The following is a 114559-nucleotide window of genomic DNA, read 5'->3' on the forward strand; positions in this document are numbered from 1 at the left end:
GAGAAAAAGTCGCTATGCGCGCGCTCGTTGACGATCTCGGCCTTCACTTCGCCGCGCTTCGCCATCACGCCGAGCTCGTCGACCAGATGGCCTTTGCCGACGCCCCACACCGGATGCCGCTCGAACATCATCCGCGACGCGTTCCACAGTTGCAGGCGCAGGCCGGTGGCCGTGTCGTCCTCGCCCTTGCGCATCATCGACACGTCGTTCGGCACCTCGGCAAAGCGTTTCTGAACCCGTTCGGTCGACAACAGACCGCCCGCCCCGATCACGATGACGAGCGTCGCGATCAGCAGGCGCTTCTTGTGCGTGAACCAGTGGTACTGCATGCCGAGCAGCACGACGAACACCGGCACGGCAACCCAGCCGCCGCGCGAGCCCGACAGAAACGATGCATAGCCGCCCGACACCAGCGCGAGCACGCGCGGCACCAGCACGCGCCAGTCGCGCGGGTTGTCCCAGCCAAGCGTGAACACCGACAGGAACCCGAGCAGCAGCGCGGTATCGCCGAACGGAATCGCGTTCGTGTACGAGTTGTTCAGGCGGTTCGCGTCGGTCCAGCCGCCGGGCGGCTGATCGATGAACGCCCATGCGCCGACCGCGAGCGCGCCGGCCGCGCAGCCCCAGCCGATCAAGCGCAGATTGCGCGACGGCAATTGCCGCAGCAGCAGGAACACCAGAAGCGCGAGCACGAAACGCGACGCATTGTCGAATTCGCGTGGCAGCCAGTAGCCGAGCACCAACTGCTGCGCGCCGATCCCGACGACGAACGCGAGCATGCCGATCGTGAACCAGCGGTAGGTCCGCAACGCGGAGAAATAGCCCGGCATGCGCCGGTTGACGATGGCCGCGCCGAGCGCGAGCGCGACGAGCGCGAAAAAGCAGTAGCCGGTGCCGCCGCGCCACATCAGATTGACTGCGGGCGCGAGAAACAGCAGAGCCGACGTGAGCCAGACCAGACTGGAAGCAAAAATCATAGATCTACGTTATCGATGAAAACACTACCGTTCCGGTGGTGAAATTGCAGGGGGTGCCGGACCATTTGAGTTTCTCAAGACGGTAGAGCGATCCGGATTATAACCATGCGCTTCCTTGCGAAATGCTTGCCGCCGCACGCGGGAAGGTTCCGCTGGTCCGCGGCATGCGGGTGGGGCGGGCGCGGGCGGCGTCTGTCGTGCGAGCAGGCGGGGGCGGTACAATCGCGCGACATTCATGGCCGGGGCGCGGCGCATGCCGCGCCCCGCGCCCAGCTCAACGGACCGACTCGATGTTCTCAATCATCATCCCGACCTGGAACAACCTGCCTTATCTGCGCCTCGTGATCAAAAGCCTGCGCCGTCATTCGACGCATCCGCACCAGCTCATCGTGCACGTGAACGACGGTTCGGACGGCACGCTCGCGTGGGTGCGCGACGAGGGCATCGAGCACACGGCGTCGCCCGGCAATATCGGCATCTGCCACGCGGTCAATATCGCGGCGGCGCGCGCGACGCAGGACTACATCGTCTACATGAACGACGACATGTACTGCTGCCCCGGCTGGGACGACGCGCTCGTCAAGCGTCTCGCGCCGATGCCGGCCGACAACCTGTTCATGTTGTCGGGCACGATGATCGAGCCGGTCGATTCGGGCAATCCATGCGTGGTCGTGCGCGACTTCGGCCGCGACGCGCAGGCGTTTCGCGCCGACGAACTGGTCACCGCCGCGGCCGGTCTCGTGCGCGCCGACTGGCGCGGCGCGACGTGGCCGCCGACGCTCGTGCATCGGGACTGGTGGTTCAAGGTGGGCGGCTACAGCAGCGAACTGAGCCCCGGCATGAGCAGCGACAACGATTTCTCGATGAAGCTGTGGGACGCGGGCTGCCGCGTGTTCGTCGGCGTCGGCGACAGTCTCGTCTATCACTTCCAGCAGAAGAGCACCGGCAAGATCGTGAAGAACGACGGGCGTCGCCAGTTCCTCAACAAGTGGGGGATGACGCAGGCGACCTTCGACCGCTATTACCTGCGCCGCGGCACCGCCATCGACGGCACGCTCGCGGTCAGCGAGCCCGAGCGCACCGGCCGGCTGCGCCGTGCACTGCTGAAGTCGCGCATCAAGCGCGCGTTGGGCTGACGGGCGGCGAGCCGAAAACGGCTGATTGACGCGCTGCGTGTGTCAAACGCCGCGCGTTACGAGCGGCAGCACCGTCAGATCCGGATGCGTGCCGTCGACGATGCTGCGTCCCACGTGCACCGCTTCGGAGAGCGCGTCGGCCAGGCTCGCGAAGCTCTCCTCGCCGTCCGCGTGAAACGGCACCGCATGGCCGGGAAGCTGGGGGTTGGCGCCCGGATGGCAGACGTAGCCTAGATACGTGTAGCGGCTGTTTTTCGCGGCCGCATCGGCGGCATGCGCCGCGTCGGGCGGATCCTTCGCGACAGGTGACACGTGTATCTCGAAGCCTTCGTATTGCACCGTCTGCCAGCTTGCGGTTTGGTCGGCCATGACCGCCTCCGTCTGGGTCTGTCCTGTCCAAAAGTCTAGGTGATTTGCCGCCAAAACGCGCGGGCGGCCGGCTACGGTCAAACCATGACGGCTTCGACTATGGAGGCGCTCCTGGGAAGTGGGTTGATGAAGCGCATTCTGCTGAGATCGGCGACGTTTTGATAATTGGGCCGCAGTTGGAGAGATTTTCGTTTAATTTTTGAAATTAGGCGGTCTGCAGGATCGCGTCCGCCAGAACGCCCCGGCTGGTTCTCCTCGGATAAAATGTTGCGCTTTGCCTAAATCCGACTTCGCTCATGTGGTTCAAAAACCTTCAGCTGCACCGTCTGCCCGCGCCGTGGTCCGTTAACCCTGAACAGATGCAGAAGTGGCTCGCGCCGTACGCGTTCGCGCCCGGCCAGAGCATCGAGATGCAGGCCCAAGGCTGGGCGCCCCCGCGCGACGGCGACTCGCTGGTCTACGCAATGAACGGTCAGATGCTGCTGACGTTCCGTGCCGAGAAGAAGCTGCTGCCCGCGTCGGTCGTCACCCAGGTCACGCGCGAGCGCGCGGCCGAGCTCGAGGAGCAGCAGGGCTTCAAGCCGGGCCGCAAGCAGATGCGCGACCTGAAGGAGCAGGTCACCGACGAACTGCGGCCGCGCGCGTTCAGCATCCGCCGCGATACGCGCGTGTGGATCGATTGCACGAATGGCTGGCTCGTGATCGACGCGGCGTCGCAGGCGGTCGCCGACGATGTGCGCGGTCTGCTCGTCAAGTCGATCGACCAATTGCCGCTGATGACGGTGCGCGTCGCGCAGTCGCCGGTCGCGGCGATGACCGGCTGGCTGCTCGACGGCGACGCGCCGGCGGGTTTCACGCTCGATCAGGACACCGAGCTGCGTTCGCCCGCCGAGGGCAACGCGACGGTGCGCTATGTCGGGCATGCGCTGGACGCCGAAGACATGCGCCGCCATATCGAGGCGGGCAAGCAATGCATGCGGCTTGCGATGACGTGGAACGATCGCGTGTCGTTCGTGCTGACGCCGTCGCTGACGATCAAGCGCGTCGCGCCGCTCGACGTGCTCAAGGAAGCGAGCGACCCGACCGCGCAGAACGACGACGAGCGCTTCGATTCCGACGTTGCGCTGATGACGGCCGAGCTCGACCGCATGCTGCGCGATCTGCTCGATGCGCTGGGCGGCGAGCAGGGCGAGCAAGGGCTCGCGTTGCCGCAGGCCGTCGCGGCCTGAGCGTCAGATTTTCGCGCTGTCGAGCGCTTCGACGAGGGTCCAGTAAGGCGTGATCGAGCGCAAGCGGATCGGGTAGGTCCGCTGCAGCAGCGCGAGCGTCGCGTCGGTATCGGTGAGCTGATAGATGCCCGACACGCGCAGATCGGCGACGTCGTCGGCATAGCGCAATACGCCGGTGTGATAGCGCGCGAGTTCGTCGACGAGATCCGCGATACGCATGTTGTTCGCGTAGAGCAGGCCACGCGTCCACATCGCCTCGCGCGGGTCGAGCGCTTGCGGCGCCGCGACGCCGAAGCGTGTCAGCGTGCACCGTTGGCCTTGCGTCAGCACCAGCGCCGCGCCCGATGCCGGCCTCACCAACGCGTCGCCGCGAAACGCGGCCACGCGTGTGAAACCATCCCCTTGCCTCACGCTGAACTGCGCGCCGCGCGCTTGGACGACGCCTTCGGCCGTCTGCACGAGCAAAGGCGCATGAGTCGTTCGGGCGCCCGGTGCGCCGCCAACATCGATCACGGGCCGCACCATGATTTCCCCTCCGAGCAGATCGACGCGCCGAACGTTCGCCTCGAACGCGGCGTTGATCGCGCTCGCGCTGCCCAGCGTGATCTGAGTGCCGTCCGCCAGCAGCACGTCGTCCAGTTCGCCAGTCCCGGTGTGGAATTCGGCGGTCCACATCTGCCACGGCAAGCGGCTCGCGAGCCAGCCCGCGGGCGCGGCGATCGCAAGCCCCCAGAGCGTTTTCAGCGCGCGCCGCCGTCCCTGCGATACGCCGGCAGCATCCGCGTCTTCGCGTAGCGCGGGGCCGACGTCCGCGGGCACGGCGCCGGTTTCGCGCCGTAATTGCTGCGCTCGCCGAAGCATTTGGTTAAAGATGCGGTACTCCGGACGCATTTGACAAATGTGATTTAAATTGAATTTAGCAGATCGGGATTTAAAGATTTATATCTGTTAATAATGATTTGCGGCGGATATTCGGATCGAGTTCACAGCGAATTGACTCAATACCTTATCCTAAGCGGAAGCGTGGGCCTCGATTGCGTCAGGGCATGCAGACCCATTGTCATCGATACAAAAAATTTAGGCTATGTGTGGATCGTTAATTTTCGTGAATTCTTAAGCAGAAATGCGGCTAATTTCGCTGCAATAGAACGTGGCATTTTTGTCACGAATTACAGCGTGCCGGGTTTAGCTAACGAGCGTGTAAATCTGATGAAACTCTTCGCATGCGCACGGCGCTGACGACGGTCTGCGCACAGCCGGCCACTCATGAACCCCGGTAAAACTCCGTGCGCTGCCGCACCTTCGATGCAGACGAAAAAACGACAGGCGTATCAAAGGCTTGCGGATTTTTCCGGGAAGTTATGCACAGATTTGCCAACAAAAACTGTGGGTAACTTCGAGCGTGTCGTCGCGGGTCGAAGCACCGTTAGTCTTCGAGCGCCCACGCGCGCCTGCGGCGCAGCAGCGCCGAGCCGATCGATACCGCCGCGCCGATGCCGCCCATCGTCAGCGACAGCGCGACGATCAGTGGGCCGGTTTGGGTGCTTGCCGAGAACACGCCGACGAGCAGGCCGGCGAGCGGCTGTGTCAGGTTGTTCAGCAGAATCGCGACGCCGATGGTCTTGCCGTAGTCCTCGGGCGGAATGATCTGCAAACGCGCGCTGCGGATGTAGACGTTGAACATCTTGTCGAAGCCGACGATCAGCAGGAAGCCGAGCGCATAGCCCCACGGCGACGCGCTCGCGCCTGCGATCACGCCGCCCGCGCAGATCGTCACGAATGCGACGAGACCGAGCACGCGCGCCGGCCATCCGGCGCGCGCAACCGTCAGCAGCACCAGCACCGTGGCGAGCGCGCCGGCCGTTTGCAGACCGGCGTAGTAGCGGCTCGATTGCGCATGCAAACCCGTCACCATCGCCGCCGACGTCGCAAGCGTGACACCGATGACGAGGTTCTCCGCGGCCGCGAGCATGATGACCTTCTTCAGGCCCGGCAGCGTCCACACGTGATCGAGCGCGATGCGCAGCGGCGTGGTCCAGTGAGCGGCGGGCGTGAGCGATCGAGCGGACACAGGCGAAGGCGCGCGAAAGCCGCTCAGTCGCTGCCAGACGAACAGTGCGGCGTCGGCGCACAGAAACAGCACGCCGGTCGCGGCGACCACCGATTCCCAATGCCACACACCGAGCAGCAACGCGGCGAGCATCGGCCCAAGCACGAAGCCGAGCTGATCGGCCAGTTGCGAATATGCGAGTACCTTCTGGATCTGCTGTGTGCTGAAGATCTGCGGCAGCATCACCTCGCGCGCGACGAGTCCTTGGCTCGTCAGCACGCCGCACGCGGCCGACAGCGCGATCAGCCAGCCGATGCCGCCGAACAGCGCATACGCGGCGATACCGCCGAAGCATGCGAGCGCACGCACCGCCTGGCTCAGCCGCATCAGGCGCAGCGGTGGAAAGCGGTCGCAGAGCGCGCCGAAGAACGGGAACACGAGGTAGCGCGGCAGCGTTTCGATGAAAAACGCGAGCCCCGACCACGCGACCTGGCGCGTCGTTTGAAACACCACGAGCGGCACCAGGAAGAGCAGGATCTGATCGGCGAGACGCGCGATGAACAGCGAGCAGAAGAAGGCCTGATGGTTGACGCGCACCGTAGTTGTCTCGCCGTGTTGGGGTCGAGACCGATCCTATCAAAAGATCGCGCGGGCGAGGCGGGGCGCCCGCTGGCCACCGTCCTATTCGCCGCGATACGCCTGTTCGAGCGGCGCGATATCGAGCTTGACCATCTTCATCATCTGCGCCATCACGCGGCTTGCCTTTGCGCGATCCGGGTCGCGCAGCATCTGCAGCAGCACGTTGGGCGCGATCTGCCACGACCACGCCGAAGCGGTCACGCAGCCAGCCGCAGGCCCACGGCTCGCCGCCGCCGTCGAGCAGCTTCGACCAGTAGCGATCGATTTCCTCCTGCGAGTCGCAGTGCACGAACAGCGAGATGGCCGGCGTGAATTTGTATTGCGGGCCACCGTTCAGCGCCATGAACTCCTGGCCTTCGATTTCGAAGGTGACGGCGACGACCTTGCCCGCCGGTCCTGGGCCTGCGTCCGTGGCGTGCAGCGTGGTGGCGATGCGCGACGCCGAAAACACCGACGTGTAGAACTCCGCGGCTTCTTCAGCGTTGCCGTCGAACCACAGGCACGGCGCGATTTTCTGCATGACGTTGCTCCTTCGGGACTGGTGTCGGTGGGCGTGGGCGTGCGATTGCCCGACGCCCATCGGCCGCTCACTTCTTCTCTTGGGACGAACAGTCCATCGCGGCCATCGCCTGCTGGATTTCCTCGGCGCTCAGGTCGCGCTTGTGCGTCGCGAGCGACCAGCTGTGGCCGAACGGGTCCTTGACCTGGCCGTAGCGGTCGCCCCAGAACATGTCGGTGACGGGCATCGTGACGGTCGCGCCCGCGTCGACCGCCTGTTTGAAACTCGCGTCGACGTCCGGTACGTAGTGGTGAATCGTGACCGGCGTGCCCTTCAGCGTGTTCGGGCCGAAGCTTTGGTGCTCGGGCCATTCGTCGGTCAGCATCAGCATGGAGTCCCCGATTTTCAGGGTCGCGTGCATCACCTTGCCGTCGGGGCCCGGCAGACGGATCTGTTCGACGGCGTTGAAGGCTTTCGTGTAGAACGCGATCGCTTCGGCGGCGTTCTTGCAGATCAGGTACGGCGTGAGCGAGTGCATCCCGTCCGGGATCGGTTTGGCTGCGGCGCTGGACATGACGGTGACTCCTTGAAGTAACGGTTCCTCAGGGGAAAGACCGGCTGCATGAGCTGGGTCTTCAACGTTACGACGAGTTGGTCACCGTCGGATCGACACTCCGAAAAAAATATTTTCAGGCGCGGGGGAGGGCGGCCCGCCATTTATCCCGCCGGATTGTCCTCGTCCGCCGGCGGCGCGGACGACGGCGCCGTGCTGCCCGCCGGCGCGCCGAGGATGCTGATCTGGAACGTGGGCGTCGCGGCGAGCGACTGCAGCGTCGCGTCCTCGGGGATGCGCTCGTCGAGCGGCAGAATCACCGAGCCGCCGATGACCGCGCGCCGGCTGTTGTCGGCCGGGCGCAGGCCCCACACGTCCTGATAGACGACGGGGACCGTGGCGCCGTCGCGCGTCGTGTTGCCGAGGTACAGCATCACGTGGCCGCCGATGTAGATCAGCGTGCGCAGCGGCACGCCATGCCGCGCCAGATAGTCGAGCCGTTCGGCGGGTGTCGACTCCGACAGATCGACCATGCGGCCGGCGCTCATCTGCGTCGACGAATGGCGCGGCAGCCACACGCCGAACGCGGCGAAGATGCTTTGCAGTTCCGACGAACAGTCGTTGTAGAGCCCGCTATTGCCCCAGCCGTACGGCCGGCCGATCAGCGCCTTCAACAGCGTCGCGAGATGGCGCGGCGTCGCGGCGAGCGGCATCGGCGTGATCTGCGTGGCGTCGAGCGACGCGGTGCGGATCAGCGCGCGGCCGTCGACGTCGCGCGCGGGAACGAGGAGCTGGAGTGTGCCTGTGTTGGTGCTGGTCGCGGCTGGCGATGCCGAGACACCCGCCACCAGCGGCAGCATCGTCCCGGCCGGGGCAGCGAAGCGGAACACGCCGTGGCTGTCGTTGACCGCCACCGACGCGACGATCACCGCCCCTAGCGACTTCCCGGCCGCCGCGCGCCATTGATCGATGAAACCATCGTCGGCGAACGCGACGCCGTCGCTGCGCACCCAGCCCTGCACGTCGGGCGTCTGCACGTAATGCCACGCGCCGTCGACGCTGCTACCGAGCACATAGAGCGGCGCGCCGGGTCGCACCGCCGAGATCTGCAGGTTGTCGAACGGATAACCCTCGCCGGCCAGGCGATGGTCGTAGAACGACGGATCGGTGGTAGGCAACTCGCGCACCATCAGGTTGCCGGTCGCGATCGCGCGCCGCTCGGGCTGATAGACCGGCGTTTGCGTGAACTGCGCGACGTTGATGTTGCGCGCGATCGCGTCGATCCACGCCTTGTCGTGCGGCCGGAAGTTTTCGCCGTAACCGATGACGCCGCCACGCTTGCCGGTGTTGTCGAATCTGTCGATGCGGCGCTGTTGCAGTGCGGCAATGTCCTCGCCCTGCTCGCGAAACACGCGTGTCGTCACCCAGGCGGGATTCCACGGCGACGGCGCGTTCTCGCCCGTGCCGAAGTAGCGCGCGAATAGCGCGTCGAAATGTGCGCGCTGCTCGGCGGCGCTGAGAAACGGCCGATCGTAGTCGGGGCTGTTCGGATCGAGCCAGTGATCGACGTTCTGGTCGTAATGGGCGAGCGAAAACAGCGTGACGTTGTCGACGAACGCTTGCGTGCCGCGCGGCGGCGTTGGCGTGCTGCATGCGGCGAGCATCGTGACGGCGACGCACAGCACGACGGCGCGGCAGGCACGGCGGGAGAGAACGGCGACGGGCATAAAGATTCGGCGTATGAGGTGCACGGCCAAGATGATACGGTGTCGGCGATGCGCACGGCGCATCGGATGTTGGGCGGGGGCGCGCGCGGCTTCGACTACACTCGCTTTATCCGTCCACCCGCGCGTCGCCACGCGCGACAATCGCCAGGGAGTCCGCCATGAAAACCAGCGCACGCAATCAGTTCAGCGGCGAAGTCACCGACGTCAAGCACGGTGCCGTCAACGACGAAGTCACGCTGCGCACGCCGGACGGTCTCGAGGTCGTCGCGATCATCACGCACGGCAGCGCGAAGTCGCTCGGGCTGGCGACCGGCAAGCAGGCGTTTGCGCTCGTGAAGGCATCGTCGGTGATCGTAATGGTCGATGTCGCGAGGCAGCAGGTGTCGGCGCGCAACTGCATCGAAGGGACCGTCGCGGCGGTGACGACGGGCGCCGTCAATTCGGAAGTGACGATCAGTGCCGGCAGCGCGCAGATCGCGGCGATCATCACGAACGACAGCGTCGAGCGCCTCGGCCTCGCGAGCGGCAAGGCGGCGACGGCGGTTTTCAAGGCGTCGAGCGTGATTATTGGGGTCGATCAGTAAAAGGCCCGGGCCTCTGGGACGGGTACTCAACGAGCTCTCACTGATCGCGGATGGCGCGAACGATGATCCCGTCCCATCCAAAAACAATCCTGTGAGCGTCCATCCGGAAGACCGCGAAACAATTGTCGCTATCTACGACAACGGTTGTAGCGGGCAACCCGGTTTCATTCACGCGAAGGTCGAACTGTTTCTTCAACGCCGAAAGCGTGTCAATTCGTTTGACGGTAAAACCTGTGTTGGGCTTGCAGGTTTCACTGTCGAAGCTCATGGATTGCGGCGTAATTGTCATCGTCATGCCGAGAATCCGTTTTGCTTCGGGGATGCCACCAGAAATATCGGCATAGTCAACTACATCGGTCACGACCCAATTGCCGATGAAATCATTAATCGTAGCGTGTGGTGGTGTTTGTGCCGCGCACACGCTTGCCGAGGCGGTCAGCGTGAGAGCCACATACGAAAAAAGCTTGTGGCCTGTCATTGTGCCGACTGCCGGAAGGGCGCGGATTCTCGTTGACGGCGGCTCATTAGTCCCCGGCTTATCTTCGCGGGACCTATCTTTCGGCCATTGCGATCACGCGGGGTAATCATCACATTAAGCATCATTTTTTCTGCTACCGCTAGCATGTCTCCGGTATTTGCGGGACCTAACGCGTCGCGTGTGTTCTGACGTGACGAGTTATAAGCAAAAAGACACCGCCGGTAACATAGCAAAAATAGAGTCGAAAAAAACCCGTTCGATTTAAACTAATGCGAAATGAATATTGATGTTATCAAGATAGAAACTATTAATAAGAAGGGACAGTCGAGAACCGAGGGGGACGGCGAGCGTAGACGCGCGGCTCGTGTCACAGCGTTCGACACCCGCGCGCGGGGATTGCGCTTGCTTTACACTTCACCCCTTACCGCTTTCCATCCCGCTCTGATCCCGGACGCCGTCATGTTCGAAGTTTCCTCCACCTCGCATCTGCCCAAAGCCGCGCAATATGAAGAACTGGTCGCGCAGGCGCGCGCGCTGCTAGCCGGCGAAACCGACTGGATCGCCAACGCCGCGAATTTCTCGTCGTTCGTCTTTCATTCGTTGAGCGATCTGAACTGGGCCGGCTTTTACTTTCACGACGGCCGCGAACTGGTGGTCGGCCCGTTCCAGGGCAAGCCCGCGTGCGTGCGCATTGCGCTCGGCAAGGGCGTCTGCGGTACGGCCGCGCAAACCCGTCAGACCCAGGTTGTGCGCGACGTGCACGAGTTTCCCGGCCATATCGCATGCGATTCGGCGTCGCAATCGGAAATCGTCGTGCCGCTCGTCGCGCCCGACGGCACGCTGATCGGCGTGTGGGATGTCGATAGCCCGGTCGTCGCGCGCTTCGACGAGGAGGACGCGAAGGGCATGGAAGCGTTGTGCGCGGTGTTCATCGAGGCAGCGCTGCCGCGCGGCGTGTAGCGTCGCCGGTCCGCTCCGCTTCGGCGAGCAAGTCGCGTACCGCGAGGTGTAACGGAGGGCAGGAACGCATCACGCGTCGGCGCGATGTTCGCGAAGGCGCACGCGCGCACGTATGCGGACCCGACCCTCGCGCCGATGTTGTGGCCGCGTTGGGCACGTGGGCCAGGTCGCCGGATGCGTCGTTGGCTGGCCGCAATCTGCACCAGAGGCGCAGGCTGTGTTGGAGCAGTCGGGGTGTGACGTGGCGGCTTAGAGGTTAGGGCTTGTTGCTAGTCGCTGCAATCTGCGCAATCTGACACGCCGGGACCGAAAGAGTACGTTGCCATCGGCCGCCAATCTATCAGAGGGGATCTCCGCTCTATGGGGCCTCGAATCTATCCAGCAAGCCAATCTATCAGCGCAACCTAATCGATGAAGCAACCGAATCTATCCGACGTCCCAATCTATCGGGAGGCGCTTCAATCTTTCAATCTATCGGGTCGTTTCAATCTGCTGCAGTTTTCGCGTAACCGCAGCTTGTCGCGACCGGCCGCAGCCGACCCCGGCGCGCGTCAAGCAAGTTGTCGCCTCACTCATGCAGCCAGAGGCTGTTTATTTGCGCTGATCGACGCCATCTCGACGACTGAGTCGCGTTCGGGGTTAAGCGTCACGGCACCAACCGGTGTCCAGTTGCGCGTGTGGCGCGACCAGCGGGCCGGATTGCGCTCGCGGGCCCTCTCGTACAGTGCATGCCGAGCGGCGAGAAGCGCACGATCGTCACCGGCGTGACGCTGCGCAGGCGTCACGTAGCGGATGCCACTATGACGATGCTCGAAGTTGTACCACTGCACGAAGCCGGCAGCCCAGGTGCGAGCAGCGCTCAGGTCCTCGAAGCCTGTGACCGGAAACTCCGGCCGGTACTTCGCGGTTCGGAACAGCGCCTCGGCATAGGCGTTGTCGTCGCTGACCCGGGGGCGCGAGTACGACGGCTTGATGCCCAGCCAGTGCAGCATCGCCAGCACGGTAGTGGCCTTCAGCGTCGCCCCGTTATCGCCGTGCAGCACCGGCCGGGCCTCAAGGGCGGCAATGCCTTCGGAGAGCGCCGTACGACGTACGAGATGAGCAGCGTGTTCGGCCGCGTCGCTGTCGTGCACCTCCCAGCCGACAATCTTGCGGCTGTACAGGTCCAGAATCAGGTACAGGTGGAACCATCGCCCTGTGACCGTTGCCGGCAAATAGGTCATGTCCCAGCACCACACCTGGCGCGGCGCGGTTGCAACGTGCGTGGTCGGCGGCCGGCCGCTCGAAGGCGTTCTGGCACGGCCACGGCGCCTCATCTGCCCATGCTCGCGCAGCACGCGTGCAAAGGTCGATTCGCTGGCGATATACACGCCTTCGTCAGCCAGCATCGGCACGATGCGCGCCGGTGGCATGTCGGCAAAGCGCGGCTCGCTGGCTACGCGCAGCACGTTTTCCCGCTCCTCCGGGCTCAAGGTGTGCGCGGGCAGCAGGCGCATCGCGCCGGGCCTGGCGTCGCCAGTGACGAGCCCTTGATTGGCCCTCCAGCGCTGCAGGGTACGCACGTCGATTCCGGCCACCTCGCAGGCCAGGCGCAACCGTGCGCCAGCCAGTCTTGCCGAATCGATTTCCCGGGCCAGGAACTGGCGATCTTCGAGGCCGATCATTCGTCCTCGCCCTTGTCCGTGTTGAAGATCGCCCCGAGTTTTTTTGAAAGAACCAGCAATGCGGCTGCCTCGGCCAGTGCTTTCTCCTTGCGCCGCAGTTCGCGTTCCAGTTCCTTGATGCGACGCTGGTCCTGCTTCGTCTGCTGTGGACTCGCACGGGCCTCTTCGGGCTCGGCCAGCGCCTGCGTGGCCGCTTGCCGCCACTGCGCCAGTTCCTGCGGATACACGCCATGCTCGCGGCACCACGCATTGCGGGCCGTCTCGTCCATCGCTGCCGTGCTCAACACCGCTTCGAAACGCGCGGCCGCTGTCCAGGCCCGCTCGCGAGCGGGCATGGACAGCGCATCACTGCGCCAGCGCTCCAGCGTCTGCGCGCCCACACCGATCTCTCGCGCAACCTCTTCCACTGATGCGCTCTCCGGCGGCAGCAACCGCGCCACTGCCCTGTCCTTGAATGTCTTTCCGTAACGCGCCAACTTGTTCTCTCTTTATCGCCCCCAGATTCCAATTTTATCCAGGCGACAACCATTGTGACGCGGGGGGGCCCGCATCAGTCCTTCGGGCCGGGAGGACATCAATGGCGGCTTCCGGAGTGCTCTGGACATCCGTCTTCGCGCAGGCTGCTGCTCACTTCGGCCTTTGCTGACATTCGGAGAACTTGTCTGAGCCGATCACGCCCGGTCGCATGCGTGGAGTGAAAGGCACCTACCTACTCACGCCGCAAGACAGTTCAACGACATTCGGAAACGTTGACATCGTCGGATCAACATATAGCATTCATCCAATGCTCTGGGCAATCGACAGGGCTTCGCGCTCCGGCGAAGTGCGTTTCCAGGGGATCAAGCCCTGTTCGGTCTGCAAGTCTCGAAGTAGAGGACCAGGCCAGCCGGGCGGCAAGGTACGTTGGTTTCGGCACCACGGTTCGCTCATTCCGTGGCGTATCGCGCGCTCGCGAACAAGTGTGCGCCGGGAACGCATCCGGTGCGGGCGTCAAAACCAGATGCTGTTCCGGCACCGCCGGCCGGCGTGTTCGTTGTTGCTATCCTGTGGAGGATCAAGATGAAAAGGCTTGACGAGATTCGCAAGGAACTGACCGACGCCTTCGATGGCAAGGACCTGAAGGTGAACGACCAGTTGTTGAGCGTGTCCCCCCATTTTGCCGACTACGTGAGGATGGGCCACTATCTCTCTTGCGGCTCGCAGACAACGATCACGGGTACACCGTCCGTTCAGAACGCATTGATCGCGCTGGATGCGGACATGACGAACCGGATAAACAAGACTTTTTTCGCCGAATCACGCGCAATCAAGCACTTCGATCAACAGCAGACGGCCTACGCAACGAAAAAAGCTCAGCCGGACAAGGACCGGGACTTCTCCAAACTTCTGACTGCCTCGCTGGACGCGTTCGAGCGCAAACACGGATTCGTCGTTGTCGGCGACCGGCTCCCGAACTATGGCGGTTTTGTCTTCGGGAATGTATTCAAGGAATCGCTGGCGCTGAAACAGCACTGGAAAGATGTCGGTGCTGGCCCGGAACACGGCGAATACACCCACCGCCTGCAGTGGTACATCATGATCAGTGCGGGCGTGATCCAGACGGTGCCGGCGTACCAGGAGGCGACGATATTCGCCAGCATCGCACCCTGGCAGAAGGGCAAGACCAATCTGTGGACCTTCCTCTTCGATCAACTGGCCAAGGATCCCTCGATCGGCGGCGACAAGCTGGACTTCCGATCCCCGGAAAACCTCAACATGTGGCTGGTTGGCGACGCTTTGCCGGATTTTTGTCCAGTCCTGCGTGCGTTTCTGCGCGCCCGCATGGCCAAGCGCCAATCCACCTACGACATGGAAAAGTATCTCGCCAAGAAGTTGGGGAAATCGAAGGAGGACGTTGCGCAAATCATGGAATACATGCGCGACGAAACCATGGCGAAGCGCAATCCATCGGCGCGCATCGCCTATCCGAAGAGTGCCAAACCCGAGTTAGCACCCTATGTCAGAACCTGATGCCGAGATAATCGGCGCGGGTCGGCGGGCACAAGTGGCGCACCGCGGCAAGCGCAGCCATGTCGGCATCGGCCGAATTGTGCGCGTAGCGCGTCCGTCAGGTTTCGGAGTAGTGCAGCCGTTCCACCGGCAGGTGTCCCCGCTCGCTGAACGGCAGGTTCTGGCCGGGTGCCGCCTCATGCGATTGGCATATTTGCTTTGGCCTTGCACGACTACGACCGGCAGCACGCGACCCATCTCGGACATTCGCCCCGCAGCTCAACTTATGTCCGCGGCTTATGCGAACTGAGACCGTCGAGGCGGCCGCGTTGCTAGCGGCGCATGACTTCTACGACGCGAACGCACTTCGCATGACGGATAGCATTGCCGTCGCCTGCTCGGGCGTGATGCCACCATCGGTCGGCCACCTGTAGTAGGTGTGCTTATCAAACGCAGATGCAGATATGGGCGATCCCCACAAGAAAGACAATACAATGCAGTGGGAATGAGCAGCCATCGAAACCGCAGCGACTATGCGGTTCGTGTTGTGAATGCGCATGGCGCTCACCATAGGTGCCGGAGCGCTGCCCGAATATCCACAAGCAAGGCGGAGATCATCCTCAGCGCGGGGTTGATGCGGCGGCAGCATGGCGGGCCGATACGTAATTAGGCGTCACTTGGCGCGCTACCAAGGCCCAAATGGGTACCTAGATGGGTACCAGCTTCCTTCTTTGACGCGATTTATGGACGGAAAGCCTTTCTGGATAAGGCTAGAAAGGTTTACATCAACACAATGTCGTACTGCTCCTGACTCAAATTCGACTCCACCTGCAACGACACCGGCTTGCCGATGAAATCGATCAGCATCGCCAGATGCTGCGACTCTTCCTCGAGAAACAGATCGATCACCTGCTGCGAAGCGACCACGCGAAACTCGCGCGGATTGAACTGCCGCGACTCGCGCAAAATCTCCCGCAACACGTCATAGCACACCGTGCGCGCAGTCTTCACTTGCCCCTTGCCCTGGCAAATCGGGCAAGGCTCGCACAGCACATGCGCGAGCGACTCACGCGTACGCTTGCGCGTCATCTCGACGAGCCCGAGTTGCGAGAAACCATTGACGGTCACCCGCGTGCGATCGCGCGACAACGCCTTCTTCAATTCGCCTAGCACCTGGTCGCGATGCTCGACGTTTTCCATATCGATGAAATCGATGATGATCACGCCGCCAAGATTCCTTAGCCGCAGTTGCCGCGCGATGGTATGCGCGGCTTCGAGGTTGGTCTTGAAGATCGTGTCGTCGAAGTTGCGCGCGCCGACGTAGCCGCCGGTGTTCACATCGATCGTCGTCATCGCCTCGGTCTGGTCGATCACGAGGTAGCCGCCCGACTTCAGATCCACGCGACGCGATAGCGCGCGCTGAATCTCGGCCTCGATGTTGTACAGATCGAATAGCGGCCGCTCGCCGGTGTAGTGGTGCAGCTTCGACGATACCGCCGGTGTGAACTCGGTCGCGAAATCGGCGAGCATCTGATGCGTCTCGCGCGAATCGACCTGGATGCGCGATGTGTCATCGTTGACGAAATCACGCAGCACGCGCTGCGCGAGATTCAGATCCTGGTAGAGCAGGCTGGTGGGCGGCATGCGCTGCCCCTGCGACAGAATCGTCGCCCACGTCTTGCGCAGATACGCGACGTCGGCTGCGAGCTCTTCGCTCGTCGCATCCTCGGCGATCGTGCGCACGATGTAGCCGCCTTTCTCGTCGGCGGGCAGCACGGCGGTCAGACGCGCACGCACGGCCTCGCGCTCGGCTTCGCTTTCGATTTTCTGCGAGATGCCGATGTGCGGCTCCTGCGGCAGATACACGAGCGTGCGCCCGGCGATGCTCACTTGCGTGGACAGCCGCGCGCCCTTGGTGCCGATCGGGTCCTTGACGACCTGCACCATCAGCGTCTGACCTTCGAAGACGATCTTTTCGATCGGCTGATGCGGTGTTTGATGTTGCGCTTCGCCGGCGATGCGCGGATGCCAGATGTCGGCGACATGAAGAAACGCGGCGCGTTCGAGGCCGATGTCGATGAACGCCGATTGCATGCCGGGCAGCACGCGCACGACCTTGCCGAGATAGACATTGCCGACGCGGCCGCGCGACAGCGTTCGTTCGACATGAAGTTCCTGGACGGCGCCCTGTTGAACGAGCGCGACGCGCGTTTCCTGCGGCGTGACATTGATCAGGATTTCTTCATTCATGGTGTTGTTCTAGAAGTCGATGCGCGCTGCACGCAGGAGGGCAGCGGTTTCAAAAAGCGGCAAACCCATAATACCCGAATAGGACCCGTCTATATGCTCGATAAACTCCGCCGCGCGTCCCTGCACGCCATACGCCCCCGCCTTGCCGAGCGGCTCACCGCTCGTCGCGTAGCGACGCAACGCGTCTGCGTGCACTGCAGCAAAACGCACCTTCGAGACCGACAACGCCGCGGGCAGCAGCGCGCCGTTGGCATCGATCACGGCGAGCGCGGTCAGCACTTCGTGCGTGCGGCCCGCGAGACGTGTGAGCATGGCGACCGCATCGCCGGCATCGATGGGCTTGCCGAGAATCGCGTCGTCGATCGTGACGGTGGTGTCGGCGACGAGTATCGGCCGCACCTCGTGACCGCCGTCGACGAGCCGCGCGCGGGCCGCCTGCGCCTTCGCGATGCACACGCGCTGCACGTAGTCGCGCGCGTGTTCGCCGGGCCGTTCGGCTTCGAGCGCTTCGGCGTCTTCATCGGGGCGCGGCAGCAGCAATTCGAAACGCACGCCGAGCTGTTGCAGCAGCTCCTGGCGGCGCGGACTTTGCGAGGCGAGGTAGACGAACGGATGCAGCGAAGCGGAGGGCGTTGGCATGAACGGGTCTCGATGGAGCGGGAAACGGATGGCGCGGGGTGGTGAGCGCGGGTGGGCGTGGAAGAATGAGCGGGGCGAGGTTGACCCGGTGATCCGATCGATGCGCTGCATCCACTAGCGGCATCGATGCACGGCGCGTCGGGCGCATCATCGCATGAAGCAGCCGCAATACGCTCAAGCGTATGGAGCTGAGCGCCCGCGACGCGTCAGCAGCAACGAATCGTTGCCAGGCGTCGCCGCGCGAGGCTCCAGCACCTACGCGCGATGATACGGATGATTTTGCGTGATGGTCCACGCCCGATAAAGCTGTTCGGCCAGCAGCACGCGCACCATCGCGTGCGGCAGCGTGAGGCTCGACACGCGCAGCATCATATCGGCGCGTGCCTTCAGCTCGGGATCGAGCCCGTCCGCGCCGCCGATCAGAAAGGCCACGTCGCGGCCCTCTTGCTGCCAGCCCGGCAACGCGCCCGCGAGCTGCATCGTGGTCCAGTCCTTGCCGCGTTCGTCGAGCGCGACGATGCGTGCGTTCTTCGGCAGCGCGGCTTCGATCTTCTGCCGTTCGGCGGCCATCACGCTTTCGGCCGAACGGCCCGACGAGCGCTGCTCCGGTTTGATCTCGCGCAGTTCGATGCGCAACTCGGGCGGCATGCGTTTCGCGTATTCGTCGAAGCCGGTCGCGATCCAGTCCGGCATCTTGTGGCCGACGGCGAGGATATGCAGTTTCATCGCGAGGACAGTAGCGGTGTGCCCGACACGGCCCGCTTACTTGCGGCGCGCCGTGGTCTTGCGCGCGGGCTTCGCGGCCGGCGCTTCCTCGTCTTCCTCGTCGTCGGGCTCGCTTGCGCGCGCGCCGCCGAACGGATTCGGCGTCGACAGCTTGATGCGCACCGGCTTGTCGCCCCAGATTTCCTCGAGGTTGTAGTACTGGCGCAGCGCCGGCTGCAGGATGTGCACGATCGCGTCGCCGCAATCGACCAGCACCCATTCGCCGATATCCTCGCCCTCGGTGCTGATGATCTCGCCGCCGGCTTCCTTCACGCCTTCGCGCACGCTCGACGCGAGCGCCTTGGTTTGCCGGTTCGACGTGCCGCTCGCGACGATCACGCGATCGAACAGCGAGGTCAGGTGGCTGGTGTTGAACACTTTGATGTCTTGCGCCTTGACGTCTTCGAGAGAGTCGACGATTACGCGTTGCAGTTTGCGAATATCCATGGAGTTACCGGTGGTACAGATGATGTTGAAGAATATAGTCCCACACCGCGGCGGGGACGTGACTCGCGGCCCGATCCTGGCTTGTGCCGCCCGCACCCGCGTGGGCGAGCCGCTGGTTGACCTGCTCGCGCAGATGCGCGCGAATGTCGGTGGCCGATACGTTGAACGCGAGCGTCGTGTCGATCAGCAGATGGCCGCAGGGTGTGGCCTGCAGCACGTCGGCGCGCGCACGGCGCGCGGCGATTTCCTTGGCGACCGCGGGGGCGACCGACGCGAGGTCGAAGCCGGGCCGCGTGGCCGCGCCGATATGCGCGAGCTCGAACAGGCGCCGCCAGTCGCGCCATGTGTCGAGATGCACCAGTTGATCCGCGCCGATCAGCAGCGTGATCGATGCGTCGTCGCCTTCGCGCTCGCGCCAGCATTGCAGCGTCTCGACCGTGTAGGTCGCGCCATCGTGCTCGATTTCGTCGGTCGCGACGCGTACCGTCACGCCGGGGATCGCGAGCGACGCGGCCGCCGCGCGCGTCATCGCGAGCCGATGTTCGGCGGGCGACACGTCGGCTTTCTGCCACGGCTGGCCGGCCGGCAGCAGCACCAGTTCGGTCAGCCGCAGCACGTTGGCGAACCGCCGCGCAAGCGCGAGGTGGCCGTCGTGGATCGGATCGAATGTGCCGCCCAGCAGACCGATCCGGCGAGGCAGGGCGACAGGGTGAGCGTTCGGCTTCAGGTGAGGGTCCTTTGTCGTGACCGTAAGCGAGACAGGTGGCGCGTCATACCCACTCGCGCGGCACGAGGAAATCGCTGTACAAACGCGCTTCCGGCGTGCCCGGCTCGGGGTGCCAGTCGTAGCGCCAGTTCGCCACGGGCGGCATCGACATCAGGATCGATTCGGTGCGTCCGCCGCTCTGCAGCCCAAACAGTGTGCCACGGTCGAAGACCAGATTGAACTCGACGTAGCGGCCGCGCCGGTAAGCCTGGAACGCGCGCTCGGCTTCGCCGTACGGCGTGTCGCGGCGCCGCTCGATGATCGGCAGGTACGCCTTGAGAAAGCCTTCGCCGACGCTTTTGAGCATCGCGAACGATTGCTCGAAGCCCGGCGCCGAGAAATCGTCGAAGAAAATCCCGCCGATGCCGCGCGGCTCGTTGCGGTGCTTCAGGAAGAAGTACTCGTCGCACCAGCGCTTGAAGCGCGGGTACAGATCCGCGCCATACGGCGCGAGCGCGTCGCGGCACACCTGATGGAACTGCCGGGCGTCCTCTTCGTAGCCGTAGTAGGGCGTCAGGTCCATGCCGCCGCCGAACCAGAACACCGGTTCTTCGCCTTCCCTCGTCGCGACGAGCAGGCGCACGTTCATGTGCACGGTCGGGCAGTGCGGATTGTGCGGATGCAGCACGAGCGACACGCCCATCGCCTCGAAGCCGCGCCCGGCCAGTTGCGGCCGCGCGGCGCTTGCCGAGCCCGGCAGCGCGTCGCCCGCGACGTCCGAGAAGCCGATGCCCGCGCGCTCGAAGAACTGGCCGCCTTCGAGAATCCGCGTGACGCCGCCGCCGCGCAGCTTCTCGCCGGGCGCGCGCTGCCACGCGTCGGTAGCGAACGCGGAGCCGTCGAAGGCGCCGAGCGTGTCCGCGATATGCGATTGCAGGCCTTGCAGCCAGCTGCGCACGGCTTGTGCGTCGTAGCTCGAATTGCTCATGAATGCAGGTGCTGGGGCGGCACGCTCGTCGTGCCGCGGGTTCTTCGAAAGAAAGCGATGGCCGCGTTCGCGCCGGGTGTCTGCGAACTTGGACCGCTGGTTCGGATTGCCTGGTTGCCGGAGGCGAACATCAGAGGCGGCTTGCCGCTTCAGTCGATTCGCGGGCTCCGGGCCCGTCTGCCGCGACGAGCGGGACAGATTCAGTGTAGCGCGCGTCGTGTAACGTGCCCGCACGGCGGCGCCTGTGGCACCGGCAGTGCGCCGCCCGCACGGCGTCCAGCGCTAGCGAAGCTTACTTGCCGTCGTGCTTGCGGTTGAGCGCGCGATAGCCGATGTCGCGGCGGTACTGCATGCCGTCGAACGCGATCTGGTTGATCGTGTGGTACGCGGCCGCCCGCGCGGTGCGCACCGAATCCGCGAGACCGACGACGCACAGCACGCGCCCGCCCGAGGTGGTCAGCTTGCCGTCCGTCAGCGTGGTGCCGGCGTGGAACGTGACTGAATCCGCGGTTTCGGCGGGAATGCCGTTGATGCGGTCGCCCTTCCTCGGCGTGTCCGGGTAGTTGTGCGCGGCGAGCACGACACCGAGCGCGGTGCGGCGGTCCCATTCGAGCTCGACGGTGTCGAGCGTGCCGGCGATCGCGTGTTCCACCACTTTCGAATAGTCGCCTTTCAGACGCGCCATGATCGGCTGCGTTTCGGGGTCGCCCATCCGGCAGTTGAATTCGAGCGTCTTCGGGTTGCCTTGCGCGTCGATCATCAGGCCCGCGTACAGGAAGCCGGTGTAGCGGATACCTTCCTTCTCCATGCCGCGCACGGTCGGCAGGATGATTTCGCGCATCACGCGCGCATGCAGCTGCGGCGTGACGATCGGCGCGGGCGAGTAGGCGCCCATGCCGCCCGTGTTCGGGCCCTGGTCGCCGTCGAGCAGACGCTTGTGATCCTGGCTCGACGCGAGCGCGAGCACGTGCTTGCCGTCCACCATCACGATGAAGCTCGCTTCCTCGCCGGCGAGGAACTCCTCGATTACGACGCGCGCGCCGGCGTCGCCGAGCTTGTTGTCCGACAGCATCATGTCGACCGCGGCGTGCGCTTCTTGCAGCGTTTGCGCGACCACCACGCCCTTGCCGGCGGCGAGGCCGTCGGCCTTGATCACGATCGGCGCGCCCTTGGCGTCCAGATACGCGTGCGCGGCGGCGACGTCGGCGAAGGTTTCGTACTCGGCCGTCGGGATGCCGTGGCGCTTCATGAACGCTTTGGCGAAATCTTTCGAGCTTTCTAGCTGGGCGGCCTCTTTGGTCGGCCCGAAGATCTTCAGACCGCGCGAGCGGAACAGGTTGACGATGCCTGCCGCGAGCGGCGCTTCCGGCCCGACCAGCGTGAACGCGATCTGTTCTTTTTCGACGAAATCAGCGAGCGCGGCCGGCTCGGTGATGTCAAGGTTGAGCAGACGCTCATCCTGAGCGGTGCCGCCGTTGCCCGGCGCGACGTAGACGAGCTGGACCCGCGGCGATTGCGCGAGCTTCCATGCCAGCGCATGTTCGCGACCGCCGGAACCGACGACGAGTAACTTCATGTGAATCCCCGAGACTTGAAAACCATAAACGGCCGAGCGGTGTGCTCAGCCGTGCAATAAACCATCAACAGCAAGGGCAAACGATGCCAGAGCCCGGCGCGCCATCACTCGCCGGCGATCGACGCGTTTGTATAGACTTCCTGCACGTCGTCCAGATTTTCCAGCGCGTCGAGCAGCTTCTGCATTTTCACGGCATCGTCGCCGGTGAATTCGACTTCGGTCTGCGGCTTCATCGTGACTTCGGCCAGTTCGGCCTTGAAGCCCGCCGTTTCGAGTGCAGCCTTCACTTTCGAAAAATCGTTCGGCGGGCACAGCACCTCGATACTGCCGTCCTCGTTCGTCACGACGTCGTCGGCGCCCGCTTCGAGCGCGGCTTCCATCAGCGCGTCTTCGGCGGTGCCGGGAGCGAACAGGAACTGGCCGACGTGATCGAACATGAACGACACCGAGCCGTCGGTGCCCATGTTGCCGCCGTTCTTCGAGAACGCGTGACGCACTTCCGCGACCGTGCGGGTGCGGTTGTCGGTCATCGTGTCGACGATCACCGCCGCGCCGCCGATGCCATAGCCTTCGTAGCGGATTTCCTCGTAGTTCGCGCCGTCCGCGCCGCCGACACCGCGCTGGATCGCGCGGTTGATGTTGTCTTTCGGCATGTTGGCGTCGTACGCCTTGTCGACCGCGAGCCGCAGACGCGGGTTCGAGTCGATTTCGCCGCCGCCCAGACGGGCCGCAACCTGGATTTCCTTGATGAGCCGCGTCCAGACCTTGCCGCGCTTGGCATCGGCCGCTGCTTTCTTATGCTTGATGTTGGCCCATTTCGAATGACCCGCCATACTTTTCTCCGTCGCGCGCGCCAGCGGGGCGCACGCATAGTGCAATTGTCGTTGCGATGTCGGGCGCCTTGCGTGTTGCGCCTCGATGTCAATCCGTCAGGTGAAAGGCTGCCGGCCGCTCGTGCTTGTCGCTCGTGTTGGCCCGTCGAGGCGGCCACCTGTGCCGCCGATCTCAGCCTGGCCGTTCCCGCGCGTCGTTCCGCGCTTGCCCGCCGGTGGGCGTTCGTGCCGGTTCGTGCATGATCGGCCGGCCAGGCGCAGCCGCAGGGCGGCAGCGCGGTGGAGCGGGGCAGCTTGCGCGGCCAGGCGCCGCATGACCTGATGCGAAAGCGCGGGGCGCCAGTCGAAATTGCAGGCGGTGGTGCGAGTGATCGTGCGGGTCGAGCCGCTCCGTCGAGCGGATGCGAATTTTATCATGCCGCGAGGGTGCGGCAGAGGGGGCCGCGCCGCGAAACCGGCCGCAAATGCAATGAAATCGACGCGAAAATGAATGGAGGCGGTGCGGATCTGTCGCCGGGGGGGCCGGATGCGGGCGAAAGCGGGGCCGGTTCCGGGGCGGCGGCATCGCCAGGCCACCCCCGCTGGCCCCCGGCGCGTCAGTTCTTCGTACCGAACAACCGGTCGCCCGCGTCGCCCAGGCCCGGCACGATGTACGCATGCTCGTTCAGATGCGAATCGAGCGACGCGATGAACAGCTTGACGTCCGGGTGTGCGTCCTGGAACACCTGCACGCCCTCGGGCGCGGCGACGAGCGCGAGGAACATGATGTTCTCGGCCGCCACGTTGCGGCGCTTGAGCACATCGACCGCGTGCACGGCCGAGTAGCCGGTCGCGACCATCGGATCGCAGAGGATGAACACGCGGTCTTCGAGGTCCGGCAGCCGCACCAGGTATTCGACCGGCCGATGATCCTCCGCGCGATACACGCCGATATGGCCGACGCGCGCCGACGGCACCAGCTCGAGCAGGCCGTCCGACATGCCGACGCCCGCGCGCAGCACCGGCACGATCGCGAGCTTCTTGCCGGCGATCACCGGCGCGTCGATCTCGACGAGCGGCGTGGTGATGCGGCGCGTGGTCATTGGCAGGTTGCGGGTGATTTCGTAGCCCATCAGCAGCGTGATTTCGCGCAGCAGTTCGCGGAACGTGCGCGTCGACGTGTCCCGGTCGCGCATGTGCGACAGCTTGTGCTGGATCAGCGGGTGATCGAGGATGAAGAGATTGGGGAAACGGCTGTCCTGGGTCATGGCGGGCTCGCGCGCGGCGGCAAGGTGGATCGGTTCGGCGCGCTCATCAGTTGGCTCAGTCCGCGCTCGAAGGTCGGACGAACGGTGGAAAAGCGCGCCACCGCGCGAGTTTACCGAAAGAGTACCGCCCGGCGATACCTGAGATTGTAGCGACGCGGCACAGTCCGGCACCGATTCTTCTAGAATCTGGGGAAACTTCGCCACGAGGGCATACACATGGACATGGGAATCGCAGGACGCCGCGCGCTGGTTTGCGCGGCGAGCAAAGGTCTGGGACGCGGCTGCGCGGAAGCGCTCGCCGCCGAGGGCGTCGACCTGACGATCGTCGCGCGCACCGCCGAAACGCTCGAAGCGACCGCCGAGGCGATCCGCAAGCAGAGCGGCGTCGAGGTGAAGACCGTCGCATGCGACATCACCACGCCTGAAGGGCGCGCGGCCGCGCTCGCGGCCTGCCCGCAGCCGGACATTCTCGTCAACAACGCGGGCGGTCCGCCGCCGGGCGATTTCCGCAACTTCACGCACGAGGACTGGATCCGCGCGCTCGAAGCCAACATGCTGACGCCGATCGAGCTGATCCGTCAGACCATCGACACGATGAGCGCGCGCGGCTTCGGGCGCATCGTCAACATTACGAGCTCGGCGGTGAAGGCGCCGATCGACGTGCTCGGCCTGTCGAACGGCGCGCGCTCCGGCCTGACCGGTTTCGTCGCGGGGCTCGCGCGCAAGGTCGCGCCGACCGGCGTGACGATCAACAACCTGCTGCCGGGCCTGTTCGATACCGACCGTATCGCGGTCACATTCGAGGCGCAGGCGAAGACGCACAACATTTCGATCGACGAAGCGCGCAAGCAGCGCATGAAGACGATCCCCGCCGGCCGCTTCGGTAATCGCGAAGAATTCGGCCGCGCCTGCGCGTTCCTGTGCAGCACGCACGCGGGTTACATCACCGGGCAGAACTGGTTGATCGACGGCGGCGCCTATCCCGGTACGTACTGAGCTGGTACGTACTGAGCAGGCACGTACCGAGCCGCCGCGCGCGAACGACACCCGTCACATCCCAACAACGATAATCACAACGGTTTGAGGAGTCTTACGTCATGAGCACCCGCATTGCGCTGATCGCGCACGATCACAAGAAGGACGACATCGTCAAACTGGCCGGCGAATACGTCGACACGCTCGCGCGCTGCGAGATCGTCGCAACTGGCACCACCGGCGGACGCATCAGCGACGCGCACGGCCTGACGGTCGAGCGCATGCTGTCGGGCCCGCACGGCGGCGACCTGCAGATCGGCGCGCAGCTCGCCGAAGGGCGCGTCGACATGGTGATTTTCCTGCGCGACCCGATGACGCCGCAGCCGCACGAGCCGGACATCAACGCGCTAGTGCGCGCGTGCGACGTGCACAACATTCCGTGCGCGACGAACATTTCGACCGCCCGCATGGTGCTCGACGTGCTGACGCTGCGCCTGTCCGGCGAGGCGTGAGCGCGCGCGTCGCCGCACCCACATCCATACAGATGACAGATGAAGGAGACGTGATGGTCAAGGCAATCCGTTTCGACAAAACCGGCGGCCCCGAAGTCATGAAATGGGTCGACCTCGAGGTGGGCGAGCCCGGCGCGGGCGAGATCCGCATTCGCCAGACGGCGGTCGGCCTCAATTACATCGACGTGTATTTCCGCACCGGTCTGTATCCGCTGCCGCTGCCGGGCGGGCTCGGCATGGAAGCGGCCGGCGAGGTCAGCGCGGTGGGCTCGGGCGTGACCGGTCTGAAGGTCGGCGATCGCGTCGCGTATGTCGCGCGGCCGCCCGGCGCGTATGCGCAGGAGCGCGTGCTGCAGGCCGCGCTGGTCGTCAAGCTGCCCGATGCGATCAGCGACGAGCAGGCCGCGTCGGTGATGCTGCAAGGCTTGACTGCGCAATATCTGCTGCGCCGCACGTATCGCGTGAAGACCGGTGACACGATCCTCATTCAGGCCGCAGCGGGCGGCGTCGGCCTGCTCGTGTGCCAGTGGGCGAAGGCGCTCGGCGCGACGGTGATCGGCACGGTCGGTTCCGACGAGAAAGCCGAGATCGCGAAAGCGCACGGCTGCGATCACGCGATCGTCTATACGCGCGAGAACTTCACGAAGCGCGTACGCGAGATCACCAACGGCGCGGGCGTGCCGGTCGTCTACGATTCGATCGGCAAGGACACTTTCGAAAAATCGCTCGACTGTCTCGCGCCGCTCGGCCTGTTCGTGAGCTTCGGCAACGCGTCGGGTCCGCTGCCGCCGATCGATTCGTCGGAATTCGCGGGACGCGGCTCGCTGTTCTTTACACGACCGACGCTCTTCACCTATATGGCGAAACGCAGCGACTACGAGGCGATGTCAGCCGAGCTGTTCGACGTGCTGAGCTCGGGCAAGGTCAAGACCAGCATCAATCAGCGCTATGCGCTGCCGGACGTCGGGCAGGCACATGCGGACCTCGAAGGGCGCCGCACGACGGGGTCGACGATCCTGCTGCCGTAAAGAAGTGGCAGCGCGGCCTCGGGCTGCGCTGCACGTCATCCATCAGGGCCGTTTCATCGCGAGATGAAACGGCCTTGTCCGTTTACGCGATTTTTACGCCCACCCCGCGATCTTTGACCAGCCCTTTAGGCCGATCGGCATACCGTTCTATCCATCCAAAGTCCGTGAATGGAGAACGAGAATGGATGTGCTGTATGTCGGGGGCCTGGCGCTGTTTGCCTTGCTGACCTTTGGGCTGATCGGCGGCTGCGAGAAGCTGATGCAGTTGCGCCGCGGACAAGGAGCGCGCTGATGACCTGGATGCTGTGGCTGGCCGGCGCGTCCACCGCGCTGCTGTTCGTATATCTCGTGTATGCGCTGCTGCGCGCGGAGGACATTGAATGAACACGAACGATGTCCTGCAGGCGAGTCTTTTTATCGTCGTGCTACTGGCCGCGGCGGTGCCGATGGCGAGCTATCTCGGCGCCGTGATGGACGGCAGTTCGCGCGTGGTGCGCTTCGGCGCGCCGCTCGAACGGCTGCTTTACCGTATCGCGGGCGTCGATCCAGCGGCGGAAATGGGCTGGAGGCACTACGCGGTCGCCACGCTCGCGTTCAACGTGCTCGGCGTGGCGTTCCTGTACGTGCTGCTGCGCGTGCAAGGGTGGCTGCCCGGCAATCCGCAGCAGTTCGGCGCGATGTCGGTCGACAGCGCCTTCAACACCGCGGTCAGCTTCGTGACCAACACCAACTGGCAGGACTACACGCCCGAGCAGACCGTCGGCTATCTGACGCAGATGCTCGGCCTGACCGTGCAGAACTTCCTGTCGGCGGCGACCGGCATCGTCGTCGTGTTCGCGTTGATGCGCGGCTTCGCGCGTCATACCGCGCAGACGATCGGCAACTTCTGGGTCGACATCACGCGCGTGACGATGTACGTCCTGCTGCCGATGGCGGCGATCATCGCCGCACTGCTGATGAGTCAGGGCGTGATCCAGAACTTCAAGGCATATCAGGAGGTGCCGACGCTGCAGACCACCACCTACGCCGCGCCGAAGCTCGACGCGCAAGGCAATCCGGTGAAGGACGCGAAGGGCGATCCGGTGACGCTCGACACGCCCGTGAAGACGCAGACCATCGCGATGGGCCCGGTCGCGTCGCAGGAAGCGATCAAGATGCTCGGCACCAACGGCGGCGGCTTCTTCAACGGCAACTCAGCGCATCCGTACGAAAACCCGACGCCGTTCTCGAACTTCGTGCAGATCATCTCGATCCTGATCATCCCGGCGGCGCTCGCGCTCGTGTTCGGCCGCGTGATCGGCGACCGGCGGCAGGGCGTCGCGGTGCTCGCGGCGATGACGATCGCGTTCGGCGTTTGCGTGTTCGGCGAGATCAGCGCCGAGCAGAGCGGCAATCCCGCGTTCACGGCGCTCAACATCGACCAGTCGGCGAACGCGCTGCAGGCGGGCGGCAATGCGGAGGGCAAGGAAACGCGCTTCGGCATCGCGCAGTCGGGCATCTTCACGGTCGCGACGACGGCGGCTTCGTGCGGCGCGGTCGACAACATGCACGATTCGTTGACGCCGCTCGGCGGCCTGTATCCGATGCTGCTGATCCAGCTCGGCGAAGTGATCTTCGGCGGTGTCGGTTCCGGCATGTACGGGATGCTCGTGTTCGCGCTGCTCGCGGTGTTCGTCGCGGGACTGATGATCGGGCGTACTCCTGAATATGTCGGCAAGAAGATCGAGGCCTACGAGATGAAGATGGTGTCGATCGTCGTGCTGCTCACGCCGCTGCTCGTGCTGGTGGGCACCTCGATCGCGGTGCTCAGCGCGGCGGGCAAGGCCGGCATCGCAAACCCCGGCGCGCACGGCTTCTCCGAGATCCTCTATGCGTTCAGCTCGGCGGCGAACAACAACGGTAGCGCGTTCGCGGGTCTCACGGTGAATACGCCGTTCTACAACTGGCTCACCGCGATCGCGATGTGGTTCGGCCGCTTCGGCACGATCGTGCCGGTGCTCGCGATCGCCGGTTCGCTCGCCGCGAAGAAGCGCATCGCCGTCACCGGCGGCACGCTGCCGACGCACGGACCGCTGTTCGTCGTGCTGCTGCTCGGCACGGTGCTGCTGGTCGGCGCGCTGACCTACGTCCCGGCGCTCGCGCTCGGTCCCGGCGTCGAGCATCTGATGATGATCGGCGCGCACTGACCCACGGCAGTGACCCACGGCCGCGAACCAGCGACCGAACAGGCGCTCGCACGCGGCAAGCCTGCAAGCGCCCACGGACATTCGAGGATTCAATGACTGAACATAACGCTACCCGGTCCATGTTCGACCCGGCGCTGCTGCGCCCGGCGATCGTGGACTCCTTTAAAAAGCTCACGCCGCGCACGCAGTTTCGCAACCCGGTGATGTTCTGCGTGTACGTCGGCAGCATCCTGACGACCATTCTGTGGATCGCCGCGCTCGGCGGTCAGGCCGAGGCGCCCGCGGGCTTCATCCTCGCGGTCACGCTATGGCTGTGGTTCACGGTGCTGTTCGCGAACTTCGCGGAGGCGCTCGCCGAAGGCCGCTCGAAAGCGCAGGCCGCGTCGCTGCGCAGCGCGAAGAGAGACGTGATGGCGAAGAAGCTCAACGAGCCGCATCCGAAGTCGCCGATCCGCATCACGACCGCGACCGATCTGCGCCGTGGCGACGTCGTGCTGGTCGAGACCGGCGACGTGATCCCGGCCGACGGCGAAGTGATCGAGGGCGTCGCTTCGGTCGACGAATCGGCGATCACCGGTGAATCGGCGCCGGTGATCCGCGAATCGGGCGGCGACTTTTCGTCGGTGACGGGCGGCACGCGGGTGCTGTCGGACTGGATCGTCGTGCGCGTCACGGCCAATCCGGGCGAGGCGTTCCTCGACCGCATGATCGCGATGGTCGAAGGCGCGAAGCGTCAGAAGACGCCGAACGAAATCGCGCTCACCATCCTGCTCGTCGCGCTGACCATCGTGATGCTGCTCGCCACCGCGACGCTGCTGCCGTTCTCGATGTTCTCCGTCGAAGCCGCGAAAGCGGGCCACGTGGTGACGATCACCGCGCTCGCCGCGCTGCTCGTGTGTCTGATCCCGACGACGATCGGCGGCCTGTTGTCGGCGATCGGCGTGGCCGGGATGAGCCGCATGATGCAGGCGAACGTGATCGCGACCTCGGGCCGTGCCGTCGAAGCGGCCGGCGACGTCGACGTGCTGCTGCTCGACAAGACCGGCACGATCACGCTCGGCAACCGCCAGGCGTCGCAGTTTCTGCCGGCGCCAGGTCTGACCGAAGAGGCGCTTGCCGATGCCGCGCAGCTGTCGTCGCTCGCCGACGAAACGCCGGAAGGCCGCAGCATCGTCGTGCTCGCGAAGCAGCGCTTCAATATCCGTCAGCGCGATATGGCCTCGCTGCACGCGGTGTTTCTCGCGTTCACGGCGCAGACCCGCATGAGCGGCGTCGATCTGTCTCCGCAAGGGACTCCCTACGGGACTCATGGCCGTGAAATCCGCAAGGGCGCGGCCGATGCGGTCAAGCACTATGTCGAAGCGAACGGCGGCCGTTTCCCGAATGAAGTCAGCAACGCGGTCGCCGATGTCGCGCGACGCGGCAGCACACCGCTGGTGGTCGCCGAGAAAGGCGAGCAGGGCGCGCGCGTGCTCGGCGTGATCGAGTTGAAGGACGTCGTGAAGGGCGGCATCAAGGAGCGCTTCGCCGAGCTGCGCAAGATGGGCATCAAGACCGTGATGGTGACGGGCGACAACCGCCTGACCGCCGCCGCGATCGCGGCCGAAGCGGGCGTCGACGACTTCCTTGCCGAGGCGACACCCGAAACGAAGCTCGCGACGATTCGCGCGCATCAGGCCGAAGGGCGTCTGGTCGCGATGACCGGCGACGGCACCAACGACGCGCCCGCGCTCGCGCAGGCCGACGTCGCGGTCGCGATGAACACCGGCACGCAGGCGGCAAAAGAGGCCGGCAATATGGTCGATCTCGATTCGAATCCGACCAAGCTGATCGAGATCGTCGAGATCGGCAAGCAGATGCTGATGACGCGCGGGTCGTTGACCACGTTCTCGATCGCCAACGACGTCGCCAAGTACTTCGCGATCATCCCGGCCGCGTTCGCGTCGACGTATCCGGCGTTGAACGCGCTGAACGTGATGCATCTCGCGACGCCGACCTCGGCAATCATGTCGGCGGTGATCTTCAACGCGCTGATCATCGTGCTGCTGATTCCGCTGGCGCTGAAGGGCGTGCGCTATCGCGCGCTAGGCGCTGCGATCCTGCTGCGTCGCAATCTGCTGATCTATGGCCTTGGCGGGATCATCGTGCCGTTCATCGGCATCAAGCTGATCGATATGGTGCTCGCCGCGTTCGGTTGGGTTTGAGCGCGCAGCGCGTCATTACGCCACAACCAGAAGTGATGAAAAGGGAAAGAGACCCATCATGAAGAATCTGTTCCGTCCGCTGATAGTGATCTTCGCGGTGCTGACCGCGATCACAGGACTCGCCTATCCCGCCGTGATGACCGCGTTCGGCCAGGCGGCGTTCCACCAACAGGCCAACGGCAGCCTCATCGAGCAGAACGGCAAGGTGGTCGGCTCACAGCTGATCGGCCAGCAGTTCGACGCGCCCCGGTACTTCTGGGGCCGGCTGTCGGCAACGAGCCCGATGCCGTACAACCCGCAAAGCTCGGGCGGCTCGAACCTCGGGCCGAACAACCCCGCGCTGCTCGACGAGATCAAGGGCCGTCTCGCGGCGCTGAAGGCGGCGGGCACCGACATGTCGAAGCCGGTGCCGGTCGATCTGGTCACGTCGTCGGGCAGCGGGCTCGATCCGGAGATCAGTCCGGCCGCGGCCGCGTATCAGCTCGAGCGGGTCGCGCAGGCCCGTCACCTCGCGCCGAACGACGTGCAGGCGCTCGTCGAGCGCTACACGACGGGGCGCCAGTTCGGCGTGCTCGGCGAGCCGCGCGTGAATGTGCTGAAGCTCAATCTCGCGCTCGATGAAATGAAGCGCGGCTGACACTGAACGCATCGACGACGCACCAGCCGCAATTGCGGTTCATCGATGAAACAGCGGCGTTTCGCGTGGCGCCGCGCCGCCATTTGCGGGCCGGCGCGGGCCGTGCCACCATGCAGACACCGCCGCTCGCACGACTATCAAAACCACTGCGCATGAACCGCCCCGATCCTGACCAACTGCTCGACAAGCTGCAGCGCGACGAAGAAAAACGCCAGCGCGGCCGGCTGAAGGTTTTCTTCGGCGCGTCGGCCGGCGTCGGCAAGACCTATGCGATGCTGCAGGCCGCGAGCCGCCGCCAGCAAGAAGGGGTCGACGTGCTGGTCGGCATCGCCGAAACGCATGGACGCAGCGAAACCGCCGCGTTGCTCGCGGGGCTCGACGTTCTGCCGCTCGCGCAGATCGAGTATCGCGGCCGCATGCTCGGCGAGTTCGATCTCGACGCCGCGCTCGCGCGCAAGCCGCAACTGATCCTCGTCGACGAACTCGCGCATTCGAACCTGCAGGGCGCGCGTCATCTGAAACGCTGGCAGGACGTCTACGAACTGCTCGACGCGGGCATCGACGTTTATACGACCGTCAACGTGCAGCATCTGGAGAGCCTGAACGACGTGGTCGGCCAGATCACCGGCATCCGGGTGTGGGAGACCGTGCCCGATCGCGTGTTCGATCATGCCGACGAAGTCACGCTCGTCGATCTGCCGGCCGAGGAACTGCTCGACCGCATGCGCGACGGCAAGGTCTACATGGCGCAGCAGGCGGAGCGCGCGGTGCGCAACTTCTTTCGCAAGGGCAACCTGATCGCGCTGCGCGAACTCGCGCTGCGCCGCACCGCCGATCGGGTCGACGCGCAGATGCGCGAGTACCGCGCCGATCGGTCGATCCAGCGTATCTGGCAGGCGCGCGAGCGGCTGCTGGTGTGCGTCGGTCCTGGTCCCGAAGCGCCGGCGCTGGTGCGCTCGGCGGCGCGCCTCGCCGCTAGCCTGAGGGCCGACTGGCTCGCGGTCTATGTCGAAACGCCCGCGTTGCAGCGCCTGCCCGACGCGCGCCGCGAACGCACGTTGAACGCGCTGAAGCTTGCCGCCGAACTCGGCGCCGAAACCGCGACGCTCGCCGCCACCGATGCCCTCGACGCGTTGATCGGTTACGCGCAGGCGCGCAACGTATCGAAGCTGGTGGCGGGCGCATCGTCGCGCACGGGCGCGAGCCGCTGGCTGCGCCGGCCGCTGGGCGAGCGCATCGCCGAGAAGAGCGGCGATCTCGATCTCACGCTGATTCGCGTATCGTCGGAGCGCGACGGCGGCGAGCAGCGGCGGCTGTTGAACACGACCGCGAACGCGTGGCGCGAGGCGTTGAGCGCGGCCCGCGAGCGTCGCTCGCCGCCGCGCGCGTACGCGTTCGCGCTCGCGATCGGCGCGGCGATCACGTTGCTGTCGAGCCAGTTGATCGACCGCATCGATCTGACCAACCTCGTGATGCTGTATCTGCTCGGCGTGATCTTCACCGCGGTGAAGCTCGGGCGCGGGCCGGGTGTCGTGCTGTCGTTCGCGAGCGTCGCCGCGTTCGATTTCTTCTTCGTGCCGCCGCGCATGTCGCTGTCGGTCTCCGACACGCAATACCTGCTGACGTTCTTCGGCATGCTGCTGACCTCGCTCGTGATCAGCCATCTGACTTCGAGCCTGCGCCACGAGGCGAGCGTCGCGCGACGCCGCGAGCAGCGCACCGGCGCGATGTATGAGATGGCGCGCGAGCTCGCCGCGGCGCTCGCGACCGAGCAGATCGTCGGCATCGGCACCCGGCACGTGAGCGAGGTGTTCGGCGCGCGTGTGGCGATCCTGCTGCCCGACAGCGCCGACCAGATCAAACAGAAGATCGAGGACCCCGACGCGGCGATCACGCTCGAAGGCGACGCGCTCGATCTCGACGTCGGCCAATGGGTCTACGATCAGCAGAAGCCGGCCGGCCACGGCACCGATACGCTGCCGGCCGCCGCGGCGCTGTATCTGCCGCTGAAGGCGCCGATGCGCACGCGCGGCGTGCTCGCGGTGGTTGTGCGTGACGAGCGCGAGCTGACCGTGCCCGAACAGCGCCGCATGCTCGATGCGTTCGCCGCGCAGATCGCGCTCGCGCTCGAACGGGTGCACTACGTCGATATCGCGCGCGATGCGCTCGTCAACATGGAGTCGGAGCGGCTGCGCAATTCGCTGCTGTCGGCGATTTCGCACGATCTGCGCACGCCGCTGACGACGATCGTCGGGTTTTCGTCGATGCTCGCGCAGGGGCGGCAGGCGGGACAGGGGCGGACAGAAGGCGAGGTGAATGCTTCTTTGCGGACCGACGCGCAATCCGCCGCGCGGCGTGACGACGAACTCGTCGACGCAATCCACGAAGAAGCGCTGCGCATGACCGGCATCGTCACGAATCTGCTCGACATGGCGCGCTTGCAGGCCGGCAGCCTGCAACTGAACCAGCAATGGACGCTGCTCGAGGAGACCGTCGGCGCCGCGCTGCGCGCGTGCAAGCGTGTGCTCGCGGATCATCCGGTGCGGGTTACGCTGCCCGCCGATCTGCCGCTGCTGCATCTCGACGCGGTGTTGATGGAGCGCTTGTTCTCGAACCTGTTCGAGAACGCGGCCAAATACACGGCGTCCGGCACGCCGCTCGCGATCGGCGCGCAGCAGATCGACGCGGACGGCACGCCGTTCGTGCGCATCACGATCGACGACAACGGCCCCGGCCTGCCCGCCGGCATGGAAGCGCGCGTGTTCGAGAAGTTCACGCGCGGCGAGAAGGAGTCGGCGAAACCAGGCATCGGCCTTGGGCTCGCGATCTGCCGCGCGATCGTCGAGGCACACGGCGGTACAATCGGCGCGCTCAACCGGCTGGCCGCGGATGGCCACGTCGAGGGCGCGCGCTTCTGGTTCACGCTGCCGGTCAAGACGCCGCCCGACGCACCCGAGACGTTTGATACGCTCGAAGACGAAGGCGCAGCCACCGACACCGACACCGCCGCCGACCTCAACCCGCTCACCCGCCCCGCCCATGAGTGACCTGAGCATCACCGTCGTTCTGATCGAAGACGAGAAGCAGATTCGCCGCTTCGTGCGCACGGCGCTCGAAGGCGAGGGCATCGCCGTGTACGACGCCGAGACCGGCAAGCAGGGGCTCGTCGAAGCGGCGACGCGCAAGCCCGATCTCGTGATCGTCGATCTGGGCCTGCCCGACACCGACGGCCTCGACGTGATCCGCGAGCTGCGCGGCTGGAGCGAGCTGCCGGTGATCGTGCTGTCGGCGCGTACCCAGGAAAGCGAAAAGGTCGCCGCGCTCGACGCCGGCGCCGACGATTACCTGACCAAGCCGTTCGGCGTGTCGGAGTTGCTTGCGCGGATCCGCGCGCATCTGCGGCGGCGCAATCACGGCGGCGCGAACGAATCGCCGCAGGTGCGCTTCGGTGCGGTCACCGTCGACCTCGCGCTGCGCCAGGTTACGCGCGACGGCGCCGCGGTCCATCTGACGCCGATCGAATACCGGCTGCTCGCGACGCTCGTGCGCCATGCGGGCCGCGTGCTCACGCACCGGCAGTTGCTGCGCGACGTGTGGGGGCCGTCGCACGTCGAGAGTCACCACTATCTGCGCATCTACATGGCGCATCTGCGCGGCAAGCTCGAGCGCGATCCGGCGCAGCCGGAGCATATCGTCACGGAGACGGGCGTCGGGTACCGGCTGGTGGGTGCGGTGTGAGTTCGTCCGCGATGCCGCTTCGTTATAATCTCCCGACGTAAGGACGACCTTGCGCCTGCATCAATCATCGGGGACGGCCCCATTTTTCATGGAGCTGTGTCGATGTCCTGGTTTCTTCTCCTGATTGCCGGTCTGCTCGAAGTCGCGTGGGCGGCCGGTCTCAAAACCTCCGAAGGTTTCACCCGCTTGTGGCCGTCCATCTTCACGGTCGTGACCGCGCTCGGCAGCTTCGTGCTGCTCGCGCTCGCGATGCGCCAGTTGCCGCTCGGCACAGCCTATGCTGTTTGGACAGGGATCGGCGCGGTCGGCGCGTTCATCTTCGGCGTCGTGATGATGGGCGAGGCGTTGACGGTCGCGCGCGCCGCCAGTGCATCGCTGATCGTGATCGGCCTCGTCGGCCTGAAGCTGTCGTCGGGGCACTGACCGGGCGGCCACCTGCGCTCTGGGCGCGGCCGCCATTGCCTGCAAGCCACAGCAAAGGCTCCGCCGCTCTGCGTTCTGCGAATTATCGTAGCTATAATGAGACAGAAACGACCTTGAAATTGCCCGCGGCCTGGCTGGCGCGGCCAGCTTGGCGAGCCTGATGGCTTCGGCGCGGAACGCCCGCTCGTTCCCGCCGCGGCGCGTGGCACGCACTTAGCGCGTGGAGGCGGCCATGCTTGAATCACTTTCACTTGCAGCGGGCCTTTCATGGGGCAGCGGTCTGCGCCTCTATCTGACGGTCCTCCTGGCCGGCGTGTTCGAACGTCTTGGCCTGATTCACTTGCCGAACACATTGTCCGCGCTGTCATCGCCATGGGTGATCGGTGCGGCGGCCGTGCTGACGCTGGCCGAATTCTTCGCCGACAAGATCCCCGCGTTCGATTCGCTGTGGGATGCGATCCACACCTTCATCCGCATTCCGGCCGGCGCCGTGCTGGCCGCCGGCGCGCTCGGCCACGCCGATCCGACACTGCTGAGCGTTGCCGCGCTCGCGGGCGGCACGCTCGCCGGCACCGCGCATCTCGCGAAGGCGGGCACGCGCGCGCTGATCAACCTGTCGCCGGAGCCGGTGTCGAACCTCGTCACGTCGACCGCCGAGGACGGCCTCGTGGTCGGCGGCGTACTGCTTGCGCTGTTCGTGCCGCTCGTGTTTCTGGTCTTGATGGTAGGCTTCCTGCTGCTCGCGGCGTGGGCATTGCCGCGATTGTGGCGTGGCGTGCAGGGCGGTTTTCGCGGCATGGCCACGCACATGGTGTCGCGATTTGCGAGGAGCAGGCACGATTGAGCGAAGCACTACCAGGATCCAAGGCGGGTTCAAGAACGCGCGCCGACACGAGACCGGCGCGGCGGCTCGGCGGCATCGATCTGTTGCGCCAGGCCATGCGGATGACGGCGCGCGACTGGCGCGCGGGCGAACTGACGATGTTGCTGCTCGCGCTCGTGCTGGCGGTCGCGGCGTTGTCGAGCGTCGGGTTTCTGGGCGATCGGCTGCATCAGGGGCTCGAGCGCGATGCGCGGCGCATGATTGCCGCCGACTTCATCGTGCGCGCCGATCATCCGGTCGATCCGCAATTCGCCGCCGAGGCGCACGCCCTGGGCCTGCGCACCGCCACCACGGCGATCTTTCCCAGCATGATCAATTCGACCGGCGCGCAGTCGGCGTCGCGGCTCGCCGCCGTCAAGGCGGTGTCGCCCGGCTATCCGTTGCGCGGCGCGCTGCGCATCGCGGCCGCGCCCGGTGCGGCCGATCATCCGGCGACGTCCATTCCGGCGCCGGGCACCGTGTGGGTCGACCAGCAGTTGCTCGACGCGCTGAAGCTGAAGATCGGCGATGCGGTGAAGCTCGGCAATCGCAACTTCACGGTCGGCGCGCTGATCACGCGCGAGCTCGATCGCGGCTTTTCGTTCGTCAACTTTTCACCGCGCCTGATGCTGAATGCCGCTGACGTACCGTCGACGGGCCTGATCACCTATGGCAGCCGCGTCACGTACCGGCTGCTGGTCGCCGGTTCAGACGACGCGGTCGCGCGCTTCGCGCAGTTTGCGCATGAGCACGTCGACGGCGGCAAGCTGCGCGGCGTCGCGCTCGAGTCGCTGCAGGACGGCCAGCCGCAGGTGCGTCAGACGCTCGATCGCGCGGGCCATTTCCTGACGCTCGTGTCGCTGTTGACCGCGCTGCTCGCGGCCGTCGCGATCGCGATGGCCGCGCACCGCTATATGCGCCGGCATCTCGACGGCTGCGCGGCGATGCGCTGTCTCGGCGTGAGCCAGGCCGCGCTGCGCGCGCTGTTCACGCTCGAATTCGTCGGGCTGGGCGTACTCGGCGGCGTGCTCGGCGTGGCGCTCGGTTATCTCGGGCATCTCGCGCTGCTGACGTGGCTCGGCGGCCTGATCGACGTGGTGCTGCCGCAGCCGACGCTGTGGCCCGCGCTCGAAGGCATCGCGGCCGGCCTCGTGCTGCTGCTCGGCTTCGCGCTGCCGCCGCTGTTGCCGCTCACGCGCGTGCCGCCGGTGCGCGTGCTGCGGCGTGAATGGGGCGAGGAGGGACGCACTGCGTGGGCCGCCTACGCGGTCGGCATCGTGCTGTTCGCGGGGCTGCTGATACTCGCCGCGGGGGAATTGAAGCTCGGGGGCATCGTCGCGGGTGGATTCGCGGGCGGGCTGCTGGTGTTCGCCGGCATCGCGCGGCTCGCGTTGTGGGGCGCGGCGCGCGTGGTGCGCAGCGAGCGCGTCAATGCGGGCATCGGCTGGCGCTATGCGCTGGCGTCGCTCGAGCGGCGCAGCAGCACCAGCGCGCTACAGATCACCGCGCTCGGCATCGGCCTGATGTGCCTGCTGCTGATCGCGATGACGCGCGACGACCTCGTGCAGGGCTGGCGCAAGTCGACCCCGCCCGATGCGCCCAACGAGTTCATCATCGACATCCAGCCCGATCAGCGCGACGCGGTCACGCAGTATCTGGACGCGCACGGCATCGCCGGCGCGGCGCTGTCGCCAATGGTGCGCGGGCGGCTCGTCGCGATCAACGGTAAGGCGGTCGATCCGGATTCGTTCAAGGGCGAGGATGCGCGGCGACTGGTCGACCGCGAGTTCAACCTGTCCTACACGACGCAACTGCCCGACGACAACCGGATCGCCGCGGGAACCTGGTTCGGCGAGACGACGAAGCCGCAGATCTCGATCGAGCAGGGTCTCGCGAAGCTGATCAACGTGAAGCCCGGCGACGTGCTGCGCTTCGACGTGACGGGGCTGACTGTCGAGGCGCCGGTGACGAGCGTGCGCAAGCTCGACTGGGGTTCTTTCAAGGTCAACTTCTTCGTGCTGATGCCGCCGGTTTCGTTGCAGGATTTTCCGGCGACGTTCATCACGAGCTTCCATCTGCCGGTGGAGAAACAGTCGACGATCGATGGCCTGATCGCCGCGTATCCCAATCTGACCGCGATCGATACCGGCCCGATCCTCGCGCAGGTGCAGCGCGTGTTGCAGCAGGTGATCGGCGCGGTGCAATTCCTGTTCGCCTTTACGCTCGCGGCCGGCGTGCTGGTGCTATATGCGGCGCTCGCCGGCACGCGCGACGAGCGTATGCGAGAATCCGCGCTGCTGCGTGCGCTGGGCGCATCGCATCGTCAGGTGCGGTCGGTGCAGGTGTCCGAATTCGTCGCGGTCGGCGCGCTTGCCGGCCTGATGGCGGCGCTCGGCGCGCAGATCGTCGGCTCGATGCTGGCCACGCACGTGTTCGAGTTTTATCTGGACTTCGATCCGTGGCTGCTGCCGGTGGGCGTTGCGGCCGGCGTCGCGTGTGCCGGTGTCGGCGGGTGGCTGAGTTTGCGGCATGTGTTGGCGCGGCCGGCGCTGCAGTCGCTGCGCGACGCGTGAGTTTTCCTGGTGATGTCTTTTTGCTGTTGAGCAGGGTATGAGCGATTTGAACGACGAAGTGTCCTCGGACAAGCCGACGGCCTTCGAACTGGTGGGCGGCGAGTCGCGCGTGCGCGACCTGGTCGACCGGTTTTACGACCTGATGGATCTCGAGGCGGATTTCGCCGGGATTCGCGCGCTGCATCCGGGGTCGCTCGAGGGGTCGCGCGACAAGCTATTCTGGTTTTTGTGCGGCTGGCTCGGCGGTCCCGATCATTACATCGGCCGCTTTGGCCATCCCCGTCTGCGCGCGCGGCATCTGCCGTTCGCGATCGCGTCGAGCGAGCGTGACCAGTGGTTGAGGTGCATGGCATGGGCGATGGAGGATGTCGGCTTGCCGGAACCGCTGCGCGAGCGCCTGCTCGGTTCCTTCTTCGAAACCGCCGACTGGATGCGCAACCGCAATGGCTGACACGCCGCCGCACGCCACCTCGGCACCGTACTCGGTCGAAGCCGACTATGCGGCGCTTGCGCCGCGGGCGCGCGAGGTTCTCGACTGCTGGTTCGGCGCGCCGGGCACGCCGGAGCGCGGCACGGAGCGCAAGTGCTGGTTCAAGCGCGATGACGCCGTCGATACGATGCTGCGCGAACGGTTCGGTAAGCTGATCGATGCGGCGAACGCGGGTGAGCTCGACGCATGGCAGAGCACGCCGTTGGGTGCGTTGGCGCTCGTCATCGTGCTGGACCAGTTTTCCCGCAACTGCCATCGCAATACACCGCGCGCCTTCTCGACCGACGGTAAGGCGCTGCAAACCGCGCAACGGATCATCGCGAGCGGCGCCGATCGGCTGTTGCCGGACGTGCAGCATCGCGCGTTCGCGTATCTGCCGTTCGAGCACGATGAAACGCTCGCGAGCCAGCAGGAGTCGCTGCGTCTGTTCAAACAGCTTGCGGCGGAGCCGGGCGGTGACGGCTACTATCAGTACGCGCTGCGCCACGCGAAAGCGATTGAACGATTTGGCCGCTTTCCACATCGCAACGGGTTGCTCGGACGTGAATCGAGCGACGAGGAGATCGCGTTCCTGCGCGAGCCCGGTTCGTCGTTCTGAATCGACGCGGACGCGCGCGCGAGACACTCGGCCGGCGCGACGCGTTGCGCGGCTCTACTCGTCGCCGTGCAGCTTGCCCGCCATCGGCGTGCGCACGAAGACGCGCAACAGCTCATCCGAATCGCCCGGTCGCGCACCGGACCAGAACAGCCGCCATTCGCCGGCCGGCGGCCGCGCGTTGTCGCGGCGGCTTTCCTCGATCAGCCAGGTGCAGGCGGTCGTGCGCGGATCTTCGCTCGGCTGATGCACGATGCCCGTGTAGTAGAAGAGCATCGGCGCTTCGGATTCGCCGAGTCCGGAGCTTGCCATGCAGTCGCCGTCGTTCCATTCGATATCCATCTTCGCGCCGAGGTCCCGGAACACCGAGCGGTAGCTTTTCGCGTAGTCGAGCCACGGCAGCAACAGCGTGCTGACGAGCCCCCAGACGAGCATCGCGCCCGCGAACCAGCTGAGCGCGCCGCGCCATTTGCCCGCGTACTTGAACGACGGCAGCAGCCACAGCCAGCCGATCGTCAGCAGCAGCGCGCCGACGATCAGCGCGGGCGAAATCGGCAGCACCCAGTCGAGCGGCAGCCAGCGGCCGAGCAGATGCAGCGACGCATGCGTGTTCGCGGGGGTCGTCATGATCGACCAGACGATCCACACGAGCGCGGCCGCGCTGCCGAACAGCACTCGGCTAGTCATATCCCAGCCGGTATGCAGGCGCGCCGGCAAACGTTCGACGCCCTGCATCGCGACCAGCGCGAGCGGCGCGATGAACGGCAGGATGTATAGCTCGCGAACCGTCGCCGAGCTTTGCAGCACCGCGAAACCGATACCCGCGAACAGCACCGGCAACGCGACGCGCGGATCGCGCCAGCGCCGCCATGCGCCACCGGCGAGCGCGGCCAGCGCGAGCGGTACGACCGGAAAGCCGACGCTCAGCACGGTGCGCAGTACGAACAGGTGGCTCTCGTTTTCGGAGCCGAGCTCGGCGACCGAAAAACCGAAGAAACGCCCGACGTTGTTATCCCACAGCCACACCTTGAAGAGTGCCGCTGAGCGCAGGTAGAAGCAGATCGGCCAGATCAGCGCGAACGGCGCGCAGACGAGCGCGGCGAGGACGAGCGCGCCGGCGAAGCCGCGGCTGCGGCATGCGGGATAGAGCAGCAGCGCCGCGCAGGTGGTGGCGCCGAACACGAGCGGTACGAACAGCCCCTTGGCGAGCAGCGACACGCCGACGCCCGCGCCGAACATCGTCGCGCCGCTGATGATCGCGTGACGCCGCTCGCGGGCATCGAGCGGTTTGGTGTGCCGGGCGGCTTGCGAGTGCATCGGTAAATACGACGCGGCGCGCGGGTCGTCACGCAGATGCACGAGTACGAGTTCGAACAGTCCGCAAAAGCCGAGCGCGGCGCCGGCCATCAGCGCGACGTCGGTCATCATGTCGTGCACGTGTTTGACGACGACGAGCGTGCCGCCGAACAGAGCGAGCGTGCCGATCACGCGCAGGTCGAACCAGCTCGACGCAGCGACCGCGCGACGCGCGACCCGCGCGGTGTAATACACCGTCAGGCCCGCGAACAGCGCACTCGCGAGCCGTGCCGCATCGTGCAGAGGCAGATAGCGGCCGAACATCCACGCGAGGCCCGTGGCGACCCAATCGTAGATCGGCGGCTTTTCGACGAAGGGCTGGCCGGCATTGGTCGGCACGACGAGGTCGCCGGTATCGAGCATGTGCTGGACGATGCCGAATGTGTAGGTTTCGTCCTGCTTCCACGGTTCGTGGCCGAGAATGCCGGGGGCGAGCCACGCGCACAGGATCGCCAGCGCGACCAGCCACAGCAGCGGGCGGATCGCCGCGAGCGCGCGCCAACGCTGCAGGCCGCGCGTTGCGCGGTCGGCAGAAACGGCGGAGCCCGATGGATGGGCGGTGTCGGCACCGTATACCGCTGCGGCCGAAGCCGCGGGGTCCCCGGCCGCCGGCTGGCTCTGCGCGCCGGCAAACGGGTGCGCGGTGCTGGCGGAAAGCGAAGCGTCGTGCGTGCCACCTGCTGCAGCGGCCGAGGTCGGGGCCGTCGCGTTGGCACTGTGCGCGCGCCAGCGCGTGGACTGCTTGTGTTGCATGGAAGTCTCTGGTCAGCGTACGCGGCGGCGTTGGCCTCGTACTTATGCTTTGCTTACGTCGCCTGCGGATGCATACGATCTGGTCAATTGTAGCGCCGCATTATTACTGAAGATTACACACGAACGAACGCGCGCGCATTCGATGCGCGGCTGTGCCGGTTTCATGAGAAATCGACCAGGGTTCGTGGGGAAAGAGGAGAGGGGAGCGGGCTGGAAAGGCGCGGCCGCGTAGTGGACCGCGCCAGGTGTTTAAGGCTTGCGCCGCGTTGCGTGCGGCGTTCGCTCAGCGGCCGCCGGCGACGTCGAACAGCGCGCCCGTCACGTACGACGACGCGTCGCTGAGCAGCCACACGATGGCCTCGGCGACTTCGTCGGCGCGGCCGGGGCGGCCGAGCGGCGTGGTCGCGCCCAATTGCGCGGCGCGCTCGGGCTTGCCGCCGCTCGCATGGATCTCGGTGTCGATCAGGCCCGGACGCACCGCGTTCACGCGCACGCCCTGCGGGCCGAGTTCTTTCGCGAGGCCGAGCGTCATCGTGTCGATTGCGCCTTTCGACCCCGCATAGTCGACGTATTCGTTCGGCGAACCGAGCCGCGCCGCCGCCGACGAAACATTGACGATCGCGCCGCCCGCGCCGCCGCGCTGGGTCGACATGCGCCGTGCCGCTTCCCGTGCGCACAGATAGGCGCCGAGCACGTTGACGTCGAACATGCGTTTCAGACGCGCGAAGTCCATATCGGCGAGCTGACTCGACGGCGCGACGATGCCCGCGTTGTTGACGAGCGCATCGATGCGGCCGAAGGATTGCTGCAGCGTATCGAACATGCCGGTCACGTCGGCTTCGTTCGCGACATCGCCGGCGATCGGCACCGCGCGGCCGCCCGCGTGTTCGACCTCTGCGACCGTCTGCTGCGCGGCGGCGAGGTCACGCACGTAGTTCACGCCGACGCACCAGCCGCGCGCGCCAAGCAGACGCGCGGTGGCACGGCCAATGCCGCGGCTGCCGCCGGTGATCAGAACAGCTTTCGTCATCGCAACCTCGTCGTTGGGGTGGTGCGTGCGCGGCGCGCTTCGCTCGGGTTCCGCGGACCCGGGATTCAGATCGCGTCGCTTTGGACCGCCGCCCATTTGTCGCGCGCGGGCGGCGCGTAGCGTTGCAGCTTGCCGATCAACGCGAGCGGATCGGCGTCGATCTGCAGCATGTCGAGATAGGTCTTGCGCATGAAGCCTTCGTCGACCGTGTGCTGAAGCAGGTCGATCAGCGGCGCGTAGAAGCCGTCGGTGTTCAGGAGTGCAACCGGTTTGCCGTGGTAGCCGAGCTGCGCCCACGTGAAGACCTCGAACAGCTCCTCGAGCGTGCCCGCGCCGCCGGGCATCGCGACGAACGCATCGGACAGCTCGGCCATCATCTTCTTGCGATGATGCATGTCGGGCACCACGTGCAGTTCGGTCAGGCCGTTATGCCCCACTTCCTTGCTGACGAGCAGCTCGGGAATCACGCCGATCGCGCGGCCGCCTTCGGCCATCACGGTATCGGCGATCACGCCCATCAGCCCCACCTTGCCGCCGCCATAGACGAGCGCGAGATCGGCCTCGACCAGCGCACGGCCGAACACGCGCGCCGCCTGCGCATACAACGGTTTGGCTCCCATCGAGGAGCCGCAATAGACACACACCGACTTCATGCTCAACTGTCCTTCGATTCGTTGCGAGGCGCGGCGCCTTCACGCGGCGGCAGGTAGTCGTAGAACTCGCGCTTGGGCAGCGTGCCCGATACGAGGTCGTCGAACAGCTGCCGCGAGCGGCCGCGCAGGTAGGGCGCCATCAGCGAGACGATCTGCACGCTGACCTGATGCAGCTCTTCGCGGATCGCTTCCTGCTCGTTGTATTTGCGCGGATTCATCACGAACTGATATGACAGCCAGTACGTGCCGATCACGCCGACGTTGGTCGCGATCACCTGCATTTCCTGCGGCGTCGCGACCATTTCGCCGTCGGCGACGAGCTGTTCGCAGAACTGGCTCGCGAAGCGCACCTTATGGCTGATGATCTGCTTGAAGTGCGTCTCGAGCGTGCGGTTGCGCGCGAGCAGGTCGTTCAGGTCGCGGTACAGGAAGCGGTAGCGCCACGTGAAATCGACCATGTACTGCAGATACGACCACATCTCGTCGATGGTCGCGCGATGGTCGTCGGGGAAACGCAGACGCTTCTCGATCTCCTGCTCGAACTGGCTGAAGATGCTGTTGATGATGTCGTCTTTGTTGCGGAAGTGGTAGTACAGGTTGCCTGGGCTGATTTCCATTTCCTCGGCGATCGTCGTCGTCGTGACGTTCGGCTCGCCGATTTCGTTGAACAGCTTCAACGACAGTTCGAGAATCCGTTCGCGCGTGCGGCGGGGAGGTTTGGCTTCCATGTCGTCCGGCCCTGGTTATGCCGGGCTGGGCGCGTGGCGGCGTGCCGCTGCTGCGTGTTCCACCCGGATGCGGTTGGTATATTGAGCTCTCCCGAACCCGCCGACACGCGGCGGGCCCCCCGAAAGGGCAGGATGAGGCGAGGCGCGGATCCGTTTGCGCGAGCGCTTTCCTGTGAGACCGTCAAACGATTATAAACCGAGCGTTCTAATACCCAACCGCCTGCGCGGATTTTCATCCTGTGGGGCGTGGCGAAGCGTGCGCTTCAACCCGCATCGAACCTCAAAGCCACGCGCGAACCCAGCCGACGACCAGCGGCCCGACGATGACTCCCCACGTCATCACACACATGCCGAGCGCGACCATCACGGCCGCACTGCCGAGATCCTTCGCGCGGCGCGACAACTCGTGACGTTCGAGCGAGATCCGGTCGATTGCCGCTTCGACGCTCGAATTGAGCAGCTCGACGATCAGCACGAGCAGCACCGAGCCGAGCAGCAACACGCGCGACACGGGATCGACGGGCACCACGAGGCCGCACGGAATCAGGATCGCGGCCAACGTGAGTTCCTGACGAAACGCGCTTTCCTCGCGAATCGCAACGCGAAAACCGGCCAGCGAGTTTTTCATCGCGTGCCATGCGCGCGTGAGGCCGCGGTTGCCTTTGTAGGGGTTGAAGGGCAGCGGGGCGAGCGGGTCGTCGGGGCTGAGCGGTTCGTTGGGGGCGTCGTGGCTTGAGTCGCGAGTCGTGTCCTGGGTGGCGTCAGGTTGCACGCCGCCCGCGACGCTGGCGCCGCCGGTCGTGGTCCTCGCGCCGTTCACCCGATGCACGGTATCCGCATGCCCGGTCATACCCGGTTCGCGTACGTCGTCGAACGGTTCGATGCTGGTGGTGTCGCGGGTGGACTCGACGGCGCGCAGTGCGCCGTTCGACGCGCCTTCGGCGCTGGATCGACTGCTTCGCATGGATGGCTCCGCGCGCCGCATCACGCAGCGGCGCTTTCCTCACGATACGCCGTGTCGCGCAGCGGCTTCAGATGCGCGGCGAATTGTGCGGACGCCGCTGCCCACGAGAAGCGCTCGGCCCATGCGCGCGCATGCGACCGATCGATCTTCAGTGCCTCCAGACACGCTTCGCGCAGATCCTCGTGCATTGCACCGGCGCCGCCGTCGCCGAGCACGTCGATCGGGCCGGTGACCGGATAAGCGGCCACCGGCGTGCCGCATGCGAGCGCTTCGAGCAGCACGAGTCCGAACGTGTCGGTGCGGCTCGGAAACACGAAGACGTCGGCGGCCGCGTAGACCTTCGCGAGTTCGGCCTGCGACAGCACGCCCAGATAGTTGACCTGCGGATAGCGCGACTTCAGTTCGGCGAGCGCCGGACCTTCGCCCGCGACCCACTTCGAGCCGGGCAGGTCGAGCTGCAGGAATGCCTCGACGTTCTTCTCGACCGCCACGCGTCCCACGTACAGGAAGATCGGCCGCGCGGTGTTGAGCACCTTCGAGTCCATCGGATGGAAGATTTCGAGATCGACGCCGCGCGTCCACAGCACGACGTTCGTGAAGCCGAACTTCTCGAGGTCCTGCTTGACGACGGGGGTCGGCGCCATTACCGCGAGCGACGGCTTGTGGAACCAGTGCAGAAACCGGTAGGTCGCCGCGAGCGGGATGCGAAAGCGCGCCTGCACGTACTCGGGAAAGCGCGTGTGATACGCGGTCGTGAACGGCAGCTTGTGGTCGAGCGCATACGCGCGCGCGGCCATGCCCAGCGGACCTTCGGTCGCGATGTGCAACGCGTCGGGCGCGAAACGGCCGATGCGCTCGCGCAGCCGGCGGCGCGGCAGCAACGACAGGCGTATCTCCGGGTAAGTCGGGCACGGGATGGTGCGAAATTCGAGCGGAGTCAGCAGATCGACCTGATGGCCGAGCGCGGTGAGTTCGCGCCGGGTGTTCTTCAGCGTGCGTACGACACCGTTGACCTGCGGCTCCCATGCGTCGGTGACGATCATGATCTTCATCGCGTTGTTCATCGCTGCGGGCCCTGTGGAAGTGGAGAGTGGAAGTGCTCAGGCAGTGGCGCGGGCTTTTTGCGTGCCCGCCTGGGGCGCGCGAAGCGCAGTCCAGAAGATCACCTTGAGCTCGCCTTCATAAGTCTCGACGAGCGCCGACAGGCTCTCGACCCAATCGCCATCGTTGCAATAGAGCACGCCATCGATCTCGCGCATCTCGGCCTTGTGGATGTGGCCGCAGACGACGCCGTCGCAGCCGCGGCGACGCGCTTCGTCGGTCATTACGCGTTCGAACGACGAGATGAAGTTGACCGCGTTCTTGACCTGATGCTTCAGGTATTGCGACAGCGACCAGTACGGAAATCCGAGTTTGCTGCGAATGCGGTTGAACCAGCGGTTCAGCACGAGGATCATCGTGTACAGCGTGTCGCCGAGATAGGCGAGCCATTTCGCGTGCTGGATCACGCCGTCGAACAGATCGCCGTGCACGATCCACAGCCGCTTGCCGGCGAGCGTCGTGTGGAACGCTTCGCCGCGTACGTGGATGTCGCCGAACGCGAGGTCGCAGAATTGGCGCGCGGCTTCGTCGTGATTGCCGGGCACGTAGATGACCTGAGTGCCTTTGCGCGCTTTGCGCAGCACTTTCTGCACGACGTCGTTGTGCGCCTGCGGCCAGTACCAGCCTTTCTTCAACTGCCAGCCGTCGATGATGTCGCCGACGAGGTACAGGTACTCCGATTCGTTGTGGCGTAGGAAGTCGAGCAGATATCCCGCCTGGCAGCCGCTCGAGCCGAGATGGATATCCGAGAGCCAGATCGTGCGATAGCGATGCGGATCGTCGTGGCCGTCATCGGGATGATCGGCGCGGGCATCGAGTGATGGCGTCGCGGGCAGCGGCAGGCCGTGTTGAGTAGAACCCGGAGCGGGCCGGAACGCGACGGGGTCGACGCTCGGTCCGGTTTGACGAAACAGGGAAGTCGCGGACGTATTGGGGTCCATGGCTCACGCGTCGAGTGGCGGTGCCCGTATTGGGCCGGGTGCGCGTGACTGCGGCGTGACAGTCATGAGAAGTTCTTATTACGGAGGGGCCTTGGCGGGGCCTGTTTTTTCGTTGTTCTGGTTTGGTTGGCCTTTCCTTGCTGTCTTATCGGTCTATTAGCGTTGCCCCTGTGCGGGGCGGCACCTACTTTCTTTGCTGCTGCAAAGAAAGTAGGCAAAGAAGACAGCTCAAACCGCCAGCTCTTAAGCGGGTCCCTCGGTCTGCATGAGGTAGTGGTGCATCTGGAATCCGGGCCCCCGCACATTCCGCTGTTCGTGACAAAGCCGTCATCCCTCCCACTCCGCACTACGTGCGTCGCGGACGGGTCTGCCTGGGAAACCAATGGTTTGGCCCGCGCAGCGGGGGCTCTCGGCTGTGCCTCGGCGATGCGCCGAAACAACCAGTGGTTTTTGAGCGGGGTTTCGGCGCGCGTAGCGCCGCCGGAAGAATGACAGCCTTGTCACAAGCGCGGAATGTACGAGGGCACTGATTCCAGATGCACCACTACCTCACGCGGACCGAGGGACCCGCTTAAGAGTTGGCGGTTTTAGCTGTCTTCTTTGCCTACTTTCTTTGCAGCAGCAAAGAAAGTAGGTGCCGCCCCGCACAGGGGCAACGCTAATAGACCGATAACAAAGCAAGGAAAGGCCAACACCGCACGAACAAAGGCAAAAAAGGCCTCACTCCGCCCAAGGAGAGCAACGCATTCGGCCCATCGCCCACGCGCGCTAGCGCCCAACCGCTACCACCCGCGTCCCCGCGAGCCGATCATGCAAAAACTGCCGCTGCGGATCAAAACGCCCACTCGCGGCCCACACCACGAACCAGACGCCCGCAATAACAAGCGTCTGCGGCACCCGCAACCCAAGAAGTGGATGCAACGCCAGCGGCGGCAAAAACCACAACCAGGCGAACACATACCGCGCAATCGCCCGCCCAACCGAAACCGGCGCGCCATCAGCGCCGACAACCCGTAATCGCCAGGTTTTCATCGGCAGCGTCTGGCCGCCGTGCGTCCAGAACCAGACGAAGTACACGGCAACCACGAGGCCGATCCAGCCGGCGAGCAGGTTGTGATGCGCGAGCCCGTTACGCTGCTGCGTCAGCGTGCTGAACAGATAGCCGGCGACAAACACGACGCCGAACAGAATGACCGCTTCGTAGAGCAGTGCCGCGAGCCGTCGCCGGACGGTGGGCGCCGTGCCGCCGGGTGCGGCGGCAGGCAGGGTGGGGGTGGCGAGCGGCTGGGACACGTAATGGGTTCGGGGTCGGAATCAGGAGCCGTGAAAGATTGCCGGCGCTTCGGCAGGCGACACGGGCACCGGCGTCGCCGGTACGAAGCTGCCCGCCGCCGGAATCGCAGGCGTTGCCGGCAGCGAGGCCGCGGCCGGCGCGGAGGCAGCCGGCGCGGCGCTCGCCGCCGCGGCAGCACTGGCGCCGTGCTCGCGCGCATTCACGAACCGGTCGATGCCCTTGATCTCGTTGCGAGCCGATGGCGGCGCGCTGACGACGCTGGGGCGACGCTTGTGTTCGCTCGCGGCGAGCCGCTCCTTCGTTTCTTCGGGCAGTTGTTGGTACGCTTTCCACGCGTTCTGGCGCGCTTCGCGCGGCAACTCCTTCGAAACCTGGTAGTTTTCGCGCGCGACGCGGCGCTGATCGGGCGTCATGCGCACCCATTCACTCATGCGCTCATGCAGACGCTTTTGCGCATCCGGCGACATCTTTGCGTATCGCGACGCAATCTTGATCCACTTTCGCTTGCGTTCGTCGCTAAACGAATCCCATTGCGATGCGAATGGGGCCAGCGCGGCGTGGTCGGCGGCGCTCAGGCGTGACCACGCGAGGGGGCTATTGCTGCCCGGCAGGCCGGGCAATTCGACGGAAAGTGCGGGGGCGGGCGCGGGCGCGGCGACGTTGACGCCGGGCGACGGATTGCCCGCCGACGATGGGCTCGGGTGAAAGCGCGGATAGGTCGCGACAAACGACACCAGGGCCGCGATCGCGCATCCGAAAACAACGGCCAGGCCGCGCTTGTAACTCACCCGAGGAATCTCCCGCTCAGTGGGCGCGTGAAAGATACGCGTTGAAGCCGTGGTCGAGATAGGCATTGAGCGGCAGGTCGTCGCTTAGCATGGCGGCATCGATGTCGGCAAGTTCGGCGGTGCGCTGGTGATCTTCCCAGTACGCGATGCCGATCAGGCTCACGACCAGCGCGGCCAGCGGCCACGCGAGCGCGAAGCGGCGCAGCGGCCAGCGGCGGCGCGGCTCGAAGCCTCCCTGCGGTAGCCCCGCCATCCCGGCCGGCATGCCGGCGAACGCAGGCACGAACACCGGCGCGCTGACGGCTTCGGGCTTTTTGCGCGCCAACGCGGCACGACGCGCGGCAGCGAGCCGGTCGACGGTGGCGGGAGGGAGGCTGGCGGTGGTTTCGTCGAGCGCGCGGCGCAGTTGACGCGCAAACTCGAGTTCTGTGTTTTCAAGGGAGCTCATAGCGTGATTCCTTTCGCCTTGAGCGCTTGCGCCAGCGTGTGAGTGGCCCGGGAGCAGTGCGTTTTCACGCTGCCTTCGGAGCAGCCCATTGCGGCGGCAGTCTCGGCGACATCCATATCCTCCCAATAACGCATGAGAAACGCCTCCCGTTGACGTGCCGGTAATTTCTGGATCTCGTTGTCGATCGACTGCAGGACCTGCTCTCGTTCGAGCTTCTGTTCGTTGCTCTCGGCGCCAGCCGAACCCGCCTCGGCCTCGAGGGTTTCCAGCGGATCGAACTCGTCGTCGTCGGCATTGCCGAGCGACGAGAATAGACTAACCCAAGTGTTGCGTACTTTGGCACGGCGGAAATAGTCGTGCGTCGCATTCTGCAGAATACGCTGAAACAGCAGCGGTAGCTCGGCCGCCGGACGGTCGCCGTATTTCTCGGCGAGCTTGATCATCGCGTCTTGCACGATGTCGAGGGACGCGTCGTCGTCCCGCACGGCGTAGACCGTCTGCTTGAATGCGCGCCTTTCGACGCCCGCCAGAAAATCGGCGAGTTCCTTGTCTGATGCCATCCGGTTGGGGTCGGCGCAGCAAGCGTGCGCGTAATCGGTCGAAAAATGTCGTAAAACTCGCGGATGCTAACAAACTTTTGCTCCGATAGGGTGAAACCTGCTCAAGCTTGCATTTGCATGACGGTCGACATTCCGTCCGATCGCGCGCTCTTACGCGCGAGCCAAATGGCAATATTTTCTTGACCGCGAGCGCGTCAGAAGCTATCGTCGCTGGTTCGCAACATAAGTGAGTTGTCTCAATTGAGGTGTGGCCCAAGAAGCCCTCCTGTCAACTGGACGCGCCGCTTGAACCCGAGCCACAAGCCCGGCAGAGAGCACCCGATCAATTTTTTGCCGAAAATTCGAAAGGTGAATCAATGAATATGCCCAGCGCGGAATTCTCCACGTCGGATACGACCCCCCATCACGAAGCAGACTCTATCGGCGCCACCGTGCTCATGAAGGCACTGGCCGACGAAGACGTCGAGTTCATCTGGGGCTATCCCGGCGGCTCGGTACTCTACATTTACGACGAGCTGTACAAGCAGGACAAGTTCCAGCATGTGCTCGTGCGCCACGAGCAGGCCGCCGTGCATGCCGCGGACGCCTACGCGCGCTCCACCGGCAAGGTCGGCGTGTGTCTCGTGACCTCCGGCCCCGGCGTCACCAACGCAGTGACCGGCATCGCGACCGCCTATATGGATTCGATCCCGTTGGTCGTGATCAGCGGCCAGGTGCCGACTGCCGCGATCGGTCAGGATGCATTCCAGGAATGCGACACGGTCGGCATCACGCGTCCCTGCGTAAAGCACAACTTCCTCGTGAAGGACGTGCGCGATCTCGCCGCCACGGTCAAGAAAGCTTTCTACATCGCCCGTACAGGCCGTCCCGGCCCAGTGCTGATCGACATTCCGAAGGACGTGTCGAAGACGCCGTGCCAATACGAGCCGATCAAGAGCGTTTCGCTGCGCTCATACAACCCGGTCACGAAGGGCCACTCCGGTCAGATCCGCAAGGCGGTGTCGCTGCTGCTGTCGGCGAAGCGTCCGTATATCTACACCGGCGGCGGCATCGTGCTCGCGGATGCGTCGCGTGAATTGAACCAGTTCGCCGATCTGCTCGGCTATCCGGTCACCAATACGCTAATGGGTCTGGGCGGCTACCGCTCGAGCGACAAGAAATTCCTCGGCATGCTCGGCATGCACGGCACGTACGAAGCCAATATGGCGATGCAGCACTGCGACGTGCTGATCGCGATCGGCGCGCGCTTCGACGACCGCGTGATCGGCGATCCGAGCCACTTCGCGTCGCGGCCGCGCAAGATCATCCATATCGACATCGATCCCTCTTCCATTTCCAAGCGCGTCAAGGTCGACATTCCGATCGTCGGCGACGTGAAGGAAGTGCTGAAGGAACTGATCGAGCAGTTGCAGACGGCCGAGCATGGCCCCGACGCCGCGGCGCTCGCCGACTGGTGGAAGGACATCGAAGGCTGGCGCGCGAAAGATTGCCTGAAGTTCGACCGCAAGAGCGACATCATCAAGCCGCAGTACGTGGTCGAAAAGGCGTGGGAGCTGACCGACGGCAACGCGTTCGTGTGCTCCGACGTGGGCCAGCACCAGATGTGGGCCGCGCAGTTCTACAAGTTCAACAAGCCGCGTCGCTGGATCAATTCCGGTGGCCTCGGCACGATGGGCTTTGGCCTACCGGCCGCGATGGGCGTGAAGATGGCCCATCCGGACGACGACGTGCTGTGCATCACGGGCGAAGGCTCGATCCAGATGTGCATCCAGGAGCTGTCGACCTGCAAGCAGTACGACCTGCCGATCAAGATTATTTCGCTGAATAACCGCTATCTGGGCATGGTGCGCCAGTGGCAGCAGATCGAATACAGCAAACGCTATTCGCATTCGTACATGGATGCGCTGCCGGACTTCGTGAAGCTCGCCGAAGCGTACGGACACGTGGGCATGCGCATCGAGCGCACGGCCGATGTGGAACCTGCGCTGAAGGAAGCGCTGCGCCTGAAGGATCGCACGGTGTTTCTCGACTTCCAGACCGATCCGACCGAAAACGTCTGGCCGATGGTTCAGGCCGGCAAGGGCATCACCGAGATGCTCATGGGTTCGGAAGATCTTTAACGACGGGGCGTCTGGATAACTCCAGCGCCGGCTTCGTGATGCGCGCCTTCAAAAAAGGCGAGGGCAGACGAAGCGGCGCCGCTCCGCTCGCAGACATCGACACATCATCTGGAAGAAGCGAAACATGAGACACATCATTTCCGTCCTGCTGGAAAACGAACCAGGCGCGCTGTCGCGCGTGGTGGGTCTGTTCTCCGCACGCGGCTACAACATTGAAACCTTGACGGTGGCTCCGACCGAAGACCGTTCGCTGTCGCGCATGACCATCGTCTCCGTTGGCTCGGACGACGTGATCGAACAGATCACGAAGCATCTGAACCGCCTGATCGAGGTGGTGAAAGTGGTCGACCTTACCGAGGGCGCCCACATCGAACGCGAGCTGATGCTGATCAAGGTGAGGGCGGTCGGCAAGGAACGTGAGGAGATGAAGCGGATGGCGGACATTTTCCGCGGCCGCATCATCGCCGTCACCGAAAAGACCTACACGATCGAATTGACGGGGGCGAGCGACAAGCTCGACGCCTTCATCGAGGGGCTCGATTCCACGGCGATTCTCGAGACGGTCCGCACGGGCAGCTCGGGCATCGGTCGCGGCGAGCGCATTCTGAAGGTCTGACGTCGCGTTTCGCAAGGCCGGGCAACGCGGTATCGCCCGGCTGGCAATAACAACATTCGCAGTACCTGAATTTCTCTGAATCATCGAATCTAGCCAAGGAACCGACATGAAAGTTTTCTACGACAAGGACGCCGATCTCTCCCTCATCAAGGGCAAGCAGGTCACCATCATCGGCTATGGCTCGCAAGGCCATGCGCACGCGCTGAACCTGAAGGAAAGCGGCGTGAACATCACGGTCGGTCTGCGCAAGGGCGGCGCATCGTGGAGCAAGGCTGAAAACGCCGGCCTGCAAGTCAAGGAAGTCGCGGAAGCGGTGAAGGGCGCGGACGTCGTCATGATGCTGCTGCCGGACGAGCAGATCGCCGACGTGTACGCGAAGGAAGTCCACGCGAACATCAAGCAGGGCGCAGCGCTCGCGTTCGCGCACGGCTTCAACGTTCACTACGGCCAGGTGATCCCGCGTGCCGACCTCGACGTCATCATGATTGCGCCGAAGGCGCCGGGCCACACGGTTCGCGGCACCTACTCCCAAGGTGGCGGCGTGCCGCACCTGATCGCGGTTGCGCAGGACAAGTCGGGTGCGGCGCGCGACATCGCGCTGTCGTACGCAGCGGCTAACGGCGGCGGCCGGGCCGGCATCATCGAAACGAACTTCCGCGAAGAAACCGAAACCGACCTGTTCGGCGAGCAGGCTGTGCTGTGCGGCGGTACCGTCGACCTGATCAAGGCCGGCTTCGAAACGCTGGTCGAAGCGGGTTACGCGCCGGAAATGGCGTACTTCGAGTGCCTGCACGAACTGAAGCTGATCGTCGACCTGATCTACGAAGGCGGCATCGCGAACATGAACTACTCGATCTCGAACAACGCCGAGTACGGCGAGTACGTGACGGGGCCGCGCATCGTGACCGCTGAAACGAAGAAGGCGATGAAGGCCGTGCTGACCGACATCCAGACCGGCGAATACGCGAAGAGCTTCATCATCGAGAACAAGGCTGGCGCACCGACGCTGCAATCGCGTCGCCGTCTGACGGCCGAGCACCAGATCGAGCAGGTTGGCTCGAAGCTGCGCGCGATGATGCCGTGGATCGCGAAGAACAAGCTCGTCGACCAGTCGAAGAACTAAGCGTCTCGACGTAACGAGGTTCGGCGCGGCGCTTCGGTGCGGCGGCCGGACCAGTCAAAAAGCCGTCCAAGGGTGCTGAACCCTGGGCGGCTTTTGCTATCCTACGGTTTTACAAAAACACAGAAGCCATCCATGAATTACCCTCATCCGATCATCGCGCGAGAAGGCTGGCCGTTCATCGCCATCGCGGCCGTCGTTGCATTACTGGTTCACGCCTTCGGGGGGTTCGGCTTTGCGTGGCTCTTCTGGCTGATCCTGATCTTCATCGTGCAGTTTTTCCGCGACCCGGCGCGTCCGATTCCGACGCAGGCCAACGCGGTGCTGTGTCCTGCCGACGGTCGTATCGTCGCGGTAGAAACCGCGCATGATCCTTATGCGAATCGCGAAGCGCTGAAGATCAGCGTGTTCATGAACGTATTCAACGTGCACTCGCAGCGCTCGCCCGTCGACGGTGCGATCTCGAAAGTCGAATACTTTCCTGGCGCCTATCTGAACGCGGCGGTCGATAAAGCCTCGCTCGAAAACGAGCGCAACGCGGTCGTGATCGAAATGGCCGGCGGCCAGACGGTCACGTCGGTGCAGATTGCCGGGCTGATCGCGCGGCGGATTCTTTGCTACGTCCGTGCAGGCGAGCCGCTGACCCGCGGCCAGCGTTACGGATTCATCCGCTTCGGTTCGCGCGTCGACGTGTATTTGCCGGTGGGCAGCCGTCCGCGCGTGTCGATCGGCGAGAAGGTGTCGGCGTCGTCCACGATCCTCGCCGAGCTGTAAAGCGGCATACAGGAGGTTGTCCGAATGGCCGCATTCAAACCGCGTCGACCCCGCAGCAGTGGACCGCTGCCGCGGCCGTTTCGTCGCAACAAGCCGCCGGTGGTCACGGAGTCGCCGGTCGCCGACAGCCGGCGCGCGCAGCGTCAGCAGTTCCTCAGAAAACGCGGCATCTACCTGCTGCCGAACGCATTCACCACGGCCGCGCTGTTCTGCGGCTTCTTCGCCGTCGTGCAGGCGATGAACGTGCGCTTCGAGATCGCGGCGATCGCGATCTTCGTCGCGATGGTGCTCGATGGCATGGACGGTCGCGTCGCGCGCATGACGCATACGCAAAGCGCGTTCGGCGAGCAGTTCGACAGCCTGTCGGACATGGTGTCGTTCGGTGTTGCGCCCGCGCTCGTGATGTACGAGTGGATCCTGAAGGACCTCGGCCGGTGGGGCTGGCTCGCGGCGTTCGTCTATTGTTCCGGCGCGGCGCTACGGCTCGCGCGTTTCAACACGAATATCGGCGTGGTCGACAAGCGTTTTTTCCAGGGCATGCCGAGCCCGGCAGCGGCGGCACTGATCGCCGGTTTCGTGTGGCTCGCCACCGACAACCGCGTGCCGCTGAAGCTCGTCTGGCTGCCGTGGGTCGCCTTCGTGCTGACCATCTACGCGGGCGTGACGATGGTGTCGAACGCGCCGTTCTATAGCGGCAAGGCGCTCGACGTACGGCATCGCGTGCCGTTCGGCGTGATCCTGCTGGTGGTGGTCGCCTTCGTGCTCGTGTCGTCCGATCCGCCGTTGATGCTGTTCGGTCTGTTCGTGCTGTACGGTCTGTCCGGCTACGTGTTCTGGGCGTATCAGGCGGTGCGCGGCCGGGCCAATCCGGCGCGTTCGATGTCGCACGACCGTTGAGGATTTGAACCGCGCTGCATCGCAGCGACGTACGAAAAACGGCAGCCTGCAGGCTGCCGTTTTTCGTTGATTGGTGCCGTGACGCGGTCGCTTCGGACAGCGCCGCAGGCCGCCCCGGCGCGCATTGCGCGGTGGCTGGAATGCCGCTATAGTCGTCGGATCAGTGCGTGGGCGTGGCCGATTTTGCCGGGTCGGCGAGGCCGTTCGCTGCGCCGCGCCATCATGCTTCGTTCACGCCCTTATGCGTTTTTGCGTTCCGTCCGCACCGGCCGCGATCATCGTGATCGCCCTACCTTGCCAGCGGCGGCGCTCATCGTCCCATTCCAAAACCAAGTCTCACATCTGAACGACTCCCGAGGAGGCCCGACATGTCCGACAAACTGATCATTTTCGACACCACGCTGCGTGACGGCGAGCAATCGCCCGGCGCGTCGATGACGAAGGAAGAGAAGATCCGCATCGCCAGGCAACTCGAACGGATGAAAGTCGACGTGATCGAAGCGGGCTTCGCGGCCAGCTCGAACGGCGACTTCGACGCGATCCATACGATCGCCGGCCTCGTGAAGGACAGCACGATCTGCTCGCTTGCGCGCGCGAACGACAAGGACATACAGAAGGCCGCCGACGCACTGAAGCCGGCCGATCATTTCCGCATCCACACGTTCATCGCAACGTCGCCACTGCACATGGAGAAGAAGCTGCGGATGACGCCCGAGCAGGTATTCGAGCAGGCCAAGCTTGCGGTGCGTTTCGCGCGCAAGTTCACCGACGACGTCGAATTCTCGCCGGAAGACGGCAGCCGCTCGGATTTGGACTTCCTGTGCCGTGTGCTGGAAGCGGTGATCGCCGAAGGCGCGACCACGATCAACATCGCGGACACCGTCGGCTACGGCGTGCCGGAACTCTATGGCCAACTCGTGAAGACGCTGCGCGAGCGCATTCCCAACTCGCACAAGGCGGTGTTCTCCGTGCATTGCCACAATGACCTCGGCATGGCGGTCGCGAATTCGCTCGCCGGCGTGCAGATTGGCGGCGCGCGCCAGGTCGAATGCACGATCAACGGGCTCGGCGAGCGCGCGGGCAATACGTCGCTCGAAGAAATCGTAATGGCGGTGAAGACCCGCAAGGATTACTTCGGACTCGACGTCGGCCTCGACACGACTCAGATCGTGCCGGCCTCGAAGCTCGTGTCGCAGATCACTGGCTTCGTCGTGCAGCCGAACAAGGCCGTGGTCGGCGCGAACGCTTTCGCGCACGCGTCGGGCATCCATCAGGATGGCGTGCTGAAGGCGCGCGATACTTACGAAATCATGCGCGCGGAAGACGTGGGTTGGGCCGCGAACAAGATCGTGCTCGGCAAGCTGTCGGGCCGCAATGCGTTCAAACAGCGTCTGCAGGAGCTTGGCATCGCGCTCGACAGCGAAGCCGAACTGAACACCGCGTTCGCGCGCTTCAAGGAACTCGCCGATCGCAAGGCGGAGATCTTCGACGAAGACATCATCGCCATCGTCAACGAGGAATCGGCGGAAGCGCACGAGAAGGAGCACTACAAGTTTCTCTCGATGTCGCAGCATTCCGAAACCGGCGAGCAGCCGCACGCGAAGGTCGTGTTCTCGGTAGAGGGTAAAGAGATCACCGGCGAAGCGCGCGGCAACGGACCGGTCGACGCCACCCTCAACGCGATCGAAACGGAAGTGGGCAGCGGCTCCGAACTGCTGCTGTACTCGGTCAACGCGATCACGACCGGCACGCAGGCGCAGGGCGAAGTGACCGTGCGCTTGTCGAAGAGCGGGCGCATCGTCAACGGCACGGGCACTGATCCGGATATCGTCGCGGCATCCGCGAAGGCATATTTTTCGGCGCTCAACAAGCTGTATTCGAATGCGGACAAGGTGAATCCGCAGCGCTCGGAGTAGCGCGAGCATGGCGCGCCGGTAGTGCGCGATCGCTTGTGTGGATCGGAGGAGAAGCCCCGTGGTGCTCGGCACACGGGGCTTTTTTCTGCCGTCATCGCGCAGCTGCGGCGGCGCGATATGACGAAACTACTCCGCCGTCGTGCGCCGCAGCGACCAGCCGCGCGTTGCGCGGGCCTGCTCGCGGACTTGAAATCTGACGTCGACGGTAATCCCACGGCGAGGCGCATCGGCGACGAACCCGTCCAGCAGTTCGCGCACGTCGTGGTCGACGAAATCGGCGCGTGTCGCATCGACGATAACGGTGGCGCCATCCGGAATCTGCTGCAGATAGTGCTTGAGCGGCACCTTACCGAGAAACGACACGTCCTTGCGAAACGACAGCAGGTAGTGATCGCCATGCTGCGCGAGCACGATCGGGCCGCGCAGGTTTGCGTACAGCGCAAACAGCATGCTGCACAGGATGCCGAGCACGATACCGATCAGCAGATCGGTGACGAGCACACCGACGACTGTGACGATAAATGGTGCGAACGGCGCGAATCCCTGCCGCGCGAGCCCGGCGAACAACGACGGCTTGGCGAGTTTGAACCCGGTGAAGATCAGGATCGCGGCAAGGCAGGCGAGCGGGATCAGGTTGATCACGCTCGTGAGCGCGAACACGCTGACGAGAAGCAACACGCCGTGAACGATCGCCGAGAGTCGGCTTTTTGCGCCGGCATGGACGTTCGCGGAGCTACGCACGATCACCGCGGTGATCGGCAGGCCGCCGATCGCACCCGCGATCAGATTGCCCACGCCCTGCGCCTTCAGCTCGCGATCGGGAGGCGCGCGGCGGCGCTCCGGATCGATCTGTTCGACCGCTTCGAGGCTCAGTAGCGTTTCGAGACTTGCGAGGATGGCGATCGTGATCGCAACGCGCCATATGTCGGGATTGACGAGCTGGGCGAACCGTGGGCCGAAGTCGGCCGACGCGAGCACGGCCTGCAGTGCCGCGAACGATTCCAGCGACGGCAACGCGACCCGCCCTTCGGCGGGCGGTGCCAACGATGGCGCGACGAGATTGAGGGCGAGCGTCGCGCCGATGCCGAGCAGCACCACCGCGAGCGGCGCGGGCATGATGCGCACGACAGCGAAGCGGCGCAGCGCGCGCGTTTCCCAGCCGGCGAGGATCGCGAGCGACAGCAGTGTGATCAGCACGGCGGTCGGTGAGATTGGGCCGAGCGGCGTTGCGACCGCCGCCGCCGACTGGCCGGAGTCGGCGGTGCCGGACAGCCCCAGCGCAACGGGAAACTGCTTGAGGATCAACAGCACGCCGATGGCCGCGAGCATCCCCTTGATCACCGGCGACGGCACGTAGGCGGCGAACCGGCCGGCCTTGAGCATGCCGAAGCCGAACTGGATGACGCCCGACAGCAGTACGGCCAGCAGGAAAGCGGAAAAGCCGCCAAGCCGTGCGATGCCGTCGACGACGATCACGACGAGGCCCGCGGCCGGGCCGCTCACGCTCAGACGCGAGCCGCTCAGCGCGGCAACCACGAGCCCGCCAATGATGCCGGACACCAGTCCGGCAAACGGGTCGACGCCCGATGCGTGAGCAATGCCGAGGCAAAGCGGCAGGGCCACCAGAAAAACGGCCGTTCCGGCGAGCACGTCGCTCTGGAGCGCGGAGAAAGAGGTTTGATTATCCATGGTGTCGAAGAGCGGGAGGTGGGACGATGGGCGACGAACAGGGATGGCCCGATGACGATTCCGCTGTCGGCTCCGTCCGCGGTTCGAATGGGACGGGCGACGCGCTTCGCTAGGCCGCGCTGTGCGCCGCGGTCGTGCAGGTCATCGCGTCGTCGGCGGTATAGCCGGAGGTGAGAACCTTGATGCGCCCGTCGTCGAGCGCAAAGATCCAGCCGTGCACGAGCGGCGCCGGCTCAGCCTCGTGCACGATCGGGCTCGCCCGTAGCTGCCGCACCTGTTCGAGCACGTTCAGCTCGGCGAGGCGATTGACGCGATCCGGCTCGGTCGCCGCGCCGTCCAGCTCCGAGTGATGCGTTTTGGCGAGCGCGCAGAGCGGCGCGATACGGCGGTTCACATGGGGCAGCGCGGGGTCCGGCGGCAGCAGCGCGGCGCGCACGCCGCCGCAGCCATAGTGGCCGCAGACGATCACATGACCGACCTTGAGCACCCGCACCGCGTATTCAAGGACGCTCGCGACGTTATCGTCGCCGGGATGAAACAGGTTGGCGATGTTGCGATGGACGAACAGATCGCCGGGCTCGCAATGCGTGATCGTTTCGGCGGGCACGCGGCTGTCCGCGCAGCCGATCCAAAGAATGTGTGGATTCTGTCCGCGCATCAGGTCGCGAAAAAATGCCGGATTACGCGTCGCGGTTTCATGAGCCCACGCAACGTTGGCGACCAGCAGGTGTTTGGGTCGGTTCATCGTAGCAACTCCGTATGAGAGGCAATTGACCTGGCACCGGACCGAAACCGCGTCTGCACGTGATTGCGAGCCGGTGCCCGAACGGCGTTTACAATAACCTTTCTTTCGCAAAATTGTGGACGTAAACAGGATAAAATTCTGTTTTATGCTTAAACAATAAAAAATCCGCCTATCGAAGGCGGCTTTTTTGAGATTTGGTGCTTCTTCCGAAGAGGGTGCTCAGTGCTCAGAACAGGTTGCGGCGGTCGGGGTCGTGCAGCGGGTCGGGGGTCTTCTGCGTGAGGCGCAAGATGCCCTGGTCATCGAAGTAGAAGTTGTACATCATGTACCAGACGTTGTCTTCGAGATAGCGATAGGTCCAGACTTCGCGCCTCATCAGCGGGAAGTACGACGTTTCGACCGGGCGGCCGAAGTTCACCAGCACGTCGCCGCGTGTCCATTTGCCGATCTCGGCGCGGTAGAACTCGTTGGGTTGCAGCACCTGGCGCATGGTGATGATCTTGCCGGCTGCGTTGATGTCGGCGGCGGTGGTGGTTTCGCCCATCGGTTGGGTCGGCCACATCAGACGCTTGCCGCCGTCGGGCAGATCATAGGTTTCGCGCGGCGGACCGAGACGCGCGATGACCGTCGATGCGTCCGCTCCCTGTTGATACTGCTGCCACGGCTGGGCGCAGCCGGCGAGCGCGAGCACGCTCAGGCAAACGAGCGCGGCGCGGCGCAGACTGGCGCCGGCCGGGGCAGTGATAGCAGCCGCCGTGGGGTGGTGGCGGTTCGGCATGTATTCCTCCGATGGCGTTTGAATAGCGGTTCTTATCATCGAAACGCACCATTTTGACACGCGCTGTGGCGAAAGAACGGCGTTGCTTGAACGTGCGTCGCCACCAAACGGTAACGGATGCGCCGGCTTGCCTATTCCGTGCGCGTCATCCTATGATCCGCGCTTCGAAGATTCAGAGCGGACGACCATGACGGCGATGTGGCGAAGGGCGGCGGCGGTTGCGCTGACGGCGATTTCGATGGCAGTGGCGGGAGTTGGCGTGGCTGAGGCGGCGAATCCGGCCTCGACGGGCGTGAGTCAGGCGTCCGCGCAGGGGACCGTTCCGCCCGCCGGCAAGCCGGGGAGCCGCGCGGCCACGCTGGCGGCAAGCCCGGCCGGTAATCACGCAAGCAAGTCCGCCAGCCTGCCGGCCGGCAAACTCACCGGCACGCCAATCCAGCTCGCGCTGATCGAAGGCATGTCCGGCCCGTTCGCGAACGCGGGCGCGGCAGTCGAGCGCAATCTGCGTTTCGGTGTCGAGCAGGTCAACGCGCACGGCGGCGTGGAACTCGCGGACGGCGCGCATCCGTTCGAACTCGTCGTGCTCGACAGCAAGGGCAGCACGGAGGAAGCGCTGACGCAATTGCGCGCGGCCGCGGATCGCCATATCGGCTACATCCTGCAGGGCAATAGCTCGGCGGTCGCCGCGGCGCTGATCGGCGCGATCGAGAAGCAGAACAGCCGCGAGCCGGACAACCGCGAACTGTTCCTCAACTACTCCGCCGACGACCCCGCGCTCACCAACGCGGACTGCAGCTTCTGGCACTTCCGCTTCGACGCGCACGCCGGCATGCGGATGGCCGCGCTCGCCGAGGTGATCGAGCGCGACAAGGCGGTGAAAAAGGTGTACCTGCTGAACCAGGATTACAGCTTCGGACACGACGTGAGCAGCCTCGCGCGTTCGACGCTCGCGGCGAAGCGTCCCGACATCGCGGTGGTCGGCGACGAATTTCACCCGATCGGCCGCGTGAAGGATTTCGCGCCGTACATCGCGAAGATCCGCGCGAGCGGCGCGGACGCCGTGATCACCGGCAACTGGGGCAACGACCTGACGCTGCTCGTGAAGGCGGCGCGCGAGCAGGGCCTCGACACGAAGTTCTACACGTTCTACGGCAACAGCCTCGGCGCGCCGGCCGCGCTTGGCGACGCAGGCGTGGGTCACGTGATCGCGGTGGCCGAGTGGCATCCGAATGTCGGTGGCGCGGCCACCGACGCGTGGTACGCGGCGTTCCGCGCGCGCTTTCCGGCCGCCCAGGACGACTATCCGGTGCTGCGTATGCCACTGATGATCGAAACGCTCGCCGCCGCGATGAGCCGCGCCGGCAGCGCCGCTCCGACGGCGGTCGCGAAAGCGCTCGAGGGCATCCGCTTCGACAACGGTATTCACGCATCGTGGATGCGCGCCGATGACCATCAGCTGATCCAGCCCCTCTACGTGATGCAGATGGACAAAGCAGGCACACCCGGCGTGCATTTCGATAACGAAGGGTCGGGCTATGGCTTTCGCACGGTGCTGGCGATACCAGCCGAGCGCACACTATTGCCGACGGTCTGCCGGATGCGGCGCCCCTGAGCGCCCGCGAGCGACACTCAATCCGCCTTGCCGGCCCGGGGTTCGCTGCCGGAATCGGCTGTGCTACAATACGCGTCCCGTTGTTGGGCTGGGTTCTGATTCAGTTAATTCAGCCACGAACGGGACTCAGTAAATTGTGAAACGGGTATCCCACGGCACGGCCTTTCTTCCGTGACCGCCTGTCCAGTTATCAAGGAAATTGACATGTCCGCAGTTGAAGCAAGCAAGAAGTCCGAAGTCGTCGCGCAATTCGCACGCGCAGCCAACGACACCGGCTCCCCCGAAGTTCAGGTCGCGTTGCTCACGACCCGTATCAACGAACTGACCTCCCACTTCAAGGAGCACACGAAGGATCACCACAGCCGCCGCGGTCTGCTGCGCATGGTGAGCCGCCGTCGCAAGTTGCTCGACTACCTGAAGGGTAAGGACGCGGATCGTTACCGCAGCCTGATCGAGAAGCTGGGTCTGCGTAAGTAATCGGCCAGTCGTTCAGCAAGATGCCTGTGTCAGTTTCGCTGATACAGGCATTTTGTTTTTGCGCGGCGCGCTTCGTGTAACGCGCACCGCCTGTGATCCGCGGCGTATGCCGGTTCGCGCGGCGTCTACGGGCAAGCGCAGTAGCAGTAGCAGAACAGCAGTAGAAGAAGCAGTAACAGGAAACAAGGCCGGGCTTCAGGGCGGAGTTTTGTGTCATTCCAGCGGTTCGCGCGCAGTCGCAGCACGTGGCTCTCTGGAATGGCATAGCACGACTCTTCCCATGCGGCGCCGGCTTGGCGTTGCCGCGCCGCTCCGGTCCGCGCGGCATTACGATGAGGAAAAGCAATGACTATGTTCAATAAGATCGTCAAAGAGTTTAAGTGGGGGCAGCACAACGTTCGCCTCGAAACCGGTGAAATCGCTCGCCAGGCGGGCGGCGCGGTGATCGTCGACGTCGAAGATACCGTGGTGCTCGCCACCGTGGTCGGCGCGAAGACCGCGAAGCCGGGCCAGGACTTCTTCCCCCTCACAGTCGATTACATCGAAAAGACTTACGCCGCCGGCAAGATCCCGGGTGGCTTCTTTCGTCGCGAAGGCCGTCCGTCGGAAGGCGAGACGCTGATCTCGCGCCTGATCGACCGTCCGCTGCGTCCGCTCTTCCCGGAAGGCTTCTACAACGAAGTGCAGGTCGTGATTCACGTGCTGTCGCTGAATCCGGAAATCCCCGCCGACATCCCTGCGCTGATCGGCGCCTCGGCGGCGCTCGCGGTGTCCGGTCTGCCGTTCAACGGCCCGGTCGGCGCGGCGCGCGTGGCCTACATCAACAACGAATACGTGCTGAACCCGACGCGTCCGCAGATGAAGGAATCGGCACTCGACCTCGTCGTCGCCGGCACGGAACGCGCGGTGCTGATGGTCGAATCGGAAGCGCAGCAATTGAGCGAAGAAGTGATGCTCGGCGCCGTCGTGTTCGGTCATGAACAGATGCAGACCGCGATCGACGCGATCCACGAACTCGTCCGCGAAGGCGGCAAGCCCGAGTGGGACTGGCAGCCGGCCGCGAAGAACGAAGCGCTGATCGCACGCGTGACCGAATTTGCGCAAGCCGAACTGCTCGCCGCGTACCAGATCCGCGACAAGCAGGCTCGCTCGACCAAGCTGAAGGAAGTCTACGCGGCGACCTCGGCGAAGCTCGAGGAAGAAGCGGCGGCAGCGGGCACCGTGGCGGCCGACAAGGCGTCGGTCGGCAACGTGCTGTTCGACATCGAAGCGAAGATCGTCCGTACGCAGATCCTGAACGGCGAGCCGCGTATCGACGGCCGCGACACGCGCACCGTGCGCCCGATCGAAATCCGCACCGGCGTGCTGCCGCGTACCCACGGCTCGGCGCTGTTCACGCGCGGCGAGACGCAGGCGATGGTGGTCGCGACGCTCGGCACGAAGGGCGACGAGCAAAACATCGACGCGCTCGAAGGCGAGTACCGCGAACGCTTCATGCTCCACTACAACATGCCTCCGTTCGCGACGGGCGAAACGGGCCGCGTCGGTTCGCCGAAGCGCCGTGAAATCGGTCACGGCCGTCTCGCCAAGCGCGCGCTCGTCGCGTGCCTGCCGAGCGCCGACGAGTTCGGCTACTCGATCCGCGTCGTGTCGGAAATCACCGAGTCGAACGGATCGTCGTCGATGGCTTCGGTGTGCGGCGGTTGCCTCGCGCTGATGGACGCCGGCGTGCCGATGAAGGCGCACGTCGCCGGTATCGCGATGGGCCTGATCCTCGAAGGTAATCGCTTCGCGGTGCTGACCGACATTCTCGGCGACGAAGATCACCTCGGCGACATGGACTTCAAGGTCGCGGGTACGGAACAAGGCGTGACCGCGCTGCAGATGGACATCAAGATTCAGGGCATCACGAAGGAAATCATGCAGGTCGCGCTCGCGCAGGCGAAGGAAGGCCGCATGCACATCCTCGGCAAGATGACCTCGGCCGTGGCCGGCGCGAACACCCAACTGTCGGAGTTCGCACCGCGCATGATCACGATCAAGATCAACCCGGAAAAGATTCGCGACGTGATCGGCAAGGGCGGCTCGGTGATCCGCGCGCTCACCGAAGAAACCGGCACGACGATCGACATTTCGGATGACGGCGTCGTCACGATCGCGAGCACGAACAGCGAAGGCATGGCCGAAGCGAAGCGTCGTATCGAAGCGATCACGATGGAAGTCGAAGTGGGCCAGGTGTACGAAGGCACCGTGCTCAAGCTGCTCGACTTCGGCGCGATCGTGAACATCCTGCCGGGTAAGGATGGTCTGCTGCATATCTCCGAGATCGCGAACGAGCGCATCAAGGACATCAACGACTATCTGAAGGATGGCCAGCAGGTGAAGGTCAAGGTCATCCAGACGGACGAGAAGGGTCGTGTGCGTCTGTCGGCGAAGGCATTGCTGAACGACGCGCCGCAAGGCGAGCCGACGCCGCAGTAAGGCGGTAGCGGACAAACGGCCGGCCGTGTCATGCGCGCCGGCCGTTTTTCATGCAGGATGGATTGCGTTGCGCATTCGAATCGCAGCGGTGCGCTACGGCAGACGGCGGCAACGGGTAGGTAACGCAATCCAATCTTGGAGTTGACGCAGATGAAAGCGATCGAAATCACTGAATTCGGTGCGCCGGAAGTCCTCAAGCTGGCGGAGCGTCCGACGCCGCAGCTCAAGGCTGGCGAGGTGCTGATCAAGGTGGCGGCATCCGGCATCAATCGTCCGGACGTGTTTCAGCGCAAGGGCGGCTATGCGCCGCCGCCGGGAGCGTCGGATCTGCCGGGGCTGGAGGTGGCGGGCGAGATCGTCGGCGGCACGATCGACGCGAAGAACAACCCGTTTGGTCTGAAGATCGGCGATCGCGTGTGCGCGCTGCTCGCGGGCGGCGGCTACGCGGAATTTGCGGCCGCGCCGCTGCTGCAATGCCTGCCGGTGCCGACGGGGTTGTCGGATATCGAAGCGGCTTCGCTGCCCGAGACTTTTTTCACGGTGTGGAGCAACGTCTTCAATCGCGCGCAGCTCGGCCAGGGCGAGGGCGGTGCGAATGAAACGCTGCTCGTGCAGGGTGGTTCGAGCGGCATCGGCGTGACGGCGATCCAGATTGCGCACGCGCTCGGCTTCCGTGTGTTCGCGACCGCGGGCTCGGACGAAAAGTGCCGCGCGTGCGAAGCGCTCGGCGCCGAACGCGCGATCAACTACAGGACTGAAGATTTCGTCGAAGTCATCAAGTCGCTGACCAACGATCGTGGCGTCGACGTGATCCTCGACATGGTGGCAGGCAGCTACGTGCCGCGCGAATTGTCGGCTCTCGCCGACGGTGGCCGTATCGTACTAATTGCGCTGCTCGGCGGCGCGAAGGCGGAGCTGAACCTGAACGAAGTGTTGCGTCGCCGTCTGACGGTTACCGGTTCCACACTGCGACCACGGCCGATCGAGTTCAAGGCGCAGATCGCCGCGCAACTGAAGGAGCGCGTGTGGCCGCATCTCGAAGCTGGGCGCATCAAGCCGGTCGTGCATCGCGTGTTTCCGGCCGCCCAGGCTGCCGACGCGCATGCGCTGATGGAAAGCGGCACGCACGTCGGCAAGATCGTGTTGACGTGGGGTCAGGAGGCTTGACGTCATCGGTTTGACCCGATCCACCCCACGCAGTAAAATTGCGCGTTTTGCGCGCGCCGGATCAATCCGACGGGCGGGCCGCGAGCGCAGGAACAAACTGCAGCGAGGCGCGAGCGAAGTCCGCCGGCAGCAGGCCGGACTGGCAAGACAGGACAATACGAGACGATGTCGAATCAACAACGAGCCAAACTGGTAGTCGGTAACTGGAAGATGCATGGGCGGCTCGCCGCGAACGCCGCGTTGCTGCAGGCAGTGGCACAGGGCGCCAGTGAATTGCCGGCCGACGTGCGCGTCGGTGTGTGCGTGCCGAGCCTCTATCTCGGGCAGACTCAGTCGCTGCTCGAAGGCAGCCCGGTCGTGTGGGGCGTGCAGGACGTGTCCGCGTTCACGCATGGCGCCTATACCGGCGAAGTGGCTGCGCCGATGGTGACGGACTTCGGCGCCACGTTTGCAATCGTCGGGCACTCGGAGCGCCGCGCGTATCACCGCGAAAGCGCCGAACTGGTCGCGGTGAAAGCGCAGCGTGTGCTCGAGGCGGGTTTGACGCCGATCGTGTGCGTCGGCGAAACGCTCGAAGAACGCGAAGCGGGTTGCACCGAGCAGGTCGTCGGCGGTCAGCTCGACGAGGTGCTCGCGAAGCTGTCGGCTCAGGAAGCGGCTCGCCTCGTCGTCGCGTATGAGCCGGTGTGGGCAATTGGCACCGGCAAGAGCGCATCGGCGGCACAGGCGCAGGCCGTGCATGGGTTCCTGCGCGCACGTCTCGCGGCCAAGGGTGCGGCGGACGTGCCGTTGCTATACGGCGGCAGCGTTAAGCCGGACAACGCGGAAGAACTGTTCCGTCAGCTCGATATCGACGGCGGCCTGATCGGCGGCGCGTCGTTGAAAGATCAGGATTTCCTGGCGATCTGCAAGGCGGCCGCTGCGACCAGCGTAGCTGGTTAAGCTGGGCGTCTCGGCGAGGATGACTCCATTTCGCGCAACACACAGTGTGCGGCGCGGTTAAATAAAGACTCAGGTGAGTGTGATGCTGTATTTGAAAACATTGATTATCGTCGTTCAGTTGTTGTCGGCGTTCGGGGTCATCGGACTTGTGTTGCTGCAGCACGGCAAAGGTGCCGATATGGGCGCGGCTTTCGGCAGCGGCGCGTCGGGTAGCCTGTTCGGTGCGACGGGTTCGGCGAACTTCCTGTCGCGTACCACGGCAGTGCTCGCAGCGCTGTTCTTTGCCACGACACTGGCACTCACTTACCTTGGTGCGTATCACGTGAAGCCGTCGGCAGGCGTGCTGGGCGCGGCCGCTACTGCGCCGGTCGCGGCTTCCGCGCCGGCTGCGGGCTCGGCCCCGGTGGCGGCAGCGCCGGCTTCGCCTGCGTCGGTTCCGGCGACGGGCGTGCCGAAATAAATTTTCGGCGGACGTGGTCTTGTGCGTTGAACAATCTGCTTAAGCAAGTTACAATTCAAGTCTTGAAGCGATTCGCGGGTTTTGCAAGTTGTTTTCCCGGATTGCATATAGTGCCGACGTGGTGAAATTGGTAGACACGCTATCTTGAGGGGGTAGTGGCGAAAGCTGTGCGAGTTCGAGTCTCGCCGTCGGCACCAAATGTTATCTAAATGCCAGCCGTTTGCTTCGCTTCGGCTGGCATTTTCACTTCTGGCGTATCGCTGTACGGCTTACGTCATGCGCGTTGAGGAAGTGATTTCGCGTCCGGGGTGCTATGCTCCTGACGGCACTCAGAACCAACCGATTGAGGATTGTCTTGAACCTCGCAGCCTATTTCCCCGTTTTGCTGTTCCTTATTGTGGGCACCGGTTTAGGCGTAGCACTGGTCAGTATTGGCAAGCTCCTCGGTCCCAACAAGCCCGACACCGAGAAAAACGCACCGTACGAGTGCGGCTTCGAAGCATTCGAAGATGCGCGCATGAAATTCGACGTGCGCTACTACCTCGTCGCCATTCTCTTCATCATTTTCGACCTTGAGACCGCATTCCTGTTCCCGTGGGGCGTGGCGTTGCGTGACATCGGCTGGACTGGGTTCACGGCAATGATGATTTTCCTGCTCGAGTTCCTGCTTGGCTTTGCCTACATCTGGAAGAAGGGCGGCCTCGACTGGGAATGATGGATTAATCGCCGGTTTGCGTGGGTGGCCAGGCTTGCCGCCCCGTCTGGAGTGGAAAGCAAATGAGTATCGAAGGGGTCTTGAAGGAAGGGTTTGTCACCACTACGGCGGACAAACTGATCAACTGGACGCGCACCGGCTCGCTGTGGCCGATGACGTTCGGTCTTGCGTGCTGCGCGGTCGAGATGATGCATGCGGGCGCTGCCCGTTATGATCTCGACCGTTTCGGCGTGGTGTTTCGTCCGAGTCCGCGTCAGTCGGACGTGATGATCGTCGCCGGCACGCTGTGCAACAAGATGGCGCCCGCTCTGCGCAAGGTTTACGACCAGATGGCGGAGCCGCGGTGGGTGATCTCGATGGGCTCATGCGCGAACGGCGGTGGCTATTACCACTACTCATACTCGGTGGTGCGCGGCTGCGACCGGATCGTCCCGGTCGATGTGTACGTGCCGGGTTGTCCGCCCACGGCGGAAGCGCTGGTATACGGCGTGATCCAGCTGCAAGCCAAGATTCGCCGCACTAACACCATCGCCCGTCAATAAGGCCAACGCCTCCCCACAATATGGCAAGCAAACTCGAGACCCTGAAAGCGAACCTCGAGGCGGCCTTTGGCGGCCTCCTGTTGAGCGTGACCGAGTCGGTCGGTGAATTGACGATCGTCGTCAAGGCCGGCGACTACCTCAACGTGGCAAAGCGTCTGCGCGACGATCGCTCGCTCGGTTTCGAGCAGTGTGTCGACCTGTGCGGCGTCGATTATCAGACCTATGCCGAAGGCGCTTACGACGGCCCGCGTTTTGCGGCAGTGCTGCATCTGCTGTCGGTACAAAACAACTGGCGTCTGCGGCTGCGCGTGTTCGCGCCGGACGACGACATGCCGATCCTGCCGTCCGTCGTCGATATCTGGAATTCGGTCAACTGGTACGAGCGCGAAGCGTTCGACCTGTACGGCATCGTCTTCGAAGGCCACCCGGACCTGCGCCGCATTCTGACCGACTACGGTTTCATCGGTCATCCGTTCCGCAAGGATTTCCCGGTCTCCGGCTACGTCGAGATGCGTTACGACCCGGAAGAGAAGCGCGTCGTTTATCAGCCGGTGACGATCGAGCCGCGGGAAATCACGCCGCGCGTGATCCGCGAGGATCGCTATGGCGGTCTGAAACACTAAGAGAACGTCATGGCAGAGATCAAGAACTACACGCTCAACTTTGGTCCGCAGCACCCGGCAGCGCACGGTGTGTTGCGTCTCGTGCTCGAACTCGACGGCGAAGTGATCCAACGCGCCGATCCGCACATCGGTCTGCTGCATCGCGCGACTGAAAAGCTCGCCGAAAGCAAGACGTTCATCCAGTCGGTGCCGTACATGGACCGTCTCGACTACGTGTCGATGATGGCCAACGAGCACGGCTACGTGCTCGCCATTGAAAAGCTGCTCGGCATCGACGTGCCGCTGCGCGCGCAATACATTCGTGTGCTGTTCGACGAAGTCACGCGCGTGTTGAATCACCTGATGTGGATTGGCTCGCACGCGCTCGACGTCGGTGCGATGGCGGTGTTCCTGTATGCGTTCCGCGAGCGCGAAGACCTGATGGACGTGTACGAGGCGGTGTCGGGCGCGCGCATGCACGCGGCCTACTATCGCCCGGGCGGCGTCTATCGCGATCTGCCTGACGCAATGCCGCAATACAAGGCGTCGAAGATTCGCAATGCGAAGGCGTTGTCGAAGATGAACGAAAACCGTCAGGGTTCGCTGCTCGACTTCATCGACGACTTCTTTACGCGCTTCCCGAAGTGCGTCGACGAATACGAAACGCTGCTCACCGACAACCGGATCTGGAAGCAGCGTCTGGTTGGTATCGGCGTGGTCAGCCCGGAGCGCGCGCTGCAGCTCGGCATGACCGGCGCGATGCTGCGTGGCTCGGGGATCGAGTGGGATCTGCGCAAGAAGCAGCCGTATGAGGTTTATGACAAGCTCGACTTCGACATTCCGGTCGGCGTGAATGGCGACTGCTATGACCGCTATCTGGTGCGCGTCGAAGAAATGCGCCAGTCCACGCGTATCGCGAAACAGTGCATTGAGTGGCTGCGCAAAAATCCGGGCCCGGTAATGACGGACAATCACAAGGTTGCGCCGCCGTCGCGCGTCGGCATGAAGTCGAACATGGAAGATCTGATCCACCACTTCAAGCTGTTCACCGAAGGCTTCCATGTGCCCGAAGGCGAGGCGTATGCCGCGGTCGAACATCCGAAGGGAGAGTTCGGCATCTATCTGATCTCGGACGGCGCCAACAAGCCGTATCGTTTGAAGATCCGCGCCCCGGGCTATGCGCACCTGTCCGCGCTCGACGAAATGGCGCGCGGCCACATGATCGCCGACGCCGTGACGATCATCGGCACGCAGGACATCGTGTTCGGCGAAGTGGATCGCTAGGACGTATTCATCGACGCGCGTCTGCGGTCGTCGCACCGCCACGCGGGTCAAGCAAAGGAACGCCGGGTCTGTCGCAGTATGACGTGAGCGACAGGTTTTCGTTCGGTAGGAATTGAAAGAGTCGTGTCTGAAAATGATCTCAGCTGAAGGCCTGAAAGAAATCGATCGTGCGGTCGCAAAGTACCCCGCGGATCAGAAACAGTCCGCCGTGATGTCGGCGTTGGCCATTGCTCAAACGGAGCATGGCTGGCTGTCGCCCGAACTCATGCAGTTCGTCGCGGATTATCTCGGCATGCCGGCAATCGCCGTGCAGGAGGTAGCGACCTTCTACACGATGTATGAGACCTCGCCGGTCGGCAAGTTCAAGATCACGCTCTGTACGAACCTGCCGTGCCAGCTCGGCCCGGACGGCGGTTCCGAAAGCGCCGCTGAATACCTGAAGCAGAAGCTCGGCATCGACTTCGGCGAAACCACGCCCGACGGCAAATTCTCCCTGAAAGAAGGTGAGTGCATGGGTTCGTGCGGCGACGCGCCGGTGATGCTGGTGAACAACCATCGCATGTGCAGCTTCATGAGCCGCGAGAAGATCGACCAGCTGCTCGAGGAACTTTCGAAATGACGTCTTTACACGATCGTCACATCAAACCGCTGATTCTCGCCGGCCTGAACGGCGACAACTGGCATCTCGAAGACTATGTGGCGCGCGGCGGTTACGCCCAGCTGCGCCGTATCCTGGAAGAAAAGATCGCGCCCGAGCAGGTGATCGCCGACGTCAAGGCGTCGGGTCTGCGCGGCCGCGGCGGCGCGGGCTTCCCGACCGGTCTGAAGTGGAGCTTCATGCCGCGTCAGTTCCCGGGCCAGAAGTACCTCGTCTGTAATTCGGACGAGGGCGAGCCGGGTACGTTCAAGGACCGCGACATTCTGCGCTTCAATCCGCATTCGCTGATCGAAGGTATGGCGATCGGCGCGTACGCGATGGGCATCACGGTCGGCTACAACTATATTCACGGCGAAATCTGGGAAGTCTATAAGCGCTTCGAAGAAGCGTTGGAAGAAGCTCGCCGCGCCGGGTTCCTCGGCGACAACATCATGGGCTCTGGCTTTTCGTTTGAGCTGCATGCGCATCACGGTTACGGCGCGTACATCTGTGGCGAAGAAACCGCGCTGCTCGAATCGATCGAGGGCAAGAAGGGGCAGCCGCGCTTCAAGCCGCCGTTCCCGGCGAGCTTTGGCGTGTACGGCAAGCCGACCACGATCAACAACACCGAAACGTTCGCGGCGGTGCCGTTCCTGCTCGCCATCGGCCCGCAGAATTACCTTGAAATCGGCAAGCCGAACAACGGCGGCACGAAGATTTTCTCGGTGTCGGGCGACGTCGAGCGTCCGGGCAATTACGAAATTCCGCTCGGCACGCCGTTCGCGACGCTGATGGAACTCGCCGGCGGCATGCGCGGCGGCAAGAAGATCAAGGCTGTGATTCCTGGTGGTTCGTCGGCGCCGGTGATACCGGGCGAGATGATGATGCAGACCGACATGGATTACGACTCGATCGCGAAGGCCGGCTCGATGCTCGGCTCGGGCGCAGTGATCGTGATGGACGAGACGCGCTGCATGGTGCGCTCGCTGCTGCGCCTGTCGTACTTCTATTACGAAGAGTCGTGCGGTCAATGCACGCCTTGCCGTGAAGGCACGGGCTGGCTGTATCGCGTCGTGCATCGTATCGAGCATGGTCTCGGCCGCCAGGAAGATCTGGATCTGCTGAACTCCGTCGCGGAAAACATCATGGGCCGCACGATCTGCGCGCTCGGCGACGCGGCCGCGATGCCGGTCCGGGGCATGCTCAAGCACTACTGGGACGAATTCGAATATCACGTCGCCCACAAGCATTGCCTCGTCGGCGGTCATGCCGGCATGGCGGCGGCGCCCGAAACCGTGGCTGCCTGAGTCGGGCCGACAGGTTTGGCTGACGGATAACTACCAGACGAACACCTCAACCGCAGGATTCATCGCCCGAAGCGGGCGATGAACACGCGAACGATTGAGCGGTAACAGGTTAAGGAAGATTGACCATCATGGTTGAACTGGAAATAGACGGCAAGAAAGTCGAGGTGCCTGAAGGCAGCATGGTGATCCAGGCTGCGCATAAGGTCGACACCTACATTCCTCACTTCTGCTATCACAAGAAGCTGTCGATTGCGGCCAATTGCCGGATGTGTCTGGTCGATGTCGAGAAGATGCCGAAGGCCGTGCCCGCGTGCGCGACGCCGGTGTCGGCCGGCATGATCGTGCGCACCAGGTCGGACAAGGCGGTGAAGGGCCAGCAAGCCGTGATGGAATTCCTGCTGATCAACCATCCGCTCGACTGCCCGATCTGCGATCAGGGTGGCGAATGCCAGTTGCAGGATCTGGCCGTTGGTTACGGCAAGTCGTCGTCACGCTATAGCGAAGAAAAGCGCGTGGTGTTCCACAAGAACGTGGGTCCGCTGATCTCGATGGAAGAGATGTCGCGCTGCATTCACTGCACGCGTTGCGTTCGCTTCGGCCAGGAAATCGCCGGGGTGATGGAACTCGGCATGCTGGGCCGCGGCGAGCATGCGGAAATCACATCGTTCGTCGGCAAGACGGTCGACTCCGAACTGTCGGGCAACATGATCGACCTGTGCCCGGTCGGCGCGCTCACGAGCAAGCCGTTCCGCTACAGCGCCCGTACGTGGGAGCTGTCACGCCGCAAGTCGGTGAGCCCGCACGATTCCGTCGGTGCGAACCTCATCGTGCAGGTGAAGAACAATCGCGTGATGCGCGTTCTGCCGTTCGAAAACGAGGCGATCAACGAGTGCTGGATCTCGGACAAGGACCGCTTCTCGTACGAAGGCCTGAACAGCCCCGAGCGTCTGACCAAACCGATGCTCAAGCAAGGCGGCCAGTGGGTCGAAACCGACTGGCAGACCGCGCTCGAATACGTGGTCAAGGGTCTGAAGGGCATCAAGAGTGACCACGGCGCGAACGCGCTTGCCGCACTGTCGAGCGCGCACAGCACCGTCGAAGAACTGTTCCTGTTGAAGCAGATCGCTCAAGCGGTCGGCACGCCGAACGTCGACTTCCGTCTGCGTCAGTCTGATTTCTCGGCGCCCGTTACCGGCGCGCCGTGGCTCGGCAGCACGATCGCCGATCTGTCGAACGTCGATGCGGCGCTCGTGATCGGTTCGGATCTGCGCCGTGACCATCCGCTGTTCGCCGCGCGTTTGCGCCAGGTCGCACGAGGCGGTTCGGCACTTACACTGCTCCAGGCCACCAACGACGACGCGATGATCCCTCAGGCGCAACGCGTGGTCGCGGCGCCGTCGGCATGGCTCGAGGTGTTGGCAGGCATCGCCGGTGCGGTGGGCGAAGCGAAGGGCGTCGCATTGCCGGAAGCATTCGCCGGCACACAGCCGACGGACGCGCACAAGCAGATCGCGAAATCGCTGACCACCGGCGAGCATCGCGTCGTGCTGCTCGGTAACGAAGCGGTTCGTCATCCGGACTTCGCGGCGATCCACGCCGCGGCGCAATGGATTGCCGAAGTAACCGGCGCAACGCTCGGTTTCCTTACCGAAGCGGCCAACACGGTCGGGGCGCACCTCGTGAATGCGCTGCCGGGCGAAGGCGGCCTGAGCGCGCGTGAAGTGTTCGAGCAGCCGCGCAAGGGCTATCTGCTGCTGAATCTCGAGCCGGAATTCGATACCGCCAACCCGGCGCAGGCGCTTGCCGCGCTGAAGCAGGCCGAGATGGTCGTCGTGATGTCGCCGTTCCAGACCGGCGCCGACTATGCCGACGTGCTGCTGCCGATCGCGCCATTCACCGAATCGGGCGGTACGTTCGTCAATGCCGAAGGCACGGTGCAGGCGTTCAACGGCGTCGTGCGTCCGCTCGGCGACACGCGTCCGGCCTGGAAGGTGTTGCGCGTGCTGGGCAGCCTGCTCGGCGCGCCGGGCTTCGAATACGACACGGTCGAAGAAGTGCGTGCGGCCGCGCTCGGCGACGGCGAGCTGAAGTCGCGTCTATCGAACCGCACCAGCGTCGCGGTGACGCGCGGCCAGGCCGCGAAGGCGGCGGAAGGCAAGTTCGAACGTCTCGCGAACGTGCCGATCTATCATGCCGATGCGCTCGTGCGTCGCGCGGAGTCGCTGCATCTGACCGCGGCGGCCCGTACGGCGAATTCGGTCGGCCTGCCCGCTGCGCTGTTCGACAAACTGGGTTTGAAAGAGGGCGACGCGGTGCGCGTTCGTCAGGGCGAGCAAGCGGTGCAGTTGCCGGCCGTGCGCGATGCGAATCTTGCGGAGACGGTCGTCCGCGTATCGGCGGCTACGCCTGCCGGTGCAGCGCTGGGCAGCCTGTTCGGTGAACTGGTGGTGGAGAAGGCGTAAATGAGCTTGTTCGATACGATCAACTCGGGCGGCGCCCAACTTCTCGGTGTGGCATGGCCCACGGTGTGGGCGCTCGTGCGCATCCTGGTGGTGGCCGTCGCGATCCTGCTGTGCGTCGCTTATCTGATCCTGTGGGAGCGCAAGCTGATCGGCTGGATGCATGTGCGTCTCGGTCCGAACCGCGTCGGTCCCGCCGGGCTCTTGCAGCCGATCGCCGACGTGCTGAAACTGCTGCTGAAGGAAGTGATCCAGCCCGCTCAGGCAAGCCGCTGGATCTACGTGATCGCGCCGATCATGGTGGTGGTGCCGGCCTTCGCGGTCTGGGCGGTGATTCCTTTCCAGGCGGGCGCGGTGCTCGGTGACATCAACGCGGGTCTGCTATACGCGATGGCGATCTCGTCGATCGGCGTGTACGGCGTGATTCTGGCCGGCTGGGCGTCGAACTCGAAGTACGCGTTCCTCGGCGCGATGCGCGCCGCCGCGCAGATGGTCTCGTACGAAATCTCGATGGGCTTCGCGCTGGTGGTCGTGCTGATGACGGCCGGCACGCTGAACCTGTCGGGCATCGTCGGCTCGCAGGAACAGGGCTTCTTCGCCTCGCACGGCCTGAACTTCCTGTCCTGGAACTGGCTGCCGCTGCTGCCGATGTTCGTCGTGTACTTCATCTCGGGCATCGCCGAAACGAACCGCCACCCGTTCGACGTGGTGGAGGGCGAATCGGAAATCGTCGCGGGCCACATGATCGATTACTCGGGTATGGCGTTCGCGCTGTTCTTCCTCGCCGAGTACATCAACATGATCGTGATCTCGGCATTGGCTGCAACACTGTTCCTCGGCGGCTGGAGCGCCCCGTTCGGGTTCCTGTCGTTCATCCCGGGCATCGTCTGGCTCGTCGCCAAGGTTTTCTTCCTGTTGTCGGTGTTCATCTGGGCGCGTGCCACGTTCCCGCGCTACCGCTATGACCAGATCATGCGTCTCGGCTGGAAGATTTTCATTCCGGTCTGCGTGGTGTGGCTCGTGGTGGTCGGCTTCTGGATCATGTCGCCGTTGAACATCTGGAAATAAAGGGCGGACGAACCTATGACCGCAATCCAAAACTTCTTCAAGACTTTCTTCCTCACGGAACTCCTGAAAGGCCTCGCGCTGACCGGACGCTACGCGTTCCAGCGCAAGATCACCGTGCAGTTCCCGGAAGAGAAGACCCCGATCTCGCCGCGTTTCCGCGGTCTGCATGCGCTGCGACGCTATGAAAACGGCGAAGAGCGCTGCATCGCGTGCAAGCTGTGCGAAGCAGTGTGCCCGGCGCTCGCGATCACAATCGAATCGGAAACGCGCGCGGACAACACGCGCCGCACGACGCGCTACGACATCGACCTGACCAAGTGCATCTTCTGCGGTTTCTGCGAAGAAAGCTGCCCGGTCGATTCGATCGTCGAGACGCACATTCTCGAGTATCACGGCGAGAAGCGCGGCGACCTTTACTTCACGAAGGAAATGCTGCTGGCCGTTGGCGATCGTTACGAAGCAGAAATCGCCGCCAACAAGGCAGCCGACGCACCATATCGTTGAAGCGTTTTCCCGCTTGCAGCAAATGCGGCACTAAAAGCAGTAACACGGCCTGCTGTCGGGCCGACCGCCGCGGCCTGAACGCCGCGGCACGGCGCACCTGTGTGGCGGTTCTGGCGGTTTCGTCCGCTTTTGCCAGCCACGGGTGCCAAAGAACAATGCCTGACGATGGCCTAACGATGAACCGGTAATCATGGAATTCACGACCGTACTGTTCTACATCTTCGCGCTGCTCCTGGTGGTTTCAGGGCTGAAGGTGATCACCTCGCGCAACCCGGTGTCGTCCGCACTGTTTCTCGTGCTGGCGTTCTTCAACGCAGCGGCGATCTGGATGCTGCTGGAGGCGGAGTTCCTCGCGATCCTGCTGGTGCTGGTCTACGTCGGCGCGGTGATGGTGCTGTTCCTGTTCGTCGTGATGATGCTGGACGTCAATCTCGACGTGCTGCGCAAGGACTTCAAACGCTTCGTGCCGATGGCCTCGGCGGTGGGCGCGATCATCGTGATCGAAACCGCGCTGATCCTGTGGCACGGCTACGGCGCGACCACCACGGCGCTGCACGACACGGCCGCGGCTGCCGCTGGCATGGGCGACTGGTCGAACACGCGCCTGATCGGCAAGGTCATCTATACCGACTACATCTTCGCGTTCGAAATTGCCGGCCTGATCCTGCTGGTTGCCATCATCGCGGCGATCGCGCTGACCACGAGCCACAAGAAAGACAGCAAGCGTCAGAACGTCAGCGCACAGGTCAAGGTGCGCGTGCAGGACCGCGTGCGCGTTGTGAAGATGCCGTCAGAGAAAACCGCGGCGACCCTCGCTGCGGAACAGGCGGCTGCCGCGGCTGCCGCGGCAGCTGCAGCAGCAGCCGACTCGGCGCCGGCCAAGAACAGCTGAGCGGACAGGAGATAGAAATCATGTTGACCCTTGCCCATTACCTTGTCCTCGGCGCGATCCTGTTTGCGATCAGCATCGTCGGCATTTTCCTGAACCGCCGCAACGTCATCATCATCCTGATGGCGATCGAACTGATGCTGCTCGCGGTGAACACCAATTTCATCGCGTTCTCGCACTACCTGGGCGACGTGCATGGCCAGATTTTCGTCTTCTTCGTGCTGACGGTTGCGGCAGCCGAAGCGGCGATCGGTCTCGCAATTCTGGTGACCCTGTTCCGTAGTCTCGACACGATCAATGTCGAGGATCTCGATCAGCTCAAAGGTTAATTTCAGGAAAAGCGGTTATGTCCACGATACTCAATGAAAACCTGCTGTTGGCAATTCCGCTGGCACCGCTCGCTGGTTCCCTGATTGCGGGGCTGTTCGGCAAGGCAATAGGGCGGGCGGGTGCGCATTCGGTCACGATCCTCGGCGTCGCGATTTCGTTCATCCTGTCGGTCATGGTCTTTTTCCAGGTGATGGACGGCGCGAGCTTCAACGCGACCATTTATCAATGGATGTCAATCGGCAAGACCCAGCTCGAAGTCGGTTTCCTGGTCGACTCGCTGACCGCGATGATGATCTGCGTGGTGAACTTCGTGTCGCTGATGGTGCATATCTACACGATCGGCTACATGGCCGACGACGACGGCTACCAGCGCTTCTTCTCGTACATCTCGCTGTTCACGTTCTCGATGCTGATGCTCGTGATGAGCAACAACTTCCTGCAGCTGTTCTTCGGCTGGGAAGCGGTGGGTCTCATGTCGTACCTGCTGATCGGCTTCTACTTCAAGCGTGAGAGTGCGATCTACGCGAACATGAAGGCGTTTATCGTGAACCGCGTCGGCGACTTCGGTTTCCTGCTCGGCATCGGTTTGCTGTTCGCGTTCGCCGGCTCGATGAACTACGGCGAAGTCTTCGCGAAGCGTACCGAACTCGCGGCGCTGAACTTCCCGGGTACCGACTGGGGCCTGCTGACGGTGGCTTGCATCTGCCTGTTCATCGGCGCGATGGGTAAGTCGGCTCAGTTCCCGCTGCACGTGTGGCTGCCGGACTCGATGGAAGGCCCGACGCCGATCTCCGCGCTGATTCACGCGGCGACCATGGTGACGGCCGGTATCTTCATGGTCACGCGCATGTCGCCGCTCTTCGAACTGTCGGATACGGCGCTGTCGTTCGTCATGGTCATCGGTGCGATTACCGCGCTGTTCATGGGTTTCCTCGGGATCGTCCAGAACGACATCAAGCGTGTGGTCGCTTATTCCACGCTGTCGCAGCTCGGTTACATGACGGTCGCGCTCGGCGCGTCGGCATATTCGGTCGCCGTGTTTCACCTGATGACGCACGCGTTCTTCAAGGCGCTGCTGTTCCTCGGCGCGGGTTCGGTGATCATCGGCATGCATCACGATCAGGACATGCGCAACATGGGCGGCCTGCGCAAGTACATGCCGATTACGTGGATCACGTCGCTGATCGGTTCGCTCGCGCTGATCGGCACGCCGTTCTTCTCGGGTTTCTACTCGAAAGACTCGATCATCGACGCGGTGAAACTGTCGCATCTGCCGGGCTCGGGTTTCGCGTATTTCGCGGTGGTCGCAAGCGTGTTCGTGACCGCGTTGTATTCGTTCCGTATGTATTTCATGGTGTTCCACGGTGAGGAGCGCTTCCGCAATCCGAAGCACCCGGAATCGCCGATGGGCGCGGAGGCCGAGTCGCATGGGCATGACGACCATGGTCATGGTCACGACGACCACGCTCACGAGCCGCACGAAACGCCGTGGGTCGTGTGGGTGCCGCTCGTGCTGCTGGCGATTCCGTCGATCGTGATCGGCGCGATCGGCGTCGGTCCGATGTTGTTCGGCGACTTCTTCCAGCACGGCGTCGCGTTCGACAAGGTGATCTACATCAGCGAGAACCATCCGGCGCTGCATGAGATGACCGAAGAATTCCAGGGCTGGGCGTCGATGGGTCTGCACTCGGTGTCGGGCCTGCCTGTTTGGCTCGCGCTCGCAGGCGTGGTGGTCGCATGGTTCCTGTATCTGGTCCGTCCGGATCTGCCCGCTGTCATCAAGCGCGCATTCGGCCCGATCTACACGTTGCTCGATAACAAGTACTACATGGACAAGATCAACGAAGTCGTGTTTGCGCGGGGCGCGGTGGCCATTGGCCGGGGTCTGTGGAAGGAAGGCGACGTGGTCGTGATCGACGGCATCGTCAACGGCAGCGCACGCTTTATCGGCTGGTTCGCGAGCGTGATCCGCTTCCTCCAATCCGGCTACATCTACCACTACGCGTTCGCCATGATCATCGGCATGCTGGGGCTCCTGACCCTGTTCGTAACGCTCGGCGGCAAATAAGGCGAGGGACACCCATGCACGCTTATCCGATTCTGAGCATCGCGATCTGGTTGCCGATCTTCTTCGGTCTGCTGGTCCTCGCGATCGGCAACGACGAGAACCCCGCCCCCGCGCGCTGGATTTCGCTGATCGGCTCGGTTCTGAGCTTCCTCGTCACGCTGCCACTGATCACCAGCTTCGATTCGAGCACCGCCGAGCTGCAGTTCGTCGAGCAGGCGAACTGGATCGAGCGCTTCCACATCACGTATCACCTCGGCGTGGACGGCATTTCGATGTGGTTCGTTGCGTTGACCGCGTTGATCACGGTGATCGTCGTGATCGCGGCGTGGGAAGTGATCACGAAGAACGTCGGCCAGTACCTCGCGGCCTTCCTGATCCTGTCGGGCATCATGGTCGGCGTGTTCAGCGCGGCCGACGGCCTGTTGTTCTACGTGTTCTTCGAAGCGACGCTGATCCCGATGTACATCATCATCGGCGTGTGGGGCGGGGCGAACCGCGTGTACGCGGCATTCAAGTTCTTCCTGTACACGCTGGCGGGCTCGCTGCTGATGCTGGTTGCTCTGATCTATCTGTACAACCAGACCGGCTCGTTCGACATCGCCACGTGGCAGCACGCGCAGATCGCGATGACGCCGCAGGTGCTACTGTTTATCGCGTTTTTCCTGGCCTTCGCGGTGAAGGTGCCGATGTGGCCGGTGCACACGTGGTTGCCGGACGCGCACGTGGAAGCGCCGACCGGCGGCTCGGTCGTGCTGGCCGCGATCATGCTGAAGCTAGGTGCGTACGGTTTCCTGCGCTTCTCGCTGCCGATCACGCCTGATGCGAGCCATTTCCTCGCACCGGTCGTCATCACGCTGTCGCTGATCGCGGTGATCTACATCGGTCTCGTCGCGATGGTGCAGGCCGACATGAAGAAACTGGTCGCGTATTCGTCGATCGCGCACATGGGCTTTGTCACGCTCGGCTTCTTTATCTTCAATCAGCTCGGCGCGGAAGGCGCGATCGTGCAGATGATCTCGCACGGTTTCGTGTCGGGCGCGATGTTCCTGTGCATCGGCGTACTGTACGACCGCATGCACTCGCGTCAGATCGCCGATTACGGCGGCGTCGTCAACGTGATGCCGAAGTTCGCGGCGTTCGTGATGCTGTTCGCGATGGCGAATTGCGGCTTGCCGGGCACTTCCGGTTTCGTCGGCGAATTCATGGTGATTCTGGCCTCCGTCCAGTACAACTTCTGGATCGCGAGTGGCGCGGCGGTCACGCTGATTCTCGGCGCGGCCTACACGCTGTGGATGTACAAGCGCGTGTACTTCGGCGCGGTCGCGAACGACCACGTGAAGAACCTGCTCGACATCGACCGTCGCGAATTTTTCATGCTGGCTGTGCTCGCCGCACTGACGTTGTTCATGGGCCTGTACCCGAAGCCCTTTACCGATGTGATGCACGTATCCGTGGAAAACCTCCTCTCCCACGTTGCCCAATCGAAGCTGCCGTTGCCTCAGTAACGACGAGCGGAGGAATTTAAGACCATGCAAAACGCCCCTATGACTGCTCTGTTGCCCGACGCACTGGTGATGTTCGCCATTGTCATCGCGTGGCTCAACGACACGTTCGTCGGCCAGGAGGGTCGCCGTACGACGTATTTCATCGCGTTCTACTCGACGCTCGTCGCCGGGATCTGGTTCGCGATCAATGCGTTCGACCCTCAAGTGCATTACTTCTTCGATCACATGTACGTGGTCGATCCGTTCGCCAATGTGATGAAGGCAGTGGTGTCGCTCGGCTATGCGGTGACGATCGTTTATTCGCGTCGCTACCTCGAAGACCGTAGCCTGTTCCGCGGCGACTTCTTCCTGCTCGGCATGTTCTCGCTGCTCGGCCAGATCGTGATGATCTCGGGCAATAACTTCCTGACGCTGTATCTCGGTCTGGAACTGATGTCGCTGTCGCTGTACGCGGTGATCGCGCTGCGTCGCGAAGTGGCGTCGTCGAACGAAGCGGCGATGAAGTACTACGTGCTCGGCGCGCTGGCTTCCGGCTTCCTGCTGTACGGTGTTTCGATGCTGTATGGCGCGACCGGCTCGCTCGACCTGAACGAAGTGTTCAAGGCGATCAGCACGAGCCACTACGATCCGACCGTGCTGCTGTTCGGCGTCATCTTCATCGTGGCGGGCGTGGCGTTCAAGATGGGTGCGGTGCCGTTCCATATGTGGGTGCCTGACGTGTACCAGGGCGCACCGACGGCGATGACGCTCATCGTCGGCGGCGGCCCGAAGGTCGCGGCGTTCGCGTGGGGTCTGCGTTTCCTCGTAATGGGCCTGCTGCCGCTGGCGGTCGAATGGCAGCAGATGCTGGTGATTCTGGCGGCGCTGTCGCTGATCGTCGGCAACATCACCGGGATCGTGCAGCGCAACGTCAAGCGGATGCTCGCGTATTCGGCGATCTCGAACATGGGCTTCGTGCTGCTCGGCCTGCTCGCCGGCGTGGTCGACCAGAAGACCACGGGCGCCGCGAACGCGTACGGCTCGGCGATGTTCTACAGCATCGTCTACCTGATCACGACGCTCGGCACGTTCGGCGTCATCATGCTGCTCGCGCGCCGCGACTTCGAAGCGGACACGCTGGAGGACTTCAAGGGCCTCAATCAGCGCAGCGCGGTATTCGCGTTCGTGATGATGATCATGATGTTCTCGCTCGCGGGTATTCCGCCGGCAGTCGGCTTCTATGCGAAGCTCGCCGTGCTGCAAGCGACGATGAACGCCGGCCTGACCTGGCTCACCGTGCTCGCCGTGATCACGTCGCTGTTCGGCGCGTTCTACTACCTGCGTATCGTCAAGCTGATGTACTTCGACGAGCCGCAAGACAAGTCGCCGATCGTGGCGGACACGAGCACGCGCGCGTTGCTCGCGTTGAACGGCGTCGCCGTGCTGGTGCTCGGTATCGTGCCGGATCCGCTGTTGCGCGCCTGCCTGCAGGCGATCCAGCACACGCTGCTGCTCTGATGTCCGCTGCGGGCTGGTTTATCGTGCTGTTGGCGCTGGTCGGCGCCAACCTGCCGTTCCTGAATCAGCGCCTCTTCGCCGCGGTGCCGTTGAAAGCGGCGAAGAAAAGCGCCTGGCTCCGGATTGCCGAATTGATCGTGCTGTATTTCGTGGTCGGCGCGCTGGGCTTTTTGCTCGAAGCGCGCGCGGGAAATCGCTTCGAGCAGGGCTGGCAGTTCTACGCGATCACGTTCGCGCTGTTCGTCGTGTTCGCTTTCCCCGGCTTTACCTTCCAATATCTCGTCAAACGCCGCTGACGGCGTCCCGCCGTCGCGCGCGCCTGGCTGTTCTGAGGTCCGCACATGGCTGAGCTTCCCAATCACGACGCCGCGCTAACCGAGACTTGTATCGACAGCAAGACGGTCCATCAAGGACCGTTCATGACGGTCAAGTACGATACGGTCCGACTGCCCGACGGCAAACAGGCAACGCGCGAATACGTTCAGCATCCGGGCGCCGTCATGGTGATCCCCTTGTTCGACGACGCTCGCGTGCTGCTCGAAAGTCAGTATCGCTATCCGATGGGCAAGGTGATGGTCGAATATCCGGCCGGCAAGCTCGACCCGAACGAGGGCGCGCTGGCCTGCGCGGTCCGGGAACTGCGCGAGGAAACCGGCTATACCGCGCGCGAGTACGTGTACCTGACTCGGATTCACCCGATCATTTCTTACTCGACCGAATTCATTGATATCTATCTCGCGCGGGGCTTGACCGCGGGCGAGCGCAATCTCGATGAAGGCGAGTTTCTCGAACTTTTCACCGCGACCGTGGAGCAGGTATCCGAGTGGGTGCGCACGGGCAAGATCACCGATGTGAAGACGATCATCGGTACCTTCTGGCTCGAGAAAGTGCTGTCGGGTACGTGGCCGACCGAGGCGCCCGAAACGGTATAAGTTCGGGTCTGCCCGATAGCTGATCCGCGTTGCAGGTGAACGGAGCCCCTGTTGGTCGATGACCGGCAGGGGCTTTTCATTGGCTTCGCGGTTTCTTTCTGGCTCGAAAAATAAGCCGTCTCCTATGCCATCTGGCTGGCTCGTCGTGGCGCCGGCTGCCGGCTAATATGAACATCTCGATCACCGAATTCGTCGTCGATTTTGTTTTGGATGACTGAAGTTAAAGATCGCAGTGCTCTCATTTCTGCTCCAGCACAGGTTGTCAATTGACAACCTGTGCTGGAGCGACTAAATTGGAGGTCTCGATGGTTCGAGCAAGGCACATGAAGAAAGAGATCGAGGCCGCATTGGCATACGCGGAGCAGCACGGCTGGCGCGTTCAGGACGGCGGAAGAGGTCATGCGTGGGGAAAAATCCATTGCCCGTACAGAGACGCCGAATGTCGTTGCGGGGAGTTCTGTATATCGAGCGTCTGGAGTACGCCGAAGAATGCCGGCAGTCACGCCAGGCACTTGCGGCGCATCGTCGGCAACTGCACGGCACGGCGCTAGTGGGTTCGTAGGTATCATGCAGGTATCAAGCAGGTATCAAGCAGGTATCAAGCAGGTATCGAGCAGGAATCGCAACAACCTGGGCTCAACGAAGACAGGAGTAACGTATGGAATATGTGTTCACGTTGAAATACCGCCTCGCCGCGGAAGAATGCGATGCAGACGCAATCGTCGAGCGGTTGGGCGAAGCGGGGTGCGACGACGCCACGATTGGCGTCGGGCAACCCGGCCGCCTCGGGCTGCTTTTCACCCGTGAAGGCGCGAGCGCGCTCGCGGCTGTCACCAGCGCGCTCAAGGACGTGAAAGGTGCGGTGCCGTCCGCGCAGTTGATCGAGGCGGGACCTGACTTCGTAGGGCTGACCGACGTGGCCGAGGTGGCCGGCGTGTCGCGGCAAAACATGCGCAAGCTGATGCTGAACAACGCAATCGACTTCCCGTCGCCGGTCCACGAAGGCAGTGCGTCGGTGTGGCATCTGGCGGATGTGCTCGAATGGCTGACCGCGCGCGGCGGGTACGAGATTGAGGTCGGTGTGGCGGATGTCGCAAAACTCGCGAAGCAGATCAATCTGACGAAGGAGGCCCGTCAGATTGAACCGCGTGTGAGCCGTCAACTGAGCAATCTCGTGGCGTAGCAGTGCGCCGCAAGCGGGCCGTAGAGCGGAGCAGATGTGGCACCGCTTACGAGCCGGGCCGCCTTCGGCAGCACCTGCCGTAAAGCGTTAAAATCGCCCACCCGCGTCATATTCCCTTGCGGCTGCTGACGCTTGCGCGTCGGCTCTAAAGCTTTGCGAACGATCGTTCACAAATTTCCATTTTGCGCTAAACTGGCACGCAAGCCCTGATTCCATATGAAGGTCCTCGATTTACAGTGTCCGCATGGCCATCGGTTTGAAGGCTGGTTCGCTTCGACCGATGACTTCGAGTCGCAGCAGTCCCGCAAGCTCGTCGAATGTCCGATCTGCGGTGCGAACGAGGTGAGCCGTTTGCCTTCGGCACCGCGTCTGAATCTGTCGGGCGCGACCGACTCCAAGGTGCCGGCGGGCGTGGAGCAAATGCAGGCGCACATGATGCGCGCGCTGCGCGAGGTACTGGAGAAGACGGAGAACGTGGGCGACCGCTTCGCCGAGGAAGCACGACGCATTCACTACAACGAAGCGCCTGTGCGCAGTATTCGCGGTGTCACGACACCGGAGGATGCGCGTGCCTTGGTCGAGGAAGGCATCGAAGTGATGCCGCTGCCGGTCCCAGCTGCGCTGAAGGAACCACTGCAATAGCGCGGTGGCTCCAGGCGGCCGGGTGGCGGCGGCCAGGAGACACTACGCATGAATCTGGACTATTCCCCCGCTGAAGACGCGTTCCGCGCCGACATCCGCGCCTGGCTCGAAGCGAATCTGCCTCGCGAGCTGAGCGACAAGGTTCTCAATCACAAACGGCTTTCCCGCGAAGACTTCGCAAGCTGGCACAGGCTGCTCGGCACGCGAGGCTGGTCGGCAGTCGCGTGGCCGCGCGAATACGGCGGCCCCGGCTGGGACGCGACGCAACGACATATCTGGGAAGAAGAGTGCGCGCGTATCGGCGCACCTTCCGTGCTGCCTTTCGGTGTGTCGATGGTTGCGCCGGTGCTGATGAAGTACGGTAACGAGGCGCAGAAGCGCCACTATCTGCCGCGTATTCTCGACGGCACGGACTGGTGGTGTCAGGGCTACTCGGAACCGGGATCGGGTTCCGACCTTGCGTCGCTGCGCACCCGCGCGGAGCGCGTCGGTGATCATTACGTGGTCAACGGCCAGAAGACCTGGACCACGCTCGGCCAGCACGCCGACATGATGTTCTGCCTCGTGCGCACCGACAGCGGCGCCAAAAAGCAGGAGGGCATCTCGTTCCTGCTGATCGATATGAAAACCCCGGGCATCACGGTGCGGCCCATCATCACGCTCGACGAAGATCACGAAGTCAACGAGGTGTTCTTCGAGGACGTCAAAGTGCCGGTCGACAATCTCGTCGGCGAAGAAAATCGCGGCTGGACGTATGCGAAATATCTGCTCGGCCACGAGCGTACCGGCATTGCGCGAGTCGGAGCGTCGAAGCGTGAGCTGGCGTTTCTGAAGCGTGTCGCGCTGAATCAGAAAAAGAACGGCAAGCCGCTGCTGCACGATCCGGTGTTTGCGGCGAAGGTAGCGAGTCTCGAAATCGAGTTGATGGCGCTGGAAGTCACCGTGCAACGGGTGGTAGCCAACGAGGCGGGCGGTCGCGGCCCGGGCCCGGAAGCGTCGATGCTGAAGATCAAGGGCACGGAAGTGCAACAGGGGCTCACCGAGCTGATGTTCGAAGCAATCGGCCCGCTGGCCGCGCCGTTCGACGTGCCGTTCCTCGAAGGCGAACGCGAGCACAGTCTTGCCGGCGACGACGATGCCGCGCCGCTTGCCGCGTACTACTTCAACTTCCGCAAGACGTCGATTTACGGCGGCTCGAACGAAATTCAAAAGAACATCATCGCGCAGATGATTCTCGGACTTTGAGGAGCGGCGCATGGACTTCACTTTCAACGACGAACAACAGCAATTTGCCGATGCGCTGCGCCGCTATCTCGACAGGAGCTACGGCTTCGAAGCGCGCCAGCAGATCGTGCGCTCGGAGGCGGGCGTATCGGCTGTGCACTGGGCCGCGTTCACCGAACTGGGGCTGACCGCGTTGCCGGTGCCCGAAACGCAGGGCGGCTTCAACGGTGGTCCGATCGACATGCTCGTGGTCATGCAGGAACTCGGTCGCGCGCTCGTCGTCGAGCCGTTTTGGGCGACCGCGGTCGGCATCGAAGCGCTGCGCCTTGCCGGCACCGGCACCGGCGACGGCGAAGATGCCGCGCTGCTCGAACGGGCGGCCCAGGGCGAAGCGAGGCTGGCCGTGGCGTTTCACGAGCCGCATGCGCGCTACGATCTGTTCGAAGTCGCGACGACCGCGAGCGGGCAGGGTGCGCAGCACACGCTGAGCGGCACCAAATCGGTCGTGCTGCACGGCGCGCAGGCGGACCACTGGATCGTGCCGGCGCGCCTCGATGGCGAAATCGCACTCTTTGTCGTCGCGCGTGACGCGGCCGGCGTCACGCTCACCGAGTACCGCACGATCGACGGTCAACGCGCGGCGACGCTCGAATTCAATGGCACGCCCGCGCGCCGGCTCGCCGGCAAACACGCGGGGGCGGCAACCCTCGAGCAGATCGCCGACTACGGCACGCTGCTGCTGTGCGCGGAAGCGCTCGGCGCGCTCGACGCGCTCAATCACGCCACCGTCGAGTACACCAAAACGCGCCAGCAGTTCGGCCAGCCGATCGCGCGTTTCCAGGCGTTGCAGCATCGCATGGTCGAGATGCTGATCCACGCGGAGCAGGCGCGCTCGATCACGTATCTGGCTGCGATGCGCTACGCGAGTGAAGACGCGAACGAGCGCCGTCGAGCGATCTCCGCGGCAAAAGTTCGGGTCGGCCAGGCCGCGCGTTTCGTGGGTCAACAGGCGGTGCAGTTGCACGGCGGCATGGGTGTCACGAACGAAGTGGCGGCCGCGCATCTGTTCAAGCGCCTCGCGATCATCGAGACCACGCTTGGCGACGTCGATCATCATCTCGCGCGGTTTGCCACGCTGCCCGGATTTGCGGTCGCCGAAGACTGATCGGGCCGTTCCACCGGACAAAGGAGGTGCACGATGAAAATCAGTTTCGAAGACATGGAAGTGGGCTCGAGCCGCGAAATCGGCAAGCACATGTTCACGCGCGAGGAGATTGTCGAGTTCGCGCAGAAGTTCGATCCGCAGCCGTTTCATCTCGACGAAGCCGCCGCGGCCGAATCGCCGTTCCGCGGCCTCGTCGCGAGTGGTTGGCACACCTGCTCGGTAATGATGGGCATGCTCGTGCGCAAGGTACTGGCGGATTCGACATCGATGGGTTCGCCCGGGATCGACGAGATCCGCTGGCTCAAGCCGGTACGAGTCGGCGACACGATCACGATGATGAACGTCATCGTCGACAAGCGCGTGTCGCAGAGCAAGCCGGATCGCGGCATTGTGTCGACACGCTGGGAGGGCATCAATCAGCACGGCGAAACGGTGATCACCGTGCGCTCGAACGGCATGTTCGGCCTGCGCAATCCGGGAGCGGCGGCATGACGGCGAGCGCGGCGACGCTAGTCGCTTTCGACAATGCGGGTGCTTTGCGCGCGCTCATCGGCGCCGAGCCGCTCGTCAGCCAATGGCTGAGCGTCGATCAGGAGAGGGTCAACCGTTTCGCCGAGGCAACCGGCGATCATCAGTGGATTCACATCGATCCCGAGCGGGCCAAACGCGAATCGCCGTTTGGCGGCCCGGTCGCGCATGGGTTTTTGACGCTGTCGCTGATTCCGGCTTTGCTCGGCAAAACGGTGAAGATCGAGCAGCGCATGGGCGTCAACTATGGCTTGAACCGCGTGCGTTTCATGTCGCCGGTACTCGTGGGGTCGTCGCTGCGCGGGAAGTTCGCTGTCGAGTCGGTGACCGACGTCGACAACAGCGGTGTGCAACTCGCGTGGAACGTGACGCTGGAGCGTCAGGGCAGCGAACGACCGGTGTGCGTCGCGGAGTTCATCACGCGGCATTACTTCTAGCGTTTTCCCTTCGCAGACGAAATGAAAAAGCGCGAGCCGGCAGGCATGCCGCTCGCGCTTTCTGTTTGTGTCGAGCCGCGTCAGCGAGACGGCCGAAACTAGTGTTTCGCGTACTGCGTCGCGCCAAACAGGATCTCTTTCGCCTTGTCGTCCATTAGCGGCGCGCGCGCCGACGCCAGCACGTCGACGCCGCGCACCACCGCCGGCCGCGCAGCGATCTCTTCATGCCAGCGCTTCACGTTCGGCAAGGTATCGAGCTCGATGCCCTGATTTTTCCACGAACGGGTCCACGGAAACGCGGCGATGTCCGCGATCGTATAGTCGTTGCCGGCCAGGTAACGCGTCTTGCCGAGTTGCGTGTCCATCACGCCGTACAGACGTCGCGCCTCATTGGTGTAGCGATTGACCGCGTATTCGATCTGCTCGGGTGCATACACGCGGAAGTGATGCGTTTGCCCCAGCATCGGACCGAGGCCGCCCATCTGGAACATCAGCCATTGCAGTGCCGCGTAGCGCGCGGCCGGATCGCTCGGTAGAAACTTGCCGGTTTTCTCGGCCAGATAAATCAGGATCGCGCCCGATTCGAATAGCGCGAAAGGCCGGCCGTCGGCGCCTTTCGGACCTTCGGAATCGACGATCGCGGGAATCTTGTTGTTGGGACTGATGGCGAGAAATTCCGGCTTGAACTGGTCGCCGGCACCGATGTTCACGGCATGCACGTTGTAGGGTAGGCCCGTTTCCTCGAGCATGATATGAATCTTGTGGCCGTTCGGGGTCGCCCAGCTATAGACGTCGATCATCCTGGCTCCTTTGTTCGTCGAAGCGGCGCCGCAAAGAGGGCGCCGCCGTTGCCGAAAATTAGAGCATAGATCGCGCGACGCTGCTTGCCGCGGGCTCAGTCCCCACGCTCACACCGAGCCGAAGCACTCAAACGCGTGTGACCGGCATCTCAACGCGAGCCGCCGAGCCCGCATCCATATGACGCGCAAGTTCGAGCTTGGCGATCGCGTTGCGATGCACTTCGTCGGGGCCGTCGGCGAAACGCAGCGTGCGCGCCGACGCATAGGCATACGCGAGCGGAAAATCGTCGCTGACGCCGCCGCCGCCATGCGCCTGAATCGCCCAGTCGATCACCTGACACGCCATGTTCGGCGCGACCACCTTGATCATCGCGATCTCGCCGCGCGCGCCCTTGTTGCCGACGGTATCCATCATGTACGCCGTCTTCAGCGTGAGCAGACGCGCCTGCTCGATCATGCAGCGCGCCTCGGCGAGACGCTCCTGCGTGACCCCTTGCGACGCCACCGGCTTGCCGAACGCGACACGTTGCAGCGAGCGCTTCGCCATCAATTCGAGCGCACGTTCGGCGAGACCGATCAGGCGCATGCAGTGGTGGATGCGTCCCGGGCCGAGACGGCCTTGCGCGATCTCGAAGCCGCGGCCTTCGCCGAGCAGCATGCTGGTAGCGGGCACGCGCACGTTGTCGAGTGTGATCTCCATGTGGCCGTGCGGCGCGTCGTCGTAGCCGAACACCGTGAGCGGGCGATGCACGGTGATGCCGGTGGCGTCGGCGGGCACGAGGATCATCGACTGCTGCTGATGGCGCGGCGCGTCGGGATCGGTCTTGCCCATCACGATATAGACCTTGCAGCGCGGATCGCCCGCGCCCGACGACCACCACTTGTGACCGTTGATCACGTAATGGTCGCCATCGCGCACGATGCTGGTCTGGATGTTCGTCGCATCCGACGACGCGACCTCCGGCTCCGTCATCAGAAACGCCGAACGGATCTGTCCTTGCAGCAGCGGTTCGAGCCACTCGCGCTTGTTCTCTTCGCTGCCGTAGCGCTCGATCGTCTCCATGTTGCCGGTGTCCGGCGCGTTGCAGTTGAACACTTCCGGCGCCCACGGCACGCGGCCCATGATCTCGCACAGCGGCGCGTATTCGAGATTCGTCAGGCCCGCGCCGCGCTCCGATTGCGGCAGGAACAGATTCCACAGACCGGCGTCGCGCGCCTTCTGCTTGAGTTGCTCGACCAGTTCGGTCGGCACCCATGCGTTGCCGTTCTGGCGGTTGCGCGCGATCTCCGCATAGAACGCCTGTTCGTTCGGGTAAATGTGCTCGTCGAAAAAGGCGAGCAGTTTTTCGCGCAACGCCTGGACCTTCGGGGTGTAATCGAAATTCATCTTGGACCTCGCGGGTAACGGACTGCGAATGATGGGGAGCAGGGCGCGCCCTTGTGTCTAGAGAACCTTCTGCGCATAGTGCCAGGCGAGTTCGGCCATCGGCTTCGCGCGCCGGCCGGCGTCGAGCGCCTGCGCGTTCGATGCGGTACCGTCGACGACGCGCTTCATGATCCCTTGCAGGATCGCTGCGATGCGGAACATGTTGTAGGCCAGATAGAAATTCCAGTCGCCACGAATCTCGAAACCGGTGCGTTGGCAATAGCGCTCGACGTACCGCGCTTCATCGGGAATGCCGAGCGCGACCCAATCGAGTCCCGCGATGCCGCGGAACTGCGTCGGGTCGACATGCCACGCCATGCAGTGGTAAGCAAAGTCGGCGAGCGGATCGCCGAGCGTCGACAGTTCCCAGTCGAGCACCGCGAGCACGCGCGGCTCGTTGCGATCGAAAATCAGATTGTCGAGCCGGTAGTCGCCATGCACGACCGACACGCGCTCGTTCGTCTCCGCCGGCATATGCTGCGGCAGCCATTCGATCAGCCGGTGCATCGCGTCGATCGGCTCGGTCTCGGACGCCAGATACTGCTTGCTCCAGCGGCCGATCTGGCGCGCGAAGTAATTGCCTGGCTTACCGTAGTCGGCGAGGCCGGCGGTGGCGGCGTCGACACTGTGCAACGCCGCGATCACGCGATTCATTTCGTCGTAGATCGCCGCGCGCTCGGTGGGCGTCATGCCGGGCAGCGATTGATCCCACAGCACGCGACCTTCCACGAACTCCATCACGTAGAACGCGCGACCGATCACGCTTTCGTCCTCGCACAGCGCGAGCATGCGTGCGACCGGCACGTCGGTGTCGGCGAGCGCGTGCATCACGCGATATTCGCGTTCGATCGCATGCGCGGACGGCAGCAGCTTCGCCGCGGGCCCGGGCTTCGCGCGCATCACGTACGCGCGCGACGGCGTGATCAGCTTGAACGTGGGATTGGATTGTCCGCCCGCGAATTGCTCGAGCGTGAGCGGCCCCTCGAATCCGTCGACATGTCCGGCCAGCCACGCGGCGAGCGCGTCGTTGTCGAAGCGTTGCCGCTCGTTGACCGGGCGGGTGCCCTCGAAAGCCGAGTAGTCCTGTCTGCGTGCCGGTTCGCCGGTCTGCGTGGCTTGCGCCATGTGTCTCCTCCAGTTCGGTGTCAGCTACGCTGGTATCGGATGAACTGTGCGTAGAGCATTTCCATCGTGGTGTTGCGAACGTCGCGATGCAACGGCGACGGCGGTGAATAGTTGAGCATGCGCAGCACCCAGTCGCGCGGCGCGGCGCCGACGTCGAGCGCATTGATGCAGCCGGTCGCCTGCGCCAGATGACCGAAGAACGTGCGGCCGCCGGCCGTCAGCGCGTGCGACAGGATCGCGCGATTGACGCCGCCGTGCAGCACCAGCAACGCGGTGTCCCACGACGTGTCTTCGCGCAGCGCCGTGACGGCCGGCAGAACGCGATCGAACAGCTCGCCGATCGTTTCGCCGTCGAGAAAGCGCATGCTCTCCGGCACGATGCCGTCGAACACGCCGAGAAACGCCGCCTCGATATCGCTCGGCGGAATGCCGCCGAGCCGTCCGCCGCGAATTTCTCGCCACGCGGGCTCGATTTCGGGCTCGATCTGCTGACCCGTTTCGGCAAGCACGCACCGCGCGGTTTCTATCGTGCGCGGCAAGCCGCTGACGATCACGCGGTCAAAGCGCACCTGCTGTTCGGCGAACACGCGGCCCGCCGCGCTCGCCTGCTCGCGGCCGTTCGCGTTCAGCGGCACGGTTTCAGGATCGATCGCGCGGCCGGAGTCGTCGAAGTAGGTGACGTCGCCGTGACGCATCAGGAAGATGCGGCGCCGTTTCGGCAGTTGGTAGTCGGGCATGTCGGGCGGCTCTCTCGTCGTTCATTTGTAGATCGGTGCGCGTTTTTCGAGGAACGCGGTGATGCCTTCGAGACCGTCGCGATGATGCAGCGACGCGACGAAGTTATCGCGCTCGGCGACCAGATGATCCGCGAGCGGCTGCGTACCGGCCGCGGCGATCAGCCCCTTGATGCGCGCGACCGAAGTGGGCGAAATCGCGCCGAGCTCGTCGGCCCAGGCGAGCGCGTCATCGAGCGCGGTGCCGGCTTTCGTGAGCCGGTTGACGACGCCGAGTTCGTGCAGACGCGCGGCGCCGATCGGCTTGGCTTCGATCAGTACCTCGGTGGCCAGCTGGCGCGGCAGCGCCTCGGCGAGAAACCACGAGCCGCCGCCGTCGGGCGTCAGACCGACGCGCGCGTAGGACATCGCGAATTTGGCGTTGTCCGCGGCGACGATCAGATCGCAGGCGAGCGCGAGCGAAAATCCCGCGCCTGCCGCCGCGCCTTCCACCGCGGCAATGACCGGCTTCGACGATAGCCGCAGTGCCGAAATCCATTGAGCGAGCATGTCGATGCTATCGGCTTGCACGGAGGGATCTTTCGCGCGATTTTCGAGCAGGCGGTTCAGGTTGCCGCCCGCGCAAAAGAAGTTATCGGCGCCGGTGATCACGACGGCGCGAATCGACGGATCGCGCTCGACGGTATCGAATGCCTCGATGCCCGCGGCGTACATGTCCGGATGCAGCGCGTTGCGCGCACCGGGGTTCGACAGCGTGAGGACCAGCGTGGATTCGCTGCTGGCCGGGCGTGAAGCGAGCAGGGCGGCGCTCATGATTGGGTCTCCGTTGGGATGTCGGTGGCGTCGCGCTGGGTGAGCGCAAGGCCGAGTTGCGCGCGTCTTGCGAGCCACGGCGACGGACGATAGCGCGGTTCGCCGAGCACGCTGTGCATGTTGCGCAGGATCGTGAGAATGGTGGTGGCGCCGAGCGCGTCGCCGAGCGCGAGCGGTCCGCGCGGGTAGCCGAGGCCGAGCATGACGGCGAGGTCGATGTCCTCCGGCGTCGCGATCTGCTTCTGCGCGATGTCGCAGCCGATGTTGACGATCGTCGCGACCACCCGCTGTGCGACGAAGCCGGTCGAATCGCGGATCACGGTGACGGGGATGCCGTCGGCGGCGAACAGCGCATGCGCGCTATCGCGCGCGGCGCGTGTCGTGGCCGGCGTGGTCATCAGCGTGCGGCGTTGCGCGCCGACGAGCGGGAACAGGGCATCGACGGCGACGACGCGGCTCGCGTCGAGCGCTTCGTCGACCGCGGCCGTGGTCGCGTCGTGGCCGAACGGCGTGACGACGATCAGCGAACCGGCGGCGGGCGTCGCGCCTTCGTCGAGCTTTACGCCCGCTTTGCCGACCAGTTGCACGACTGCCTCATACGCGTCGCGGTAGCGTTGGCTGACCCACACGCTTTGCGGCAGCGTGGTCGGCGCGGGCGCTTCGGCGGCAACCTGCTGCTTACCGTCCACGTAGCGATAGAAACCTTCGCCGCTCTTGCGGCCGAGCAGTCCCGCCCGACAGCCGCGTGCCCGTGATCGGCGACGGCGTGTAACGCGGTTCTTCGTAGAACTGGTGATAGATCGACTCCATCACCGGATGCGACACGTCGAGCGCGGTCAGGTCCAGCAGCTCGAACGGCCCGAGGCGAAAGCCGGCCTGCTCGCGCATGATGCGGTCGATGTCCGCAAAGCTCGCGACGCCTTCGCCCGCCACGCGCAAGCCCTCCGTATTCATGCCGCGGCCCGCGTGATTGACGATGAAGCCCGGCATGTCCTTCGCGCGCACCGGCGTGTGGCCCATGCGGCGGGCGAGATCCATCAGCGCGTCGCCGGCTTCGGGGTCGCTGCGCAGGCCGTCGATCACTTCGACGACCTTCATCAGTGGCACCGGATTGAAGAAGTGATAGCCGACCACGCGCGACGGATCGGTGCAGCCCGCGGCAATCGCGGTGATCGACAGCGACGACGTATTCGACGCGAGGATGCAGCGGCCGCTGACCACGGTTTCGAGCTCGCGAAACAGCGCCTGCTTCACCTCGAGCTTTTCGACGATCGCCTCGACGACGAGATCGCAGCCGACCAGTTCGCTGATCGCCTGCACGCCGCTCACGTTGGCGAGCGCGGCGAGCGAGCGCGACTGCTCCAGCTTGCCTTTGGCCGTCAATTTGGCGAAAGTCTCCGCGAGATAGTCGCGCGCGGCGCCGACGGCGGCCGCGTGGGTGTCGTAGAGCCGCACGCGCAGGCCAGCGAGCGCCGCGATTTGCGCGATACCGCGGCCCATCGCGCCGGTGCCGACGATGCCGATGGTCTCGATGCTGAAATTGCGAGAGTTCATTGTGATTCCCGACTCCATGGTTATTTTAGAATAGCACGATCGTGCAATTTCTTGGATGATTCGATGGAAAGCCGCTGCTTCAACCTCGACGCGCGGTCTCACACACCATGACACAAGGAGACACCCCATGATCAAACTGTGCGGTTTTGCGCTGTCCAACTACTACAACAAGGTCAAGTTCGTGCTGCTCGAACATGGCATCGAGTTCGAGGAGCAGTTCGTGAAGCCGAGTCAGGAAGAAGCGCTGCTCGAGCATTCGCCGCTCGGCAAGGTGCCATATCTGCAGACCGAGCACGGCGACCTCTGCGAGTCGCAGTGCATCGTCGAATATCTGGCTGCGCGTTTTCCCGACAAGCGGATCTTCTGCGCCGATCCGTGGCAGGCCGCCAAGGAACGCGAAATGATCTTTTTCGTCGATGTACATCTCGAGCTGACAGTGCGCAATCTGTACAAGGAAGCGTTTTTCGGCGGCACGGTCAGCGACGCGACGAAAGGGCGCGTCGAGAAGCTGCTCACGCATCACATCGCCGGTTTCAAACGGATCGCGAAGTTCTCGCCGTATCTGTGCGGCGAGCAATTCAGCGTGGCGGATACCGCCGGCTACGTGAGCCTGCCGCTCGTCGGTATGGCGACACAGACCATTTACGGCCGCGATCTTCTGCTCGAAGCGGGGATCGACTGGAAGCGCTACGTAAAGACGATCAACCCGCGGCCGGCTGCGCAGCGCGTGACGGAGGATCGCAAGGCCTGTGTCGCGGCGTCGCGTGCGTCCTGAGGGAATGAGCGCAGTGCCATGAAGCGCGCATGGTTGCGAAGCGCACACCCGTGCCGCGCAGCGCGATGGCAAGTAACGTGGGTTCGTTCGTGGCATCGCGCAAGGCATCCTAGAGCCGCGCGAGCCGTTCGAGCGCGGTAGCGAGCGTGCCTTCCTGCTTGGCGAAGCAGAAGCGCACCACGCCCGACTCGTGCGCCTCGTGATAGAACGCCGAGACCGGAATCGCCGCGACGCCGATTTCGCCGGTCAGCCATTGCGCGAATTCGGCTTCGGGCAGGTCGCTGATCGCCGAATAGTCGACGCATTGAAAATACGTGCCCGTGCACGGCAGCAGCCTGAAGCGCGAATTCGCGAGGCCCGCGCGGAAGAAATCGCGCTTGCGCTGATAGAACGCCGGTAGCTCCACGTACGGCGCCGGGTCCTTCATGTAATTGGCGAGGCCGATCTGCATCGGTGTGTTGACGGTGAACACGTTGAACTGGTGCACCTTGCGGAACTCGGCGCTCAGCGCGGCGGGCGCGGCCACATAGCCGACCTTCCAGCCCGTCACGTGGTAGGTCTTGCCGAAGCTCGACACGACGAAGCTGCGCTGCGCGAGTTGCGGATAACGCGCGACGCTTTCATGCGGCGCGCCGTCGTAGACCATGTGCTCGTACACCTCGTCGGACAGGATCAGCACGTTGGTGCCGCGCACGATCTCCTCGAGCTTGCGCATGTCCTGTTCGCGCCACACGGTTCCGGTCGGATTGTGCGGCGTATTGATCATGATGAGCCGCGTCTTCGGCGTGATCGCGGCGGCGAGCTTGTCGAACGGGATGGCGTAATCGGGTGCGTCGAGTGTGACGAAAACCGGCTTGCCGCCCGCGAGTTCGATCGACGGCAGATAGCTGTCGTAGGTCGGTTCGATCACGATCACTTCGTCGCCGGGATGGACAGTGCAAAGAATCGCGGTCAGCAACGCCTGTGTGGCGCCCGCGGTCACGGTGATTTCGCTACTGGCGTCGTAGTGGCGGCCGTACAGATTCGCGATCTTGTCCGAAATCGCCTGACGCAGCGGCAGCACACCGGCCATCGGCGGATACTGGTTGTGACCGTCGCGCATCGCGTTCGCGACCGCGTCGACGATGCGCGGATCGCAGGCGAAGTCGGGAAAGCCCTGACCCAGATTCACCGCGCCTTTTTCCGCGGCGAGCGCGCTCATCACGGTGAAAATCGTCGTGCCGACGTTCGGCAGGCGAGACGGAAACGTGGGGCTCGTGGGCGTGTCGTGCGGTGCGTTCATGGCGTCGTGGGTAGCAGGGCGATAAGGTGGGCCGGTTCTCGAACTGTCGTTGCGAAGGGCGAAGCCTGATTGTAGGGAATCGCGACACGCTGTGCGCGCCGCGGGTGTCACGTTGATCGTCAGAAGCCGCCTGACGATGAACCTTCAACATGCGCTCGGCTCAACGCGCCGCACGGACGGTCGGATTCACGCGTTGACGGGCTCGCCCCCAGCATTCTGCGCGATGCCGATTGCCGCGACGAACGGTGCCGGTTGCGCGATCCTGAAGCCGAAGTCGCGCGCGATCCGTTTCGCGAGCTTCAGCACCGCACGGTCTTTCGACACGAGCCAGTCGGCCTGCGCCGCATGCGCAAGCTCGAGAAACTTCTGATCGTCGCGATCCTTGCATTGGGGCAGCGGCCGCGCGTCGGCGGCGGACTCGGTCGGCTCACACGGCTTAACCAGTTGCGCCAGCCGCGCGACGACCGCGAGCGCAGCGGCTTTGTCGACATTGCGGTGCGCGAACTGCGGATAGTCGAGCACGTAGGCGAGCTCGGCGAGGCAGCGCGCGTCGATCAGCGCGGCGAGCGTGCCCCTTTCGAGCGCGGCGGCGATCGGCCGCGTGTGCGGGTCGTCGAATACGAGTATGTCGATCCAGACATTGGAATCGAGTACGACGCGCAACGCGCCGCTTGAGGCGAGGGAACCGGGCATTCGTTACAATCGGGCTTTCGTCTTTGACCGCCAGGCACGGCGTGCCTGCAAGCCTCTATGATAATCGTTCTGTCGCCGGCGAAATCGCTCGACTACGACACCCCGCCGCACGTCAAAAAGCACACGATCCCCGATTTCGTCGATGACGCCGCCGAACTGATCAGCGGCCTGCGCCGTTTGTCGCCGCAACAGATCGCCTCGCTGATGAGCATTTCCGATCAGCTCGCGCACCTCAATTTTCAGCGTTACGCGGACTGGTCGCCGCAATTCGGCATGCACAACGCCAAGCAGGCGGTGCTCGCTTTCAACGGCGACGTGTACGAAGGTTTCGATGCGAAGACGTTGTCGTCGGCCGATCTCGACTACGCGCAGAATCACGTGCGGGTGCTGTCGGGCCTCTACGGCCTGCTGCGTCCGCTCGATCTGCTGCAGCCGTACCGGCTCGAAATGGGCACGCGCTTCGTCAACCCGCGCGGCAAGGATCTGTACGCGTTCTGGGGCGAGCGGATCACGCACGCGTTGAACGCGCAGTTGAAGAAGAATGCGGCCACCTCGCGCGTGCTGGTCAATTGCGCATCGGGCGAATATTTCAAGTCGGTCAAGCCGAAGCTGCTCGACGCGCCGGTTGTCACGCCGGTGTTCGAAGACTGGAAGGGCGGCCGCTACAAAATCATCAGCTTCCATGCAAAACGCGCGCGCGGCTTGATGGCGCGTTTCGCGGTGGAAAATCGCCTCGATCGTCCCGAGCAGTTGAAGGACTTCGAGACCGAAGGCTACGCGTTCAGTGCCGAAGCCTCGAACGACTCCACTTTCGTATTTCGCCGCCGCGTTGCGGAATAAGCGTGCCGCTGCGCTAAAAAGGCAGCGTGAATTCAGGCAGGGAAGACTCCGATGACGTTATCGATTACGAGCAATTTCGACGCAGGCGCAGTTGATGTGCTGTCCTGCGAGGACGCCGGCAATATTCGCCTGCGCGTACGGCCCGACAGCCACGCCGAGTTTGCGCAGTGGTTCTATTTTCGCCTGTCGGGCGCGGCGGGCGAGCGCTGCGTGATGACCTTCGAGAACGCCGCCGCGTGCGCGTTCGCGGAGGGCTGGCGCGACTATCGGGCGGTCGCGAGCTACGACCGCGTGAACTGGTTTCGCGTGCCGACGTCGTACGACGGCCGCGTGCTGACGATCGACCATACGCCCGATTTCGACAGCATCTACTACGCGTACTTCGAACCGTACAGCGAGGAGCGTCATGCCGAGTTTCTCGGCGCCGTGCAGCAGATGCCGCACGCGTCGCTGACCGAACTCGGCAAGACGGTCGAAGGCCGGCCGATTTCGCTGCTCACGCTCGGCACGCCGCCCGCCAACGATGCCGCCAATGCCGCGCCCAAAAAGAACATCTGGCTGATTGCCCGGCAGCATCCGGGCGAGACGATGGCCGAATGGTTCATCGAGGGGTTCGTGAAGCGCCTCGCCGGTTGGGGCGATTGGGCGGGCGACCCGGTCGCGCGCAAGCTCTACGATCATGCGGTGTTTCACATCGTGCCGAACATGAATCCGGACGGCAGCGTGCGCGGCAATCTGCGCACCAACGCGGCCGGCGCGAACCTGAATCGCGAATGGATGGAGCCGGATGCCGCGCGCAGTCCCGAGGTGCTGGTGGTGCGCGACGCGATTCATGCGATAGGCTGCGACCTGTTCTTCGATATTCATGGCGACGAGGCATTGCCGTATGTGTTCGTCGCGGGCTCCGAAATGTTGCCGGGCTTCACCGAGCGGCAGGGCCGCGAGCAGACGGCGTTCATCGAGGCGTTCAAGCACGCGAGTCCGGATTTTCAGGACAAGTATGGCTATGCGGCGAGCAAGTATCGCGAGGATGCGTTGAAGCTCGCGTCGAAGTACATCGGCAACGAATTCGGCTGTCTGTCGTTGACGTTGGAAATGCCGTTCAAGGACAACGCAAATCTGCCCGACGAGCGGGCCGGCTGGAACGGCGAGCGCAGCGCATCGCTTGGCGCCGCAATGTTGCAAGCGATCCTGCGACACGTGGAGACGTTCGCCTGAAGAAGCGGACGGATGGACACAAAGAACGAGGCGCGCACGGCAAAAGTGCGTGCCTCGTTTTTTATTGGGGCGACTGATCGGACGGTGGCGCGGCTCGATCAGCGCCAGATGTCATTGGCTCTTCTTCTTCGAACTCTTGTTTGCCGATTTGCTCGACGTCGTGCGCGACGATTGGCCCGAGCCTGTCTTCGACGACTTCTTCGACGTCTTGCCGCCGACCGCGTGCTTGCCTTTGCCGCCTTTGTGCTTGCCCGATCCCGCGCTATGCGCGCGGTTTGGCGGTACCGGATCGTTCCAGCTGAACGCGAGCATCTGCGAGCCGACGTAGCCGCAGCGGAATTTCAGATCGGCCGGCTCGCCCGAGTTATCCTGGCGCACGCCGACGCCCTCGACGGTGACGATGCTGTCCACCTTGACGCGCTGCTTGCCTTCGTCGAACGAGTCGTTCCATGGCGTGACCGACGAGTGCGCACTGTCGAACGAACTGGACGGGAATTCGACGTGGTCGAAAGCGGTTGACGTGCTCGCGACGAAGTCGCCATGCGCGGCGCAGTCCGCGACGAGCGGATCCGCGTGCATTTCGGTGATAAATCTTTTGACGAGGTCGTTGTGCTGTTCGAGCTGATCAGCGAATGCGGGAGCCGCGCAGATGAGCGAGAGACTCGCTGCGCAGGCTGCCAACCGGCCGATCACCCGCAGCAACCGGCTCGGTACATTGGTGCGATCCATCTAGTTCTTTAGACGCAAATGGGAGATGAGGCAAATAAGATGCCGCGCGCAAGGGTTGAGTTCAATGTTGCTGCAAATATTCTGCCTTGTCCTGGCGGGGACGCCCGGAAAGTCTCCAGTGACGAGGCGCTGATTATCACAGATGCGCCGCACGCGACGTCAAAGCGCGCATTCTCAGGTGCGCGGGCCGCCCAGACGATAGCGCCGCACGTCGTAGGTGGTCACCCATGCGGGACGGTAGACCGCGATCAGCGCGGTCGCCATGCCAGTGAACCATGCTTCGCCGGTGGCGAGCAGCAGCACGCTGAGCGCGTAGCCGATCGGCACCACGGTCATCGAACCGCCGGACACGACGATATGGATGCCGAGCGCTGCCGCGGCCGTCAACGACACGGCAATGGCGGGCGAAACGAAGCCCTGGCCGAAGATGAACATGAAAAGATTGCGCGGTAGCCACGCGGTGCAGATGCGCTGGAGCAAGGTCGAGATGGCGACGGGCAGGGCTCCGTACACGAGGAACGTCAGCGCGATGCCCTGCCACGGCGCATCGAAGACGACGGCGGCCAGACCCGCGACCACCGCCATCGCGATCAGGGCGAGCCCCCAGTCGAACAGCGTGACGACGAGCGTGGCGCCGAGCAGGTGCATCACGGTGCCGTCGTCGAGCCAGGCGTTGCTCGACCACAGCACCGACACCGCGACGATTATCGCGAGCCAGACATGCTGGAGCGTGCCATCCTGAAGTCTTTTGAAAGGTTTTTTCCACAGCGCGAGCGCGATCACCATCGCAGTGGCAATCCAGCCACCGACAGCGACCCAAAACGGAAGCGGTGTGTAGAGGAAACCCATGTGTCTCATATTACTCGTTGGACGACAAAAGGTGTGAGCGGATTCCATGCCAGCCCACCCTCGACGCCGCGCGCATGCGGACGTTCCAACCCATGCGCGCGGCGTGCCCCGCGCCCCGCGTCATGCGGAACCCGGCCCGACCGACTTCCGCGCGGGCCGGCCGGGTGGGGCCTCACCGTACGACGTGGCGGGCTCCGCGGCCATCGGTAGCGCGCTGCTGGTGTCGCTGCCCGGCAACGGATACTGGAAGCGCGCACGTGTGCGGCGCCGGAGCGGAACCGGGCCAGGCTGCCCGCGGATGACCGGCCGCGCGCTGTGCTCGCCGTTGTTGCGCAGCACTTGCAAATGATTCGTGAGCCATCCGTTGTAAAGCGCGACCGCGGCGGCGCGATTGGGCGCACCAAGTTGCTGGAATATGCTCGTCAGGTGGATCTTGACCGTACCTTCGCTAATGCCGAGCGTGCGCGCGATCATCTTGTTGGTGCTGCCCATGTGCACGCAGCGCATGATCTGCTCCTGCCGCGGTGACAGCCCGCCCGAGAGTTTGTTGCGGCGGGGCGGCGGACTTTCTTCGTCGAACGTACGGATCGCGGTGTCGGTCGGCAGCGGCGGATCGATCGCCAGCGCGCCGGGCGGCACGTAGTGACCGCCGAGCAGCACCATTTCCAATGCGCGCACGATCAGGCAGGGATCGGTGTCGCGTGGAACAACGCCGAGCACACCTTCGTCCATCAGCGCGCGCACGAGCGCGGGCAAAGTCCCGTCGGTGAGCACGCTGATGCGCAGGTCCGGAAAGTGGCTGAGCAACGCGCGCACCTGCGCAACCGACATCCAGTCCTCCCAGTCGATCACGACGAGATCAGGCCGATAACGCTTGAACGGACGTTCGAGCAGACGCCATTCATCGGCTTCTGTGAAGCGTGCCAGCCGGTCGATCTGCCGCAGCAAGGCCTTGAGTCCATCACGTCGTTCTGCGTTTGAATTGAGAATCGCGAAGCGCATGCATGTCTCCAGATGTATCGGGCGAAATGGCGCGACGCATCTGTGGGACTCGTGGAGCTGACTCGATCACGGCGATGCGTCACCGTGCCTATGATGACAAATTCCCTTCGTTTTGACGGCTGTCCAAAAGGCATAAGAAATGCGGACAATCAACAAAAAAGCCCCGTGTATACGGGGCCTTTTTGCGATAAGGCAGGGATGTCGACTTCGGTGTCAATGGAAATGGGGTTGCGCGGGCTCGGCGTCTTCGGGCATTTCCGCGTGGACGATTTCGCCGAGCGGGTCCGCATACAGCGGCACGCCGCAGTCGTCGCAATATTCCGGCTCGAAGCGGCCCGCGTGGCGGCGCACATCCGTGATGCCGGTTTCCTTGAGCAGCGCGACGATTTCCTCGAGCGGTTCGTCGGAGCCGGTGATTTCCTCCGGCTCCTCGTCGATGCCCGCCTCGCCGTTTTCGCGGCCGTAGAGTGGCCACACGACACCGTAGATCACGTCGTTGCTGCCCTTGCGCGTGAAGCCGACGCGGTACTCGTCGATGCGCCGTTCGCCGAAGCCGGCGACCACCGCGCGCAGATCCTGCGGCGCCGCGCCAATAGTGTCGAAAAGATAACGCACGGCGGTACGCACGGTGTGCGGACGCACACTTTCATCGGCGTCGCGGCACGCCGAGTAGTACGCATCCGGCAGCAGACATTCGAATTCGCAGCCCGGCAGCACGACCGACAGATTCGCGCCGCCTTGGGTGGCCCATTGCTCGAGACATTGGCCGCGCTCGATGCGAGTGCCGTGCTCTTCTTCCTGCCAGCGGAACGTCGCGTCGCCGACGGGAGCGGCGACTACGGCGAGCAGAAAGCGCGGGTCCGCCAGAATCGGCGAGGTCTCCGGCAGTTCGCCGAAATTGAGCTTCGCGTTGCCGCCGCTGACCGCGGCTTGCGCAAGTTGCTGGGCGATGCGCCACGTTTCGACGTGATGGCGCGGCAACTGGTCGATGCTGAACAGGAATGGAGCCATTGCCACGCGCGTGTTGGCAGCGAGCACGTGCGCTTGCAGGTGTGCGCGCAGGGCGTCGGCGGCGTCGGACTTGAGCGGGCCGGACGGAATCACGTAGCGGGTCCAGGCGAGCACAGGCGCGGCGATCAGCAGCGCTTCGTAAGACACGCCTTCATGTTCGATCACGAACGATTCGCTGTGCGTTTCCGCCATGTCGGCCAGCGCGCCGTAGGCATCCGGATGGTTTTGCTGCAGATGGTCGAGCGCGGCGTCCAGCGTAGTCTGGTTGGCGTTGCGCACGACTTTGGCCAGCAGCGCGTCGAGCTTCGCTTCCCAGAAGCGATCTTCGGTACGGCTGCCCGACGCGAAAAGCGCGAGCGAGAGACCGACGAGCTTGTCGGCGTCGGGAGGGAGACGTTTGGTGATTCGCGAGCGCATAAATCCAGAAAAATTGGGGGCACGGAACCTTATATTCTAGTCTTTTCCAGGCAGCTATATGGATTGGCCAGCAATCTCCGGGCAATTTGGGCGCTTTCATCTCAAAAAATGCGGTCGCCACCGGCACAGTCGCAAGCGACTCGCAACACCCTGGCGGGATGGTATAAGACACCCCGGACGCCCAACTCGCTTCTATACTGACGGCGTTCAGCGGGCGCCTGACGGGCGTGTGTCATGTCATTGCCACGGTCTGGCGCAATAGGAGATTCATCGTGAAATCTGACCAACTGATCGAGCGACTTGCCGCGGTATTCGCATTGATTGTGCTCGTGGGTGGGTCGTTGCTGGTGCTGGCGCCATTTACGACCGCGCTGCTGTGGGGCGCCATCCTCAGCTACAGTTCCTGGGGACTCTACCGGCGACTCACTGGCGTGGTCGGCGGGCGGCGCAAGCTGGCCGCGACCTTGATCGTGCTGATTATTCTGGTCGTGGTGCTCGGGCCGTTCGTCTATGCGGGTTTCGCGTTCGGCGCGCATGTTCACGACATCGTTGCGCTGGTGCAAAGACTTTTCGAGTCGGGGTTGCCCGATCTGCCGCCGTGGGTGCAGCGGATCCCGCTGGTTGGTTCGAGCATCGAGGCCTTTTGGGAGCGCTTGACCAGCAGCAATTCCGAGTTGATCGCGCAATTGCACACGCTCGCCGCGCCGGCTGGGAAGTGGATTCTGGCGGCGGCGCTTGCGGTGACGCATGGGCTGGGGCTGCTGGCGTTGAGCATCGTGCTCGCGTTCTTCTTTTATACCGGTGGCGAGGGGGCGGCCGCCTGGCTGAACGCCGGCATGCGTCGAGTAGCCGGTGAGCGCGCCGAGTATCTGCTGGCGCTGGCGGGCAGCACGGTGAAGGGGGTGGTCTACGGGATTCTTGGTACGGCCCTCGTACAGGCGGTTCTCGCGGGATTCGGTTTCTGGATGGCGGGCGTACCGGCGCCGGCGTTGCTCGGGCTCGTGACGTTTTTTCTGTCGGTGGTGCCGGGCGGTCCGGTCATTGTCTGGTTGCCGGCAGCGATCTGGCTGTATCAGGGCGGGTCGACTGGATGGGCGATTTTTGTGGTCATATGGGGCCTGCTGGTAGTCGGCATGGCCGATAACGTCATCAAGCCGATCCTGATCGGCAAAAACAGTGACATGCCGTTGATTCTGGTGATGCTCGGCATCCTCGGCGGCGCGTTTGCGTTTGGTTTTCTTGGTGTTTTCATCGGCCCGACGTTGCTGGCGGTCGCTTATACCGTGCTGCATGATTGGACGATCGGCGCATCCGCTGCCCAGACGCTGGCGCCCGAAGTGAAAACCCCATCGATAGACGATCCGGGCCGTATGGGAAAGATCCCCTAAGGAAAACCCCAGGATTTCGCTTGCAAGTTCTGGCTGCGGCGACTAGAATTCCGCACTTTCGCGCTCCGGACGCCGGGGTGCGGAGAAGCGGGAAGCCTTTGATGGCGTGGGCTTCGGCGGCGTGGGCAGGTTAGGCGAGTGATAAAAACCTGTTGACGATCCGACGGAAGTTCTCCATAATCTCGCTTCTCTGCTGCAGACGCAGCGACGCAAACGAAGCAGTGCCGGGTAGTGGTGGTTCAGGCGCGGCGGGTTTGGCGGACCGATCTTTAAAAACTAACAGTCGATAAGTGTGGGCGCTTGATGCGGAATGCGGCGGCGGATTCTCCGGAGTCTGCTGTCAGGCAGAAGTATCAGAAGCCTCACACAGTATTGGAGGAAGGTTTGTCTGTCGAAAGACGGATCAATCATCGTCAGTACGTTGAGTGAGCGACCGGGTTCGAGAGAGCCCGAACACAGTAACAGGTTTGAACTGAAGAGTTTGATCCTGGCTCAGATTGAACGCTGGCGGCATGCCTTACACATGCAAGTCGAACGGCAGCACGGACTTCGGTCTGGTGGCGAGTGGCGAACGGGTGAGTAATACATCGGAACGTGTCCTGGAGTGGGGGATAGCCCGGCGAAAGCCGGATTAATACCGCATACGCTCGGGAGAGGAAAGCGGGGGATCTTTCGGGACCTCGCGCTCAAGGGGCGGCCGATGGCAGATTAGGTAGTTGGTGGGGTAAAGGCCTACCAAGCCGACGATCTGTAGCTGGTCTGAGAGGACGACCAGCCACACTGGGACTGAGACACGGCCCAGACTCCTACGGGAGGCAGCAGTGGGGAATTTTGGACAATGGGCGCAAGCCTGATCCAGCAATGCCGCGTGTGTGAAGAAGGCCTTCGGGTTGTAAAGCACTTTTGTCCGGAAAGAAAACCTCGTGGCTAATATCCGTGAGGGATGACGGTACCGGAAGAATAAGCACCGGCTAACTACGTGCCAGCAGCCGCGGTAATACGTAGGGTGCGAGCGTTAATCGGAATTACTGGGCGTAAAGCGTGCGCAGGCGGTGCTGTAAGACCGATGTGAAATCCCCGGGCTTAACCTGGGAACTGCATTGGTGACTGCAGCGCTGGAGTATGGCAGAGGGGGGTGGAATTCCACGTGTAGCAGTGAAATGCGTAGAGATGTGGAGGAACACCGATGGCGAAGGCAGCCCCCTGGGCCAATACTGACGCTCATGCACGAAAGCGTGGGGAGCAAACAGGATTAGATACCCTGGTAGTCCACGCCCTAAACGATGTCAACTGGTTGTCGGGCCTTCATTGGCTTGGTAACGTAGCTAACGCGTGAAGTTGACCGCCTGGGGAGTACGGTCGCAAGATTAAAACTCAAAGGAATTGACGGGGACCCGCACAAGCGGTGGATGATGTGGATTAATTCGATGCAACGCGAAAAACCTTACCTACCCTTGACATGTATGGAATCCTGCCGAGAGGCGGGAGTGCCCGAAAGGGAGCCATAACACAGGTGCTGCATGGCTGTCGTCAGCTCGTGTCGTGAGATGTTGGGTTAAGTCCCGCAACGAGCGCAACCCTTGTCCCTAGTTGCTACGCAAGAGCACTCCAGGGAGACTGCCGGTGACAAACCGGAGGAAGGTGGGGATGACGTCAAGTCCTCATGGCCCTTATGGGTAGGGCTTCACACGTCATACAATGGTCGGAACAGAGGGTTGCCAAGCCGCGAGGTGGAGCCAATCCCAGAAAACCGATCGTAGTCCGGATCGCACTCTGCAACTCGGGTGCGTGAAGCTGGAATCGCTAGTAATCGCGGATCAGCATGCCGCGGTGAATACGTTCCCGGGTCTTGTACACACCGCCCGTCACACCATGGGAGTGGGTTTTACCAGAAGTGGCTAGTCTAACCGCAAGGAGGACGGTCACCACGGTAGGATTCATGACTGGGGTGAAGTCGTAACAAGGTAGCCGTATCGGAAGGTGCGGCTGGATCACCTCCTTTCCAGAGCTGTGCATTCATTGCACTCAAGTGCTCACGCTTATCGGCTGTGGTTAGAAGAAACGCAGACAGGCTCAGGGGTCTGTAGCTCAGCCGGTTAGAGCACCGTCTTGATAAGGCGGGGGTCGATGGTTCGAATCCATCCAGACCCACCAGTGTCTTGTCTGGTGAGCTGAAGGGCTGGGGCCGCTGGAGTATCTGTGGGACTGGGGGATTAGCTCAGCTGGGAGAGCACCTGCTTTGCAAGCAGGGGGTCGTCGGTTCGATCCCGTCATCCTCCACCAATCCTCAATGCGCAGGGTTCTGCATGAAGGCAGAGCGTTGCGCATTGGCGATTGAGCCAGTCAGAGCGGTATGAGGCACAGGCTTCATACCGGCTGCCGTTCTTTAACAATCAGGAAGAAGTAGTAAAGAGATTCACGAAAGCATACCTGGAGATGGGTGTGTGAGTAGGTGAATCAGGGTTGTGATTGTATCGATGTATTTTAAAGGTGATCGAGAGATCGCTTTGGAATACGGCGCAACACGAATACTCAACCTGTAGCGAGTGCGTCTATCCCCTCCGGGGATGGGACTCACGTAAGCGCTAAAGCGCTAACGTGGGTCGACACAGAGACACACCCGTTATAGGGTCAAGCGAACAAGTGCATGTGGTGGATGCCTTGGCGATCACAGGCGATGAAGGACGCGGTAGCCTGCGAAAAGCTCCGGGGAGCTGGCAAACGAGCATTGATCCGGAGATGTCCGAATGGGGAAACCCACTCCTAATGGAGTATCCGTAGCTGAATCCATAGGCTGCGTGAGGCGAACGCGGTGAACTGAAACATCTAAGTAACCGCAGGAAAAGAAATCAACCGAGATTCCCAGAGTAGTGGCGAGCGAAATGGGATCAGCCGGTACACGTTATCTGTATTGTTAGTCGAACGCTCTGGAAAGTGCGGCCATAGCAGGTGATAGCCCTGTAGACGAAAACAGCATGGAAGAACTGGGTGTACGAGAAGTAGGGCGGGACACGTGAAATCCTGTCTGAAGATGGGGGGACCATCCTCCAAGGCTAAATACTCGTGATCGACCGATAGTGAACCAGTACCGTGAGGGAAAGGCGAAAAGAACCCCGGGAGGGGAGTGAAACAGATCCTGAAACCGCATGCATACAAACAGTCGGAGCCTCTGCGAAGGGGTGACGGCGTACCTTTTGTATAATGGGTCAGCGACTTACATTCAGTGGCGAGCTTAACCGATTAGGGCAGGCGTAGCGAAAGCGAGTCCGAACAGGGCGTCCAGTCGCTGGGTGTAGACCCGAAACCAGGTGATCTATCCATGGCCAGGTTGAAGGCACGGTAACACGTGCTGGAGGACCGAACCCACTAACGTTGAAAAGTTAGGGGATGAGCTGTGGATAGGGGTGAAAGGCTAAACAAACCTGGAAATAGCTGGTTCTCTCCGAAAACTATTTAGGTAGTGCCTCGTGTCTCACCTTCGGGGGTAGAGCACTGTCATGGTTGTGGGGTCCATTGCGGATTACTACGCCATAGCAAACTCCGAATACCGAAGAGTGCAATCACGGGAGACAGACATCGGGTGCTAACGTCCGGTGTCAAGAGGGAAACAACCCAGACCGCCAGCTAAGGTCCCCAAATATGGCTAAGTGGGAAACGAAGTGGGAAGGCTAAAACAGTCAGGAGGTTGGCTTAGAAGCAGCCACCCTTTAAAGAAAGCGTAATAGCTCACTGATCGAGTCGTCCTGCGCGGAAGATGTAACGGGGCTAAGCCATATACCGAAGCTGCGGATGCACAGTAATGTGCATGGTAGGAGAGCGTTCCGTAAGCCTGCGAAGGTGCACTGGAAAGTGTGCTGGAGGTATCGGAAGTGCGAATGCTGACATGAGTAGCGATAAAGGGGGTGAAAGGCCCCCTCGCCGTAAGCCCAAGGTTTCCTACGCAACGTTCATCGGCGTAGGGTGAGTCGGCCCCTAAGGCGAGGCAGAAATGCGTAGCTGATGGGAAGCAGATTAATATTTCTGCACCATTGTGAAATGCGATGGGGGGACGGATCGCGGAAGGTTGTCCGGGTGTTGGAAGTCCCGGTCCTTGCATTGGAGAAGGCGCTTTGGCAAATCCGGGCGCAGAATTCAAGGGTGCGAGGCGAGCCACTTCGGTGGCGAAGCAACTGGAAGGGGTTCCAGGAAAAGCCTCTAAGCTTCAGTTTCACAGTGACCGTACCGCAAACCGACACAGGTGGGCGAGATGAGTATTCTAAGGCGCTTGAGAGAACTCGGGAGAAGGAACTCGGCAAATTGGTACCGTAACTTCGGGATAAGGTACGCCCTCATAGCCTGACTGGCCTGCGCCAGAAGGGTGAAAGGGTTGCAATAAACTGGTGGCTGCGACTGTTTAATAAAAACACAGCACTCTGCAAACACGAAAGTGGACGTATAGGGTGTGACGCCTGCCCGGTGCCGGAAGATTAAATGATGGGGTGCAAGCTCCTGATTGAAGTCCCGGTAAACGGCGGCCGTAACTATAACGGTCCTAAGGTAGCGAAATTCCTTGTCGGGTAAGTTCCGACCTGCACGAATGGCGTAACGATGGCCACACTGTCTCCTCCCGAGACTCAGCGAAGTTGAAGTGTTTGTGATGATGCAATCTCCCCGCGGCTAGACGGAAAGACCCCATGAACCTTTACTGCAGCTTTGCATTGGACTTTGAACCGGTCTGTGTAGGATAGGTGGGAGGCTATGAAGTTGGGACGCCAGTCTCAATGGAGCCGTCCTTGAAATACCACCCTGATCTGTTTGAGGTTCTAACCTTGGCCCGTGATCCGGGTCGGGGACAGTGCATGGTAGGCAGTTTGACTGGGGCGGTCTCCTCCCAAAGTGTAACGGAGGAGTACGAAGGTACGCTAGGTACGGTCGGAAATCGTGCTGATAGTGCAATGGCATAAGCGTGCTTGACTGTGAGACTGACAAGTCGAACAGGTGCGAAAGCAGGTCATAGTGATCCGGTGGTTCTGTATGGAAGGGCCATCGCTCAACGGATAAAAGGTACTCTGGGGATAACAGGCTGATACCGCCCAAGAGTTCATATCGACGGCGGTGTTTGGCACCTCGATGTCGGCTCATCTCATCCTGGGGCTGTAGCCGGTCCCAAGGGTATGGCTGTTCGCCATTTAAAGAGGTACGTGAGCTGGGTTTAAAACGTCGTGAGACAGTTTGGTCCCTATCTGCCGTGGGCGCTGGATATTTGAAGGGGGCTGCTCCTAGTACGAGAGGACCGGAGTGGACGAACCTCTGGTGTACCGGTTGTCACGCCAGTGGCATCGCCGGGTAGCTATGTTCGGAAGAGATAACCGCTGAAAGCATCTAAGCGGGAAACTCGCCTTAAGATGAGATATCCCCGGGGCTTCGAGCCCCTTGAAGGGTCGTTCAAGACCAGGACGTTGATAGGTCAGGTGTGCACGTACAGTAATGTACTGAGCTAACTGATACTAATTGCCCGTAAGGCTTGATCCTATAACAGGTGTGTCTCGACCCGCGGTAGTGCTTCAGCACTTACGCGGGTCCGATCCCCGAAGGGGATTGGTGTGAACTCCCGCGGGAGCTCACAGAAACGCCCGGTTGGGATTCAGTGTTGTGCCAGAAACAACACAACCCTCCCCACTCGAATCCTTTACGCTTCTTCCCGATTGGCTGTGGCGCAACCGGTTGACTCCAGCCCTGCGACGCAGCAACCCGTCATGCCTGATGACCATAGCGAGTCGGTCCCACCCCTTCCCATCCCGAACAGGACCGTGAAACGACTCCACGCCGATGATAGTGCGGATTGCCCGTGTGAAAGTAGGTAATCGTCAGGCTCCCCCCCAGTCAGAAACCCCACCCGCCGCGGTGGGGTTTCTGCGTTTACGCGGCCCAAATCAACAGCAACATGCTCGACCGGGCACGAACAATAAGCGTGGTCGGACGCCGTTGCCAGCCACTGCCAAAAGTAGCCTGTTGATCGACGCGTTTTTGCGCATACGACCTGCGCACAAACAAGCGTCTAGCGCGTCCCGAGCGCTGCTCGGTGGCGTTCCCGCGCTCAACGCTAGCCTCCCGCACGTATCTAAGGACACAAGGATGTAGTGGTCAAGTTATTTCGGACAGGCTAATAGGTTCTTTTACTGTCGGTTTTGCCTCGTAGGCAACGGGCGACAGATAGCCCAAAGTCGAATGCAAGCGTACTGCGTTGTAAAAACCGACGATGTACTGGTTGATGTCGCGCCGTGCTTCATCGTGGTTGGCGTACTGACCGGTGAAAGACGATCAACGGGTTCAGCAGAAACTCGCCGCCTGAAGTCCCTGCTCATCAAGTTGCCTATACACCGATTGCTGCTCGATGCTCTTGACCGGCACGAAACGCATGTTCGGCCGCGCGACTGCCTCGCAGATTGCCTCAGCATCCGCCGCGTCATTCTTGTTCGTCTTGACGTACGGTTTGACAAACTGCGGTGCAATCAGTCGGACCGTATGGCCCATGGCCTGCAGCTTGCGGGCCCAATAGTGCGCGCTGGCGCACGCTTCGATCCCGATCACGCAGCGGGGAGGTTGGCGAAGAAGTCCGCAACGTGATTTCGCTTGAGCACTTTCTTCAGCACCGTTCGACCATGCTCATTTACACCATGGACGGCAAAAACGTTCTTCGCCAGATCGATGCCAACTGTCGTAATCTTCACGATGGGCGCTCCCCTCGGTCAGGTGGTTGCTTCGACACATCCACTTTGGCACATTGATGCCGCTTCGGGTGGGGGCGTCCATCCCATTAGTCTTGACGCTAGCTCGTTCGACGGCAGCGACCACTTCTGCTTGTGCTGCGCGATGAGTTCGAGAACGGCCTGCAGTCGCAAGTTCGCCTGTGGCGCGCCGACCGTGCGGACCGCCGGCTTCTCCCTGAATCCGTCGTGAAGCGCGACCTTCCACTGGGCGGCAGACAGTTCAAGCGACACTGCCAGGATGACGCCCTCAGCATGTTGGTCCGGTAACGTGATTTGCGTCCATGATGCCCTCCGTTGAGCAAACCTTGGCACGGTCAATCTTACGACTCGGGCCTTGACGACTCTCACGCTACATAGCTTCCGAAGGCCGCCAATCGTCCCCGGTGTTCCGGAAGAAACGATGATGGGCTATAACACAGGCGGCAGCGCCGTGATGACCGGAAGATCACTGGTGCACGCATGCGACGTCCCCGGACGCCGTGTGGCGAGCCCGGTACATAGCATGGTCCGGGAATCGTCGGTGACATTGGTGAGCGGCGCGAGCTGCATCCCGTTTGAGAGATCGAGTCGATTCAGACGCTTCCCCCTGGTGCTGCCCTGAACCAACCAGCCAGGAGCAGGTCATGGCCATGCGCAAGCGGGAAGACGACGAGGTGTATCCGAACGCCGCCGGGATCGATGTGGGCGCGTCCAGCCAC

Annotated in this window: 103 protein-coding genes, 3 tRNA genes, 3 rRNA genes and 4 pseudogenes (2 of these 113 cut by a window edge); 67 read left to right on the top strand and 46 right to left on the bottom strand. The window is 63.4% G+C overall.

The features are described from left to right. Positions 1-977 carry the 5' portion of an O-antigen ligase family protein gene (locus OKW26_RS38630; protein WP_429356851.1) on the bottom strand. The gene continues 325 nt to the left of window position 1, outside the view, so 977 of the gene's 1302 nt are visible here — the first part of the coding sequence; its start codon is at positions 975-977; its stop codon lies off the left edge, out of view. 290 nt (positions 978-1267) lie between these two features. On the opposite strand from OKW26_RS38630, the gene OKW26_RS38635 reads away from it, so the two are divergent. Further along, the gene (locus tag OKW26_RS38635) at positions 1268-2113 is read left to right on the top strand and encodes a glycosyltransferase family 2 protein (protein WP_429356852.1); all 846 of its coding nucleotides are present in this window, start codon (positions 1268-1270) and stop codon (positions 2111-2113) included. Between the two features lie 42 nt (positions 2114-2155). On the opposite strand, the gene OKW26_RS38640 is transcribed toward OKW26_RS38635, so the two are convergent. Then, positions 2156-2482, bottom strand: a complete 327-nt coding sequence (locus tag OKW26_RS38640) for a hypothetical protein (RefSeq protein ID WP_429356853.1) — start codon at positions 2480-2482, stop codon at positions 2156-2158. Positions 2483-2778: 296 nt separating this feature from the next. Here OKW26_RS38640 and OKW26_RS38645 point away from each other — a divergent pair, with 296 nt between their 5' ends. Continuing rightward, positions 2779-3711, top strand: coding sequence for a recombination-associated protein RdgC (locus OKW26_RS38645; protein WP_429356854.1), 933 nt, complete (start codon positions 2779-2781; stop codon positions 3709-3711). 3 nt (positions 3712-3714) lie between these two features. On the opposite strand, the gene OKW26_RS38650 is transcribed toward OKW26_RS38645, so the two are convergent. From OKW26_RS38650 to OKW26_RS38670, 5 genes and pseudogenes are all read right to left on the bottom strand, one after another. Beyond that, a complete protein-coding gene (locus OKW26_RS38650; protein WP_429356855.1) occupies positions 3715-4530 on the bottom strand; it encodes a FecR family protein in 816 nt (271 codons plus the stop codon). 607 nt (positions 4531-5137) lie between these two features. Then, entirely contained in the window at positions 5138-6358 is a 1221-nt protein-coding gene (locus OKW26_RS38655; protein WP_429356856.1) for an MFS transporter, read from the bottom strand. 84 nt (positions 6359-6442) lie between these two features. Beyond that, positions 6443-6920 (bottom strand): annotated as a pseudogene (locus OKW26_RS38660) (VOC family protein). Positions 6921-6987: 67 nt separating this feature from the next. Then, a complete protein-coding gene (locus OKW26_RS38665; RefSeq protein ID WP_429356857.1) occupies positions 6988-7473 on the bottom strand; it encodes a VOC family protein in 486 nt (161 codons plus the stop codon). Positions 7474-7616: 143 nt separating this feature from the next. Beyond that, complete coding sequence (locus OKW26_RS38670) at positions 7617-9179, bottom strand: SH3 domain-containing protein (RefSeq protein WP_429356858.1); 1563 nt, start codon at positions 9177-9179, stop codon at positions 7617-7619. A 158-nt stretch (positions 9180-9337) separates the two neighbouring features. On the opposite strand from OKW26_RS38670, the gene OKW26_RS38675 reads away from it, so the two are divergent. Beyond that, positions 9338-9763: a TOBE domain-containing protein gene (locus tag OKW26_RS38675; protein ID WP_184045857.1), complete on the top strand. Its 426-nt coding sequence runs from the start codon at positions 9338-9340 to the stop codon at positions 9761-9763. Positions 9764-9800: 37 nt separating this feature from the next. Here the strand turns inward: OKW26_RS38675 and OKW26_RS38680 are convergent, their stop codons facing one another. Next, a complete protein-coding gene (locus tag OKW26_RS38680; RefSeq protein WP_429356859.1) occupies positions 9801-10241 on the bottom strand; it encodes a hypothetical protein in 441 nt (146 codons plus the stop codon). Positions 10242-10700: 459 nt separating this feature from the next. On the opposite strand from OKW26_RS38680, the gene OKW26_RS38685 reads away from it, so the two are divergent. Continuing rightward, the gene (locus tag OKW26_RS38685; RefSeq protein ID WP_018419924.1) at positions 10701-11201 is read left to right on the top strand and encodes a GAF domain-containing protein; all 501 of its coding nucleotides are present in this window, start codon (positions 10701-10703) and stop codon (positions 11199-11201) included. Positions 11202-11773: 572 nt separating this feature from the next. Here the strand turns inward: OKW26_RS38685 and OKW26_RS38690 are convergent. Next, a protein-coding gene (locus OKW26_RS38690) for an IS3 family transposase (protein ID WP_429353521.1) occupies positions 11774-13341 on the bottom strand; the annotation gives its coding sequence in 2 pieces (ribosomal slippage) (positions 11774-12903 and positions 12903-13341; 1569 coding nt in all). A gap of 583 nt (positions 13342-13924) precedes the next feature. Here OKW26_RS38690 and OKW26_RS38695 point away from each other — a divergent pair. Both OKW26_RS38695 and OKW26_RS38700 read left to right on the top strand, forming a co-directional pair. Further along, positions 13925-14875 carry a LirA/MavJ family T4SS effector gene (locus tag OKW26_RS38695; protein WP_429356860.1) on the top strand — a complete coding sequence of 317 codons (951 nt, stop codon included), beginning with the start codon at positions 13925-13927 and terminating at the stop codon, positions 14873-14875. Between the two features lie 278 nt (positions 14876-15153). After that, positions 15154-15288 carry a hypothetical protein gene (locus OKW26_RS38700; protein ID WP_429356861.1) on the top strand — a complete coding sequence of 45 codons (135 nt, stop codon included), beginning with the start codon at positions 15154-15156 and terminating at the stop codon, positions 15286-15288. A 346-nt stretch (positions 15289-15634) separates the two neighbouring features. Here OKW26_RS38700 and rng read toward each other — a convergent pair whose 3' ends face one another. The 9 genes from rng to upp all read right to left on the bottom strand — a co-directional run bounded on the left by rng (position 15635) and on the right by upp (position 24305). Next, positions 15635-17104: a ribonuclease G gene (rng, locus tag OKW26_RS38705; RefSeq protein WP_429356862.1), complete on the bottom strand. Its 1470-nt coding sequence runs from the start codon at positions 17102-17104 to the stop codon at positions 15635-15637. 9 nt (positions 17105-17113) lie between these two features. After that, complete coding sequence (locus OKW26_RS38710) at positions 17114-17743, bottom strand: Maf family protein (protein ID WP_429356863.1); 630 nt, start codon at positions 17741-17743, stop codon at positions 17114-17116. Positions 17744-17998: 255 nt separating this feature from the next. Beyond that, the gene (rlmH, locus tag OKW26_RS38715; protein WP_233800415.1) at positions 17999-18469 is read right to left on the bottom strand and encodes a 23S rRNA (pseudouridine(1915)-N(3))-methyltransferase RlmH; all 471 of its coding nucleotides are present in this window, start codon (positions 18467-18469) and stop codon (positions 17999-18001) included. Positions 18470-18505: 36 nt separating this feature from the next. Continuing rightward, entirely contained in the window at positions 18506-18955 is a 450-nt protein-coding gene (rsfS, locus tag OKW26_RS38720) for a ribosome silencing factor (protein ID WP_187610991.1), read from the bottom strand. Between the two features lie 4 nt (positions 18956-18959). Next, complete coding sequence (locus OKW26_RS38725; protein WP_429357170.1) at positions 18960-19682, bottom strand: nicotinate-nucleotide adenylyltransferase; 723 nt, start codon at positions 19680-19682, stop codon at positions 18960-18962. A gap of 43 nt (positions 19683-19725) precedes the next feature. Then, entirely contained in the window at positions 19726-20649 is a 924-nt protein-coding gene (hemF, locus tag OKW26_RS38730; protein WP_429356864.1) for an oxygen-dependent coproporphyrinogen oxidase, read from the bottom strand. Between the two features lie 292 nt (positions 20650-20941). After that, positions 20942-22225 carry a phosphoribosylamine--glycine ligase gene (gene purD / locus OKW26_RS38735; protein WP_429356865.1) on the bottom strand — a complete coding sequence of 428 codons (1284 nt, stop codon included), beginning with the start codon at positions 22223-22225 and terminating at the stop codon, positions 20942-20944. Positions 22226-22329: 104 nt separating this feature from the next. Further along, positions 22330-23058, bottom strand: a complete 729-nt coding sequence (locus OKW26_RS38740; protein ID WP_018419973.1) for a YebC/PmpR family DNA-binding transcriptional regulator — start codon at positions 23056-23058, stop codon at positions 22330-22332. A 596-nt stretch (positions 23059-23654) separates the two neighbouring features. Continuing rightward, positions 23655-24305 (bottom strand): uracil phosphoribosyltransferase, encoded by a 651-nt coding sequence (upp, locus tag OKW26_RS38745; protein WP_026225693.1) that lies wholly within the window; start codon positions 24303-24305, stop codon positions 23655-23657. Positions 24306-24521: 216 nt separating this feature from the next. Between upp and OKW26_RS38750 the strand changes: the two genes are divergently transcribed. From OKW26_RS38750 to OKW26_RS38820, 15 genes are all read left to right on the top strand, one after another. Further along, entirely contained in the window at positions 24522-25301 is a 780-nt protein-coding gene (locus OKW26_RS38750; protein ID WP_090803723.1) for an SDR family oxidoreductase, read from the top strand. Between the two features lie 101 nt (positions 25302-25402). Further along, positions 25403-25792, top strand: coding sequence for a methylglyoxal synthase (locus OKW26_RS38755; RefSeq protein WP_013088898.1), 390 nt, complete (start codon positions 25403-25405; stop codon positions 25790-25792). Positions 25793-25845: 53 nt separating this feature from the next. Then, positions 25846-26820, top strand: a complete 975-nt coding sequence (locus OKW26_RS38760) for a quinone oxidoreductase family protein (protein ID WP_429356866.1) — start codon at positions 25846-25848, stop codon at positions 26818-26820. Positions 26821-27001: 181 nt separating this feature from the next. Beyond that, positions 27002-27112 carry a hypothetical protein gene (locus OKW26_RS38765; RefSeq protein ID WP_018419977.1) on the top strand — a complete coding sequence of 37 codons (111 nt, stop codon included), beginning with the start codon at positions 27002-27004 and terminating at the stop codon, positions 27110-27112. Beyond that, positions 27112-27204 carry a K(+)-transporting ATPase subunit F gene (gene kdpF / locus OKW26_RS38770; RefSeq protein ID WP_013088901.1) on the top strand — a complete coding sequence of 31 codons (93 nt, stop codon included), beginning with the start codon at positions 27112-27114 and terminating at the stop codon, positions 27202-27204. Before OKW26_RS38765 ends, kdpF begins: the two co-directional genes overlap by 1 nt. Further along, positions 27201-29006: a potassium-transporting ATPase subunit KdpA gene (kdpA, locus tag OKW26_RS38775; RefSeq protein WP_429356867.1), complete on the top strand. Its 1806-nt coding sequence runs from the start codon at positions 27201-27203 to the stop codon at positions 29004-29006. The genes kdpF and kdpA overlap by 4 nt, the downstream gene beginning before the upstream one ends. 92 nt (positions 29007-29098) lie before the next feature. Further along, positions 29099-31210: a potassium-transporting ATPase subunit KdpB gene (gene kdpB, locus OKW26_RS38780; protein ID WP_184059370.1), complete on the top strand. Its 2112-nt coding sequence runs from the start codon at positions 29099-29101 to the stop codon at positions 31208-31210. A 58-nt stretch (positions 31211-31268) separates the two neighbouring features. Beyond that, a complete protein-coding gene (gene kdpC / locus OKW26_RS38785; protein WP_429356868.1) occupies positions 31269-31847 on the top strand; it encodes a potassium-transporting ATPase subunit KdpC in 579 nt (192 codons plus the stop codon). A gap of 152 nt (positions 31848-31999) precedes the next feature. Next, positions 32000-34894: a DUF4118 domain-containing protein gene (locus OKW26_RS38790; RefSeq protein WP_429356869.1), complete on the top strand. Its 2895-nt coding sequence runs from the start codon at positions 32000-32002 to the stop codon at positions 34892-34894. Further along, a complete protein-coding gene (kdpE, locus tag OKW26_RS38795) occupies positions 34887-35585 on the top strand; it encodes a two-component system response regulator KdpE (RefSeq protein WP_176109149.1) in 699 nt (232 codons plus the stop codon). Before OKW26_RS38790 ends, kdpE begins: the two co-directional genes overlap by 8 nt. A gap of 102 nt (positions 35586-35687) precedes the next feature. After that, positions 35688-36008 (top strand): quaternary ammonium compound efflux SMR transporter SugE, encoded by a 321-nt coding sequence (gene sugE, locus OKW26_RS38800; protein WP_429356870.1) that lies wholly within the window; start codon positions 35688-35690, stop codon positions 36006-36008. 232 nt (positions 36009-36240) lie between these two features. Further along, a complete protein-coding gene (locus OKW26_RS38805) occupies positions 36241-36852 on the top strand; it encodes a DUF4126 domain-containing protein (RefSeq protein WP_184059364.1) in 612 nt (203 codons plus the stop codon). A 101-nt stretch (positions 36853-36953) separates the two neighbouring features. Continuing rightward, positions 36954-39443, top strand: a complete 2490-nt coding sequence (locus tag OKW26_RS38810; RefSeq protein WP_429357171.1) for an ABC transporter permease — start codon at positions 36954-36956, stop codon at positions 39441-39443. Positions 39444-39480: 37 nt separating this feature from the next. Further along, on the top strand, positions 39481-39894 hold the full coding sequence (locus tag OKW26_RS38815) for a group II truncated hemoglobin (protein ID WP_429356871.1): 414 nt from the start codon (positions 39481-39483) through the stop codon (positions 39892-39894). Further along, positions 39887-40531, top strand: coding sequence for a DUF924 family protein (locus tag OKW26_RS38820; RefSeq protein ID WP_429356872.1), 645 nt, complete (start codon positions 39887-39889; stop codon positions 40529-40531). The genes OKW26_RS38815 and OKW26_RS38820 overlap by 8 nt, the downstream gene beginning before the upstream one ends. Positions 40532-40585: 54 nt before the next feature. Here the strand turns inward: OKW26_RS38820 and OKW26_RS38825 are convergent, their stop codons facing one another. From OKW26_RS38825 to OKW26_RS38875, 11 genes are all read right to left on the bottom strand, one after another. After that, the gene (locus tag OKW26_RS38825) at positions 40586-42637 is read right to left on the bottom strand and encodes an ArnT family glycosyltransferase (protein ID WP_429356873.1); all 2052 of its coding nucleotides are present in this window, start codon (positions 42635-42637) and stop codon (positions 40586-40588) included. Positions 42638-42920: 283 nt separating this feature from the next. Continuing rightward, positions 42921-43667: an SDR family oxidoreductase gene (locus OKW26_RS38830; protein ID WP_429356874.1), complete on the bottom strand. Its 747-nt coding sequence runs from the start codon at positions 43665-43667 to the stop codon at positions 42921-42923. 65 nt (positions 43668-43732) lie between these two features. Then, complete coding sequence (locus tag OKW26_RS38835) at positions 43733-44320, bottom strand: TIGR00730 family Rossman fold protein (RefSeq protein WP_429356875.1); 588 nt, start codon at positions 44318-44320, stop codon at positions 43733-43735. Positions 44321-44322: 2 nt separating this feature from the next. After that, positions 44323-45048, bottom strand: coding sequence for a TetR/AcrR family transcriptional regulator (locus OKW26_RS38840; RefSeq protein ID WP_018419991.1), 726 nt, complete (start codon positions 45046-45048; stop codon positions 44323-44325). A 280-nt stretch (positions 45049-45328) separates the two neighbouring features. Continuing rightward, positions 45329-46012, bottom strand: a complete 684-nt coding sequence (locus tag OKW26_RS38845) for a diacylglycerol kinase (protein ID WP_184059352.1) — start codon at positions 46010-46012, stop codon at positions 45329-45331. 20 nt (positions 46013-46032) lie between these two features. Further along, positions 46033-47064: a glycosyltransferase family 4 protein gene (locus OKW26_RS38850; protein WP_429356876.1), complete on the bottom strand. Its 1032-nt coding sequence runs from the start codon at positions 47062-47064 to the stop codon at positions 46033-46035. 48 nt (positions 47065-47112) lie between these two features. After that, the gene (locus OKW26_RS38855) at positions 47113-48054 is read right to left on the bottom strand and encodes a UDP-2,3-diacylglucosamine diphosphatase (protein ID WP_090803742.1); all 942 of its coding nucleotides are present in this window, start codon (positions 48052-48054) and stop codon (positions 47113-47115) included. Positions 48055-48822: 768 nt separating this feature from the next. After that, on the bottom strand, positions 48823-49347 hold the full coding sequence (locus OKW26_RS38860) for an RDD family protein (RefSeq protein WP_429356877.1): 525 nt from the start codon (positions 49345-49347) through the stop codon (positions 48823-48825). A 21-nt stretch (positions 49348-49368) separates the two neighbouring features. Beyond that, on the bottom strand, positions 49369-50136 hold the full coding sequence (locus OKW26_RS38865; protein ID WP_429356878.1) for a DUF3106 domain-containing protein: 768 nt from the start codon (positions 50134-50136) through the stop codon (positions 49369-49371). A 16-nt stretch (positions 50137-50152) separates the two neighbouring features. Beyond that, entirely contained in the window at positions 50153-50584 is a 432-nt protein-coding gene (locus tag OKW26_RS38870; protein ID WP_184045896.1) for a DUF3619 family protein, read from the bottom strand. Further along, positions 50581-51144, bottom strand: a complete 564-nt coding sequence (locus OKW26_RS38875; RefSeq protein WP_184059344.1) for an RNA polymerase sigma factor — start codon at positions 51142-51144, stop codon at positions 50581-50583. Before OKW26_RS38875 ends, OKW26_RS38870 begins: the two co-directional genes overlap by 4 nt. Before the next feature lie 356 nt (positions 51145-51500). On the opposite strand from OKW26_RS38875, the gene OKW26_RS38880 reads away from it, so the two are divergent. From OKW26_RS38880 to OKW26_RS38905, 6 genes are all read left to right on the top strand, one after another. Next, positions 51501-53264: an acetolactate synthase 3 catalytic subunit gene (locus OKW26_RS38880; RefSeq protein ID WP_184028488.1), complete on the top strand. Its 1764-nt coding sequence runs from the start codon at positions 51501-51503 to the stop codon at positions 53262-53264. A 124-nt stretch (positions 53265-53388) separates the two neighbouring features. Continuing rightward, positions 53389-53880: an acetolactate synthase small subunit gene (gene ilvN, locus OKW26_RS38885; protein WP_429356879.1), complete on the top strand. Its 492-nt coding sequence runs from the start codon at positions 53389-53391 to the stop codon at positions 53878-53880. 106 nt (positions 53881-53986) lie between these two features. Beyond that, positions 53987-55003, top strand: a complete 1017-nt coding sequence (ilvC, locus tag OKW26_RS38890; protein ID WP_008920617.1) for a ketol-acid reductoisomerase — start codon at positions 53987-53989, stop codon at positions 55001-55003. A gap of 132 nt (positions 55004-55135) precedes the next feature. Beyond that, the gene (locus OKW26_RS38895; protein WP_184059342.1) at positions 55136-55774 is read left to right on the top strand and encodes a phosphatidylserine decarboxylase; all 639 of its coding nucleotides are present in this window, start codon (positions 55136-55138) and stop codon (positions 55772-55774) included. A gap of 24 nt (positions 55775-55798) precedes the next feature. Beyond that, complete coding sequence (gene pssA, locus OKW26_RS38900; RefSeq protein ID WP_018420002.1) at positions 55799-56671, top strand: CDP-diacylglycerol--serine O-phosphatidyltransferase; 873 nt, start codon at positions 55799-55801, stop codon at positions 56669-56671. A gap of 368 nt (positions 56672-57039) precedes the next feature. Beyond that, the gene (locus tag OKW26_RS38905; RefSeq protein WP_184010172.1) at positions 57040-58587 is read left to right on the top strand and encodes a 2-isopropylmalate synthase; all 1548 of its coding nucleotides are present in this window, start codon (positions 57040-57042) and stop codon (positions 58585-58587) included. A 126-nt stretch (positions 58588-58713) separates the two neighbouring features. Here OKW26_RS38905 and OKW26_RS38910 read toward each other — a convergent pair whose 3' ends face one another. From OKW26_RS38910 to OKW26_RS38920, 3 genes are all read right to left on the bottom strand, one after another. After that, a complete protein-coding gene (locus OKW26_RS38910; protein WP_429356880.1) occupies positions 58714-60276 on the bottom strand; it encodes a SulP family inorganic anion transporter in 1563 nt (520 codons plus the stop codon). 109 nt (positions 60277-60385) lie between these two features. After that, positions 60386-61021: a carbonic anhydrase gene (locus tag OKW26_RS38915; RefSeq protein ID WP_018420005.1), complete on the bottom strand. Its 636-nt coding sequence runs from the start codon at positions 61019-61021 to the stop codon at positions 60386-60388. A gap of 226 nt (positions 61022-61247) precedes the next feature. Continuing rightward, on the bottom strand, positions 61248-61799 hold the full coding sequence (locus OKW26_RS38920; RefSeq protein WP_429356881.1) for a hypothetical protein: 552 nt from the start codon (positions 61797-61799) through the stop codon (positions 61248-61250). A 187-nt stretch (positions 61800-61986) separates the two neighbouring features. Here OKW26_RS38920 and OKW26_RS38925 point away from each other — a divergent pair, with 187 nt between their 5' ends. The 30 genes from OKW26_RS38925 to OKW26_RS39070 all read left to right on the top strand — a co-directional run bounded on the left by OKW26_RS38925 (position 61987) and on the right by OKW26_RS39070 (position 90456). Then, complete coding sequence (locus tag OKW26_RS38925; RefSeq protein WP_429356882.1) at positions 61987-63411, top strand: branched-chain amino acid ABC transporter substrate-binding protein; 1425 nt, start codon at positions 61987-61989, stop codon at positions 63409-63411. Positions 63412-63615: 204 nt separating this feature from the next. Beyond that, positions 63616-63888, top strand: a complete 273-nt coding sequence (gene rpsO, locus OKW26_RS38930) for a 30S ribosomal protein S15 (RefSeq protein WP_008920609.1) — start codon at positions 63616-63618, stop codon at positions 63886-63888. A 345-nt stretch (positions 63889-64233) separates the two neighbouring features. Beyond that, entirely contained in the window at positions 64234-66369 is a 2136-nt protein-coding gene (pnp, locus tag OKW26_RS38935; RefSeq protein ID WP_429356883.1) for a polyribonucleotide nucleotidyltransferase, read from the top strand. Between the two features lie 150 nt (positions 66370-66519). Then, on the top strand, positions 66520-67536 hold the full coding sequence (locus tag OKW26_RS38940; RefSeq protein ID WP_184028504.1) for an NAD(P)H-quinone oxidoreductase: 1017 nt from the start codon (positions 66520-66522) through the stop codon (positions 67534-67536). Between the two features lie 165 nt (positions 67537-67701). After that, positions 67702-68478: a triose-phosphate isomerase gene (gene tpiA / locus OKW26_RS38945; RefSeq protein WP_090803761.1), complete on the top strand. Its 777-nt coding sequence runs from the start codon at positions 67702-67704 to the stop codon at positions 68476-68478. An 82-nt stretch (positions 68479-68560) separates the two neighbouring features. Further along, positions 68561-68938 (top strand): preprotein translocase subunit SecG, encoded by a 378-nt coding sequence (secG, locus tag OKW26_RS38950; RefSeq protein WP_184059328.1) that lies wholly within the window; start codon positions 68561-68563, stop codon positions 68936-68938. Between the two features lie 112 nt (positions 68939-69050). Beyond that, positions 69051-69135 (top strand) — tRNA-Leu (locus OKW26_RS38955). Between the two features lie 158 nt (positions 69136-69293). Then, complete coding sequence (locus OKW26_RS38960) at positions 69294-69653, top strand: NADH-quinone oxidoreductase subunit A (RefSeq protein WP_184059326.1); 360 nt, start codon at positions 69294-69296, stop codon at positions 69651-69653. A gap of 62 nt (positions 69654-69715) precedes the next feature. Further along, complete coding sequence (locus OKW26_RS38965; RefSeq protein ID WP_006052903.1) at positions 69716-70195, top strand: NuoB/complex I 20 kDa subunit family protein; 480 nt, start codon at positions 69716-69718, stop codon at positions 70193-70195. A gap of 20 nt (positions 70196-70215) precedes the next feature. Next, positions 70216-70818 (top strand): NADH-quinone oxidoreductase subunit C, encoded by a 603-nt coding sequence (locus OKW26_RS38970; RefSeq protein ID WP_090803764.1) that lies wholly within the window; start codon positions 70216-70218, stop codon positions 70816-70818. Between the two features lie 9 nt (positions 70819-70827). Continuing rightward, on the top strand, positions 70828-72081 hold the full coding sequence (locus OKW26_RS38975; protein ID WP_090803765.1) for an NADH-quinone oxidoreductase subunit D: 1254 nt from the start codon (positions 70828-70830) through the stop codon (positions 72079-72081). A 133-nt stretch (positions 72082-72214) separates the two neighbouring features. Then, positions 72215-72700, top strand: coding sequence for an NADH-quinone oxidoreductase subunit NuoE (gene nuoE / locus OKW26_RS38980; RefSeq protein WP_090803767.1), 486 nt, complete (start codon positions 72215-72217; stop codon positions 72698-72700). After that, positions 72697-74025, top strand: a complete 1329-nt coding sequence (nuoF, locus tag OKW26_RS38985; RefSeq protein ID WP_090803768.1) for an NADH-quinone oxidoreductase subunit NuoF — start codon at positions 72697-72699, stop codon at positions 74023-74025. Before nuoE ends, nuoF begins: the two co-directional genes overlap by 4 nt. A gap of 128 nt (positions 74026-74153) precedes the next feature. Beyond that, positions 74154-76487 carry an NADH-quinone oxidoreductase subunit NuoG gene (nuoG, locus tag OKW26_RS38990; protein WP_429356884.1) on the top strand — a complete coding sequence of 778 codons (2334 nt, stop codon included), beginning with the start codon at positions 74154-74156 and terminating at the stop codon, positions 76485-76487. Continuing rightward, a complete protein-coding gene (nuoH, locus tag OKW26_RS38995; protein WP_184059318.1) occupies positions 76488-77552 on the top strand; it encodes an NADH-quinone oxidoreductase subunit NuoH in 1065 nt (354 codons plus the stop codon). Between the two features lie 15 nt (positions 77553-77567). Further along, positions 77568-78056 carry an NADH-quinone oxidoreductase subunit NuoI gene (nuoI, locus tag OKW26_RS39000; protein ID WP_090803773.1) on the top strand — a complete coding sequence of 163 codons (489 nt, stop codon included), beginning with the start codon at positions 77568-77570 and terminating at the stop codon, positions 78054-78056. A gap of 190 nt (positions 78057-78246) precedes the next feature. Beyond that, positions 78247-78948: an NADH-quinone oxidoreductase subunit J gene (locus tag OKW26_RS39005; RefSeq protein ID WP_429356885.1), complete on the top strand. Its 702-nt coding sequence runs from the start codon at positions 78247-78249 to the stop codon at positions 78946-78948. 20 nt (positions 78949-78968) lie between these two features. Next, complete coding sequence (gene nuoK, locus OKW26_RS39010) at positions 78969-79274, top strand: NADH-quinone oxidoreductase subunit NuoK (RefSeq protein ID WP_187610965.1); 306 nt, start codon at positions 78969-78971, stop codon at positions 79272-79274. A gap of 17 nt (positions 79275-79291) precedes the next feature. Further along, positions 79292-81343 (top strand): NADH-quinone oxidoreductase subunit L, encoded by a 2052-nt coding sequence (gene nuoL / locus OKW26_RS39015; RefSeq protein ID WP_184059316.1) that lies wholly within the window; start codon positions 79292-79294, stop codon positions 81341-81343. Between the two features lie 14 nt (positions 81344-81357). After that, positions 81358-82848, top strand: a complete 1491-nt coding sequence (locus OKW26_RS39020; RefSeq protein ID WP_090803779.1) for an NADH-quinone oxidoreductase subunit M — start codon at positions 81358-81360, stop codon at positions 82846-82848. A gap of 24 nt (positions 82849-82872) precedes the next feature. Beyond that, positions 82873-84345, top strand: a complete 1473-nt coding sequence (gene nuoN / locus OKW26_RS39025; RefSeq protein ID WP_184028613.1) for an NADH-quinone oxidoreductase subunit NuoN — start codon at positions 82873-82875, stop codon at positions 84343-84345. After that, entirely contained in the window at positions 84345-84641 is a 297-nt protein-coding gene (locus OKW26_RS39030; protein ID WP_018420024.1) for a DUF2818 family protein, read from the top strand. Before nuoN ends, OKW26_RS39030 begins: the two co-directional genes overlap by 1 nt. A gap of 45 nt (positions 84642-84686) precedes the next feature. Next, entirely contained in the window at positions 84687-85277 is a 591-nt protein-coding gene (locus OKW26_RS39035) for an NUDIX domain-containing protein (protein ID WP_090803782.1), read from the top strand. 305 nt (positions 85278-85582) lie between these two features. Beyond that, positions 85583-85828 carry a hypothetical protein gene (locus OKW26_RS39040; protein ID WP_429357172.1) on the top strand — a complete coding sequence of 82 codons (246 nt, stop codon included), beginning with the start codon at positions 85583-85585 and terminating at the stop codon, positions 85826-85828. Between the two features lie 107 nt (positions 85829-85935). Continuing rightward, positions 85936-86460 carry a helix-turn-helix transcriptional regulator gene (locus OKW26_RS39045; protein ID WP_184059308.1) on the top strand — a complete coding sequence of 175 codons (525 nt, stop codon included), beginning with the start codon at positions 85936-85938 and terminating at the stop codon, positions 86458-86460. Between the two features lie 216 nt (positions 86461-86676). Beyond that, positions 86677-87102, top strand: coding sequence for a DUF1178 family protein (locus tag OKW26_RS39050; protein WP_090803785.1), 426 nt, complete (start codon positions 86677-86679; stop codon positions 87100-87102). Between the two features lie 48 nt (positions 87103-87150). Beyond that, positions 87151-88347 (top strand): acyl-CoA dehydrogenase family protein, encoded by a 1197-nt coding sequence (locus OKW26_RS39055; protein ID WP_090803787.1) that lies wholly within the window; start codon positions 87151-87153, stop codon positions 88345-88347. Positions 88348-88357: 10 nt separating this feature from the next. After that, positions 88358-89491, top strand: coding sequence for an acyl-CoA dehydrogenase family protein (locus OKW26_RS39060; RefSeq protein ID WP_429356886.1), 1134 nt, complete (start codon positions 88358-88360; stop codon positions 89489-89491). 33 nt (positions 89492-89524) lie between these two features. Further along, the gene (locus OKW26_RS39065; protein WP_090803790.1) at positions 89525-89983 is read left to right on the top strand and encodes a MaoC family dehydratase; all 459 of its coding nucleotides are present in this window, start codon (positions 89525-89527) and stop codon (positions 89981-89983) included. Further along, on the top strand, positions 89980-90456 hold the full coding sequence (locus OKW26_RS39070; protein WP_429356887.1) for a MaoC family dehydratase: 477 nt from the start codon (positions 89980-89982) through the stop codon (positions 90454-90456). The genes OKW26_RS39065 and OKW26_RS39070 overlap by 4 nt, the downstream gene beginning before the upstream one ends. 98 nt (positions 90457-90554) lie before the next feature. Here the strand turns inward: OKW26_RS39070 and OKW26_RS39075 are convergent, their stop codons facing one another. From OKW26_RS39075 to OKW26_RS39100, 6 genes and pseudogenes are all read right to left on the bottom strand, one after another. After that, positions 90555-91256 (bottom strand): glutathione binding-like protein, encoded by a 702-nt coding sequence (locus OKW26_RS39075; protein WP_018420032.1) that lies wholly within the window; start codon positions 91254-91256, stop codon positions 90555-90557. Positions 91257-91383: 127 nt separating this feature from the next. Next, positions 91384-92643 carry an acyl-CoA dehydrogenase family protein gene (locus OKW26_RS39080; RefSeq protein WP_429356888.1) on the bottom strand — a complete coding sequence of 420 codons (1260 nt, stop codon included), beginning with the start codon at positions 92641-92643 and terminating at the stop codon, positions 91384-91386. A 57-nt stretch (positions 92644-92700) separates the two neighbouring features. Beyond that, positions 92701-93807 carry a phosphotransferase gene (locus tag OKW26_RS39085; RefSeq protein WP_429356889.1) on the bottom strand — a complete coding sequence of 369 codons (1107 nt, stop codon included), beginning with the start codon at positions 93805-93807 and terminating at the stop codon, positions 92701-92703. Positions 93808-93827: 20 nt separating this feature from the next. Continuing rightward, positions 93828-94544 (bottom strand): histidine phosphatase family protein, encoded by a 717-nt coding sequence (locus OKW26_RS39090; RefSeq protein ID WP_184059297.1) that lies wholly within the window; start codon positions 94542-94544, stop codon positions 93828-93830. Between the two features lie 21 nt (positions 94545-94565). Then, on the bottom strand, positions 94566-95354 hold the full coding sequence (locus OKW26_RS39095; RefSeq protein ID WP_429356890.1) for an oxepin-CoA hydrolase, alternative type: 789 nt from the start codon (positions 95352-95354) through the stop codon (positions 94566-94568). Continuing rightward, positions 95351-96926: pseudogene (locus OKW26_RS39100) on the bottom strand (3-hydroxyacyl-CoA dehydrogenase). Before OKW26_RS39100 ends, OKW26_RS39095 begins: the two are co-directional and overlap by 4 nt. 109 nt (positions 96927-97035) lie before the next feature. Between OKW26_RS39100 and OKW26_RS39105 the strand changes: the two are divergent. Next, the gene (locus OKW26_RS39105) at positions 97036-97683 is read left to right on the top strand and encodes a glutathione S-transferase (protein WP_090803802.1); all 648 of its coding nucleotides are present in this window, start codon (positions 97036-97038) and stop codon (positions 97681-97683) included. 109 nt (positions 97684-97792) lie between these two features. On the opposite strand, the gene OKW26_RS39110 is transcribed toward OKW26_RS39105, so the two are convergent. Together OKW26_RS39110 and OKW26_RS39115 are read right to left on the bottom strand one after the other, a co-directional pair. Continuing rightward, complete coding sequence (locus OKW26_RS39110; RefSeq protein WP_429356891.1) at positions 97793-98965, bottom strand: pyridoxal phosphate-dependent aminotransferase; 1173 nt, start codon at positions 98963-98965, stop codon at positions 97793-97795. Between the two features lie 186 nt (positions 98966-99151). Then, positions 99152-99658, bottom strand: a complete 507-nt coding sequence (locus OKW26_RS39115; RefSeq protein ID WP_429356892.1) for a putative toxin-antitoxin system toxin component, PIN family — start codon at positions 99656-99658, stop codon at positions 99152-99154. A gap of 57 nt (positions 99659-99715) precedes the next feature. On the opposite strand from OKW26_RS39115, the gene yaaA reads away from it, so the two are divergent. After that, the gene (gene yaaA, locus OKW26_RS39120; RefSeq protein ID WP_090803807.1) at positions 99716-100498 is read left to right on the top strand and encodes a peroxide stress protein YaaA; all 783 of its coding nucleotides are present in this window, start codon (positions 99716-99718) and stop codon (positions 100496-100498) included. A gap of 51 nt (positions 100499-100549) precedes the next feature. Continuing rightward, the gene (locus OKW26_RS39125) at positions 100550-101716 is read left to right on the top strand and encodes a M14 family metallopeptidase (RefSeq protein ID WP_429356893.1); all 1167 of its coding nucleotides are present in this window, start codon (positions 100550-100552) and stop codon (positions 101714-101716) included. Between the two features lie 111 nt (positions 101717-101827). Here the strand turns inward: OKW26_RS39125 and OKW26_RS39130 are convergent, their stop codons facing one another. The 4 genes from OKW26_RS39130 to OKW26_RS39145 all read right to left on the bottom strand — a co-directional run bounded on the left by OKW26_RS39130 (position 101828) and on the right by OKW26_RS39145 (position 105724). Then, complete coding sequence (locus tag OKW26_RS39130; RefSeq protein ID WP_018420043.1) at positions 101828-102445, bottom strand: BspC domain-containing protein; 618 nt, start codon at positions 102443-102445, stop codon at positions 101828-101830. Between the two features lie 174 nt (positions 102446-102619). Beyond that, the gene (locus OKW26_RS39135; RefSeq protein WP_184028785.1) at positions 102620-103294 is read right to left on the bottom strand and encodes an energy-coupling factor ABC transporter permease; all 675 of its coding nucleotides are present in this window, start codon (positions 103292-103294) and stop codon (positions 102620-102622) included. 120 nt (positions 103295-103414) lie between these two features. After that, complete coding sequence (locus tag OKW26_RS39140) at positions 103415-104296, bottom strand: response regulator transcription factor (protein ID WP_090803814.1); 882 nt, start codon at positions 104294-104296, stop codon at positions 103415-103417. Between the two features lie 213 nt (positions 104297-104509). Next, positions 104510-105724 carry a DUF2863 family protein gene (locus OKW26_RS39145; RefSeq protein WP_184028728.1) on the bottom strand — a complete coding sequence of 405 codons (1215 nt, stop codon included), beginning with the start codon at positions 105722-105724 and terminating at the stop codon, positions 104510-104512. Positions 105725-105996: 272 nt separating this feature from the next. On the opposite strand from OKW26_RS39145, the gene OKW26_RS39150 reads away from it, so the two are divergent. The 6 genes from OKW26_RS39150 (at position 105997) to rrf (ending at position 112964) form a co-directional block, all read left to right on the top strand. Further along, a complete protein-coding gene (locus tag OKW26_RS39150) occupies positions 105997-107112 on the top strand; it encodes an AI-2E family transporter (RefSeq protein WP_090803817.1) in 1116 nt (371 codons plus the stop codon). A gap of 469 nt (positions 107113-107581) precedes the next feature. Next, positions 107582-109114: ribosomal RNA gene (locus OKW26_RS39155) — 16S ribosomal RNA — on the top strand. A gap of 75 nt (positions 109115-109189) precedes the next feature. Then, a tRNA-Ile gene (locus OKW26_RS39160) sits at positions 109190-109266 on the top strand. A gap of 53 nt (positions 109267-109319) precedes the next feature. After that, positions 109320-109395: transfer RNA gene (locus OKW26_RS39165), tRNA-Ala, on the top strand. A 346-nt stretch (positions 109396-109741) separates the two neighbouring features. Continuing rightward, positions 109742-112623: ribosomal RNA gene (locus OKW26_RS39170) — 23S ribosomal RNA — on the top strand. Positions 112624-112850: 227 nt separating this feature from the next. Beyond that, positions 112851-112964 (top strand): 5S ribosomal RNA (rrf, locus tag OKW26_RS39175). The 16S, 23S and 5S rRNA genes sit together here with 2 tRNA genes alongside, the layout of an rRNA operon. Before the next feature lie 271 nt (positions 112965-113235). Here the strand turns inward: rrf and OKW26_RS39180 are convergent. Both OKW26_RS39180 and OKW26_RS39185 read right to left on the bottom strand, forming a co-directional pair. After that, positions 113236-113394, bottom strand: a pseudogene (locus OKW26_RS39180) (IS3 family transposase); the annotation flags it as partial. Between the two features lie 75 nt (positions 113395-113469). After that, positions 113470-113822 (bottom strand): annotated as a pseudogene (locus OKW26_RS39185) (IS110 family transposase); the annotation flags it as partial. Positions 113823-114484: 662 nt separating this feature from the next. On the opposite strand from OKW26_RS39185, the gene OKW26_RS39190 reads away from it, so the two are divergent. Further along, a protein-coding gene (locus OKW26_RS39190; RefSeq protein WP_429356894.1) for an IS110 family transposase crosses the window boundary here: on the top strand, positions 114485-114559 show its 5' end (the start). 1251 nt of this gene lie beyond the right edge of the window; only the first 75 of its 1326 coding nucleotides appear in the window; its start codon is at positions 114485-114487; its stop codon lies off the right edge, out of view.

It is taken from the genome of Paraburkholderia sp. 32 (assembly GCF_050435345.1).
In the GTDB taxonomy this organism is placed as follows: domain Bacteria; phylum Pseudomonadota; class Gammaproteobacteria; order Burkholderiales; family Burkholderiaceae; genus Paraburkholderia; species Paraburkholderia tuberum.

Bases quoted from the DNA above. Each gene is read 5' to 3' on its own strand.
- OKW26_RS38635 (WP_429356852.1), top strand. From the start codon at position 1,268: ATGTTCTCAATCATCATCCCGACCTGGAACAACCTGCCTTATCTGCGC.
- OKW26_RS38640 (WP_429356853.1), bottom strand. From the start codon at position 2,482: ATGGCCGACCAAACCGCAAGCTGGCAGACGGTGCAATACGAAGGCTTC.
- OKW26_RS38645 (WP_429356854.1), top strand. From the start codon at position 2,779: ATGTGGTTCAAAAACCTTCAGCTGCACCGTCTGCCCGCGCCGTGGTCC.
- OKW26_RS38665 (WP_429356857.1), bottom strand. From the start codon at position 7,473: ATGTCCAGCGCCGCAGCCAAACCGATCCCGGACGGGATGCACTCGCTC.
- OKW26_RS38670 (WP_429356858.1), bottom strand. From the start codon at position 9,179: ATGCCCGTCGCCGTTCTCTCCCGCCGTGCCTGCCGCGCCGTCGTGCTG.
- OKW26_RS38675 (WP_184045857.1), top strand. From the start codon at position 9,338: ATGAAAACCAGCGCACGCAATCAGTTCAGCGGCGAAGTCACCGACGTC.
- OKW26_RS38680 (WP_429356859.1), bottom strand. From the start codon at position 10,241: ATGACAGGCCACAAGCTTTTTTCGTATGTGGCTCTCACGCTGACCGCC.
- OKW26_RS38685 (WP_018419924.1), top strand. From the start codon at position 10,701: ATGTTCGAAGTTTCCTCCACCTCGCATCTGCCCAAAGCCGCGCAATAT.
- OKW26_RS38695 (WP_429356860.1), top strand. From the start codon at position 13,925: ATGAAAAGGCTTGACGAGATTCGCAAGGAACTGACCGACGCCTTCGAT.
- OKW26_RS38700 (WP_429356861.1), top strand. From the start codon at position 15,154: ATGCGAACTGAGACCGTCGAGGCGGCCGCGTTGCTAGCGGCGCATGAC.
- rng (WP_429356862.1), bottom strand. From the start codon at position 17,104: ATGAATGAAGAAATCCTGATCAATGTCACGCCGCAGGAAACGCGCGTC.
- OKW26_RS38710 (WP_429356863.1), bottom strand. From the start codon at position 17,743: ATGCCAACGCCCTCCGCTTCGCTGCATCCGTTCGTCTACCTCGCCTCG.
- rlmH (WP_233800415.1), bottom strand. From the start codon at position 18,469: ATGAAACTGCATATCCTCGCCGTCGGCCACAAGATGCCGGACTGGATC.
- rsfS (WP_187610991.1), bottom strand. From the start codon at position 18,955: ATGGATATTCGCAAACTGCAACGCGTAATCGTCGACTCTCTCGAAGAC.
- hemF (WP_429356864.1), bottom strand. From the start codon at position 20,649: ATGAGCAATTCGAGCTACGACGCACAAGCCGTGCGCAGCTGGCTGCAA.
- purD (WP_429356865.1), bottom strand. From the start codon at position 22,225: ATGAAGTTACTCGTCGTCGGTTCCGGCGGTCGCGAACATGCGCTGGCA.
- OKW26_RS38740 (WP_018419973.1), bottom strand. From the start codon at position 23,058: ATGGCGGGTCATTCGAAATGGGCCAACATCAAGCATAAGAAAGCAGCG.
- upp (WP_026225693.1), bottom strand. From the start codon at position 24,305: ATGACCCAGGACAGCCGTTTCCCCAATCTCTTCATCCTCGATCACCCG.
- OKW26_RS38750 (WP_090803723.1), top strand. From the start codon at position 24,522: ATGGACATGGGAATCGCAGGACGCCGCGCGCTGGTTTGCGCGGCGAGC.
- OKW26_RS38755 (WP_013088898.1), top strand. From the start codon at position 25,403: ATGAGCACCCGCATTGCGCTGATCGCGCACGATCACAAGAAGGACGAC.
- OKW26_RS38760 (WP_429356866.1), top strand. From the start codon at position 25,846: ATGGTCAAGGCAATCCGTTTCGACAAAACCGGCGGCCCCGAAGTCATG.
- OKW26_RS38765 (WP_018419977.1), top strand. From the start codon at position 27,002: ATGGATGTGCTGTATGTCGGGGGCCTGGCGCTGTTTGCCTTGCTGACC.
- kdpF (WP_013088901.1), top strand. From the start codon at position 27,112: ATGACCTGGATGCTGTGGCTGGCCGGCGCGTCCACCGCGCTGCTGTTC.
- kdpA (WP_429356867.1), top strand. From the start codon at position 27,201: ATGAACACGAACGATGTCCTGCAGGCGAGTCTTTTTATCGTCGTGCTA.
- kdpB (WP_184059370.1), top strand. From the start codon at position 29,099: ATGACTGAACATAACGCTACCCGGTCCATGTTCGACCCGGCGCTGCTG.
- kdpC (WP_429356868.1), top strand. From the start codon at position 31,269: ATGAAGAATCTGTTCCGTCCGCTGATAGTGATCTTCGCGGTGCTGACC.
- OKW26_RS38790 (WP_429356869.1), top strand. From the start codon at position 32,000: ATGAACCGCCCCGATCCTGACCAACTGCTCGACAAGCTGCAGCGCGAC.
- kdpE (WP_176109149.1), top strand. From the start codon at position 34,887: ATGAGTGACCTGAGCATCACCGTCGTTCTGATCGAAGACGAGAAGCAG.
- sugE (WP_429356870.1), top strand. From the start codon at position 35,688: ATGTCCTGGTTTCTTCTCCTGATTGCCGGTCTGCTCGAAGTCGCGTGG.
- OKW26_RS38805 (WP_184059364.1), top strand. From the start codon at position 36,241: ATGCTTGAATCACTTTCACTTGCAGCGGGCCTTTCATGGGGCAGCGGT.
- OKW26_RS38810 (WP_429357171.1), top strand. From the start codon at position 36,954: ATGACGGCGCGCGACTGGCGCGCGGGCGAACTGACGATGTTGCTGCTC.
- OKW26_RS38815 (WP_429356871.1), top strand. From the start codon at position 39,481: ATGAGCGATTTGAACGACGAAGTGTCCTCGGACAAGCCGACGGCCTTC.
- OKW26_RS38820 (WP_429356872.1), top strand. From the start codon at position 39,887: ATGGCTGACACGCCGCCGCACGCCACCTCGGCACCGTACTCGGTCGAA.
- OKW26_RS38825 (WP_429356873.1), bottom strand. From the start codon at position 42,637: ATGCAACACAAGCAGTCCACGCGCTGGCGCGCGCACAGTGCCAACGCG.
- OKW26_RS38830 (WP_429356874.1), bottom strand. From the start codon at position 43,667: ATGACGAAAGCTGTTCTGATCACCGGCGGCAGCCGCGGCATTGGCCGT.
- OKW26_RS38835 (WP_429356875.1), bottom strand. From the start codon at position 44,320: ATGAAGTCGGTGTGTGTCTATTGCGGCTCCTCGATGGGAGCCAAACCG.
- OKW26_RS38840 (WP_018419991.1), bottom strand. From the start codon at position 45,048: ATGGAAGCCAAACCTCCCCGCCGCACGCGCGAACGGATTCTCGAACTG.
- OKW26_RS38845 (WP_184059352.1), bottom strand. From the start codon at position 46,012: ATGCGAAGCAGTCGATCCAGCGCCGAAGGCGCGTCGAACGGCGCACTG.
- OKW26_RS38850 (WP_429356876.1), bottom strand. From the start codon at position 47,064: ATGAAGATCATGATCGTCACCGACGCATGGGAGCCGCAGGTCAACGGT.
- OKW26_RS38855 (WP_090803742.1), bottom strand. From the start codon at position 48,054: ATGGACCCCAATACGTCCGCGACTTCCCTGTTTCGTCAAACCGGACCG.
- OKW26_RS38870 (WP_184045896.1), bottom strand. From the start codon at position 50,584: ATGAGCTCCCTTGAAAACACAGAACTCGAGTTTGCGCGTCAACTGCGC.
- OKW26_RS38875 (WP_184059344.1), bottom strand. From the start codon at position 51,144: ATGGCATCAGACAAGGAACTCGCCGATTTTCTGGCGGGCGTCGAAAGG.
- OKW26_RS38880 (WP_184028488.1), top strand. From the start codon at position 51,501: ATGAATATGCCCAGCGCGGAATTCTCCACGTCGGATACGACCCCCCAT.
- ilvN (WP_429356879.1), top strand. From the start codon at position 53,389: ATGAGACACATCATTTCCGTCCTGCTGGAAAACGAACCAGGCGCGCTG.
- ilvC (WP_008920617.1), top strand. From the start codon at position 53,987: ATGAAAGTTTTCTACGACAAGGACGCCGATCTCTCCCTCATCAAGGGC.
- OKW26_RS38895 (WP_184059342.1), top strand. From the start codon at position 55,136: ATGAATTACCCTCATCCGATCATCGCGCGAGAAGGCTGGCCGTTCATC.
- pssA (WP_018420002.1), top strand. From the start codon at position 55,799: ATGGCCGCATTCAAACCGCGTCGACCCCGCAGCAGTGGACCGCTGCCG.
- OKW26_RS38905 (WP_184010172.1), top strand. From the start codon at position 57,040: ATGTCCGACAAACTGATCATTTTCGACACCACGCTGCGTGACGGCGAG.
- OKW26_RS38910 (WP_429356880.1), bottom strand. From the start codon at position 60,276: ATGGATAATCAAACCTCTTTCTCCGCGCTCCAGAGCGACGTGCTCGCC.
- OKW26_RS38915 (WP_018420005.1), bottom strand. From the start codon at position 61,021: ATGAACCGACCCAAACACCTGCTGGTCGCCAACGTTGCGTGGGCTCAT.
- OKW26_RS38920 (WP_429356881.1), bottom strand. From the start codon at position 61,799: ATGCCGAACCGCCACCACCCCACGGCGGCTGCTATCACTGCCCCGGCC.
- OKW26_RS38925 (WP_429356882.1), top strand. From the start codon at position 61,987: ATGACGGCGATGTGGCGAAGGGCGGCGGCGGTTGCGCTGACGGCGATT.
- rpsO (WP_008920609.1), top strand. From the start codon at position 63,616: ATGTCCGCAGTTGAAGCAAGCAAGAAGTCCGAAGTCGTCGCGCAATTC.
- pnp (WP_429356883.1), top strand. From the start codon at position 64,234: ATGACTATGTTCAATAAGATCGTCAAAGAGTTTAAGTGGGGGCAGCAC.
- OKW26_RS38940 (WP_184028504.1), top strand. From the start codon at position 66,520: ATGAAAGCGATCGAAATCACTGAATTCGGTGCGCCGGAAGTCCTCAAG.
- tpiA (WP_090803761.1), top strand. From the start codon at position 67,702: ATGTCGAATCAACAACGAGCCAAACTGGTAGTCGGTAACTGGAAGATG.
- secG (WP_184059328.1), top strand. From the start codon at position 68,561: ATGCTGTATTTGAAAACATTGATTATCGTCGTTCAGTTGTTGTCGGCG.
- OKW26_RS38965 (WP_006052903.1), top strand. From the start codon at position 69,716: ATGAGTATCGAAGGGGTCTTGAAGGAAGGGTTTGTCACCACTACGGCG.
- OKW26_RS38970 (WP_090803764.1), top strand. From the start codon at position 70,216: ATGGCAAGCAAACTCGAGACCCTGAAAGCGAACCTCGAGGCGGCCTTT.
- OKW26_RS38975 (WP_090803765.1), top strand. From the start codon at position 70,828: ATGGCAGAGATCAAGAACTACACGCTCAACTTTGGTCCGCAGCACCCG.
- nuoE (WP_090803767.1), top strand. From the start codon at position 72,215: ATGATCTCAGCTGAAGGCCTGAAAGAAATCGATCGTGCGGTCGCAAAG.
- nuoF (WP_090803768.1), top strand. From the start codon at position 72,697: ATGACGTCTTTACACGATCGTCACATCAAACCGCTGATTCTCGCCGGC.
- nuoG (WP_429356884.1), top strand. From the start codon at position 74,154: ATGGTTGAACTGGAAATAGACGGCAAGAAAGTCGAGGTGCCTGAAGGC.
- nuoH (WP_184059318.1), top strand. From the start codon at position 76,488: ATGAGCTTGTTCGATACGATCAACTCGGGCGGCGCCCAACTTCTCGGT.
- nuoI (WP_090803773.1), top strand. From the start codon at position 77,568: ATGACCGCAATCCAAAACTTCTTCAAGACTTTCTTCCTCACGGAACTC.
- OKW26_RS39005 (WP_429356885.1), top strand. From the start codon at position 78,247: ATGGAATTCACGACCGTACTGTTCTACATCTTCGCGCTGCTCCTGGTG.
- nuoK (WP_187610965.1), top strand. From the start codon at position 78,969: ATGTTGACCCTTGCCCATTACCTTGTCCTCGGCGCGATCCTGTTTGCG.
- nuoL (WP_184059316.1), top strand. From the start codon at position 79,292: ATGTCCACGATACTCAATGAAAACCTGCTGTTGGCAATTCCGCTGGCA.
- OKW26_RS39020 (WP_090803779.1), top strand. From the start codon at position 81,358: ATGCACGCTTATCCGATTCTGAGCATCGCGATCTGGTTGCCGATCTTC.
- nuoN (WP_184028613.1), top strand. From the start codon at position 82,873: ATGCAAAACGCCCCTATGACTGCTCTGTTGCCCGACGCACTGGTGATG.
- OKW26_RS39030 (WP_018420024.1), top strand. From the start codon at position 84,345: ATGTCCGCTGCGGGCTGGTTTATCGTGCTGTTGGCGCTGGTCGGCGCC.
- OKW26_RS39035 (WP_090803782.1), top strand. From the start codon at position 84,687: ATGGCTGAGCTTCCCAATCACGACGCCGCGCTAACCGAGACTTGTATC.
- OKW26_RS39040 (WP_429357172.1), top strand. From the start codon at position 85,583: ATGGTTCGAGCAAGGCACATGAAGAAAGAGATCGAGGCCGCATTGGCA.
- OKW26_RS39045 (WP_184059308.1), top strand. From the start codon at position 85,936: ATGGAATATGTGTTCACGTTGAAATACCGCCTCGCCGCGGAAGAATGC.
- OKW26_RS39050 (WP_090803785.1), top strand. From the start codon at position 86,677: ATGAAGGTCCTCGATTTACAGTGTCCGCATGGCCATCGGTTTGAAGGC.
- OKW26_RS39055 (WP_090803787.1), top strand. From the start codon at position 87,151: ATGAATCTGGACTATTCCCCCGCTGAAGACGCGTTCCGCGCCGACATC.
- OKW26_RS39060 (WP_429356886.1), top strand. From the start codon at position 88,358: ATGGACTTCACTTTCAACGACGAACAACAGCAATTTGCCGATGCGCTG.
- OKW26_RS39065 (WP_090803790.1), top strand. From the start codon at position 89,525: ATGAAAATCAGTTTCGAAGACATGGAAGTGGGCTCGAGCCGCGAAATC.
- OKW26_RS39070 (WP_429356887.1), top strand. From the start codon at position 89,980: ATGACGGCGAGCGCGGCGACGCTAGTCGCTTTCGACAATGCGGGTGCT.
- OKW26_RS39075 (WP_018420032.1), bottom strand. From the start codon at position 91,256: ATGATCGACGTCTATAGCTGGGCGACCCCGAACGGCCACAAGATTCAT.
- OKW26_RS39080 (WP_429356888.1), bottom strand. From the start codon at position 92,643: ATGAATTTCGATTACACCCCGAAGGTCCAGGCGTTGCGCGAAAAACTG.
- OKW26_RS39085 (WP_429356889.1), bottom strand. From the start codon at position 93,807: ATGGCGCAAGCCACGCAGACCGGCGAACCGGCACGCAGACAGGACTAC.
- OKW26_RS39090 (WP_184059297.1), bottom strand. From the start codon at position 94,544: ATGCCCGACTACCAACTGCCGAAACGGCGCCGCATCTTCCTGATGCGT.
- OKW26_RS39095 (WP_429356890.1), bottom strand. From the start codon at position 95,354: ATGAGCGCCGCCCTGCTCGCTTCACGCCCGGCCAGCAGCGAATCCACG.
- OKW26_RS39105 (WP_090803802.1), top strand. From the start codon at position 97,036: ATGATCAAACTGTGCGGTTTTGCGCTGTCCAACTACTACAACAAGGTC.
- OKW26_RS39110 (WP_429356891.1), bottom strand. From the start codon at position 98,965: ATGAACGCACCGCACGACACGCCCACGAGCCCCACGTTTCCGTCTCGC.
- OKW26_RS39115 (WP_429356892.1), bottom strand. From the start codon at position 99,658: ATGCCCGGTTCCCTCGCCTCAAGCGGCGCGTTGCGCGTCGTACTCGAT.
- yaaA (WP_090803807.1), top strand. From the start codon at position 99,716: ATGATAATCGTTCTGTCGCCGGCGAAATCGCTCGACTACGACACCCCG.
- OKW26_RS39125 (WP_429356893.1), top strand. From the start codon at position 100,550: ATGACGTTATCGATTACGAGCAATTTCGACGCAGGCGCAGTTGATGTG.
- OKW26_RS39130 (WP_018420043.1), bottom strand. From the start codon at position 102,445: ATGGATCGCACCAATGTACCGAGCCGGTTGCTGCGGGTGATCGGCCGG.
- OKW26_RS39135 (WP_184028785.1), bottom strand. From the start codon at position 103,294: ATGGGTTTCCTCTACACACCGCTTCCGTTTTGGGTCGCTGTCGGTGGC.
- OKW26_RS39140 (WP_090803814.1), bottom strand. From the start codon at position 104,296: ATGCGCTTCGCGATTCTCAATTCAAACGCAGAACGACGTGATGGACTC.
- OKW26_RS39145 (WP_184028728.1), bottom strand. From the start codon at position 105,724: ATGCGCTCGCGAATCACCAAACGTCTCCCTCCCGACGCCGACAAGCTC.